We start from the raw sequence: 112294 nt of genomic DNA, 5'->3' as shown, positions 1-112294 counted from the left end.
TGCGACGGTGCACGAGACCGTGCGGCCCGCGGTGTGTGCGCCGACCATACGCCAGCGCAGTAGACGTTGGGCCAGTGCGTGATTCGGGCCTTGCGAGGCGAGCAGCGCATCGGCGACGCTCCATATCGCGCCCAGCTGATCGGGACTCGTACTGCGGTAATTCGGGCGGTACAGGGCCGATGCGGAAAGCACACGCAGCAGGTGTTCGCCGACACCCCACGGTCCGCGCTCGCGCAGGCGGGCGTGGGCATCGGCGATGACGTCCTCGGGGACCGCGTAGCAGTCGGTCGGTGAGCCGAGATAGGCGACAGCCGCGTCGGCGCGATGGTCGAGCAGATCCGAGACCAGCACATCCATGGCGGCAGCGAGCCGAACCCCCTGTGGCCCAGAACTATTCGCGTACATACCGAATACCGGCCGAACGTCGGTACCGAGCTGTGCGCGAATCCAATGCACCAGCGCGGGGAACTGCCTGGTGATATCCGCGCCGGGCCCGGCGCTGACGGGATAGTCGAGCCGACCGGCCCCAGCCTGCGCGACGGCCGAAATCTCGCGCCAGCGCGCCGCCCCGGGCAGGTCGATCGCGAGAACATCGGCGCCCCAACGCAACAGCGGCCGCAACGGCGCGAGTTCGGCCGTCGCCCCGGTGACGATCACCCGGAAGCCGGGCAGCGACAACCACTCCGGATGATCGATCACCCGCTCCACCGCCGCGGCGAAGGCGGGTTCGACAATGCCGCGGCGGCGCCAGTCGGTCAGCTGCTGCCACAGCGCCTCTTCGGCCAGCAGCGCACCGCGGAACGGGATCTCGAGCCGGGTCACGGGCTTCGCCGTTCCGTCGATCCGGCCGGTGTCGAGTCCGTCCGCCGTGGCGATCGCGTCCACATCGACGCTCTGTAGTGGCGCGATCGTGCGCCCGGTCACGAAACGCAGTAGCTGGCGTGCGGCCCGCAAACCGTCGGTCGCGATCCCGGCCGACACTGCGGCCGAACTCGCGGCCAGGGCGGTCAGTCCTCGAAAGACGCCGCGGTAGGACCCGCGCCAATCCCGGCAGGTCTCGATCTGTTGTGCGAGGTCCGCGTCATATCTGCGGACCGCGTCGGCGACCACGGCGGTGGCGAACATATCGCCGATACGCTCGGGCGCTCCGGACGGAAAGACGAGATCCCACCTACCCTGACCTACCGTCCCCATGGTCAGTCACCATGCCATGATTGCGCGCCCGGCAAAACCGGAGACCAAACGAATTGATAGCAGAACCGGATAACCGTGCGGACAGCTCACCGCACAGCTCACACGCCGGTGAGGGCGCGGTGCACCCGGGCCGCCGCCCGCGGCGGCAGACGCACACTCGCGGAACGGATTTCGTCGCTATCGCAGCGACGGATGGCGACCGCGTCGCCGACCACCTCATCCAGCGCCGACTGCCCGATATCGGCCTCGGCCAGATCGAGCACCGTGCGCACGGGCGTTGTCACCAGAAACGGACCTGCCGATTCGAGATCGGCGGGAATCAGCGCGCGCCGCAGCACCACCAGTCGCGGCGTGACCGGCGGCCGGCCCGCACCGACCGACAGGTGCAGGAATCGCGGCCGTAGTCGCCCGAGTCCGTGCAAATCCGCTGCGCTCTGATGGGATACCGCGGCGGCGCCGTCGAACCAGGCGGCCCACATGGCGTATTCGTCGAGCGGCCCGGCGGGCCAATCGGCCAAGCGCAAGAGCCCCACCCCGGCCCGCGTCACCGACCCGTCGCCGAGCCCGGCCCGCACCCATGCCTCACATCCGGTGCGCAACACCTGTCTGGTGGTGAAGAACCCGGCATGGCGCCCGGCCAATTGCCGCAGCACACGCCACCCGTGCTCGGCGGAATCGAGTGCACGGCCCGCCGCATCGCCAGCCATGTCGACCAGGCTACGCTCGAATTCTGTGTCACATGTCACAATCGAACCCCTCACAGCGTCCACATAGCGAGCTCAGAAAAGTCCGGAAGAATCGAGCCCATGACTACGAAGAGCCCATCCACCCCGAAGGTGAACCGGCGCGCCCTGGTGATCGCCCTGGTCGTGGTCGCGATTCTGCTCGCTACCTTGCTGGTAGGCGGCGAGGCGTATGCAAGGCACACGGTTTCGCGGTGCATCAGCTCGCAATTCGAGAAGGATATGGGTTCGAAGATCGATGTGAGCTTCGGAGCCAAACCGATGCTGATCACCTGGATCGACGGGAAGCTCGGCCAGGTGAAGGTCGACAGCGCCGACTCCAAATTCGGCCCAGCGGTCGGCATGGTCGTACACGCCAGGTTCAACGATCTCGAGGTCACCGATAACGGCCGCGGCGGCGGCACGATCGGTAGCTCCTCCGCCGATGTCACCTGGGGCAACGACGGCATCCGGGACACGCTCGGCGGCCTGGTCAGCGGCGTGTCGTCCTCCGCATCGAGCGGGATGCTGACCCTGGATGTGCTCGGCGGGATCGCGCAGTTGCAGGTGAAGCCGCAGGTGAAGAACGGCGTCGTGGAAGTCGAGACGATGTCGGCGGCGCTGCTCGGCGTTGGGCTGCCGACCGATCTGGTGTCGGGGATCGTCGATATCTTCACCCAGAGTCTGCAGAGCTACCCGCTCGGCCTGAAGCCCACCGAGGTCAAGGTCACCGATAACGGCCTCACGGTGAAGTTGGCTGGCGGTCGTACCGAACTGCCCGCTGCCGAAGGCGGCAGCACCAGCTGCTGAGGTATCCAGACCGACTGACACACAACCGAATTCGGCGCGGTATCGACGGATCGGCAACCGAACTTCGGATCAGGCCGGGAAACCGTCGAGCACCGCACGGGACTTCGAGAGGCCGAGGCGAGTGGCACCCGCCGCGATCAGCTCGGCGGCTGCTTCGCAGGTGCGGATTCCGCCGCTGGCCTTCACACCGAGCCGCCCGCCAACCGTCTCGGCCATCAGCTGAACCGCGTGCACGCTCGCCCCACCGGCCGGGTGAAATCCGGTGGAGGTCTTCACAAAATCGGCACCGGCACGCTCGGCGGCCCGGCAGACCTCGACGATCGCGGCATCGGGCAGCGCAGCCGATTCGATGATCACCTTGAGCAGCGCACGGTCGCCCATCGCCTCACGTACCGTCACGATATCGGAGAGCACTGCGGTGTAATCGCCTGCGAGCGCGGCACCGACGTCGATCACCATGTCGACCTCGGCCGCTCCCTGCTCGATCGCGAGGCGCGCCTCGGCGCCCTTCACCAGCGAATGATGTTTTCCGGACGGGAATCCCGCGACGGTAGCGACCACCAATCCGGGCGCACGCACCGGCAACATAGACGGCGATACGCAGATCGCGTACACACCGAGTTCGCGTGCCTGCGCGACCAACACGTCCACATCGGCGGCGGTCGCCTCCGGTGCCAGTAGCGTGTGGTCGATTACGGCGGCCACTTCGGCCCTGGTCAGCGACGCGGGAATTGCCACAAGGTGAGAGTCTGGCATACCGGTGGCGAATTCCATTGCGCGCCTCGGATGCATCGCGCACACTCGGTACTGTCGGTGGAGCTGGGGCCAGCGGTGCGATGCCCAACCGACAGTTGCGCAGCCGCGGATGGCCCGATTTCGTTCAGGAGGAGACGACACCGTGCTGATCCGTCGCGAACGCGCCGATGACGCCGCCGCGATCGCGGCCGTGCACCGCAGCGCGTTCGGACCGCAGTACGCGAACGGTGATACCGATCGGCAGGAGCTGGCCGAACCCACCGACCCACCCGAGGTCGATCTGGTCAGTCGGCTGCGCAGCGATTCCGGCTGGATCCCCACCCTGTCGATGGTCGCGGTGGAATACGACACCGTCATCGGCCACGTCTGCCTCACCCGCGCGGGCGTCGGCCCGTTCCCGGTGCTCGCACTCGGCCCGATCGGCGTCCTGGCCGATCATCAGGGCAATGGGGTCGGCGCGGCCATGATGCATGCGACTCTCGGTGCCGCCGACGCCCTCGACGAACCCCTCATCGGCCTGCTCGGCAGCCTCGAGTACTACCCCCAATTCGGTTTCGTCCCCGCCGCCCGCCTCGGCATCACCCCCGACGAACCAGCCTGGATCTCACACTTCCAGGTGCGCCCGCTCTCGGCCTACGACGACCAGATCACCGGCGAATTCCATTACGCCGAACCGTTTTACGATCTCTAGCGCGAACGGTGTCGCGTCGCCGCTGCGCGATCACGCGGCGGGTCACTCACCTGGAATGTCGTGGTGGGCCATGTCGTAGACGTAGGAGCGCTCGTGTTTGCGACTCACCCAGGCGCCTTCGGGTGGCAGATCGCCCAGGCCGGGGTCGTCGAAGGGGCGGCTGAGAACCTCACCGGAATCGGTGCAGACCGACCAGCCGAAGTCCGGGAGGCGGCGGCACCAGAGATCGTCGTCGATCCGCTTGTAGGACGGGTAACCGTAGGCCCAGCCATCGCGCACGAATTCGTAGGTCAGCCCATCGAGCTGTCGGACGAACTTCACACGCGTCACGGCCGCATCCTCACCATCGGGCCCACTGCGAGCGGTGCGCGGGCCACTCGGGTCCATTATCCGGCGGCGGCGAGCATCGTGCGAGCAAACCTGTTGCACGGTGGTCCGGGGCAACCTGGGAGGATGAGGCCATGAGTTCCGCTCCACCCGCCCAGGACGATCGCCGCTTCGTGCTCACCCTCGGCTGCCCGGACCGTCCCGGCATCATCGCCAGGATCACCTCGTTCATCGCCGAGTTCGGCGGGTCCATCGTGGAGGCCGGTTACCACTCCGTGGAACCAGCGTCGGGCCCGGAGGCCGCCGATACCGGCTGGTTCTTCACCCGTCAGGCGATCAAGGCGTCGACGGTGCCGTTCGGCATCGCGGAACTGCGCGACCGGTTCGCGGGCGTGGCGGCCGACTTCGGCCCGGAGACGGAATGGCAGCTGCTCGACTCCGGCGAGCGCCGCCGCGCAGTGCTGCTGGTCAGCAAGGACGGCCACTGCCTGCACGATCTGCTCGGCCGCGCCGCAAGCGGTGAACTGCCCGCCACCATCGAAGCGGTGATCGGCAATCACCCGGATCTCGCCGGTATGACCGAGGCGCACGGCGTCAAGTTCCACCATGTGCCCTTCCCGAAGGATCCGGCCGCGCGCGGCCCCGCCTTCGACGAAGTCCGCGCCCTGGTCGACGCCCACGACCCGCACGCCGTCGTCCTGGCCCGCTTCATGCAGGTGCTACCCGCCGAACTCTGCGAACACTGGGCGGGCAAGGCGATCAATATCCACCACAGCTTCCTGCCCTCCTTCGTCGGCGCCCGCCCCTACCACCAGGCCTTCGCCCGCGGCGTCAAGCTGATCGGCGCGACCTGCCATTACGTCACGGCCGAACTCGACGCGGGTCCGATCATCGAACAGGACGTCATCCGCATCGACCACGCCGACGAAGTCCGCGATATGGTCCGCCAGGGCCGCGATATCGAGCGCGTCGTCCTGGCCCGCGGCCTCCGCTGGCACCTGGAAGGCCGAGTCCTGGTCCACGGCCGCCGCACCGTCGTCTTCTCCTGACCCCTCACGCTCTGCCGCATCCCCACACCGCATGCAGTGCCTCGCCCACACCCTCACGGTGCGAGCCCAGCCCCATAACCCCGGGCGATCGAGGCGAGTCGATTGGCGGCTCGAGATGGCTGCCACAACGACCCTATGACTCGCCTCGACGACCGAGCAGCGGGCTCAGCCGACCGCTCGGGCGGGCTGGCGCGTGGAGTCGAGGATCTGAGCTAGTTCCTGGTTGAAGCGATCGGACATCTCGGTGTTGCCGAGGTGGCCTTGTGGCAGGACCTCGTATTTGACCAAACTGCCGGTGTTCCTGAGCATCTCGGCGATCCGCTCCGAATGCACCTGCGGTGTCATGTCGTCGAACTCGCCCGCCAGGATCGTTGTCGGCACAACGAGATTGCGTGCCGATTCGCCGAGATCCAGTTCGGCGAGCAGGATTCCGAACTTCGCGCGGACCCGGGCGGGGCAGGAGCGGACGATGGCGAAGCTGTAGTCGACCACGTCACCGTTCGAGCGCCGGCTCATGATCTGCCGGGTGAAGGCCCATCTGACCGGGGCGATCGGCGGGAAGACGATCGGGGTGCCGAGGCCGAGGCGGCCGATGAAGTGCGGCAACGGGATTCGCCGTTTCAGCAGTGGGAGCGGCGTGTTCAACAACGGCACGACGGTGGTCTCGGCGACCAGCTGCCCCGGTGCGGTGTTGGTCAGCAGCACCGCGTCGGCCTGCTTCGCTACCCGGTCGGGGTAGCGGCCGGCCCATGCCTGCAGTGTCATGCCGCCGAGGCTGTGGCCGACCAGCACGGCCCGCTCGCCGGGGTGCAGCGTGGCATCGAGCACGGCGGCCAGATCGTCGGCGAGCAGATCGGTGGTCAGCGGGCTCGCGCCCAACTCGCTCTCGCCGTGGCCGCGCACGTCATAGGCGATGACGCGATATTCCCCGGCGAACGCGTTGATCTGCGGGTTCCAGTATTCGATGGCGCAGGTCCAGCCGTGCACCAGCACGATTGCCGGAGCATCCGCCGGTCCGTAGGCGTGTACGCGCAGCCGCGCACCATCGCGGGTAACGACGGGAACGACCTCATGCGGCGCGGTCGGCGGATTCAGCGCCGCGGTTGCGTAGGTACGCGACCGCAGGTTGGCGCGGTGTGTGTGGACCAGCCCCCGGACCCGACCCGGGAAGTCCTTATCTGCAGGCGGCACTGCATGCATCGGGCACTCCTTTGTGTAACTTCTAGATACAGTAACCCAGAGTTACACTGCTAGCTAGTGCAAGCGCCCAAAAAGTTATCCCCCGTTCCGCCGCTCACACTGATGTCCCGCCGTCGGCACATCGGCCGAATAGATGCCGGTCACGATCGATGGAGGCCGACCAGGTCAGACGCTGCTAGTCGGCATGCAGTTTGGCGGGCATGGAGCGGTAGGCGTGCAGGTTTCGCAGGGGATGCGGGATCGGCGGGCCGTCCAGGCGCAGATCCGGGTACCGCTCGAAGAGGGCTCGCAGCGCGATGGCGCCTTCGAGTCGGGCGAGCGCGGCTCCCAGGCAGCCGTGCACCCCGCTGCCGAACGAGAGATGATCCGCGGCGTTGGCCCTGGTCACATCGAATCGTTCGGGATCGGGAAAGACGGCGTTGTCGTAGTTGGCGCCCGCCAACGACAGCAGGACCAGGCAACCGGATTTGACGCGCTGATCGGCAATGTCGACGTCACAGCTCGCGACCCGGCCCGTCATCCGCACAGGACCGTCGTAGCGCAGGATTTCCTCGACCGCGCGCGGCCACAGCTCCGGCTGTGCCGCCAGCAATTCCAACTGGTCCGGATGCCTTGTCAGCAGGGCGATTCCGTTGCCGAGCATATTCACCGTCGTCAAGAATCCGGCATCCAGCAGCAGGGCCGCATTGGCAACCTGCTCGCGGCGGGTGAGCTCGCCACCTTTCACCAGCAGACTGAGCACGTCGTCGCCCGGTTCGGCGGCGAGCCCGTCGAGATGGTGGTCGAAGTATCGCTTGACCTCGACCAGATCTTCGATGGCGTGGCGGAAAGTGCTCCAGGCCAGGCCTCGCTCGAGCAGCGGCGCACCGGTATCTCCCCACTTCAGCAGGGTCGAATGCATCTCGGCGGGCAACCCGAGAATCTCGGCGATGATCGCGACAGGCAACTGCGCGGAGAAGTCGACGATCAGATCCGGTCGCGGCTTCGATTGCAGGCGTTCGAGCAGGTCATCGGTAACTTCGACAATCCGCTCCTCCAGTTTGACGATCGCCTTCGGGCTGAATGCCTGCCCGACCAGGCGTCGGTACTGGGTGTGTTCCGGCGGATCGGTCACCAGCATCGCGGGCGGTTCGGCGAGGTTGGGAAGTCCCAGATCCGTCTTGGTCATCACCCAGCGGATCGGCTTCGGCAAGGCTCGATGGTTGGGCGTGACCACGCTGAAGCGACGGTCCCGCAGGATGAGTCGGCATAGTTCGTAGTCCGTTGTGACGCGCACGCCAGACATCGCGGGTATCCGGCCCCGCTGCCGGATCTCCTCGATGTACTGCGACGAGCCGAGCAAGCGATCCGAGCCGACCGCGATCTGCCCGAGAGGATCACCCCGACGCGCCAACCACAGGAGATAGAACCGTTGCAGGCCGTGCAGCAACATCCACCGAATCCACGCGCGAAACAGCATTTTGTCACCTCCCATTCCGACCCTTCCCCATGATAGATATCAGCTATCGGCAGGGCGGCGCCGTTGGCGGGCCAGCGGGTTCGGTCAAGGATGTCGGTGACGTGAGGGCCGGGAAGATGCTGCGCACGGTCGTCCCATTCCAATGGTCATCGCCATATCTCGACGACTCGCCCGCACGTAACCATGTTTGCGAACGGCTCATCGAAGAGGGATAGATTTGGGCGCCGGAGGTGAAGCAGCGACGTTCAGATCAGGTGAGGGGCACCATGGACAGGCGCGGATTCGTTAAGGGCGCTGGCTCGGCCGCGACGATGCTGGGTCTTGCGGGTGGAAGCACGCTTGCGACGGCCGCGTCCCGGGCCCGGGCCGACGACTACAGCCCGAGCCCGAGATCGCCGATCTACCGCGTGCTGGTGCCGGAGATCTTCGCGCCGCTGCCGGATCCGGCCGATCATGTGCCCGCGATCGTCATCGGATCGGGGTTCGGGGCGTCGATCACCGCGCTGCGCCTGTCGCAGTCCGGGATCCAGGTCGCGGTGCTCGAGCGCGGGTCGCGCTGGCCGAGTGATCCGTGGCGCAACATCTTCGCCATCGACACGATTCCGGATGGCCGCGGCTTCTGGCATCGCACCACCTTCACCGGCGCGAACAGGGTCTCGACGCAGATCGATCCGTTCGGCGGGGTCCTCGCCGTTTCCAGTTACCCGGGCATCGACGTATGGCACGGTGCGTGTGTGGGCGGTGGCTCGGTGGTGTTCACCGGGGTGATGATCGAACCGGAGCAGCGGTTCTTCGACCATGTGTTCCGCGGTGTGGTCGACTACCGCGAGATGCATGAGGTCTACTACCCCAAGGTCCGGAACACGTTGCGGCTGAGCGCGATGCCGAACGACATCTACGACTCTTTCGCTTTCACCCACTCGCGGGCCTGGGACGAGCAGGTCCGCGCGGGCGGCTATACGCCGCAACGCATCGACAGTATGTGGAATTGGAATGTCATCCGTGACGAGCTTGCCGGACGATCGATGCCGTCGGCGACGGTCGGCTGTTCGAACCTCGGCAATTCCAACGGCGCGAAGTTCGATCTGAACCAGAACTACCTGCGCTATGCCGAAGACACCGGCTGTGCCCAGATCTATCCCGGCCATCGCGTGGACGCCATCGCCAAGGAACCGGGAGCGTCGGGGCGTTATACCGTCGCCGTGACCAAACTCGCACCCACCGGCGAGGTGCTCCGCACCCGGACACTGACCTGCGACAAGCTCTTCCTCGCTGCGGGTTCCATCGGCACCTCCGAGCTGCTGGTGCGCGCGCGGGCGACCGACGCGCTGCCGAACCTCAACGAGCACATCGGTGAAGGCTGGGGAAGCAACGGTGATGTCGCCTTGGCGCGGCCTGCCAGCTCGCTCGAGGTAGGCACCCAGGGCACGCCGTCCGCGAGCCGGATCCTGGACGAGTCGGGCGCACCGGTATCGCTGGAGAACTGGTTCATCCCCGGCACGACGCCCTTCGACGTCGGCATTCTCGCATCGCTGGGCATAGTGCTCGACGACACCCGCGGCCGGTTCGTCTACAACCCGACCGACGGGCGCGTAGACCTGCAGTGGCCGCCCGACGGCGCTGCCGGCTACCTCGCGCATGCGCGGGAAGTCAACAATAGGGCGACCTGCCACTGCCCGTCCGTCGCCCAACCAGCCTTGGAGGCGGACGCCTCGTTCACCTCACATCCGTTGGGCGGCGCAGTGATCGGACGCGCGACAGACCCGTACGGTCGGGTGCGTGGCTATCGAGGCCTGTACGTGATGGACGGGGCGGCTGTGCCCGGCAGCACCGGAACAGTGAACCCGTCGTTGACGATCAGCGCGTTGGCTGAGCGCAATATCGAGGCGATCATTCGTTCCGGGGAGTAGATCCCGGCGCCACATGTGCCACTACCAGCGCGGACCGCGCTGAATCTCATCCACCTTCGGGCGCACATCGGCCAAATAGACACCGGTCGCGATGATGGAGACCAAGGCGAGCAGGCTGGTGACGCTCAGCGAGAGCAGTAGGAACAGCAGAGCTGCGCCGAGGATTGCGATCCAGATGGGTTTCGTCAGCTTGTCCACCGCCGTGAAGGCGTCCGGGCGCTGGCGGATGGCGTGGATCAGCGCGAAAATTGTCGCGCCGAGCGCCAAGAGCCGCAGCCCGTCCAAGATCCAGCTGGCCAATCCGTGCGCTGTGTCCACCAGCCCATCATAGAAGCAACGACCCCGCACACGCCGGGTGTGCGGGGTCGTGGGGGCGAGATATGAAGGGCGTCAGACCTTCTTCGGAGCGGCCTTCTTGGCCGCGGCCTTCTTGGCGGGCGCCTTCTTGGCCGGGGCCTTCTTGGCGACACCGTCGGCGGCGGGCTCGGTCTCGGTGGTCACACCGATGACCTCGGCCTCGACGACCGGCTCGGCCTCTTCCGCCTCTTCTTCCTTGGCCGGACGGCCGATCAGCTCGTTGACCTTGGCGAGCGCATCCTCGGCGCGGGTGGCCGCATCCTTGTACAGGGTCTCGACCCGCTCGATCTGATCCTCGACCAGGTGGTTGGCGCGCAGCCGCTCGACGGTCTCCTCGCCGCGCACGGCCAGATCCGCATACAGGTCGAGGACCTGGGTGTAGTACTTCTCGGCGAGCGCCTTCAGCTCCTCGGGAGTGAACTTCTCGCGCAGTTCGGCGAGGTCCTCCGGCAGCTCGGAGGGCAGCCCGGACAGCCGCTCGCGCAGCGTCTCGAACTGGGCGCGCACATCGGCGGGCACATTGGCAAAACGCTCACGGGCCTCTTCGACCCGGCCGGTGACATCGGCGGAGGTGGCGCGCTCGCGCACCTGGGCGACGGCGTCGACAACCGCGGCGTACACGGCGTCACCGGCGCCGACCGTCGCGAACAGTGGCTTGATGTTTGAGTTTTCGGTCATTCTTCGTTCTCCTGGCGTGGCGGAGTAGGTGTTGTGCTCGGAACGTCGCTGTCCCATTCGATCCCCCCTGGCTCGCTTCCTCCGTTTTCCCGGCGAAACGATTCATAGATATCCAGCAGCACCTGCTTCTGCCGTTCGCTGATCGACGTATCGGCAAGCAGGGCATCCCGGACCGGACTGTGCGGCCGCTGCTCGAGATAGCCAGCCCGTACGTACAACACCTCCGAAGAGACCCGCAGTGCCTTGGCGATCTGCGCGAGTACTTCGGCGGACGGATTGCGCAATCCGCGCTCGATCTGGCTGAGGTACGGATTGCTCACTCCCGCCAGGGTGGCGAGCTGACGCAACGAGACTTGCGCGGCTTCTCGCTGTGCCCTGATGAAACCTCCGATGTCGTGTGCCGCGTTGGCGACACGCGCCGCTTTTTCGCCGACACCGCTGGATTTCTCCGGCGGTTCGTCGGTGTACTCGGCGGAACCTTCGGGCTGGTCTGCCATCACTCACCTTCTGGCGGTTGTACGTATTGAATTCTAAAGCAGGGTGCTAACTATTGCAAGCACCCTGCTAGCACCTTTCCAGCAAACATTCGGCGCGCTACGGTCAGCCGCCGAACAGCACTTGAGAAATCGTGTAGATCACCAGCCCCGCCAGTGATCCGACGACCGTGCCGTTGATGCGAATGAATTGCAGATCGCGGCCGACCTGCAATTCGATCTTCTTGCTCGCTTCCTCGGCATCCCACCTGGCAACCGTATCGGTCACCAGAGTGGTGATCTCCGCGGCATAGTTTTCCACCAGATACCGCGCGCCGCGGTCGATCCACCCGTCCACTTTGCCACGCATCTCACCGTCATCGCGCAATCGCTCGCCGAGCTGCTGCACGTTCTCGGCCACCTTGCGGCGCAGCGTGGAGTCCGGATCATCGGCCGATTCCAGGATCAGCCGCTTGGCCGCGCGCCAGGTCGCCTCGGCCATTCCGGTGATCTCTTCGCGCCCCATGATCTGCGCCTTGATCCGCTCCGCCTTTTTGATCATCGCGTCGTCGTGCTGGAGGTCGTAGGCGAATTCCTCGAGGAACTTGTTCGCCGCGAGCCGAACCTCGTGCTCCGGATTCGACCGCACCTTCCAGGTGAACTCCACCAACTCCCGATAGATCTTTTCTGAAAGCAGAATGTTTACGAATTTCGGAGCCCATTGCGGCGCGTCGCGCAAAACGATCCGATCGATCGTCTCCTGGGAGCCGAGCGCCCACTGGTGCGCGCGTTCGGCGAGCATGTCCAATAGCGGCAGTTGCCGGTTATCGGCCAGCAGTTCGGCGAGTACCCGGCCGATCGGCGGTCCCCACAGCGGTTCGGCGATCCGTTTGACGATGGTGTTGTCGATGACCTGCTCGACGTCCTCATCCCGCAGCACTGCGACCACCGCGCGCAGGATCGTCGAACTTTCCTGCGCCACCCGGCCCGCATGACCGGGATCGGCCATCCAGCGCCCGATCCGCCAGGAAATCTGCGCCGAATTCACCTTCGCCGAGACCACGTCCGGGGCAAGGAAATTCGAGCCGACGAACGAGCCGAGGCTGGCCCCGAGCTGATCCTTCTTCTTCCTGATGATCGCGGTGTGCGGGATCGGCAGGCCGAGCGGATGCCGGAACAGCGCGGTCACGGCGAACCAGTCGGCCAGTGCGCCGACCATGCCCGCCTCGGACGCGGCACGCAGGTAGCCGACCCAATCACCGCCCGCCCCGCGCGATTCCAGCCAGCGGCAGAACAGATAGATCGCCGTCGCGAACGCCAGCAACCCGGTGGCCAGTGCCTTCATCTTGAACAGATCGCGGCGCTTGCCGTCCTCGTCGACGAAGGCCGCGAAACTGGTCGGGGCCGCCGGGGCGTCCAGAACCGCGATGCTGCTGCTGCCGGGAGCTTTCTCCATAACACCCATTGTGCTGTGTCGTTTCGAGCCACTCGGCGAGCGATCGCTGGCGGCGCGGTTTCCAGCAACCCAACAACCGACGCCGTACACGGCCAAATATGTGCAACCTGTCGCAACCACGACCCAAACGCGCATGTTGGTCGTTGCCTGGACCTAAGCTGGTGGTTCACGATGCCCAACAACCGAGGGAGTCACGCTGTCCACCGAAGACCTTGTCGATGTCGGCGAACTCGCCGAACGACCGGCAGCGGTGCGCACCGGCCGAACGGACGGCCGTAAGCGCCGATGGCGGCAGCACAAGATCGACCGCCGCGAAGAGCTGGTCGACGGCACCCTCGCGGCTATTCGCACGCGGGGCAGCAATGCGGGCATGGACGAGATCGCCGCGGAGATCGGCGTCTCCAAAACCGTGCTCTACCGCTACTTCTCCGATAAGAACGACCTGGTCCACGCGACCATGCAGCGGTTCATCGAGACCACCCTGATGCCACGGGTGTACGAAGCGATCAGCCTCGACGCGGACGAGTACCACCTGGTGCGTTCGGCGCTGGCCGCCTATGTCGGCACGGTCGACGAAGACCCCGAGGTCTACCGGTTCATCATGGGCAACGGTTCGACCGATCAGTCTTCGCTCGCCGAATTCGAGAAGCTCTTCGCCGACGTCGTGACCACGGTCATCATCGATCGCGGCGCCGAGCACGGGTTCGCGACCGAGGGCGCGCTGCTGTGGTCGTATGTGCTGGTCGGCGGCATCCAGTTGGCTACGCACTGGTGGACCACGGATAAGGCGATGTCCCGCGAAGAGGTCATCGACTACCTGACCATGATGGCCTGGAGCGCCATCGAGGGTATGGCGCGCGCCGGTGGTTCCCGCGCGATCTTCAACGAGCAGCCGCACATCCTGCCCACCCCACCGCAGACCGGCGCCTGACCGCTAGCTCGCGTCCGCCAGCTGATCAATCGCCCGACTTCGAGCCGCTAACAGGCCGCTAGCTGGGGCGCTAGCTGAAATAGTGACGGCGGTCTCGACATTGCCGCTTCGTTGGCTACTCTGAAGCCGAGCGGTGCATGGGTGTCCAATGTCACCGCCCTCGCGTCGGCACCAATGGAGGTACCTCGATGGCGAAGCAAGTGCCGACTTCTCGGCTTACTCGTGGCACCAAGCTGGGTGCGGTGGCAGCCAGTTCGGTTATCCGAACACAGCGCACACGGCTATCGATGCGGGGCAGGTCGGCGGCCGTGCGCGCGAAGATGGCCGAGGAGTCGATGATCCGCACCACCGAACAGGTGGTCATGGTCCTGGGGACCATGAAGGGCGTGGCCATGAAGCTGGGCCAGATGTTGTCGGTACTCGATCTCGACCTGGTGCCCCCCAGTCATCGCGAGCGCTTCCAGAAGCGACTTGCCGTGCTGCGCAATGCGGCGCCGACGGTGTCGTTCGAGTCGATGCGGCAGGTGATCGAGGAGGATTTCGGGCAACCGCTGGACGCGGTCTTCACCGAATTCGCGCCGGAGCCCATCGCCGCCGCCTCGATCGGGCAGGTGTATCTCGGGCGGCTGCACGACGGACGTCAGGTTGCGGTGAAGGTGCAGTATCCGGGCATCGACGCGGCGGTGCGCGCGGATCTGAAGAACCTGGCGATGTTCCGGCGCGTACTGCAATCGGCGATGCCGTGGGTGACACCCGCCGTGCTCGACGAACTGCGGCTGAATATGGAGAGCGAACTCGACTACCACGCCGAGGCCGATACCCAAGCGCAGATCGCCGAGCTCTATGCCGGACATCCGTTCATCATGGTGCCGCGCTCACTGCCCGAACTCAGCACGACGCGGGTGCTGGTCAGTGAATATGTGGCGGGCAAGGGATTCGAGGAGATCCGCCAACTGCCCGCGGCCGAGCGCAATCGGATCGGCGAGATCATCTACCGGTTCTATGTCGGTTCGCTGTTCGGCTTCAACGAGTTCTGCGGCGACCCGCATCCCGGAAATGTGTTGCTGGCCAACGACGGCCGGGTCGGCTTCCTCGACTTCGGTCTGTTCAATCGGATGGATCCCGAACATGTGCGGTTCGAGACGATCTGCCTGCGCGCGGCAGCCGAGGACCGCGCCGAAGATCTGCGGCAGTTGATGATCGAGCGCGGTGTGATCGACTCGCCCGATGAGATCGGGGCCGAGGAATGCCTGGAATATGTGCTCGCGGCGTCGGAATGGTGCCTGGTCGACGAGGACCTGACAATCACACCCGAGCTGGCCAGCGGCGCATTTCTGCTCGCGGTGGATCCGCGGGCCAGTGAGTTCGCCGGGATGAAACAACAGAATCTGCCACCGGAGCACCTGTTCTCGCGGCGCGCCGACTTCCTCACCTTCGGCATGCTCGGCCAGCTCGAGTGCACCGCGAACTGGCACAAGATCGCCCGCGAATGGCTCTATGACGAAGCGCCGGTCACCGAATTGGGTAAGGCGCACCGCGAATGGCTGGTCGAGCATCGGCCGACGCCGACCAAGAAGCCGCGGGCCCGAGCGAAGAAGCCCGCCGTGCGCGGTTCGGGCGCGAAATAAGTCCACGACAGCAGCTATCGAACGGAAGACCATGACAGACACCCGAGAATTCGACCTAGTGCTGTTCGGCGCAACGGGTTTCGTCGGCAAGCTCACCGCGCAGTATCTGCTCGGCGCGGCGCCCGCCGAGGCGCGCATCGCGCTGGCGGGGCGCTCGCTCGACAAATTGACCACAGTCCGTGACGAACTCGGCCCGGCCGCCGCGAGTTGGGGTCTGGTCGTGGCGGATTCGACCGACCAGGCCGCGCTCGACGCGCTGGCCGCACGGACCACGGTCGTGGTGACCACCGTCGGCCCGTACCTGCGCTACATCATGCCGCTGGTGGCCGCGTGTGCCAAGGCCGGAACCCACTACGCCGATCTCACCGGTGAGCCGCTGTTCATCCGGGACGCGATCGATGAATACCACGAGCGGGCCGTCGAAACCGGTGCGAAGATCGTGAATTCCTGTGGCTACGACTCGATTCCGTCGGACCTGAGCGTGTACCAGTTGTTCCAGCGCACGGTCGCGGACAACACCGGTGAACTCGAGGACACCACCCTGATCGCATCGATGAAGGGCGGAGTGAGCGGCGGCACCATCGACTCGGGCCGGGCCACGATGGAGGCCATCGCGGCCGACCCGTCCAAGGGTTCGGTAATGAGCCACCCGTACTCGCTGAGTCCGGACAAGTCGATGGAACCCGATGTGGGCCGCCAGACCGATCAGGCGCTGCAGCGCGCGAACACCATCGATCCCAGCCTGGACGGCTGGGTCGGCACCTTCGTCATGGCCGCGCACAACACCAAGATCGTGCGCCGCACCAACGGCCTGCTCGGCTGGGTCTATGGCAAGAACTTCCGCTACCGCGAGGTGATGAACGCGGGCAAATCGCCCGCCGCGCCGCTGGTGGCCGCCGGAATAGCGGGCGGCATCGTGGCGACGATGGCGGCCGGGGCGGTGCTGTCGCGAGTCGCGGTGGGGCGCAAGCTGCTCGACCGAATCGTGCCGAAGCCGGGCACCGGGCCGAGCGAAGAGGCGCGCACCAGTGGGTGGTTCAGGATGAAGACCTACGCCCGTACTTCCTCGGGCGCGAAATACGTCGCCACGTTCTCCGGCACCGGCGATCCCGGATACCAGGCGACCGCGGTAATGCTCGGCCAGGCCGGACTGTGCTTGGCCTTCGATGGTGCGAAGCAGCCCGAGCTGGCCGGCATTCTCACCCCGGCCGCGACAATGGGCGATGCGCTCACCGACCGGTTGCGGGCGGCGGGCATGACCATCGAGGTCGAACGCACGTAGTGCGGTGGGCGGTGGCGGGCGACCCGCGAGCGCGTGATGAAACTCCCCAATGATGAGGAACACCAGTGAACCTAGCGCGCCGCACCATGAACGCGCCCGCCCTCGCCGCGATCTACGAAAAGGCTTGGCGGCCGACGCTGTTCTATCTGGCCAGTGGCCGGACCACCACCGCCGACCGCCGCGATGCCGTCACCGCCCTGCGCCTGAACGGTGCCAAGAAGGTGCTCGATATCGCATGTGGCCCGGGCAACTTCACCCGATACCTGAGCAATGCCCTCTCCGGGGACGGCTACGCCATCGGCATCGACTACTCCGAACCGATGCTCGCCAGAGCCATGGCCGATAACGCGGGCCCGCGCGTCGGCTATCTCCGCGGCGATGCCCGCTCCCTCCCCTTCGCCGACGGTACCTTCGACGCCGTCTGCTGCTTCGGCGCCCTGTACCTCATCCCCGACCCGATCACGGCCGCTCGCGAAATGATCCGCGTCCTCGCCCCCGGCGGCCGCATCGCCATCACCACCAGCCACCGCGCCGACAACCCGGTCGGCCACGCGAGCCGGGTCGTCGGCGGTTGGAGCGGACTGCGGGTCTTCGACAACGAAACCTTTCCGAAGCTGTTCGCCGAGTCGGGCTTGGCCGACATAGATCAGCAGGTCCACCGCCTCCTGCAATACGTCAGCGCCACCCGCCCCGCGTAAATAGAGCGCCACATCACAACGGCGCGACGGCCAGGGCCGGCCAAGCCGTCACGCAGGTCCCTACCGGACGGTAAAGTGCCGACCAGTGCGGTGGGTGGACCGAACCGAAGGGGGCGCCCAGATGGCGGTACCTGATACCGGGCAGCGGATGGCCAGACAGCTGTACGCCGCCGCCACCGGGACGAGCGGCGGCGAACCCTTCGAATTGGCGGAGGATGTCGCCGAAAACCTCGCGGCCGCCTGCGACAAACTCGTCGAGGATCTGCAGAAGGCCACTGCCACCGGACATTTCGTAACCGAAGTGATCGGCTTCCCCGACCTCCCGACCGGACACGGTCTGGCGAAGGGATTCGGCGACAAAGGCACCCAATTCCTCGACACCATCACCGCCTTCCTGGAAACCGCACTGCTGTACAAGGCCGCCTATCTGGCCGCGGGCAGGCGTTTCGAGGATGCCGAGGCCGCGAATCGCGCCGCCCTGCAACTGATCACCGACTACTTGGAGCCGGGCGAACAGGTCAGCGACGGAAGCCACTGAGCCATGGCAGATTCCGCGACCAAGGCCGCCGCCGACGCCATCCGGGCCCAGCAGCGCGCACTCGCCGACTCGGCCGGATCGGCAAGCGGCGGAACCGATCCCGCCTACGCACCCGAACGTGAACTGTTCGGCGCCTTTACCCACCAGGAGATCTGGGATCTGGTGCACGAGGTCATCGATCCCGCCGCCCTCGGCCGGGTCGCCGATGCTTGGCGCGCCAATGCCACCGCGGTCGCCGAGGCGTTCCAGGCCTTCTCCGATGCCACCAACCGCGAATTCGCGCACTGGTCAGGTCGTTCGGCCGACGCCGCTGTGCGCGCCACCCGCGAATTCGTCCGCGTCGGCAGCGAGGCCCATGATGTCTGCCGCGCGGTGCAGCGCCTGATGGAACTCAATTCCGATGCAGCACAGGCCATCCGAGCGGCAATTCCGCCGCCGTCGCAGTATCGTGCATTGGAAGATCCGGCCGCCGAAGCGATTCACGGCGGACAACGCAGGATGGACCACGACATGGCCGCTGCCACGGCGCAGGCCGATGTCCAGGACACGATGACGTATGTCTACACCCCGACCATGCCCGCCTCCGGCGATCGTGTCCCCCGCTTCACACCACCACCCGACGGTCCACGGATCGCACGGCCGAACTCCGGCGGTGGGGGCAACGCACGGTGAAATGGATATTCACCCCGGACGAATTCACGCACGTCTGGGAAAACGAAACGAGCCTCGACCGCCGCCCCTATCCGGTCAATCTGGTGCCCGCCGCCACGGTCCGCACCGAATCCGAGTACGCCGCACTGCGATTACAGCAGCGCTTCGCCCGCCAAGCCGACGCGGATCTGGCCGCCGCACTGATGCTGTGCGCGCGCACCGACGCCACCACCATCACCATCTCCGGTGAGTCGGGCGCAAAGCGGATCCTCGTATTCGCCGCGGTAGTGCACAACCACGCGGGCATCCTGATCGCCGACACCGACAAGGTGACGGTGCGCATGTGCCACGCCCGCAACCTGGGTAAGCAGCTGGTCGAGATCATCGGTTCGGCCCAACCCGGCAAACTCGCACCGATGCAGGAACCGCAGGACGCGGTACTGAACTCCGACGGCGATGCGGCCGCGACCAACGGCCATCGTCGCGCCGCCCGGTTCCGCCAGACCCTCCGAAAACCGGTGGACGGTCGCGGCTTCATCACCGTGACCGTGGAACCCGAGAACCCGATGTCGCCGCCCACCCGCCACCGCAGCTGGCTCGACTTCACCGGCGACGGACGCTATCTGCTCACCACCTCGCACGACCTGAGCCTGACCCCGGTCACCGACGAGGAATTCGCCGACCAATTGCTCCGCCTAGCCCAGATCCGCTGACTCGATCGCCCCGCATTCGATGATCGGCATGTCGCAGCGCAACCACCACGGAGCGAGTCCTACGAGCGAGGAGTTCGCGGCCCATCTCGCGTCCGAGTCGTCGAAGCGCATGCACCGAGGTCTCGACCCGACAACTGGGCCAGCACACGCCGGGCGCTAACGATCCGCACCTCACCAACCCCAACGGAGCCAGTCTTACGAGCGACCCGTTCGCGGCCCATCTCGCGTCCGAGTCGACGAAGCGCATGCACCGAGGTCTCGACCCGACAACTGGGCCAGCACACGCCGGGCGCTAACGATCCGCACCTCACCAACCCCAACGGAGCCAGTCTTACGAGCGACCCGTTCGCGGCCCATCTCGCGTCCGAGTCGACGAAGCGCATGCACCGAGGTCTCGACCCGACAACTGGGCCAGCACACGCCGGGCGCTAACGATCCGCACCTCGCCAACCCCAACGGAGCCAGTCTTACGAGCGACCCGTTCGCGGCCCGTCTCGCGTCCGAGTCGTCGAAGCGCATGCACCGAGGTCTCGACCCGACAACTGGGCCAGCACACGCCGGGCGCTAACGATCCGCACCTCACCAACCCCAACGGAGCGAGTCTTACGAGCGACCCGTTCGCGGCCCGTCTCGCGTCCGAGTCGTCGAAGCGCATGCGCCGAAGGCGCGAGTCTCGACGGCTCGGACGCGAGACCAAGGGGGCCGCGAACCCGCAGCGCCGAAGGCGCTGCCAAAAACAGAGCACACGCCGCGTCGCAGGCGCGGCACATCGAACACAGTCATAGGATATTTCGATGGCGAAGAAATGGTCTCTGCCGCCCATCCAGGCCCTGCGGGCCGATGGCTTACGCATCGCTGATCTCGACACTTCCGGTACGCCCGGATTCAAGGGTGATAAGACGCAGGGCCTGGAAGTGCTGACCGAACGCACCGCCGTGCTGTCGGATCTGCAGGAAAAGCTCTACGCCAACGGCCGTTCCGGCGATACCCGCAGCGTGCTGCTGGTATTGCAGGGCATGGATACCGCGGGCAAGGGCGGCATCGTCCGGCACGTCATCGGTTCGGTCGATCCCCAGGGCGTCGACCACGCCTCGTTCGGGGTGCCGACCAAGGCGGAGAAGAGCCATCACTATCTGTGGCGTATCCGCAAGGCACTGCCGCGCGCCGGACAACTCGGCGTCTTCGACCGCTCGCACTATGAGGACGTGCTGGTCGTGCGGGTGCACAACCTGGTGCCACCGGAGGTCTGGGAGCCGCGCTACGACGAGATCAACGCCTTCGAGCGGGAACTGCTCGACGAGGGCATCACGGTGGTCAAGGTCGCCATGTTCGTCTCCCTCGACGAGCAGAAGAAGCGACTGCGCGAACGTCTGGAGCGACCGGACAAGTACTGGAAGTTCAACCCCGCCGATATCGACGAACGCGGCTATTGGCCCGCCTACCAAGAGGCCTACCAGGTGATGCTGGACCGCACCTCGACCGATTACGCCCCCTGGCATGTGATCCCGGCCGACCGTAAATGGTTCTCCCGCCTCGCGATCACCGAATTGCTCATCGACGCTCTGGACCGACTGAAGCTCGACTGGCCATCGGCGCAGTTCGATGTCGCGGAGCAGCAGCGCCGCCTCGAACGGGCCTGAACACGTGTTCTGCCGCGGCCAAGGTTCCTCTCAGGTTGACCACGGATGATGTGGGCCGTGCCCGTCCACGCCTTGGGTGAGTTCCGGATCTACCATCGTGGCGGCAGAGAACCGGCAGGCAAGCGAAAGGCGTGGTGAACGCACGGTGAGCAATAAACCGGGTGGCAAGAAGAATCCGCTGTTGGCGGCGGAGCGCGCCGACCGCAACCGCAAGATCTTCATCCAGGTGGCCGTAGCGGTCGTGCTGATCGGCCTCGTCGCGGCGATCGGCATCGGGATCGCGGTGAAGAATGCCAAGAAGAACGATCTGGGCGCCACCCCATCCATCGCCGCCGCCGCCACCCAACTCCTCAACGGCGGCACCGCGACCATCACCGATAACGGCGCGATCCGAATCGGCAAGCCGAATGCGAAGGCCACCGTCCGTGTCGTCGCCGACCTGCAGTGCCCGGCCTGCAAGGCCTTCGAGGCGGCCAATGCGCAGGTGATCAAGGACGCCGTCGACAAGGGCACCGCCGTCGTCGAGTACAACGTGATCTCCTTCCTCGACAAGGCCTCCACCACCCAATACTCCTCGCGGGCGGCCAATGCGTCCTACTGCGTCGCCCAGGCGGATCCGTCGAAGTACCTCGGCTGGCTGACCACCATGTTCGACAAGCAGCCCGCCGAAGGTAGCGCCGGCCTGACCGACGATCAGCTGATCGAGATCGCGAAGGGCGCGGGCTACACCGATTCGGCGGTGGCGCAGTGCATCAAGGACAACAGCTACAACAAGTACATCCAGGCCAAGACCAACGACGTGCTGAAGAGCGGAATCCAGTCGACCCCGTCGGTCTTCGTCAATGGCAAGCAGATCCAGTCCAGCCAGGAGCTGATGGCCCCCGGCGGCCTCGCACCCGCGATCGCCGCCGCAGCGGGCCAGTGAACAACACCTCTGCCAGATCTGCCTGGGTACTGCTGATCGGAGGGCTGGCGGGCTGGCTCGCCTCGGTCACGCTGACCATCGAGCGGTTCAAGCTGTTCACCGATCCCGGCTACACGCCCTCGTGCAGTATCAACCCGATCCTGTCCTGCGGGAATGTGATGACCACCGAGCAAGCCGCCCGGTTCGGATTCCCCAATCCGATCATCGGCATCGTCGGCTTCTCGGTGGTGGTCACCCTGGCTGTGCTCGCCGTTTCCGGTGTGCGGTTTCCACGCTGGATCTGGGGCGGGCTGTGGGTGGGGACCGTGCTCGGCACGATCTTCATCTGCTGGCTGATCTTCCAGAGCCTGTACCGGATCGGCGCGCTGTGCCCGTACTGCATGGTGGTGTGGGCGATCATCACCCCGCTGTTGGCGGTGGCCACCGAACAGGTGTGGGGCGGTTCGCGCGGCCCGCGCGGGGTGGTTGTCGAATGGCGGTGGACGTTCGTGGCGGTGTTCTACGCGGTGGTGCTGCTGCTGATTTTCCTGAAGTTCCAGGATTACTGGCTGTCGCTGGTCTAGTTCGGCGTGCCGAGCGCGAGCACGACGCTGACGGCGCGTCGTGCTCCGCCCACGCCCGTGACGCCGAGCAGCACGGTGTCATCCGGTTTGCGCACGTTGATGGCGGCCCGCAACGCCTTCGCGGTGCTGATGTCACGACCGTCGATCGAGGTGATCACATCGCCGTCGACGAGTCCCGCCGCATGCGCCGGCAACCCGTACAGCGCGACATCGACCCGGGCCCCACTGGGATTCGCATCCGAGATCAAGACGCCGAGCGTTGCGGTAGGCCCGATGTGCACTGTCTCGGTGGGCGTACCGGACCGAATCTGGTACACCACCCGCATGGCCGTATCGATCGGCACCGCATAGCCGTTCGGCGTGCGCCCGACATCATGCGCCGTCTCCCCCGATGCGGCGGTAATGACGCCGACCACCGCGCCACCCGGATCGGCGAGCGCGCCCCCGGACTGTCCCGCACTGACCACCGCGGCGATCTCGACCATCCCCGTCAGCGATTTGCGGGTCAGATCGGAGGTGTTGAGCGCGACGATCGTGCTGTTCAGATCGGTGATATTGCCCTGGACCGAGGTCGGGGTGCCGCCGGTGCCGCCCGCATTTCCGATGGCGAGCACCTGCTCGTGCACGCGCAGGTCGGCGGAGTTGCCGACGCGGGCGATCACCAGGTCGGCGGCGCCGGACAGTTCCAGCAGCGCGATATCCGCGCTGGCGTCGTAACCGAGCACCTTCGCGTCGTAGACGGCGCCGTTCCCGACATCGGTGACGGTCACGGTATCGGCGCCCTTCACCACGTGATGGCTGGTCAGCACCTGGCCGTCGGCGGTGAGCACGATCCCGGATCCGGCCGCACCGAGCCCTAATGGGGGCGAGGAGGTGCTGATATTCACCAGCGCCGGTTCGACGGACTGCGCGACCACCACCGGATCCAGCGGTGGCTGCGGCTCGAGTAGGGCGGGCGCGGAGTTTTCCGCGCCGGAAGGCGAGGACCAATCGGCCAGTTCAGCGCGGAAGCCGAAGAAGGTCGCGACCGCGAACAGGACGGCGATGAACAGCGCGAGCGCGCGCCCGCCGCTACCGACTCGCTGCTCCTCGGGCGCGCGGTGCCGTTGGTCCTCCATCGCTCTCCCGCCTCCGGCTGGGCCTTTGACCAATTCCATTGTGGCCGGAGATTCACACCGCCGATCATGAAACGGGCCGCGCGTTTGGCAAACTTCGTATGCGGCGGTAGGCATATAGGCATGAGCGAACGCAGTGAGCGAATCATGACGCAGCGCGCCATGCGCATGCCGAAGCCGAGCGCCGGCGAGGCGCAGGCATGAGTGTTGCTACTGCGTATGCGATGTCCACGCCCGATGGGCCCTTCGAGAAGCTGGCCATCGAGCGGCGCGAGCTCGGACCGCGCGATGTACTGATCGATGTCAAGTACGCGGGCATCTGCCACTCCGATATCCACACCGCCCGCGACGAATGGGGCAGCGCCAAATATCCGTGCGTCCCCGGCCACGAGATCGCGGGCATCGTCGCCGCGGTCGGTTCCCAGGTGACCAAGCATCGGGTCGGCGATCGCGTCGGTGTCGGGTGCATGGTCGACTCCTGCGGCGTCTGCGGTCCATGTCTGGCGAATGAAGAGCAGTACTGCGACAACGGCGCCACCATGACCTACAACACCCCGGTGGACCCGTCCGTCCAACCCGGCGGTCACACCATGGGCGGCTACTCGACCCGGGTCGTCGTCACCGAGAACTTCGTGCTGTCCATTCCGGAAGGCATCGGACTCGATGTGGCGGCGCCGCTGCTGTGCGCGGGCATCACACTGTTCTCCCCACTGCGGCACTGGCATGCGGGACCGGGCAAACGGGTCGCGATCATCGGCATGGGCGGACTCGGACACGTCGGGGTGAAGATCGCCGCGGCAATGGGCGCCGAGGTCACCGTATTGAGCCATTCGCTCAGCAAGCAGGACGACGGCAAGCGCTTCGGCGCGCACCACTACTACACGACCGGCGATAAGCAGACCTTCCGCGACCTGCGCAACCGATTCGACCTGATCCTCAACACCGTCTCGGCCGACCTGCCGATCGACAACTACCTGCGCCTGCTGAAACTGGACGGCACCCTGGTTGTCCTCGGCGTGCCCGAGAACCCGTTGAGTGTCAGATCTTTCATCCTCTCCGGGTACCGTCGCGCGCTGGCGGGCTCGATGATCGGCGGAATCGCGCAGACCCAGGAGATGCTGAACTTCTGCGCCGAACACGGGATCGGCGCGGAGATCGAACTGATCTCGGCCGACGAGATCGACGGGGCGTACGACCGGGTCGTCGCCAGCGATGTGCGGTACCGGTTCGTGATCGACGCGTCGACGATCTAGTACGACGCGCATGTCGTTGCGCGAATCGGTGGCAGGTTCAGTAGCTTGGCGGTGTGTCTGCGGATGAAGATCAATCGCCGCCCACCGAATCGGCCGTGGTCACCGCCGATGTGACGGCGGGGCCACCACCTTGGCTGTTGCGGGCGTTCCTACTCGCCGCGGCGACCGTGGCGGGGCTCGTGTTCGGCTTCTGGGTCCTGCAGAAATTGCAGGGTTTTCTACTGGTTCTGCTGGTTTCGCTGTTCCTGGCGTTCGCCATCGAGCCCGCGGTGAATTGGCTGGCCGCGCGCGGCGTGCGGCGCGGGCTGGCGACCGGGGTGGTCTTCCTGCTGGTGACCGTGGCCACCGTCGCATTCGTGTGGACGCTCGGCGCGCTGCTGATCGATCAGGTCACCACCCTGGTCAAGAACGCGCCCGATAACGCGGATCAGGCCGTCGATTGGGTCAATCGCACCTTCAGAACCGATCTGTCCAGCAGCGATATCCAGAAGTATCTCGGTGAGTGGAGTTCCACCATCGACGGCTATCTGGTCGGACTGGCCGGCAATGCCTGGGGCGTCGGCACCGCCGCGATCGGCGCCATCTTCCAGGCCCTCGGCGTCCTGTTGTTCACCTACTATTTCGCCGCCGACGGACCGCGCTTCCGCAATGCGGTCTGCTCGCTGCTGCCGCCGCACCGCCAGCGACATGTGTTGCGCGCCTGGGATATCGCCGTCGAGAAGACCGGTGGCTATATCTATTCGCGCGGGCTGCTCGCGCTGTGCTCCACGATCGCGCACTATGTCGCGCTGCGCATCCTCGACGTACCGTCCGCGTTCGCACTCGCGCTGTGGGTCGGCGTTGTCTCGCAGTTCATCCCGACCGTCGGCACCTACCTCGCGGGTGCGCTGCCGGTGCTCGTCGCGCTGGTGCACAGCCCGACCAGCGCGCTGTGGATTCTGGGCTTCATCGTGGTGTATCAGCAGTTCGAAAACTATGTCCTGCAACCGAGAATCACCGCGACCACGCTGGATATGCATCCGGCCGTCGCTTTCGGCGCGGTCATAGCGGGTGCCGCGATCCTCGGGCCGACCGGTGCGCTGCTCGCGATTCCGGTCACCGCAACGGTGCAGGCGTTCGCTGGCGCCTACATCCGTCGCTACGAGGTCGAGGCGGACAACGACACCGAAAAGACCGAGCGGCCGCCGAAGAAGCAACGAAAGTGGACGCGGCAGTTGACCATTCGTCTCACCGGTAGCAAGCGGCCGCCGACCGGGTAGCGGTCTTATTCGGCGCGAATGCCTTGTAGTGCGTCGATCAACGCCAGGCTCACCTTGCCCATCTGAGCGCGGCTGTGCATGGCGGTGTCGTACTCGACCTGGATGGTAAGCCGCCCGCCGACGGTGAACACGGTGAGCTTCGGCGGCATGCCGGGGCCCATGGCGTAGATGTCATCGCGAATGTGGCGAATACCGTCCGGTGTCGAATGCGCTGGCAGACGACCGATATTGGAGATGGCGACGGTCGGTGCGGCCGCGAGTACCGCCGCGGTGACCTCGTCTTGGACGCGCTGCGCGGCCAGCGGGAACATGGCGGCTTCGCGCTGCTCCAGCGCCGACCGCATGCCTGCGGCCACCTCGCCCGCGATATCGATCGGGCTCGCATTTTCGGCGACGAGCGCGTATGTGCCCACGCCAGAAGCACAATTCAGGACCGTGTGCGCAGGCAGCGACGGGTCCAGTTCGTTACGCACGTCCACCGCGTGGCCGCAGATCACCGGCAGCGGCCCCGTGCCGGGTTCGAGCTGGGTACGGACCGCGACGAGCGCGGCACCGGCGAGCAGACTGTTGACCGAGAGGCCATGCGTGCGGGCGGCATCGACCAGCGCCTGGGTTTCCTTGGTATCCAATTCGATTCGCTGCACCGCGAAGCGGCCCAGCTGACCGTTGCCGACCCCGTCACCATCGATCGGCAAGGTGCGCGGAGCCGAATCCGGTCCCATCATCGAGGCCCCGACCCGGATCCGGTCGAGCCACTCGGTCACCTCCGCATCGGAGACAACCGCGGCGAGCCGGATATCGACGCCCTCCGGTAGCTCCTGATCGGCATCCGACTGCGGCAGCGCGGTTCCCGTCACATGGGCGGTGTAGCGCTGCCACATCTCCGAGAGGAGCGCGAAAGCCGATCTGCCATCGGAGATTCCGTGATGGATGACCAATACGATCTGATCGCGATCGCCGTCGTGCAGCAGATGGGCGCGAAATAGGCCGTCACGCCAATCTCGTGGTCCGTTCACCAGATTCAGGTATTCGGCTTCGCCGCCATCGGCGACTTCCAGGCGCGGCCGATAGGCGTCGTCGCGTCGGAGATACATCGTGCCGTCGGAATCGGCCACCGGCTTGCTGCGCAGCAGCGGATGCCGGGCCGCGAGCTCGTCGAGCACCCTGCGCAGGATCTCGACGTCGAGCCCGCCATGCACGGTGGAACCGATGAACAGCGGCATTTCGCCGGTCGGCACGCTGCCGAGGTGGGTGCCGGAGTCGAAGTAGCTGATCTCGAAAGGGGTAACGGGTCGCTGCGCGGTCATTGGTCGTCTCGTACTTCCGTGTGATGGAGCGGGCTACAGCTCGAACATACACATGTTTCAAACATCCGTAACAGACATTTGTTTGAAACGTATGTCACAAACGAATGTATGCCGCACTGATACAGTGCGACCGTGGGAACCCGAGAAGATCTGCTCGCCGCAGCCAAGCAGTGTCTGGCCGAACGCGGTTACGCCCGCACCACCGTGCGGGATATCGTGGCCGCCTCCGGCACCAACCTGGCCGCGATCAACTACCACTTCGGCACGCGCGACAAGCTGCTCAATCAGGCGATGATGGAATCGAGCGCGGACGCGGTACAACAGATCCTCGAATCATTGCCCGCCCACGATGCCGAGGATCCGGCCGCCCGCCTGCGCGACTTCTGCCAGCAGCTGATCACATCGTTCACCGAGAATCGCGCGCTCTGGTCGGCCAATGTCGAAAGCCTCGCGCAAGCGCTGCACTCCCCCGAACTGCGTTCCGAATTCGGCATCGCTCAGGAGCGGGCGCGCAGCGGACTGTCCGACTTCTTCGGACCCACCGAACCGGACCCGCAACTCGGTGCCGTTCTGCAAACCATGATCGGCGGCCTGCTGGCCCAACACCTGGTCGACCCGGACCATGCCCCCACCGCGGCCGACATCACCGCAGGGCTACGCACCCTGGCCACCCTGCTCGCGGACTGATGCGCGGCAGAGTTCTCGGGCGGTAGGGGAACGCGGTCAGCGGGCGATAGCTCGGAGCACCGCGTCGACCGACTGGTCCGCGAGAGCGTCGGTCAGCGGTTTGTGACCGAAGAGGGCTCGGTAATAGATCGGGGCGGCGACGGCGTCGAGAACGAAATCCACGTCGATATTCGGATTGATTTCGCCCCGGCGGATCGCCGATCGCAGCGCGAACGCGGTGCTGCGCCTGCGTGGTTCGAATACCGTGGTCAGGAAATGCGCGCGCAGGTCGGGGTCATTGGCGAGATCGGCGACCAGAGCGGGCAATACCCGACTCAGCGAGGTATCGCGCAGTGCCGCAACCAGATTCCGCATCGCGATGGTCAGGTCCGCGCGGAGGTCACCGGTATCCGGCGTCGGCTGCAACCCCAACAGATCGGCGACGACATCGACAACCAGGTGCCGTTTCGATGGCCAGCGACGGTAGATCGCGGGCCGGTGCAGTCCGGCCCGCGACGCTACCCGGCCGATGGACAATTCGGCATAGCCGTTCTCGTCCAACAGATCTCGGGCCGCCGCGAGGATCGCGACATCGATGCGGTCTTCGCGGGCTCGGCCGGGCATCAGAACACCGGGCGTGGCATCAGGACAACGCGCCAACCATCCGGATCAGGGAAGGTCAAGCCGCCGTTGGCGGCCCAGTACGGATTCTCGGCCGGGACGGGCTCCACTCCGAATTCGCCGAGTCGGCTTGCCACATCGAACATCTGCGTCTCATTCGAGAAATACAGCACCAGTAGGTTTTCCGCACTCGGCGCCGTGCCCGGACTGCCATCGACGTATGTGGTGAACTCCAGGTGATACCCGGTCCCCGGCAGTCCGAGCATCACACCGTCATAGCCCGCGTGGTTTTCGAATCGGTAGAGCTCGCGCAGTCCTAACCCCTCGACGTAGAACCGCACGACCTCCGCCAGCCGATCGGTGGGCCGGGCAATACGAACCTGCGCCACCGGCAACGACTCGGGCCAATCCTGATCAGCCATATCTCAACGATACGGTACGGACTGTACCGATTTGAATATGTCGTCGATCACGCCCAGCGAAAGGCCGCCTCCACATCGTGAGATATGAAGGCGGCCTTATCCTTCGGTGCTACTCCGCCGGAGTCGCGCGCCGACGAACTCGGCGCGCCGCCGCGACCATATTGCGCAGCGACGGCTCCAGCTGCCAGTAGTGGCGGGTCTTCAAACCGCCGTCCGGATTGGCCCACAGGCGTTCCGGCGTGACGGCTTCCGCTGCCGCGGTGAGCGATTCGTCGAGCTCATCGATGTCCGGGATACGCGCCGAACGGCTCTCGTAGACACCAGGGCCGACACCGTGACTCAGGCCGTGCCCAGAGGCGGAGTCTTCCTTGAGCGCCTTGAGCACCCATTCGATCGAGCGGGTGGCGACGATCGCGGTGACGTCGGCGTCGAGCTCTTCGATCGCGTCGACCACCTCGGTACGCCCGGAATAGCCGATGTGCGTATGGATCTGAGTCTCCGGCTTTACCCCGGAGGTGGCCAAGCGGAATGCCGCGACCGCCCAGCGCAGGTATTCGGCGCGCCCCGTCGGGCGCATGGGTAGCAGCTCGCGAATGGCGGGCTCGTCGACCTGGATGATCGCAATACCGGCACGTTCGAGATCGACGACCTCATCGCGAATGGCCAGCGCGACCTGGTCGGCGGTCTCGTACAGCGGCTGGTCCTGACGCACGAACGACCGCGCGATCATGGTGACCGGACCGGTGACCATGCCCTTGACCGGCCGATCGGTCAGCGACTGGGCGTAGGTGATCCAGTCGACCGACATCGGCGCGGGCCGCGCGACGTCGCCGTAGATGATCGGCGGCCGCACACAACGGGATCCGTACACCTGCACCCAGCCGAAGTGGGTGGTCGCGAAGCCGTCGAGCAGCTCGGCGAAGTACTGGATCATGTCATTGCGCTCATGTTCACCGTGCACCAGCACGTCGAGGCCGATGTCCTCCTGCAGCCGAATCGTGGCCTCGATCTCGGCCTCGATCTTCTTGCGGTATTCGTCGTAGGACAGTTTGCCCTGACCGAGGTCGTAACGGGCCTGGCGAATCTTGGCGGTCTGCGGGAAGGAACCCAGCGTGGTGGCGGGCACCACCGGCAGATTCAGCTTGCGCTGCTGGGCAACGCGGCGCACCTCGTACGGTTCGCGGGCACGCATATCGGGTGTGATCGCGTAAACCCGTTGCCGCACCGCGTGTTTCTGCTTGAAGTGCACCTCGGTGGGCCGCTTGCGCCACTTGTCCGACGGGCCCTCGGTGAGCGCCTTGGCGAGCGAAACCACCTCGCCCACCTTCTGCCGCGCGAAGGCGAGGCGGTCGGCGACATTGCCCTCGATATCGTATTCGGCGAGCACGTCATAGGGCACGTGCAGCAGCGTCGTGCCGGTGGACACCACCAGATCGGGGCACACCTCGGCCAACTCGTTGAGGTATTCGAGCGTCACGTAGCGATCTGCGCGCCAGACATTGAGGCCGCTGATCACGCCCGCGTACAAGCGCTTACGTCGAATGCCGGGAATATCGGCGAGCTCTTCGGGCTGGATCCGATAGCTGGCCAGATCCAGTCCGATGGCCTCGACATTGGTCTCGGCCAGAATGCGCAGCGCCTCACCGAAATCGCCGTACTGACCGGTGACCAGCATGCGCGGACGCAGCGCCGAGGTCGAAAGTCGGTGGTAGGCCCGCTCGAACGCGGCCAACTCCTCGGGGGTGCGCTCGCTGGTGAAGCACGGTTCGTCCAACTGCACACAGGTGGACCCGCGCTTGGCGAGGATCTCGAACAGCTCCTCGTACACCGGAAGTAGCTTGTCCAGCAGGCTCAGTGTGTCGAATCCGCCTGCCTCACCGGGGATATGACCCGCCTTGGACAACAGCAGCAGCGACACCGGGCCCACGACCACCGGACGCAGCTCGATATCGCGAGCCTTGGCGCGATCCCATTCGTCGAGCAAAGCCGCTGGGTGCAGCGAGAATTCGGTGTTCTCGTCGAGTTCGGGCTGGCGGTAGTGGTAGTTGGTGCCGAAGAACCGCACCAGCTCCAGCGGCGGCAGATCCGGGCGGCCACGCGCCATCAGGAAGTAGAAGTCCAGCGGGTGCAACTCGTCCTGGAACGGCTCGAACCGCGCGGGCACCGCACCGAACAGCAACGCATTGTCGAGGATGTGGTCGTAGAAGGAGAAGGTGTTGCCCGGCACCTGGGTCAGACCGGTGGCGGCGAGACCGCTGTACTGCCGCTCCTGGATTTCGCGCCCGACCGCGAGCAACTCGTCGCGGGAGATCCCGCCACGCCAATAGCCCTCGAGGGCCCGCTTGAGTTCCCGGTGCGGCCCGATCCTCGGATAGCCGAGAATGCTCGATCCGTAACCGTCGGTGACGTTGACCATGAGCGGGGTACTCCCTTTCGATCACCTGCGCGGAGTCCTCGACCCAGACCCCGCAGCAGCGCTGCGCTCTCGGTATTCGAAGCTGAACCGCTGGTCACGGCCCGGCCCTCTTGCAGCTTATGCCGCCTATTGCCTTGGCCCGGCAGAACCCGGAAGCCGGGTGATCCTCCGCACTGCAGGGATCACCACGGCGCGATTCTTACGGGCGAGGTTCGCGGCCGGCTCGTTTCCGAGTACTCGAAGCGCATGCGCCGTAGGCGCGAGTCTCGAGTGCGTCGCTAGCGACTGCTTGCAGGTCGCTCGAAAGGATCGGAAACGAGCCTTGGGGCCGCGAACACGCGGCGCCGCAGGCGCCGCACATCGAACACAGCCGCGAATCAGGCCTTGTACTGGTAGAAACCCGCTCCGGTCTTCTTGCCGAGCAGCCCGGCCTCGACCATGCGCATCAGCAGCGGCGGCGCCGAGTACAGCGGCTCCTTGAACTCCTGGTACATGGAGTCGGCGATGGACTTCACGGTGTCGAGGCCGACCAGATCGGTCAGTGCCAGCGGCCCCATCGGGTGGGCGCAGCCGAGCACCATCGCCTTGTCGACGTCTTCCTTGGTGGCGAAGCCGGATTCGACCATCCGGATGGCCGAGAGCAGGTACGGCACCAGCAGCGCGTTCACCACGAAGCCGGAACGGTCAGCGGAGCGCACGACCTGCTTGCCGAGCACGTCGCCGGCGAAGGCCTCGGCGCGCGCGGACACCGGCTGGCTGGTCTTCAGCGTGGTGACCAGCTCGACCAGCGGCAGCACCGGCACCGGGTTGAAGAAGTGCATGCCGACAACGCGCTCCGGATTGGCGGTGGCGACCGCGATCTTCATGATCGGGATGGAGGAGGTGTTGGAGGCCAGCACGGCCTCCGGATCGGTGACGACCTTGTCGAGCTCGGCGAAAATGGCGGTCTTCACCTTCTCGTCCTCGAGCACCGCTTCGACCACCAGCTGGCGGTCGGCGAAATCGCCGAGGTCGGAGGTGAACCGCAGACGCCAAGCGGCTTGTTCGCGCTCGCGCTCGGTGATCTTGCCGCTGCTCACACCGCGGTCCAGCGAGCGCAGGATGCGAGCGCGGCCCGCCGCGGCTAGTTCCCGAGTCTGTTCGTAGACGAGCACGTCGATATGCGCCCTCGCACACACCTCCGCGATTCCCGCACCCATCTGTCCGGCACCGATGATGCCGACGCGCTGAATCTTCTCGCTGCTCACGTCCCGCTCCTGCTGTTTTTGTCTGGCTGTCGGGTGGCTGATGGCGAAGGACGCTCCGATAAGAGCGACCTTCGATGGTCCAAGGTATAGGGATGCCCTCCCAGCTGGGGCTGTTCAGCCGGGAGGGCGGTACACCCCTACTGGAGTAGAGGATTAGCGGTATTCACGTCGGGAACCTCAATTCCCTGTAAAAACACGGTGTGGTGACGTCGAGGGCTTACGCAACCCCGTACGGGGCGAGCCCGACGAGCCCGTTCGCGGCCGGCTCGCTTCCGAGTACTCGAAGCGCATGCGCCGAAGGCGCGAGTCTCGAGTGCTCGGAAGCGAGCCTTCGAGGCCGCGAACACGCGGCGCCGGAGGCGCCGCCATGTCTCAGTGGAACTGGCCCTCTTCGGTGGAACCCTTCAGGGCCGCCGTCGAGGTGTTCGGGTCCACGGTGGTGGCGATGGTGTCGAAGTAGCCGGCACCGACCTCACGCTGGTGCTTGATGGCGGTGAAGCCACGCTCGGCGGCGGCCTTGAACTCGCGCTCCTGCAGGTCGACGAAGGCGGTCATACCCTCGCGGGCGTAGCCGTAGGCCAGGTCGAACATGCCGTAGTTGAGCGAGTGGAAGCCGGCCAGGGTGATGAACTGGAACTTGAAGCCCATTGCGCCGAGCTCACGCTGGAACTTCGCGATGGTCGCGTCGTCCAGGTGCGCCTTCCAGTTGAAGGACGGCGAGCAGTTGTAGGCCAGCAGCTGGTCCGGGAACTCGCTGCGGACGGACTCGGCGAACTTGCGCGCGACCTCGAGGTCCGGCACGCCGGTCTCCATCCAGATGAGGTCGGCGTAGGGGGCGTAGGCCTTGGCACGCGCGATGCAGGGCTCGATGCCGTTCTTCACACCGAAGAAGCCCTCGGCGGTGCGGGTGCCGTCCAGGAACTCACGGTCGCGCTCGTCCACGTCCGAGGTGATCAGGGTGGCGGCCTCGGCGTCGGTGCGCGCGATGATGACCGAAGGCACGTCGGCGACGTCGGACGCGAGGCGAGCGGAGGTCAGCGTGCGGATGTGCTGCTGGGTGGGGATCAGCACCTTGCCACCGAGGTGGCCGCACTTCTTCTCCGAGGCCAGCTGGTCTTCCCAGTGCACACCGGCGGCGCCGGCGACGATCATGGCCTTCTGCAGCTCGTAGGCGTTCAGCGCGCCACCGAAGCCGGCTTCGGCGTCGGCGACGATCGGGGCCAGCCAGTTGGAGACGGAGGTGTCGCCCTCGACCTTGGCGATCTCGTCGGCGCGCAGCAGCGCGTTGTTGATGCGGCGGACCACGGACGGCACCGAGTTGGCCGGGTACAGCGACTGGTCCGGGTAGGTGTGGCCGGACAGGTTCGCGTCACCGGCGACCTGCCAACCGGACAGGTAGATGGCCTTCAGGCCGGCGCGGACCTGCTGGACCGCCTGGTTACCGGTGAGGGCGCCGAGGGAGTTGATGTAGTCCTCGTTGTTGACGAGGTCCCAGAGGATCTCCGAGCCACGACGGGCGAGGGTGGCCTCTTCGACGACGGTGCCCTGCAGCTTCGACACCTGCTCGGCGGTGTAGTTGCGGGTGACGCCCTTCCAGCGCGGGTTGGTGTCCCAATCCTGCTGGATCTCCGCAGCGGTCTTCGGGGTGCCGGCGTTCGACATCTCTGACTCCACTTCTTCGTTTCGATGCCCCACGGTCGAGCATCGCTCGAACTGCTGTGGCGGCAATTTGCAGGCTTGCTAGGCCCATGGGGTGTACTTCCACACGATGGCACACCAGGAAATAGCCGTCTACCTGTTGCAAGTGTGAATCCGAGCTAGGTTTCGACTGGCCTTTGCTAACTTTGCGAAATTAGCCTGCAAATTGCACGCGTTAAACCTACCCGCCGGTAGCCCTGACATGCGGTTTTAGCGTAACGCCCGTACTGTTAGCGATCACGGGGTACCCCGCCGTCCGGCGCGCCCGACATTCCAGGCTGTGAGGACCTTCACAGGCGCGAGTGTGGCCGCCACCACCTCCGGATGGCCCGATCGGGCAGACTGGGTCGATATTCCAACTCTGAGACAGGCGTCCAGTTCGCTGTGGACGCCCGATAGGAGCGTTATGCGGAAACTGTGGTTCACCACGGCGATCGCGCTCGCCTGCGGCGCGAGCCTGCTGCGGCTGCCCGCGGCGGGCGCCGACCAAGCCGATCCCGGCACCGTCGAATCCGTCGCACCGCTGGCCGCGGTGGCGACCCCGCCCGGTTCGGTGAATTCCAGCCGCATCCTGTACTCGACAACCACTGCGAACGATATGCCGACGGTGGGCAGCGCCGCGGTCTACTTTCCACCCGGTCCGGCCCCCGCGGGCGGTTGGCCCGTGATCGCGTGGGCACACGGCACGGTCGGACTCAGCGACGAGTGCGCCTACAGCATCGCCGGCCCCAGCGCCGTCGAGCGGGATTGGGCGTATCTCGGGGCCTGGCTGGCACAGGGCTACGCGATCGTGGCCGCGGACTATGCCGGACTCGGCACGTCGGGCGAACATCCCTACCTCAACGGAATCGTCGAGGCGCACAACGTCGTCGACGCGGTCAAGGCCGCCACCGGGCAGTATTCGTCACTGGCGAAGAAATGGGTGGTCGTCGGACAGTCACAGGGCGGCGGCGCGGCCGTTTTCACCGCCCGGTACGCGACCGAATTCGGCGGGCCGGGGCTCGACTACCGCGGCGCGGTCGGCACCGGAGTGCCCGCGTATGTCGAAGATGTTTTGCAGCTGCTCGGGCCGGATGTGCCGCCGATCAAGTTGAGCAAGCACACCACCGCGTACGTGCTCTACATCCTGAACGGGTTGCGCACCACCTACCCCGCGCTGGACATCGAATCCTTCCTGACCGACTCCGGCCGCGCATGGCTCGCTCGGGCACGCGAGGAGTGCATCACCCCGCTCGCCGATGAGCTCAGTGCGAACGGCGTGGCGATATACGAGTTGTTCGAGCGGCCGCTCGGACAGATTCCGAACGTGCACGGACTGCTATCGGGATACCTGGGCCTGCCCGAATCCGGTTACGACAAACCGCTGTTCATGGGCCAGGGTCTGCGCGATACGGATGTGATCACACCGGAGACGCTGCGGTTCGCGGCGGTGCTCGCGGCCAACCGGCAGCCGGTCACCGTGCATATCTACCCCGACGATCACGATGGCACCGTCAACGCGTCACTACACGATTCACTGCCGTTCGTCCGCGACCTGTTCTCCTGACGCGGCCGCGCTGCGATCGTCACTCGGTGCGCACCGGCGGGTGGGTGTGATGCCAGTGGTCGGCTATGTCGATTCGGCGGGTTATCCAGACGTCGTTATGGGATTGCACGTGGTCCAGGAAGTGCTCGAGGGCGGCAATGCGGGCGGGACGGCCGACGATACGGCAGTGCAGGCCGATCGAGAGCATCTTCGGACTGCCCTCCGCGCCTTCGCGATAGAGGGTGTCGAAGGCATCGCGGAGGTGGGCGAAGAATTGATCGCCACTGGGGAAACCCGCGGGTGAGGCGAAGCGCATGTCGTTGGTGTCGAGGGTGTACGGGACCACCAGGTGGTTGTTGCCGTGAACGGTTACCCAGTACGGGAGATCGTCGGCATAGGAGTCGGAGTCGTAGACGAAACCGCCGTGTTCGACCACCAGTTCCCTGGTGTGCGGGGAGTCGCGGCCGGTGTACCAGCCGAGTGGGGCCGAGCCGGTCAGCTCCGTGAGTATGCGTACGGCTTCGGCCATATCCGCGCGCTCGGCGTCGCGGTCGGCGAGTTGGTAGGACTTCCAGCGCAGACCGTGGCTGGCGATTTCGTGACCGAGTTCCCGAAAAGCGGCCACCGCCTCCGGATTTCGCTGCATGGCACGGGCGACGGCGAAGACGGTCAGCGGTAGGTCGCGGCGTTCGAAGGCGCGCAGTACCCGCCACAGTCCGGCGCGGGAGCCGTATTCGTAGAGCGATTCCATGCTCATATGGCGGTTCGGAAAGGCCTCCGCCGGAGTGATTTCCGAGAGGAAGTTCTCCGAATGCGCATCGCCGTCGAGCACATTGCGCTCCGCGCCCTCTTCGTAATTGAGAACGAATTGGACGGCGATCTTCGCGTCGCCGGGCCATTTCGGATCCGGTGGTGTCGCTCCGTACCCGACGAAGTCTCGTTGATTCATGCCGGTGTCGCTCATCCCCCGAGTTCTCCATAGAGTCGCAGCCGCGCGAGACCGCCGTCGGGATAGATATCCAGACGGATCTCCTCCACCGAGGCCGCCATCGGCGCGATCGCGAATCGGTGCCTGGTATCGGGCAGAAGTTCGGTGCGCGGCAGCAATTCGAGTTCGGTGCCGTCATTGGTGCGGCCGGTGAGCCGGGCCGAGCCGGGGCTGTTGCCGAGGAAGTACGACGTGTCGATCTCGGCGAGCCGGATGAGGCCGGGACCGGCCAGCCGGATATGCACCCAGTCATTGCTGTCATCGCGGCGGCGGGCGGTTTCCCAACCGTCGCCCATCTTTCGGGCCAGTCCCGGATAGAGCAGTTGGTTCGGCGAACTGTAGAAGCGGTTGGAGCAGTCCAGGACCAGGGCGCCGTTCTCCAGTGCGGCCAGGTCCAGCGGGCCGAGGCCGAGTAGCCTCGGGTCGGGCCTGCCCTCACCGTGCACGCGCAGCCGGGCCACGCCGCCGTCCGGATGCATGGTGAGTTTCACATGGGTCCAACGCTTTTCGCTCTCGATGGCGAAGGGGTTGCGGCTGTCACCGGATACCGGGGCCCGGTCGATCAGGGTCACCCAATCATCGCGCTCGGCAATGGTTTCCGCGAGCGGATAGCCGTCGATCTCGAGTGCGGAGACCGAAACTGCTGGCGGATAGTTGCCTTTGAACCAGGCGGTGTCCACCACGATGCCGCGGATCACGCCGGGCACACCGAGGCGGACGATCGCGGAGTCGTCGCCGGGTCGGCCGCGGTGCCTGCGGGTCTCCCAGCCGTCGTAGATCTGGCCCTTATGTCCGAAGGTCGACGGTCGGTATTCCGACGCGCCGGGATTGATCAAATTCTCCTTCTCCGCAAAGAATTCATTGTTGGCCCAGATCACCGATCCGCCGAGCGGCCGGACCGCCAGATCGGGCAGCAGCGTGAAATCGTCCGCGTCGACCGGGTCGCGCCCACCCGTCGCTCGACCACCGCCCCTGATCGAATCGCTTCGCGATGCTGTACTCATCGCACCTCCTGTTTCGCGCGGGAATCCCGCAACCGGTTCGTGCCGCGCGCGGCGAGGCACCGAATGCCTTGCGGCGCCGAACGTCCAGCGCCGCACCAGCTCACCGTGCCGCCCACGGGCAACTGCCCATCGCATGGCCGCATCTCACACCGCTTCCTGCGGAATCGGCGTGCGCGCGACCAGCGCGCGCAACACCTCCGGGGTCAATGCGGGTGCGAGCGCACGCAGTTCGTCGACGGTACGAGCACCGCAGTGCACGCCGCGTAGGACGGTTGCCGCCAACGCCTCCGCGGTGGCGGGCTCGTCCATTACGCCGCCGGAGCGCCGATCGAGGTAGGCCACCAGGCGGGGAACCGCCACATCGATGGCCTGGCGGAAGAACTCGTAGGTGGCCAGCCAGCGGGTGATCAGGTGACCGGGGTGCATATCCCAGCCCTGGTAGTAACCCAGGCGCAGGGCCCGACCGACCAGTCGATGATGGTTGCGCAGTGCGGCTTCCGGTTCGCGATCCGGCACGATCTGGGTGGAGCCGTCACAGACCCACACTCCCGTTTGGGCCGCGGCGACCTGCATGATCGACTTCGCGAAGTCCGCGGCGGGGTGGTCGAGCGCCTGATCGGGTGCGGCTATCCCGCAGGCGGCCGTGTAGTCGTAAGTGCCGAAATGCAATGCGCTGCAGCGACCATCGGACAGAGCGATCATCTTGGCGATCGGAACGCTGCCATCCGCGGCGATAATCGCCTGCGGGCTCTCGATCTGCAGTTCGAACCGTAGCGCGCCCGCATCGAGTCCGAAGCCGCGCTCCAATCCTTCGCACAGTGCTACCAGTGCCGAAGCCTGCTCCGCCGCACGGATTTTCGGCACGGTGAAGACGAAACCCGCTGGCACACCGTCCGCCGCGGCCAATACCAGCTCCAGGGTGCGCAGGGCGCGGTCGCGTTCGGAGCCGGCCAGGCCCTTCATCCGGATGCCGAGACCGGTCGGCCCACCGGCTTGCTTCGCCCATTGCGCGAGCACCGTTCCCGCGTTGGTTGCGGCCCTGTCCTCCTCGGCGTCGGCCCGGAATCCGTAGCCGTCCTCGAAGTCGATGCGCAGATCCTGGATCGGATGCCGCTCGAGTTGTGCGCGCACGGCGGGCAGCGCGTCGGTGCTGTCGAGTTCGGCGAGCAGGTCGTGGTGGCGATCGAGGAGTTCGGTCGCCGCCGCACCCCACTCGGCGGGGGTGTCGGCGGTGGCGCGGTCGGCGGAGACGTAGGCGGTGTGGATCGGCTGGATCCGGCCGTCGGGGCCCGGATAGTGGGTGCGCAAGTCGGCGTCGACCGTATCGAGCAGCGCATCGATCCTGGCGCGGACGTTCTCGGCGAGCTGCGTTGGATCTGCGCCGCTCCCCGGCCCTTCGTGGTTACGCAAGCTGCCTCCTCCGGGCCTGATGCTCACGTCGCTGGGAACTCACCCCTGATCTCCTTCCTGAAGGGCTCGCCAGATCCGATCCGCCGTCATCGGCAAACGGGTCTGTCGTACCCCGACAGCATCGCGGATGGCATTCGCCAACGCGGGGGCGACCGGGTTGTACGGCGATTCGCTCATCGACTTGGCACCGAGGGGGCCCAGGTCATCGGCGGTTTCGGCGAAATGGACCTCGGTGCGCGGCAGGTCGGCGAGCTGCGGGATGTGGTAGTGCCGCAGCGTCCGTGTGGTGACCACACCCTGTTCGGAGCGCATGTCCTCGTAGAGCGCGGTGCCGATGGCCTGCGCGACGCCGCCCTCCACCTGGCCGCGGCACTGCACCGGATTGAGCACCGTGCCCGCATCGGCGGTCTGGACGGACTGCAAGATGCGCACCGACCCGGTCTCCGGCTGCACCGCGACCCGGAACGCCTGCACATTGAAGCTGACCGAACGCGGGCTGCCCGCATGTTCGCCGTAACCGGACAACTCGCCGTCGGCCAGTAGTTCGGCGGCACCGATCAGCCGGTCGCCGCAGCGGACACCGGCCGATTCCACGACACATTCGGTCTCGGCGCGACCGGTCAGCTTCGCCGCGCGGACCAGGATGTGCTCGCACAACGCCACCGCCGCGGCGTAGCAGGCCTTGCCCGCGACCGTAATTCCGGTGGACCCGAAAGCTCCGGTGTCGTGGCCGACGACATCGGTGTCCGACTGGCGAATCACGATGCGACGCACATCGGTGTGTAAGGCCGTCGCCGCGAGCTGGGCGAGCACCGTTGTCGTGCCATTGCCGAATTCCACTGTGCCGACCCGGATCTCGTAGCGTCCGTCGGGAAGCAGAACGGCGGCGGCCTCGGCGCGGTGGCCGCGCGGCGGGATGGTGGCGATCATGGCCAGCGCCATGCCGGTGCCCACCCGCCAGTCCGGACCCGGTGCGGGAACTCCATTGCCGCGCAGTATGGCTCGCTCGGCCTGGTCGAGACATTGATCGAGGCCGTAACTGCCGAATTCCAGATCGCCCTGGTCGATTTCGGCGCCGACGAACAGGTCGCCAGGCACCACCACATTGCGTCGGCGGAATTCGAACGCGTCGATGCCGAGTGCGCGCGCCAGTTCGTCCATGGCCGACTCGACGCCGAAGATGATCTGCCCGAGGCCGTAGCCACGGAACGCGCCGGAGGGAACGTTGTTGGTGTAGACCGTTTTCGCCTGGACGCGCTTATTGGCGCAGCGGTATACCTCGACGGATTCGCCGACGCCGTGGAACATGACGCCAGCACTGTGATTGCCGTACGCACCGGCATCGGCGAGCACGTCGATCGAGAGCGCGGTCAGCAAGCCGTCGGCATCCGCGCCCGCGGTGACCGCCACCCGCATCGGATGACGGCATGTGGCGCTGGTGAATTCGTCGGACCGGGTGAATTCGTACTGTACGGGTCGCCCGGTTCGCAGCACCGCCAGCGCGATCAGATCCTCGGCCAGCATCTCCTGCTTGGCCCCGAACCCGCCGCCGACCCGCTTGGCGAAGACCCGCACGCGATCACGCGCCAGCCCGAACAGATGGCACAGCTCATCGCGAACCAGGAACGGCACCTGGGTGCTGCACCGGATGACCAGCCTGCCGTCCTCGTCCAACCAGCCGATACCGCCGTGGGTTTCCAGATGTACATGCTGGCCGCGCGGTGAATGCCACACCCCACTGACCACCTGCGCCGCCGCGGCCAGACCAGACCGGATATCGCCGACCTCACCGTTCACCTCGGCGATCAGATTCCGCTCGGCGTCGGCGATACGAGCCGAATCCGGTTTGTCACCATGCAGTTTCGGCGCGTGCGGCAATAGCGCCTCGGCCGGATCGAAGACCGCGGGCAAGATCTCGTACTCGACCGCTAACGCACGGCACCCCGCACGGGCGATATCCATGCTTTCCGCTACCACCGCGGCGACCCGCTGTCCGACAAATCGCACCGTACGATCGAGCACATAGGTGTCGTCGGGATCGTCGGCTCGAAGTTCATGGCGCCCAGTCGAAAACGCGATATCCGGAGCATCGGCGTAGGTGAGCACCGCGTGGACGCCCGGCAGCATTTCGGCCTCGGCGATGTCGATGGAGACGATCCGCGCGTGTGGATGCGGGCTCGGTAGGACCGCGATATGCAGTGGGGCCGTGGGTGGCGCGGCGGAAGCGTCCGCAGTGGGTGCCGCATCCTGCGGGGAGATATCGAAGGTGAACGGTTCGGTGCCCGTGACGATACGGGGTCCAGCGGGGGCGCCGATGCCGGTTCCCGCCGGTCCGAAGGCGGCGTGCGGCGCTGAAGTGACCTCGCCCGCCGAGACAGCGCCCGACTCGACGCCCGGCACCGAACCCGCACCGCCGACCGAAGCAGCACCCGACTCGACGCGCAGTGCCGAACCGGCACCGCCGACGGAAGCAGCACCCGACTCAACTCCCGGTACCGAACCCGGACCGCCGACCGAAGCAGCACCCGACTCGACGCGCAGTGCCGAACCCGCACCGCCGACCGAAGCAGCACCCGACTCGACGCCCGGTACCGAACCCGCACCGCCGACCGAAGCAGCACCCGACTGGTGGCCCAAAGCCGGATCGCCGCCCGTCGATCGGCCCTCGACTACCGCCTCGGGAGCCGTGCCGGTCAGCGCATCGGTGATCGCGCGATAACCGGTACAGCGGCAGAGGTTTCCCTTCATCAGCTCCGGCAGTGCGCCCGGCTCCGGCGCGGTCGGGCTGCCGCAGCCGAGGCCCGCGGCGGTAACCACCATGCCCGCTGTGCAGAAACCGCATTGGAAGGCGGCGGAGTCGACGAATCGTTGTTGGACCGGGTGCGGGTTCTCGGGGGTGCCGAGGCCGGAGGCCGTGGTGATGGTGCGATCTGCGGCGCGGTAGGCGGGAATGATGCACGAGTGCACGGGCATACCGTCGAGTTGCACTGCGCACGCGCCACAGTCGCCAGCGTCACAACCCTTCTTCACCGCGAAATAGCCCTGTTCGCGCAATAGGGTGCGCAGGCATTGGCCAGGACGTGGTTCGGCCTGTACGGAATTACCGTCTACCTCGAATTTCATTGCCCGTCACCGACTTCGGTGCGTAGCTCGGCGGCAACCGCACCGGCGAGCACACCGGCGATATGCCGACGCCAATCCGGCGCACCGTGCGGGTCGTCGAACCAGAGCGCCGGGTCGATGGCCGCCACCGCGCCCCGCACCTCGGCATCACCCGGCGTCCCGTCGAAATCCAGCACCACCGGCCGGGCTGTCGCGGCGGTTATGGTCACCGCATACCGGCCGTCCGCCTCGCGACGACCCATCACAACCGCACCGGAACGACCGAGCGGAGCCAGCGCGATCTTCCGGAACGCGGTGCGCGCGTGCAGACTTCGAATCGGAACGGTGATCGACCGCAACACCTCACCCGAGATGAGCACAGTACGTCCCGGCCCGAGCACGAACTCCCGCAGGGGAATCCGCCGATCGCCCCCATCGGGCGACCACACCAGCGCGGCGCCGTCCAACGCCACCAGCGCACCCAACACCGCACCCGCAGGCAAGGCCAAACACACATTCCCGCCAACGGTCGCGGTCCGCCAGATCTTGTGTGAGGCGACCAGCGCCCGGCACGCCCGCGCGAACAATGCCGTCCCCGGCCAGTCGGCCCGCAACATCTCCGCGCCCAGTTCCCGCCCCGGCACCGCCCCAGCGAACTCCGCCAACGTGCAGGTAGCGGCGATCTCCAACCCCTCCGGCGTCTCCGTCAACGCGGGCCACCCGAACCCGGTGATATCGACCAGCCGATCCAACCCCTCCTGCGGCTCGGAGAACAAAAACGTCCCCCCGGCCAGCACCCCACACGCCCCACCTACAAAAGCCAGGTCAGCCCGCTCCCGAGCCACAACCACACCCCGAATAGTGTCCAGATCCACGCCACACCTCGCTCCACAGACCGCTACACCACAGTAGAAGTCGCGGGTTGCCGCGATATTGCGCGACAACCAGCCCAGGTTGCGCGGCCGTTACCGCCGAATCAGCACCCGCTTCCCCAGCCACCGGGCCGCGCAGTCAGAGACATCGCTGTTCCAGTATCCGGCATATCCTCTGATCAGGACATTCGCCTCGGCCCGCGCCCCATCGAACGCGCACTGCCCCCGCAAAGACCGAACAGGCCCGATCCGCACACGACGGACCGGGCCTGGTGATTGATCGACGAGAAGTTACCTGCGGTCGAACTCGCCGTCGCGAGCGCCAGCGACAAACGCATCCCACTCAGCCGGAGTGAACACCAGCGCCGCACCGGTCGGATTCTTGGAGTCACGAACACCGACCATGCCGCCGAGGTGCGCGACCTCCACACAATCTTGGCCCCCGCTGCTGTGGCTACTCTTGAACCACTGCGCCCCGGACAGGTCTTCACTCACGGCTGGAACTCCTTCGCTGCCTGCCGCAACAGGCGTTTGCCTTTTCTGGCACGTCCAACGCGCTACCTGCGGTCGAACTCGCCGTCGCGAGCGCCAGCGACAAACGCATCCCACTCCGAAGGGGTGAAGACCAGCGCGGGACCGGACGGATTCTTGGAGTCCCGAACACCGACCATGCCGCCGCCGAGATGCGCGACTTCGACACAGTCGCTCCCTCCCGCGCTGTGGGTGCTCTTGAACCAGAGCGCTCCGGACAGGTCATTAATCATCGTGCGCACTCCTTCGCTGCCTGCCGCAACAGGCGTTTGCTTTTTCTGGCACGCCCAACGCGCTAACTGCGGTCGAACTCGCCGTCGCGAGCGCCAGCGACGAACGCGTCCCATTCGCTTGGGGTGAAGACCAGCGCGGGACCAGTCGGGTTCTTGGAGTCCCGGACGCCGACCAAACCACCGTCGAGGTGAGCGACCTCAACGCATTCCTTCCCAGCCTGGCTCCGGCTGCTCTTGAACCACCGGGCTCCAGACAGGTCAACGCTCACGCTCGTACTCCCCTTTGCAGCCTGCCTCAGCAGGTTCCTTCCTACTAGCGACTTCATCGAGAGCCAGTGCCGGATGCTCCCATACGCCTGATGGTAAACCTTCACGTCATCTGGTTTTCCAGATATGGATCACCAACCGCCCCTTCAGGGAAGACCGCGGGGAGGCTCCACCGATTCCCCCGATGGTGACTCGCCGAAGTCAAATATGACAAACGGCGGCATCGACACGCCCTCGGGAAACCCGGCTGCAAAGGGAATCGGAGTTGTGCGCCGATGACCGAGCTCCAGCGGCCCCAGCGGTCCTAGCGAAAGGAAATAGCCCCGTATGTCCGGTGATCAGGACATTCGCCTCGGCCCGCGCCCCATCGAACGCGCACCGCCCCTGCAAAGACCGAACAGGCCCGATCCGCACACGACGGACCGGGCCTGGTGATTGATCGACGAGAAGTTACCTGCGGTCGAACTCGCCGTCGCGAGCGCCAGCGACGAACGCATCCCATTCGCTGGGGGTGAAGACCAGCGCCGGACCGGTCGGATTCTTGGAGTCCCGAACACCGACCATGCCGCCGCCGAGGTGCGCGACCTCCACACAATCTTGGCCCCCGCCGCTATGGCTACTTTTGAACCACTGCGCCCCGGACAGGTCAACGCCCACGTTCGTACTCCTTCGCAACTTCACGCAACAGATCTCGGCTGGGTTGGACATCCAGCGCGGCGCGGTGGATAACCCCATACGCCTCACGGTACCTTCCCAAGTCGGCTAGCCGCTCGAGGAAGATCCCCCCGGTGAAGCTCTCTACGTAGACGACGCTGGGTTCTTCGGGCTTACCTTTCTTGTCCACATCGAAGTCGAGGATGAGGAACGGACCGGTCGACAAGCCGACCGGCAGACCTGCCCGGAATGGGAGTACGCGTATGTCGACATTCGGGTGGCTGATGAGGTCCGCAAGGTGCCGCAGTTGTGGCGCCATCACCTTCCGCGATCCGATGACGGTTCGCAGGACTGATTCATGCAACACCGCCGTATAGGTTGCTGGCTTGTTCCTTCGGGTGAGAAGCCCTTGACGACGAATGCGAAGCTGGACACGTCGGTCGATCTCTTCTGGGGAGTCGTTCGGGAAGTACAGAACATCAAGCGAGCGAGCGTAATCCGCAGTTTGCAGCAGCCCCGGCACTGCCGATGGCTGGAACTGAGCGAGCTTGTGCGCTGACGACTCGAGGCCCATGTACACATCGAACGCAGGCGTGATCAGCGCCCCATAGTCGTGCCACCACGACTTGACCGCCGTCTGCTCAGCAAGGGCCATCAGATCCGCAGTGCGCTCCGCGCCTAGCTGATACTGCTCACACAACAGCCGGATGTCATGCGTTCGGATCTTCTCCATCTGTCCCTTTTCGAGGCGCTGCAAACTGCTCTTGCCCCACTCCATGAGCTTCGCGGACTCGATCAGGGTCATGCCGAGTGCGTCGCGGGCGTCGCGCAGATGACGGCCGAGCTGCCGACGCGGCAGTGTGCTACCGCTGTCATCGTCTGACAAGGTTCCCCCTTGGGGTTGTCGGATTTCCCAGAGAGGGAAATCGTTCCATGTTCAGTGGGCAGTGTGCAGGGAAATCAGGTGTCTTTCTTGGGTTCCCAGCATTCGATTCCCTCACGCGGTGACCAAGTGTGTGCTGGTTATGCGCCCGGAGAGAACAACTCTCCTACTTCCCTCATCGAGGATGGTTTTCTCAGGGGCCGGGCGCACCTAAGTTGCCGCCGTACTGAGGGGTCACGATGTTGAACCCAGATCTACCGCACCGCACTTCGCTCGTTGGTCCGCCCGTCCCGCTCGCCGTCGACGTGCCTGTCGAACTCATCGAACTTGTCGCGGACGGCCTACGCGCATGGGACCCCAGCGCGCTGCCGCAGTATGCCGACGTCCCGGTCTCAGCCACCGACCGCAGCGCCGACCGCGACCCAAGGGATTGAACTCAATGGACCACATACCTTTTGGGGACACACCACGGTCCCGCTGCCACTTCTACCGGCGGGTCTGTGACCTGCCCGCAAGCATCGACCCGCCCCATCTCGGCCGCATCATCATGAGGGCCGAACATGTTTGGGCGCTGATCATGCCCGCCCATCTCGGCCAAGCCGTGAAATTTCATATGCAACAACATGGTTCGGATATCGGGCCGGTGCTGTCACATCCACGCTCGCACCGGTGGACACTGCTCGTCAGGCCGGACATCCCCGATGACGTGCGCCTGTTCGCCGAGATGTTCCGGCTCAATGTGTCGGTCGTACAAACGGGTGGCACCGTCGCATTGCCGTCTCCCGCCGACAACGGTACCGAGTTCCGACGCTGGATCGAACCACCCCGCTGCACATTCCGGCCATCCGGCCTTGTGGTGGTCGATGCGATCCGCGCTTGCTCAGGCCAGTACCCACCCATACAGCGGAGGGCCGCTCATGCCTGAAGGTGATTGCGGGCCATGGACAAAGTTATCCATGTGCGGGACTTTCAGTGGCAAGACCGGGGAGTTGGTGTCGGTAGCATGTCCTTCCCGGTTCTGCGCGTGCATGGTGACGCTTGTCGATGGCCGAATAGGCGATCATGACGGCATCATGCCGACACCGGAGCCGTGTCCATGGGTGGGCGTGCGGGTCGTAGCCGACCGAGCGGATTTCACACCGAGCGGTATCGGAGTTGTGCGCCGATGACCGAGCTCGAGCGGCCCCAGCGAAAGGAAATCGCCCCGTCTGTCCGGCGTCTGCTCGCGGACTACCACACCGACACGCTCCGGAAAATCGAATTGGCCCCCACCGATAGCGCCCCGATCTACCAGGGCGCGGACGGGTTCCTGATGCCGGTCGGCGAGGACGGCTGGGTTTGCGATTCGGACGCCGATCTCGACAAAGCCGACGCGATACCGGTCGTCGCCACCGACGTGCGCGATACCGAGGGATCATGAGCCCACAAATCCCTGAGCGACACGACCTTTCACCGATGCCCGGTGACCCGGACGTACACCTGAGCATATTCCTACACGGCGTCCGGCTGGACTACACCGCGTGTATGACAGCTGCGCTCGTCTTCGTCCAGCAGCACCAGCGGGAGCACTACGCCGATGCCGTCACGATCGACCTCGGCGACACCAGCCGCTACCCGCGCCTCCCCTGCGAACGTCTCTATCTTGGCCCATGAGGTCAGACGCTGACCTGCGGATTGCGACGACCGAAAACGAAGGCGTGGGGAATGACGAACAACTCGGTCTGGATTTCGAAGTCGAGCAGACCGAATGGGGTGAGTGGATTACGACAGTGCGCTATCCGGCCTTCGCGACGAGCGCGGCCTGTGCCCGAGCGACCTCGCCACCGACCTTCTCCTCGTCGACTGTGCGCACCTCGCCATCGCGAACGACTATGCGCCCGTTGATGATCAATGCTGCCAGCGGCGGCGCCGAGCCGAGAATCAACGCGGTCACCGGATCGTCGATGCCCGCGTGCGCCGGAGTATCGAGCCGCCACAGCGCGAGATCGGCGAGCTTGCCCGGTTCGATCGAACCGATCTCGGCATCGCGCCCGAGTACCCGCGCACCGCCAATGGTGGCCAGCGCCAACGCCGTTCGGGTACTGATCGCGCGTGGTCCACCCATGGCGCGGGCGTACAGCAGCGCGCTGCGTGGCTCCTCGATCATCGAACTGGATTCATTACTCGCCGCACCGTCCACGCCGAGTCCGACCGGCACTCCGGCGGCGACCAGATCCGCGGTGCGCGCGATACCCGCGCCGATACGTGCGTTCGAGGTGGGGCAGTGCGCCACTCCGGTACCGGTTTTCGCCATGGCGCCGATGGCTTCGTCATCGAGGTGGATGCCGTGCGCGTACCAGACGTCCGGGCCGAGCCAGCCCAACTGCTCCATGTACTGCGCCGGTGTGCAGCCGAATTTCTCCGCGCAGAACTCCTGCTCGTCGACTGTCTCGGCCAGGTGCGTATGCAGGCGAACACCGAGATCACGTGCCAGCCCGGCGGATTCACGCAACAGCTCCGTCGTCACCGAAAACGGCGAACAGGGTGCGAGTGCGATCCGCAGCATCGAGTCGAAGGACGGATCATGCCAGCGCGCAACGGCATCCGCGCTCGCGGCAAGGATGGCGTCGAGGGTTTCCACCACATCGTCCGGTGGCAGCCCGCCCGAGCTCTGTCCGAGATCCATCGAGCCGCGGCACGGCTGGAAGCGCAACCCGACCTCGGTGGCCGCGGCGATCTCCGCGCCGAGCAGGTCGCCGCCCGCGCGCGGAAACACGTAGTGGTGGTCGGTAGTTGTGGTGCAACCGGTCCGCGCTAATGCGGCGAGCGCGCCGGTCGCGGCGACGCGGACCGCATCGTCATCGATGCCCGCCCAGATCGGGTAGAGGGTGGTGAGCCATTCGAACAGGGTGTTGTCCGCCGCCAGACCCCGGGTGACCCATTGGTAGAGATGATGATGGGAATTCACCAGGCCCGGCGTGAGCAGGCAGCCCCGGCCATCGATCCGGTGCACATCAGCGCCGAGATCGGGCGCATCGCCCGCACCGACGGCCGTGATCCGGTTGTCGAGGACCGTGACATAACCGCGGCGGTATTCGGTGCCGTTCGGGTCGACGGTCGCCACGGCGCACCCATCGATGACCGTCGTTGTCGTCATGGCGCCTACGGTAACCATGCCGGGCCGGCTTCCGGGGCATCTTCCCGCCGCACAGTCGCGTGGATGAGTCCGTAGGGACGATCATCGGCGTGGTAGACCTCGCCGTGGTTCTCGATACCGAATCGGCCCAGGTCGTAGTCGAAATGATGCTTATTCGGGGCGGCCAGCCGGATCTCTGCGAGCACCGGATAGGCCGCGAGCGCGGCCTTGCCCATCTCGAACAGCGTCTGCTGCAGTGCCTTCGAATGCTGCGTCGCGAAGACCTCGACCATCCGCTGCCGGACGCCCGCGTAGACCGTGTCCCAGTCCACCCCGGTCGTGCTGGCGAAGCGCCATTGCGCGACGAGCGAGGTCGCGAGCATCCGGTCGCGGGTCGGTGCGAGCACAGTGAATTCGTCGGTGAGGAAGTCGGCGAACTCCGAACCGGTCGACTTGAGGATCACCAGATCCTTGACCCCGCCGATGACCCAGGCCCGCTGCTGGTCGCCCTTGCCCGCGACGGTGACCGTCGCGGTCCGCACCTCGGGTCCTTTTCGCACCCAGGTGTAGTCGTGCTCGCTGCCATCGACGGTCACCCGCTGCCAGGCATACTCCTCGACCTCGATGCGCGCACTGTGCACCGGATCGGTCCCGTCGACGAAATGCGCGGCCAGCGCCAGTGCGTAGTCCTCGATGGGTTGCAGCCCCGGCTTTTTCGCGTACGCGTATGCGGTCTGCTTCTGGGTATCGGTCGGCAGCACCTTCGATTGATCACCGCTGACGTAGGCGTCGGCGAAATCGCCACGCAGCACGGTGGATACGTTCACATCGCGGATCTCGTGGCGCGCATCGTCGCGGTAGATCCGGACGATGCGGTTCTCCGCCTTGCCGTATCGGTTGTCCGACAGCACGATCGGCCCGGTCAGCTCCATGGCTCAGCTCCCTCGATAGGTGGAAAAGGCGAAGGGCGACAACAACAACGGAACGTGGTAGTGCCGCTCCTCGATGACGACGAACGTGACAGAGACCTCCGGATAGAACGATTCGATCCGGCGCTGCGCGAAATAGGCGCCGGTATCGAACACCAGCCGATATGTTCCCGACGGCAATGCCGCGCCGAGCGAGGTGATGCGGCCATCGCCGTCGGTGGTTCCCGCACCGAGCACCGCGGCGTCTCGATAGAGCACCACCGCGATTCCGGCCGCGGGCGCACCTGCGACGGCATCGAGCACATGCGTGCTCAGCGTGCTCATGGCTCCACCCCACCAGCGCTCGGTCCCGCCATGACCAGGCTCGTAGCGGCGCCTATCGCTCGCTCGCTGCGCTCACTCATGCATCCACCTCACCAGCGCTCGGTCCCCCATGACCAGGCTCGTAGCGGCGCCTATCGCTCGCTCGCTGCGCTCACTCATGCATCCACCTCACCAGTGCTCGGTCCCGCCATGACTGCACCCAAGGCCGACTCGCCGCGCTCGCTCATGCGGGCTCGCCGAGCAGTCGGCCCAGCCGAATCCGATTGATCTTCGCCAATTCCGCTCGCATAACCCGCCTTTCGGTCTTCGGATCATTACCGAGCCGGGTGGTGAGCAACTCGAGCAACTCCGCCCCGGACTTACCGGTCGCGCACACCAGGTAGATATGGCCGAACTTCTCCTCATAGGCCAGATTGCCCTCGACAAGCCCGGCCCGCACCGCGTCCTGCGCCCCGGTCACTCCGGCCTGCTCACGCGCCGATGCCGCGGTATCGGGCCGGGCGCCGATGCGCGGATGCCCATCGAGCGCGCGATCGACCTCGTCCTTGGACAACTCCGCCAGCACCCCATCGGCCGCGTCGAATACCGCGTCGACACCGGCGTACGGCCGCCCGGCGACCAGCGACCGAGCCCAGACCGGCGACGAGCAACACGCGAGCAAGGCCGCGACGGCCGCCGTCTCGGACAGCGCGTTGAATCCCGCGAGGCCAACCCGGTCGTCTGTCATCGAACCAGCATCGAATACGACCACCCCGGCCGCCAGTCGAACGGGGTAGATCACCTCCGGCGTGTCGCACGCCCCGGTTCGTCGACGTCACACCACCTTTCCGTAACCCATCGGCTACGCGGCGGGACTACCGTCATGCTCATGGTGGCATCCGACGGCGAAGCGCCCGATCCGGTCTGCGCGGGCATCGTCCTGGCCGCGGGCGCCGGAACGCGCTACGGGATGCCCAAAGCGCTGGCCGAGGGCGGTGCCTGGCTGCGGTCCGCGGTAGCGGCGCTGCGCGGTGGCGGCTGCGATCCGGTGATCGTCGTGCTCGGCGCAACCGGACCGGCACCGACGGCCGTCGACCTACCCGAGGGCACCGATTATGTGTGGGCGGCGGACTGGGCGACCGGGCTCGGCGCCTCGCTGCGGGCGGGGCTGCGGGCCGCCGCACGCACGCCGGCCGAGTACGTCGCGATCATGCCGGTGGATACCCCGGACGTCGGCTCCGATGTCGTCGCCAGGGTCACCGCCGCGGCCTTCGCCGCACCGACCGGCCTGGCACGCGCTGTGTTCCACACCACACCGGGGCACCCCGTTGTGATGTCCAATAAGCATTGGACCTCGGTCTATCAAGCTGCCGTAAGAGATTCCGGCGCCCGCACCTATTTAGCCGGTAATAACGATATGGTGTGCGTCACGTGCGACGATTTGGCGACAGGCGACGATCGTGACTTCCCGGCCACGCCGCACGGGTGAGCGGAGCTGAACAGATGCGCGACATCGTCGACGACCTATTGCGGGTATGGCATTCCGGCCGGATCGGCGGCGTGGCCACCATTGTGCGCACTGTCGGTTCCGGACCGCTGCCGGTCGGCACATCCATCCTGGTAGATGCCAATGGCGCGGTCTACGGTTCGGTACTCGGCGGCACCGTAGAGACGACCGTGATCGCGGCGGCCACCGAGGCCGCGCGCACCGGTAGACGCGGATTGCACCGCTTCGGCGTGCCTCCGGGCGAGCCCGGGCTCGACTCCGGCGGCATGGTCGATGTTTTCGTGGAACCGTTCTCGCGCCGCGACTTTCCCGAATTCCCCACCGTCGCCGCGGAAATCGCCGCGCACCGCAGGGTCACCGTATTCACCGTGGTGTGGAATCCGGACCCGGATCTGATCGGGCAGCACCTGGTCACCCCGAAACGGCACGCGACCGAACTCGTCGCATTACCCGAATCCGATGTATTCGTCGCCTCGTTCCCGCCACCGCCGCGACTGATCATCTTCGGCGCGAACGCCTTTGCCGCGGCACTCACCGTGCAGGCCGAATTGCTCGGCTACCGCGTCACCATTTGCGACTCCCGCGACACCTTCGCAACCCCCGACGCCTTTCCCGGCGCCGAGGTGGTCGTCGACTGGCCGCACCGGTACCTGAACACGCTCGCGGCGGCGGGCGAAATCGATAGCAGCACCGCGATCGTCGTACTCGGGCACGATCCGAAGTTCGAGATCCCGCTGCTCACCGTGGCACTGCGACTACCCGAACTGGGCTACCTCGCGGCAAACGGGTCGTGGTCCGCACACACCCGGCGTATCGAAGACCTGAAGGCAGGCGGCTTCGACGACGCGACACTCGCCCGCCTGCACTCCCCCGCCGGTCTCGATATCGGGGCGCGCAGCGCCGCCGAGGTCGCCGTATCGATCGCCGCCGAGCTGCTCGCCGCCCGGTCCGATGAGACCGGGCGGCAGGTCACCGACAATGCCGATGCCGAACCGGAATTCGGCAACTATCCCGCCAAAGCCTCGGTGGCGCTCTAGCTTTCGGCGCTACTTCAGACCGGGATTCTCGGCGTACACCTCGCGCAGCACCGAAAGGTCGAACAGCTGGTCGGCCTTGATATCGATCTTGGCGTTGCGCAGCGCGGCGATATTCTGCTCGATCAGCTGATCGGTCATGCTCAGCAGACCGTTGGCGGTCGAATCCGCCGATACCACCAGGCCGTTCTGCGCGGTCGCCTCCTTGGTCTGCTCGGACAGGTCCAGCTTCTGGTCCTTGCCGTACACCTCGACCGCGAGCCGGGCGGATTCGGCCGGATTCGCGACCGCATCCTTCCAGCCCTTGATCTCGGCGATCAGGAAGGCCTTCAGCTTGTCGCGCTCTTTGTCGATGGTGGACTGCTTGACCGTCAGGGTCTCGGCGACCAGCGGTAGGTTGTAGTCGGCGAACAGGAAGTTCGTATTCTCGAATCCCTTGGCGGTCAACGTGATCGGCTCATTGGTCACATAGCTGACCCAGCCGTCGACCTCGCCGTTGGCCAGTGGTGTCGGATCGTATTGCGCCGGCACGATGGTGACATCGCCGGGCTTCATGCCGTTGGCGCTCAGCAGGGCGTTGAAGATGAGCTGGTTGGTGTCCTGCACACCGATCTTGCGGCCCTTCATATCCTGCGGGTTCTTGATCGGCTTGCCAGCGGAGCTGACGATGCAGAAAGGGTTCTTCTGATAGGTGGTTGCGACGATCTTGGCGGGCAGGCCCTCCAGGATCGCGGGTGCGGTGGTCTGCGGCGCCGAGGTGCCGAGCCAGACCTTGCCGGTGTCGAGGCCCGCCTCGACCGAGGTGCTCGCGGCGCCACCGGCGATCAGGTTCACCGAGCCGAACCCGGCCTCCTTGTAGTAGCCCTTGGAATCGGCGAAGTACTCGCCGGCGAATTCGATGTTCTTCAGCCAGGACAGCTGAATCGCGACGGAACCGTACTTGGATCCGTCCGCCACCGACCCGCCCGACGAGTCTTTCGAATCATCGCCACATGCGGCAAGCAGGCTCGCACCGCCCAATGCGGCGCCAGCCAGCGCGGAGTAACGAAACAGGGATCGCCGGTTCAGGTTCGGCCCGAACGAAGAGCGTTGCACGGGGGTCATGGGCCGAATCTAAGGGGATTCCGTTTCAATTTCTTTACTTTCGCGTTCCGAGCATTAATTTGCGAAAAACTTGCCGATCAGCGACGGCCGGCCTCGGGGCCGAAGCGGGCGAGGACCAGGTTTTCGATGACGCCGACGATCGCGTAGAGCAGGACCGAGACGATGGTGACGATCACGATCGAGGCCCACAGTTTGTTGTACTGGAACGTCGGGATGGCACGAATCAGGCTGGCACCCAGCCCCGTTCCGCTACCCAGCCATTCACCGAGCAATGCGCCGATCAGTGCGCCCGGCACCGAGATTCGGGCAGCGGCGAAGACCGAGGGCAGGGCGGCGGGAATGGCGACCATGCGCAGTCCGGTCCAGCGTGAGCCGCCGTACGCGGCCACCAGATCCATGGCCTGACGCGGCGCGTTGCGCAATCCGGCCATGATCATCACCAGCGCCGGGAAGAACACCACGATCGCCGCGAGCACCGTCACACCGGCCAGGCCGCGCCCGAATACCAGCACGATGATCGGGGTCAGCGCCACCAGGGGCACCGACCGCAACAGCATGGCGACCGGCATGAATGTCTGCTCGACCACGGAGAACGAGACGAACAGCGCGGCCACGACGAGCGCCGCCAGCATGCCGACGCCGAATCCGATGGCCGCATCGCGCAGGGTGATCTGCAGATCATCGACGATCGCCTGTCGCGCGGTATGCGCGCCGGAGGAGTTGAACAGGTACTTCCACACATCGCTCGGCGTCTTGCCCACTCGCGGTCCGACCTGCGGGAAGGCCTTCAGGAAGACGTACCAGATCACCAGCATCAGCAATAGCGCGGTGACCAGCGGGAACAGGAAGCGCCCGATACGAATCAGGACATCGAGCGTCCCGGCAGCGGCACTGCGCTGGGGCGCGGACTTCTCTTCGGCGTCGACCGTCACGACGCCCTTCGGCGCACCTTCGGCGCTCATCGCTTTGCCTCCCATCTGCGACCGCACCGTGCCCCATTACCCCGGCGACGGGGCACACCCGAATCCGTCAGTGATTCAAGGAACCTCATCGAGCACCCTCCTGTGCGGTCCACGGAGCGATGAGGCGAGCGACCAGCGCGACGATCGCGTAGCCGAGCCCGGCGAGTGCGGCGGCGGCCAGCGCCATACCCCAGGTGCGTGGCACGTTGTAGGCGGTCTGGGCGGCGGTCAGCGCGACGCCGATGCCGCTGTCGACACCGCCCAGGTACTCACCGATGATCGCGCCCAGCACAGCGGAGGGCGCGGCAATCTTCAACGCCGCGAACATATTCGGCAGCGCCGCGATCGCCTGCACCCGGTAGAGCTGCTGCCAGCGGCCGCCGCCGTAGGCGCGCACCAGATCGAGACTGGTGACATCGGCCGATCGGAGTCCGGTGACCGTGCCGACCATGGTGGTGAAGAAGCAATACATCGCCGCGAGGAAGATCGTCGGAGTGCGCCCGCCGAAGACCACCAGAATGATCGGCCCGAGCGCGAGCAGCGGGATGCAGTAACTGAGGATGGCCAACTGGGTCGCCAGCGGTTCGATCCACGGGATCAGCACGATCAGGAACGCCAGCCCGATGGCCAGTGCGTTACCCCATACGAATCCCTTGAACGCGCCCAGCGCGGTGATCCGGAAGTTGGGACCGTAGAGATCCCAGCCATCGGTGTACATGGTGTGCAGGACGGTCCACGGACTGGGGATCGTGCCGCCCGCGACCTCCATCGCGGCCAGCAGCCACCAGATCGCGACCAATCCGAGGACGCCGATCAGTCCGCCGATCCGTTTCATGACGCGCCCCCTGGTCGGGGTCGGCGGCACACCATCGCCGCGCGCAGCGGCTGATCATGTCGACCGACCCGCTGCCACCCCGGGCGGGCGTGGGCCAGGCATCTGGTCAGGTCATGCGAGCGCGGCTCTCGGTTGTCATTCATGCCCGCACCTCACGGCCCGTTCCAGGCAGGCGCACAACTCGCTCATGCGACACCACCCTTGCCGGACTTCCCGAACAGCAACTCCGACAGGTAGTCGTGCAACTTGTGGAATTCCGGGGTGCGCATCATCTCCGGTGTGCGCGGGCGCGGCAGATCGATCTTCACCAACTCCAGCACCCGGCCCGGCCGCGGGCTCATCACCGCGACGACATCGGAGAGGAATACCGCCTCCGCGATGCCATGGGTGACCATCAGCGTGGTCGCGGGCTTCTCGGTCCAGATCCGCAGCAGTTCCAGGTTCAGTCGCTGCCTGGTCATATCGTCGAGCGCACCGAACGGCTCGTCGAGCAGCAGCACGGTCGGCTTGACGACCAAGGCTCGCGCAATCGAAACACGTTGGCGCATACCGCCGGAGAGCTGCGCCGGTTTGGCCTTCTCGAAACCCTCCAACCCCACCAGTTCGACCAGATCCGCGATCAGCGCCGGATCGGGCGAGATGCCCGCGACCTGCAACGGCAACTTGATATTGGATTCCACCGACCGCCAAGGCAGCAGCGCCGAATCCTGGAAGGCGATGCCGAGTTCATGGCGGCTGCGCAGTTGGGCGGGAGTCTCACCGTCGATGAGCGTCTTACCCGCCGTCGGCGTCTCCAGTCCGGCCAGGATGCGCAGCACCGTCGATTTACCGCATCCGGACGGACCGAGCAGTGACAGGAAGGCGCCCTGTTCGGTGTGCAGATCCACCGCATCCAGTGCCTGCACCGTCTTCCGTCCGACCCGGAATGTCTTCGTCAACCCGCTGATGTGGATGCCCGTCCCCCCGATGGGCTCCTCGGTACCGCTCGCCGTGCTCATGACTCCAAACACTAGGAGCAGGTCGTTGCACGGATATTGCGAATCGCCACCCCAGATTGCGCAATCGTTACGCGGCCCGTCCGCCACACCGCCTCAGGGCGACGCCTCGGCTGCGCGGCGAATACGTGGCCTCGCAAATCTGTCTCGTATCTCACACACCGACTCGCCGCGCGAAACGCCGTCGCCCGAACACGAAGGTGTGCGTGAGGCCCAGCGGGTGCTGGATTCGGATCCGGGTGCGTCGAATTCGGAGGTTGGGATGAGAAGGCGATCCATTCGGGTTAGAGCGGAGGTGAACCCATTCCTTGCGCTGCTCGACGCCAAGCTGGATATCGCGGGCTCGGAGATTCTTTGGCGCGAGGTCATCGGCAATGGCTTCGGGCTGGCGTCCGCGGTTGGTGGGATGCGGCGGCGGGTGTGGGCGTGGCCGATCGGGGTTGCGGGTAATGCCTTGTTGTTCACTGTTTTCGTCGGTGGGGTCTTCAACACTCCGCAGCATCTGAATATGGCGGGCCAGGCCGGTCGGCAGTTGATGTTCATCGCGGTGAGTGCGTACGGGTGGTGGAGTTGGTATCGGCACGCTCGTACCGAAACCGGTCTCGAGCACCGTGGTGTCGTGCCACGCTGGGCCAGTGGGCGAGAGCGGCTGTTGCTGGTCGCCGCGATGCTGGTCGGTACGGCCGCCTTCGCCCAACTGTTCGCCGTCATCGGCTCGTACGGACCGTGGGCCGAGGCGTGGATCTTCACCGGATCGATGCTGGCAACCTATGGGATGGCGCGCGGACTCGCCGAATTCTGGCTGATCTGGATCGCTGTCGACCTGGTCGGCGTGCCATTGCTGCTGAAGGCGGGCTATTACCCGTCCGCGACGCTGTATCTGATCTACGCGGGCTTCGTGGCATGGGGCTTCGCGGTCTGGGTGCGGACACTGCGCCGGACCGCCGCCGCGCCCGGCCCCACGGCAACCGTCGATGACCTGGGCCGACCTACGTCGGTCGGCACCGCCCTGAACGACCAATAGCGCAGTCCCGAAACTTCTTTCCCGCCTCCGATGAATCCGCGCGACCGCGCCGGTATGTATCCCGAACCCCCATCGGAGGAGGACTGGAGATGAATATGACCGTCGGGCAGCGCTGGGTTCTGGCGCTGACCTCCGTGGCCGCATTCATGATCGTGCTCGACGCATTGGTCGTGACGACGGCATTGCGCGCGATCCAACTCGATCTACACGCGTCGATCGCCGAGTTGGAGTGGACTGTCAACGCGTACAACCTCAGTTTCGCGGTGCTGCTGATGGCAGGGGCGGCGCTCGGCGACCGCCACGGCCGCAGACAAGTGCTCATCGTCGGACTCGTCTTGTTCAGCGCGGCATCCGCCGCATGTGCGCTGGCACCGAACCTCGGCTGGCTGATCGGCGCACGCGCCGCCCAGGGCATCGGCGCCGCCGCCGTCATGCCGCTGGCGCTGTCCCTGCTCTCCACCGCATTCCGGCCGGAACAGCGAACCAAGGCGCTGGGACTGTTCGCCGCGGCGACCGGAATGGCCACGCTCGGCGGACCATTGGTCGGCGGCGCGGTGGCGCAGGGCTTGGCCTGGCAGTGGATCTTCTGGCTGAACGTGCCGATCGGTGCGGCGCTGATCTCATTGGTACGCACCCGAATCACCGAAAGCTTCGGCGAGACACGCGGATTGGACTACGTCGGGATCGTGCTGGTGAGCATTACCGCGTTCGGCCTGGTCTGGGGTCTGATCCGCGGGAACGAATCCGGTTGGACCAGTGCCGAAGTCGTTTCGGCATTCGCCGTCGGCGCGGTAGCGCTGGTCGGATTCGTCCGCTGGGAGCTGCGCACGGGCGCACCGCTGATTCCGATGCGGTTCTTCGCATCCCGCGCCTTCTCGGCGGGCAATGCGGTCGGATTCCTGCTGACGGCAACGATCTTCACTGGCGCCTTCTTCTTCGCCCAGTTCCTACAGGTGGTGCAGCAGCAAGGTCCGCTGGGCGCTGGGCTGCGGCTGGCCCCGTGGACGGTGACGCTGTTCATCGTCGCGCCTATCGCGGGCAAACAGGTCAACAGGTTCGGCGAACGCCCACTGATCGTGGCCGGACTGGTCCTGCAGGCCGTCGGCTACGGCTGGATCGCGCTCACCGCCGGGCCGGATCTCTCCTATGCGGCGATGATCGCACCGTTCGTCATCTCCGGCGTCGGCGTTTCGATGACCATCCCCTCGGCGCAGAGCGCCGTACTGCGGGCGGTGCCGATGCCCGCGATCGGGGCCGCGTCGGGCACCTACAACTCATTGCGCCAGCTCGGCGGCGCCTTCGGAATCGCCTTGCCCGCAGCGATTTTCGCGGCGGTGGGCGGGTTCGCTTCCGCGCAGGCATTCAGTGACGGGTTCGCCGCCGCGATCGGGACCGCCGCCCTGCTCGCCCTCGCGGGTGCCGCTATCGGTCTGCTGATTCCGGCGGGGGCGCCGGTTGCGCAGAGGGCGTCGGTTGTCCAGGGTGCCTCCGGTTCGCAGGGGGTGTCCGGTTCGCAGGGGGCGTCGAGTTCGCAAGACACCTCCAGCCCACAGGGCACCTCCAGTCCACAGGGCACCTCCAGTCCACAGGGCACCTCCAGTCCACAGGGCACCTCCAGCCCACAGGGCACCTCCAGCCCACAGGGCACCTCCAGCCCACAGGGCGCCTCCAGTCCACAGGGGGCGACAGTTCCGCAGGACGCACTGAGCTCGGCGATGGTCGAGGATTCCGCAGGGACGACACGGTGACCAGCGTCGATGCGCGGCGCGCGACGGTAGGTTCTGCACCCATGACGGTCAGTACGGACTTCGCGGCCAGGACAGCGCCCTATCGGCCCGAACTGCTGGCGCATTGCTATCGGATGCTCGGCTCGATTCACGATGCCGAGGATCTGGTGCAGGAGACCATGCTGCGCGCCTGGAAGGCCGCCGAGCGATTCGATGAAGACCGCGCGTCGCTGCGCACCTGGCTGTATCGGATCGCGACCAACGCCTGCCTGACCGCGCTCGAGCAGCGCGGCCGGCGGGCGTTGCCCACCGGGTTGGTCGGACCGAGCGAAACCCTGATCACCCGTCCGCAGAAGCATCCCGAGATCACTTGGCTGGAGCCGATTCCCGATGCGCTGCTGGGGACTTCGGCCGACGATCCGGCTACCGTGGTAGCCGCCCGCAGCGGCATCCGGCTCGCCTTCATCGCGGCACTGCAGTTTCTGCCCGCCCGGCAGCGCGCGGTGCTGATCCTGCGTGATGTGCTCGCCTGGTCCGCGGCCGAAGTCGCCGATCTACTCGAAACCTCCACCGCCGCAGTCAATAGCGCACTGCAGCGCGCCCGCGCCCAACTGGAGAAGGACGCCCCGATGATCGACCGCGTGTCGGAGACCCTGAGTCCGGACGAACGAGCGATGATCGACCGGTACATGTCCACGTTCGGCAATGCCGATATGGCCGAATTCGCCAAGCTTCTGCGCGATGATGTGTCGCTCGAGATGCCGCCCGCGCTGGTCTGGTTCACCGGTCGCGCACACGTCGTCGCTTTCTTCACCGACAAGTGCGGTGCGACACCGGATAAGTGGCAGGCGATACCGACCTCGGCCAATACCCAGCCCGCCATCGCCTACTACCTCCGGGACGAAAACGGCATCTTCCGTGCGCATTCCATCCACGTCCTCACCTTGCGCGAGGCAGCGATCGACCGCATCACCGTTTTCGTCGATCCCACCCTCTTCCCCAACTTCGGCCTACCCACCGCTCTTTGACATCCGCGACCCGAAAACCGCGCACGCCATCCGCGAGGAATACCCACCGCCGCGTGGTGGGTTAGACGACGTCGACTCGGACTCCGGCGGCGCGGATTGTTGCTACTGCGGCGGGATCGGCGTCGGTGTCGGTGACGAGGACGTCGACCTGGTCTATGCCGCAGATGCGGGCCAGGGCCGAACGCTCGAGTTTGTCGGCGGTGGCGACGACCACGACTCGGCCGGAGCGGCGAACCATTTCTGTGGTCACACCGGCCTCGTCGATATGGCGACACTGCGCGCCGCCCTCGGCGGAGATCGCGTTCACGCCGAGAATCAATGCGTCCAAACGCAGTTCGGCCAATGCGCGTTCGGCCAGCGGTCCGTGCAGCTCATAGGATTCGCGTCGGGCGACACCGCCGAGCACGATGGTGCGCATATGGGGTCGCAGGACCATTTCCCCGGCGATATTGAGTGCGTTGGTGACGATGGTCAGCTGGTCTCCGCTCGCGTTCACCAGATCAATCCGTCCGGCGAGCGCCCGTGCCACGGCGGTGGTCGTGGTGCCGCCGTTCATGCCGACCACCGCGCTCGGTTCGATAAGTCCCGCAGCGTGTTCCGCGATCCGCTGCTTGGCTTCACCGCCGCCCTGCCGGTAGCGGGCGGGCAGGTCGTAGGCGATCGTGGTCGCGACAACGCCGCCGTGGGTCCTGGTCGCCAACTGCTGTTCGGCCAGTGCCGTGAAGTCGCGGCGCACCGTCGCCGGGGATACGCCGAGGCGTTCGGCGGCCTCTTCTACCGAGAGCCGCCCGGAGTCGGCGAGCAGTTCCAGCAGTCGATTCCACCGCTGTGGCCGGTCCGTCGGTCCGGTCATCTCACGCCCTCCCAGCCACGCGGGTGACCTGCTGTTTTTCCATGCACGCGAACAATCTGACCACAGGCACCTGCCCGACCGTAGAGATTCGGTCGCCGGATTGCCAAGCCGGACACCCGCATCACCTCGCCCGCAATCCGTCGAGCACGATCTCGACGACCCGATGCACGGCAGCCGCATACGATTCACCGGCTCGGGTATAGATCTGCAAGGTCATCAGCGCCGCAACTTCTCCCGGCTCGATATCGGCGCGCATGACACCCGCCTTCTGCGCCTGTCCGGTCATCCGCGAAACCAGTTCGACAATCCGCCCTCGCACCTCGCGCAACCGCGGATCGCCCTGAATCTCGGCATGCAAATTGGGTTCGATCGCCGATGCCAGCCCCCCGACCCGCCGCTGCGCACATTCGTGCAGAAACCGCGAAAGCGCGGGCCACGCAGCGCCCTCCTCGGCCAATGCCGTGGCCGCCAGCTGCGCCAGATCCGCGAGGTAGGACTGTGCGGTCTCGGTGATCAGCGCATCCCGATCGGGAAAGTGCCGGTACAGCGTGCCGACACCGACGCCGGCCCGGTCGGCGATCTCCTTCATGGGCACATCGACACCCAACTCGCGGAACGTCACCAGCGTCGCCGCAATGATCTGGTCCCGATTGTTCCTGGCGTCGGCCCTCTTCAGCGCGGCCGTGGCCATCACCTCCCAGACTAAGTGGACGAAAACCTTCCATTTACTGTACCCTCTGGCTAACCGGACGAATTTCGTCCACTTAGTTGAAAGGTGATGTCATGAACGAGACGGTGCTGATCTCCGGCGCGGGTATCGGTGGATCGACGCTGGCGTACTGGCTGGCCCACCGAGGCTTCCACGTCACCGTGGTCGAGCGGGCTACCGGCCAGCGCTCGAGCGGAAATCCGGTCGATGTGAAGGGACCCGCCATCGATGTGGTCGAGCGGATGGGCATCATGGGGCGCCTGCGGGCTGCGAGTTCGGCCGTGTCCCATCTGAGTTTCGTCAACGCGAGCGGCCGTCGGGTCGCCCGAGTGGATCTGAAGGCGTTCCAGGGATCGGCGGGCGATCGCGAAGTCGAGGTCCCCCGAGCCGATCTCGCCGCGATCCTGCTCGACGCCAGCCGCGACAATGCCGAATTCCTCTGGGGCGACACGATCACCGGGCTGAACCAGCACGCCGACGGCGTCGACGTCACCTTCGAACACGCCCGACCCCGCCGCTTCGACTTCGTCATCGGCGCGGACGGTCTGCATTCCGCGGTGCGGCGCTTGTCTTTCGGAGACGAGTCGAAGTTCATCCGGCATATGGGCATATACATCGCGACGGTGCGGGTCGATGAGCCATTCGGCAGCGACCGGGAGGTGCTCATATACAACACGCCGGGACGGGCACTGTCGGTGCATCCGACGAACGGGCAGGCGATGGCAGCATTCATATTCCGGCACAAAGGCGTACCAGGTTTCGACCACCGCGATACCGAACTGCACAAGCGGCTCGTCATCGAGGCCTTCACCGATCAGGGCTGGCGCGTCCCCGAACTGCTGGAGCGGGTGCGCGACACCGACGACCTCTTCTTCGACTCGGTCAGCAAGGGTGAGTTGGCGCGGTGGTCGGATGGACGCGTCGCGCTGCTCGGAGACGCCGCGTCCTGTGTGTCACTGTTCGGCGACGGCTCCACCCTCGCGATCGCCGGTGCGTACACCGTGGCCGAGGAACTGGCCGCCACACCCGAAGATCACGAGGACGCGTTCCGGCGCTACGAGATCCGGCATCGGGTGCTGGTCGATCCCCGACTCAATGGTGTCGCCACCGCAGCGTCGATGCTCATCCCGGCGACTAGAGCCGGTATCGCACTGCGTAATACGGCAACTCGCCTTCTCCCCGCTGTCACGGCGATTCGCAGTCGACTGCGGCACGCCGCGTGAAGGGATCTCCACCCGGGTGGCAACGCGCCGGGTGAAATCCACCGATCAGCATGTGATCCCCGCCGAGACGACCATCCGCAGCCGGGCACAGCACGCCTCGGTTCGCCCGGCGCCGCATCTGAGAGCCAGAGCTGTCATCGGGATGGTCTGGCATGGAAGTCGCGATAAGACGGTCGCCCGCGAATCAGGTGAGCGCAAGCCCGGAATTCACGAAATATGCAATCTCCTCACATATTTCATCCAGCGACACCTCGGCGTCGGGATGCGTGGTCCGCACCAACTCCTGGGCCAGCGAATTCACCGCCCCGATCACCGCGAGCGCGAACAGATCGAAACGCCGCTGCTTGGTCTCCCCACGCTCGACAGCGCGTTCGGCCTCGCTGATCAGCAATGATGACAGCAGCCGGCGCTGCTGCCCGCGCCAATCCTCCACCGCCGGACTGACACCGACCACTTCGACATAACACACCCGCGCCGAGCGCCGATCCGCACAGGTCACCTCGAGATAGGCGCGGAAGCCGTCGACTACCCGTGCCGAAAGCGGTTGTCCCGCCGTCTTCGCCAAACTTTCCAGCGCCCGTTCGACCGCATGCGAGGTAATGCGATTCACCAATGCGATCAACAATGCCTCGCGGCTACCCATATCTTCATAGAAACTGCGCGTGGAGACATTCGCGACGGTACACAGCCGCTCGATCGAGGTGGCCGAATAGCCCTGGGTGCCGAATAATTCCAGCGCGGCATCGATGAGTCGTGCCTGCCGCTGGGCTACCCGCTGCTCCTTGGACAGCCCGCCATAACTGCGGCCCTCCCTGGGTTCGTCATCCTGCCGTGCCACGGCTTCGATGCTACCGGGCGGAAGCGACTGCACCGGGCCGCGGACATCCGAATCACCGCTACGTCTGCGTACCGATGGCCTGCCCGACCAGGGCTTGTGCCAAGGGCGGCAACAGTTCCGAGAGCACCTGACCGAACTGTGGTTCGGTCAGCGTGCTGAGCGGCTGCTGATCGCGCAGCCCGCGGGCGCCGCAACGCCGTTGAGTCGATCCTTCAGCCAATAGAACCTCGTAGTCGGGCAGTGCCACCGTCCACCCCTGGCCGAGTCCCGCCGCGATCGCGATCAGTGTCTCGGCCGCGTTCACGTAATCGACTGGGATGGAACCTGATCGGACCAGAACGGCGGGTGGCACACGGCCACCCGCCGACCCGGGGCGACTACTTGACGCTACCCGCGGTGAGCCCCGCGACCAGGCGCTTCTCGATGAATGCGAACAGGATGACCACCGGGACGATGCCCACCGTCGAGATGGCGAAAACGTACTGCCACGCCGTGTCGTACTGCCCGACGAATTTGGTCAGCGCCACCGACAGCGGCTGATTCTCCGGGGTGGTCAGCACCACCAGGCTCGCCGCGAACTCGTTCCAGCAGGCCACCACGACGAAGATCGTGGCGGTGACGATGCCCGGCCACACCAGCGGCAGGCTCACCCGAACCAGAATCTGCCAGCGACTCAGACCGTCGAGTTGGGCGGCCTCCTCGATCTCCACCGGTATGGCGGCGAAGAAACTGTGCAGGATCCACACCGCGAACGAGAGGTTGAACGCCGCGTTCACCAGGATCATCGCCAGCCAGGTGTCGTTGATGCCGAGGGTGAAGAACTCCCGGATCAGGCCGGTCACCAGCACTGTCGGCTGCAACATCTGGGTGACCAGCACCAGCGCGAGAAATAGCGCCCGGCCCGGAAACTTGTGCCGCGCTGTGTAATACGCGGCCGGAATCGCGACGAACAGCACCAGCGTCGTGGCGCACACCGAGATGACGATCGTGCTCACCAGATTGAACGGCAGCGGCGTCTCCGGGGTGTCCCACATGGTGGCGTAGTTGTCCGGATGCCACGTCTCGGGCAGATACGTCGGTGGAATGCGCAGGATTTCGGCGCGGCTCTTCAACGAGCCGAGCACCATCACCACGAACGGGGTCAGGAAGATGACGGCCAGCACGACCCCCACCGCGGTGAGTTCCCACCGCCGCCGCCGCAGTCGCCCGCCCGGTGCCTCGGCGACCGTTGCGTCCGGCGGGATGTCCACACCTTCGATGTGTATGTCCGCCTGCGTTGTCATGGGCTCACCTCGCCCCGGTAGGTGTCCGTCGAGCCTGGGTAGGTGTAGGTGCTCATCAATCCACCTGCTGTGTCGGCTTGATGACCTTCACGTAGATCGCGATGATGACCACGATCAGCACGAAGTTGAGCACGCTCATGGCGGCGGCGGTATCGAGCTGTTGATTCTGCCGGATCAGCTTGAATGTCAACGTCGTTGTCGTATCCGCACCGAAGCCCGCGATGCTGCCGGTGATCACCTGCAGGATGGGCAGCGAGTTGAATACATTGATGATGTTGATGATGGTCGCCACCGCGATCGCCGGACGTAGTTGCGGCAGCGTCAGGTACCGGTAGCGCTGCCAGGCGCTCGCGCCGTCGACCCGGCCCGCCTCATCGATCTCGGCCGGAATCGATTGCAGCCCAGCCAGAATCGTGTAGGTGGTGAACGGAATCGAGACGAAGACCGCGACGCCGATCGCCACCAGGAAGGCGGGCGTCGGCTGTTTGGTGAAGCCGTAGCCGCGATCGAGCAGCCCGATATCGACCAGGAACCGGTTGGCGATGCCGACATCGGGATCGAGCATGTAGTAGAAGATGGTGGTCGTCATGACGACCGAGGCTGCCCACGGCACCAGGATCGCCATGCGTACCGCGGTGCGTCCCGGGAACTCCTTGTTCAGGAACTGCGCCAGCCCCGCCGAGAGCACCAGGGTGATCAGCACGACGCTGACCACCCAGACCACGGTGTGCGCCAACACCGATCCCAATTCGCTGATATCGAACAGGTTTCGGTAGTTGGCCAGTCCGGCGGGACCGCGGTCCTGGCCGTAGGCGCTCAGGTCCCGGGTGCTGGTCCAGACCATATAGCCGACCGGGAACGCGACGATGGCCGCGATCAACACCAGGGAAGGCCCGATCCAAGGGGCTGCCCGCAGTGTCGAATTCTTCCCCGCGAACACCCGGCCTACCGTGTTCAATTCGCGGCCCGCCCGGGGCCCTTCGTGGTCACGCTTCGCCACCTCCTCCGGGCCCGTCGCTCGGGCCGCTGGACGCCCCACGCTACTTCGCTGCTTCCTGAATTCGCTGCAACACCTGGCTCGGGTCCGCACCCTGCGCGATGGTGCCCATCTGCTGATGCATGGCCCCCTGCGCCGCAGCCCATTTCGGGTTGTTGCTCGGATAGAACTTGGCCACCGGCAGGGTCGCCGCGAACGCCTTGGTCACCGGGTCGTCGGCGAGCACCGTGGTGGCACTGGTCGTGATCGGGATGAAGTGCTCGTTCTTGACGAAGTTCGAGTACACATTCGCCGAGTAGAAGAAGTCGAGGAACTTCTTGATCGTCTCGGCCTTCTTGCCGTCCTTCTTGAATGCCATCAGGTGATCGGCCACGCCGAGCGTGACCGGCGTGCCGTCCTTGGTCGGCGACGGCGCGGTGGCGTACTTCAGACTCGGATTCTTATCGGCGATCTGGGCAATGGTCGGCGGCAGGCCCTCGATCATCCCGATCTTGCCCTGAATGAAGGAGTTGATGACGTCCTTGCGGTTGGTCGCGCCCGGATTCGGCTGGGTGACGCCGGCATCAATGGTCTCGCGCATGGCCCGCACCCCCTCCAGGTTCTGCGGGGTGTCCACGGTGATCTTGTCGCCCTCGGACCAGTTACCGCCCGCGCCGAAGGTCCACAGCGAGGTCTCGGCCTGGGATTCCTCACTGCCCAGCGGCAGGCCGTAGCCGGAGACGCCGCCGCCGAGCGCCTGGATCTTCTTGGCCGCCTCGGTCAGTTCGGCCCAGGTCTTCGGCGGCGTGCTCAGCCCGGCCTTCGCGAAGAGGTCGGTGTTGTAGAACAGGGTGCGCGTGGAGGCGAACAGCGGCATGGCGTACTGCGTGCCGTTCAGCGAGGCGTTCTTGGCGAAGCCCGGCTGCACATCCGACAGCACGTTCGGGGAGACCACCTCGGACGCGGGGTAGAGCATGCCGTCACCGGCGAAGCTGGCATAGGCGTCGATGTTCAGCAGGTCCGGTGTGGTCGAGGTGGACTGCAGCTTGGTCTTCACCACATCGTTGATCGAATCCCACGACTCCAACTGCAGGTTCACCGTTAAGCCCGGGTTCTGCTTCTGGAAGTCGTCGATGATGTGGTCCCACAGCGCCTTGGTGCCGTTGGCACCGTCGCTGTAACTGGGGGCGAGGAAGTTGATCGTCGTATCGGAGTCGGCCGAGTCTTTGGAGCCGAAACCGCAGGACGAGACGGCGAGCGCGAGGCCGGTAACCATCGCTATCCCCGCGAGTACGCCGTGGAGGGGTCGTTTCACGAGCAGAACCTTTCAAATTTTCACTCAGAGCGCTACAGGACCGCCGATGATGGAGCGTACGAATCGACTGGCTGATCCTTTCGAGCGACCTGCAAGCAGTCACTACGGAACAATGTAGACCCAATAGTGATCACTTGTGACTGATTCGCTCGTAAATTTGACATGAACGATCACAAGGGTTGATTCTGTTGTTGTGCCGATTTCCGCTCACCCCACCCCCGTGACCCATCTGGCCGCCGAAGTCGCCACCCAGCCCAACGACTGGGTCCGCGCCGAGACCATCGCCGCCGAATACCGCGACGTACTGCCCCAACCGGGCGAGCGCGTCGCCGTCATCGGCTGCGGCACTTCGCTGTTCATGTCCCGTGCCATCGCGGCACTGCGGGAGGGCGCTGCTCCTGAGCGCCCCGGCCAGGGCCTTACCGACGCCTGGCCCGCCAGCGAGGTCCGCGGCGGTCGTGACTACGACCGCTACCTCGTCATCTGCCGCTCCGGCACCACCACCGAGGTGGTCAATGCCATGCGGGAGATCCCTGCACACATTCCGCGCACCGTCATCTGCAGTAGTCCGGGCACCCCGGTACTCGACCTCGGCGATCCGATCCTGATCGACGAGGTCGACGAACTGTCGGTGGTGCAGACGCGCTTCGCCACCACCACACTGGCCATCCTGCGTTGGCATCTGGGCGAGGATCTGCGTCCGGCCATCGAGCAGGCGCGGGCCGTACTGGCCGAAGACCCCGCGACAGCGCTGGCCGCGGTGCGCAATGCCGAGCAGATCAGCTTCGTCGGGATGGGCTTCGCGGCCGCGATCGCCGAAGAGGCAGGGCTCAAACTGCGCGAATCCTGCCAGTCCTGGACCGAGGCCTACCTGCAGACCGAATACCGGCACGGGCCGATCAGCATCTCCAACCCCGGCCGCGCCGTCTGGGCCTTCGGGCCGCTGGTGCCCAATTTCGCGGCCGATGTGGCCGTCACCGGCGCCGCCTTCGAACACCGCGATATCGACCCGATGGCCGATCTGGTCCGCGTCCACCAGCTCTGCGTGCTGCGCGCCGCTGACCGCGGCCTCGACCCCGACCATCCCCGCAACCTCAATCGGTCCGTCGTCCTGGATCAGTGATCGGACCGGCTCCGATGCCCCGCGCGACCGACCTGCTCACGGCTGCGGACCCGATATCAGGAACTACTGTGCCGAATATGGGAACGGAACAGCCAGAACCGGGAGCGCGACCCCCGGGAATCAGCGCGGCTCCACCCGAAACCCGAGCCGCGCCCCCGACCGCCGTGCCCCGCGACGATCTCGCGGGCACGGACGCGGTGAGCTCGGCGATGCCGGTCGCCGCAGCAGTGCCGGGGCCGGTTGCGGTACCGCCGCATCCGGTCTCGGCACTGACCGATGACCTGCTGGTGCTCGGCCTCGACGTCGGTGGCACCACCATGAAGGGCGAGATCACCGACGCCGCCGGCACGGTGCTGGCCTCGGGTGTGGTGGCCACACCGCAGGGCGAGGCGGCCTTCGAAACCATGGGCACACTCGGCGATCAGTTGCTGGCCGAGTTGACCGATGACCAGCGCGACCGGGTCGCGCGCGCGGCCGTACTCCTGCCCGGCATCGTCGATCCGATCCGCTCGATCGCGGTATTCAGTAGCAATGTCGGCTGGCGTGATGTGCACATCGGCGACCGGTTCACCAGTCGTTGGGGCATGCCGGTGCTGATCGAACACGATGTCGCGGTGGCCGGATGGGCCGAATGGCGTTACGGCGCCGGGCGCGGCCACGACGACGTCTGCGTGGTCATTCTCGGCACCGGCATCAGCGGCACTGTCTCCGTCGGCGGCAAGCTGGTGCGCAGTGGCTACGGGCAGACCGGCGAATACGGCCATATCCCGGTTCGGCATGCGGACGGATTGCGTTGTCCCTGCGGCAATATCGGCTGCGTGGAAACCGTTGCCTCGGGCGCGTCCATCGCTCGCGCCTACGCCCAACGCACCGGACACGAAACCGCGAGCGCGGCCGATGTTTTCGCACTTCTCGACACCGACCCCGACGCCAAAGCCGTGGTCGGCGACGCGATCAGCGCGCTGGCCGATGGGCTGCTCGGCCTCATCCACGCCGCCTGTCCCGAACTCATCATCATCGGCGGCGGACTGGCCGGAGCCGGAGCCGCCCTCACCGAGCCACTGCAGCACACCATCGCCGAGCGGCTGCGCGTCGTGCCGGCACCGCGGGTGGTGCTCGGCGAGTTCGGCGCTCGCGCGGGACTGATGGGCGCGGCCCTGTTCGCCAGGCGGGGAGCCCTCTCGTGACTCGTGACGAGACGAGCGCCAGCAAAGCGGAGGTGTCCCCGCTCGAGATTCGCGGACGGATCGTATCGGCGACGTCGGCATTCGACGACGGCGTGGTATCCGTGCGGGACCGCCGGATCGACCACGTGCGGTCGCTCGCGGACTGGGTTGCCGCGCATCCGGATTCGATCGTGCCGCCGTTTTCGGGCACCGTGCTGCCGGGACTTGTCGATATTCACAACCACGGCGGATTCGGACATCGGTTCGACACCGTCGACGGCGACGAGGCGCGGGCGGCCGCCGAGTTCCATCACACGCACGGATCCACCACGGTAGTGGCCAGCGTCGTCACCGGCGCTGCGACGGATATGGTCGCGCAGGTCGCGGCGCTGCGCGAACTGGCAATCGACGCCACCATCGGCGGAATCCACGCCGAGGGACCATTTCTGGCGGCGGCGCGCTGTGGCGCACAGGATCCCCGATATCTGCGCGATCCCGATCTCGAGCTGACCGATCGATTGCTCGCGGCCGCCGACGGGCAGCTGCGGGTAATGACGCTCGCGCCGGAGCTGCCCGGATTCGACAAGGTGGCCCAACGCCTTTCCGATAGCGGCGTGGTGGTGTCGCTGGGGCACAGCGATACCGACTACCCTGTCTTCCGACAGTCCTTGCACCCCAACGGATTCGGCAGCCTGGTCACCCACCTGGCGAACGGTATGCCGCCGCTGCACCACCGAGAGCCGGGTCCGGCGGCCGCGGCGCTGGTGGCCGCGGCGCAGCGGCAGGCCGTTGTGGAGTTGATCGGCGACGGCGTGCACATCGACTCGGGTTTCGGTGCATTGGTTTTCGCGACCGCGCCCGGACAGGTCGCACTGATCACCGACGCGATGCAGGCCGCGGGTATGCCCGACGGCGAATATCGGCTCGGTCCGCAGGTTGTCCATGTCACCGATGGCGTGGCCCGGGTGTCCAACGGATCCATTGCGGGCGGCACCGCCTATCTCCTGAAATGCCTCATCTGGGCGGTCGGGGCATGTGGTGTGCCGCTGCGCGATGCTGTGATCGCCGCCACATCGGTACCGGCCGCCGCGGCGGGACTGGCCGATGTGGGCGACCTCCGGACCGACCAGTTCGCTGACCTACTGATAGTTGATGACAATCTCCAGTTGCGTCGGGTGCTCAGACGTGGACAGTGGTTGACGTGATCCTCACCGTGACAATGAATCCCGCCTATGACATGACCTACCGCGTCGAGCATTTCGAACGCGGCCAGGCACATCGGGTCCGCTCGGTCGAACAGCGGATCGGCGGGAAGGGCATCAATGTGACGCGGGTGCTCAATCAGCTCGGAAAGTACGCTCGGGCAACGGGTTTCTCCGACCACGCCTTCGCGGCCGCCGCTGAACTGGAAATGCCGGTCGATTTCGTGCACGCGCTGCCCTGGGTCCGGCGCACGGTGGTGATCAGCGAATCCGGCGACGGCACCGCGACCGCGTTATGGGAGCCCGGTGCGCGGGTCTCGAATCCGCATGCCGCCGAACAGCTCTCGGTCCGGGTTGCCGGAATGCTGCCCGATATCAACGGCCTGGTCATCTCCGGATCACTGCCGGGCGGCATCGTGGCGGGACTGCCCGCCGAAATCGCGCGCACCGCCATCACCGCGGGCGTGCCGACCATCTGTGATGTCGACGGCGAGTCACTGCGCCTGGCCGCCCAGGTCCCCGGCATCATCCTGATGCCGAATACCGAAGAGCTGGAACGTCTCACCGGACGCGTCCCGGTGACCCCGGATGAGGTCGCCACGGCCGCGCGACCGCTCATCGAACGCGGCGTGCGCGCCATCATCGCCACCCGCGGCGCCGAGGGCATGGTGGTGGTCACCGCCGAGGGCGCGTGGTCGGCCGTACTGCCCGAACCACTCGCCGGAAATCCCACCGGTGCGGGCGATGCCGCGACCGCCGCGGTAATAGCCGCCCTCTCCGACGAAGACGGCCTGCCGGACTGGTCCGCCATCCTGGCCGATGCCGTCGCCACCTCCGCGGCGGCGGTCGTCATACCGGTTGCCGGTGAGATCGACCGCTGCCTGCGCACCCGTATCGCACCCACGGTGGTCGTCGAACGACTAGCCACCCCGCAGGAGACATCCGCATGACCTCTAGACCCGTCCCGGACCTGATCACCGCTGCCCGTCCGGGCGGCCTCGGCGCTTTCAACGTGATCACGCTCGAGCACGCCGAAGCCATCGCCGCGGCCGCAGAAACGGCCGAACGGCCGGTGCTGCTCCAGCTTTCGGAGAATACGGTGCACTACCACGGCGGTCTGGCCCCGATCGCCCTCGCCTGCCTGCGCATCGCCGCCGACAGCACCGCCGATATCGCCGTGCATCTGGACCACGCCACCTCGTTCGAACTCATCCGCACCGCAGTCGAACTCGGCATTCGCTCGGTCATGTACGACGGGTCCACTCTCGACTACACCGAAAATGTCACCGCCACTGCCGATATCACCCGCTGGTGTCACGAACGCGAGGTCTTCGTCGAGGCCGAACTCGGCGAGGTGGGCGGCAAGGACGGCGCACACGCGCCCGGGGTTCGTACCGATCCGGACGAGGCGGTCGAATTCGTCGCGACCACCGGCGTCGACGCCCTGGCCGTCGCCGTCGGCTCCTCACACGCCATGCACACCCGCACCGCCGAATTGGATAACGACCTGATTGCCCGGCTGGCAGCGAAGGTGCCCGTCCCCTTGGTGCTGCACGGCTCCTCCGGTGTACCCGACGCGGGACTGCGCGCCGCCGTCGAACACGGTATGACCAAAATCAATATCGCCACCCGGCTGAATGTCCTTGCCACCGACGCGATCCGGACCACTCTCGCCGACAGCCCCGCGGTCTCCGATCCCCGCAAGTACCTGACACCCGCACGCGGCGCGATCCGGTCAGAGGTCGAGCATCTGCTGCGCGTGCTCGCCGGATAGACCTCTCCATCCCGGGGAAGCATGGGCAGCCATCGACGGGCGCCGATGATAGGCTGAATTGCTCTTAGTTTAGCTAAAGGTTTGCTGTCCGTTCGAGCTGTATCACCTGATGAAGGAATAACAACTCCATGGCTGTCATCCTGCAATCAGGAGAACAGCGCGCTGCCGGTGCGGAGATCCAGCCCAAATTCCCGCACAAGTTATCGCTCAGTGCCGCAATCGTATTCACGTCCCTGTCCATCGGTGCCTGGCTGGCCTTTCTACGGCCGAACTGGCAGATGTACTGGCATCAAATAGATTTACAGGTCTATATGTGGGGCGGCGCGGCCGCCGCGACGCATCCGGCGTTGCTGTACGACGGGCGCGGCCCGATGGGCCTGCCCTTCCTCTACCCCGTCTTCGCCGCGTGGATCTGTGCCGAACTCGCACGCTTCCCCATCAACTACATCGGGACCGGCGTCACGGTTCTGACGCTGGTATCGCTGTTCGTGAGCGTGTGGAGCGCCGCGAGGCTCCAACAACGCCGGCGCGGTCCTGGTTTGCTCGCGATAACCATCGCCGTCACCGGGGCCGCGATCTGGCTGGAGCCGGTCCAGCAGGCGTTTCGATTCGGACAGCTCAGCGCGATCCTCATGGCGTTGGTGTTAGCGGATCTCGCCATCCCCAAGGAGAGCCGGTATCGAGGCATCCTCATCGGTATCGCGACGGGGTTGAAGCTGACACCCGCGGTCTTCATCGTCTACCTGCTCATCACCCGCCAGTTCCGCGCCGCCGCCACGGCCACCGCGACCTTCGCCGCGACGGTCGCGATCGGCTTCTGGTATCGGCCGACTCAGGCGCTGCAGTTCTGGACGACGACCACGACCTCGCAGAACCGTATCGGCTTCGCCTATGTGCAGAACCAGTCCATCAACGGCATGTTCGGCCGCCTGGAATGGTCGACCTGGGATGACACCACGTCCTCGTTCGTCTGCGCCGGTCTGCTCGCACTCGCCGGGATCGCAGCGGCGCGGATCGCCCACCTGCGCGGGGACGAATTGCTCGGCGCGCTGCTCGCGGCCACGGTGATGCTGCTGGTCTCGCCGATTTCCTGGACCCACTACTGGGTGTGGATCGTGCCAGCGCTGCTGTGGCTGATCCACGCGCTGCGCCATCGCTCGCTCACCATCCGGATCGGCGTTCCCGCGGTCATCTATCTGTTCGTCTTCGCATGGCCGCTACAGATCGATCAGGTCGGATCATGGGATCCGGAACTACCACTACTGCCCCAGGGGCTCATCTGGCTGGTACCGCAGACCAACGGCCGGGAATTCCGGTGGACGCCGTGGCAGTTCCTGCTCGGCGATTCGTACACGCTGCTCGCCACCATCGCGCTCGTCGCCGCGACCGTCTGGCTGCTCCCGCTGAAACCGCGGTCTCCGCAACTGTCCACCGAGGTGTTCGCGGACCGGCGGCGCGAGCGAGGGATCAGCGCCGCCGGTCGGCGGAGAGACGGTCCGAGCAGTGAACCGTCGGGGTCGAGCGAGTTGGAAGCCGTGGGGTAGGCCCCTGTTTGCGGGAGCCCGCTTCCGTTCGCCGACATCGTCATCCTGCTCGGACTACCTCGAGAATGCTGGCGATCCAGCTGTGAATCGCCTGGGAAGCCCGGTCAGCCGGCGCTGCCGGTGGACGGGTTGGCCTGGCGCTGCCGCTCGCACTCCTCGTGGTCGGCGTCGGGGCGGTCCGGGCCCTTCAGACTGCAACCCTGTCGGTTGTAACCGGCCGAATCGCGGCCCCAGCGGTCGTAACCCCACAGGTCATAGCCGCTGCGGTCATAACCGAACTGGTCACGGCCCGCGTGGTCGTAACCCGATCCGTCGTAACCGCTCCGGTCGTAACCGAAGCGGTCTCGGCCCGCACGGTCATAACCCGAATGGTCGTAACCCGAGCGGTCGTAGCCATCAGGGCCGTAGCCGTCCGGACCGTAGATATCGGGCGGCGGGGTCGGGAGCGGAGTAGGGCTCTGGGTGGGCAGGGGCGTTTGCGTCGGCGCGGGTTGTGTCGGCGCAGGAGCCTGAGTGGGAATCGGGGCGGGAGTCGGCGCCGCCGTTGGGGCGCCGGTGTCCGGGGTGGCGAACGCGGGCGCGACGACCGCCGCGGGAGCGAGTGCCAATGTCCCGGCGACAACGGTCTGCACCAGCATCCGTCGTACCGTGCGTGAACTCGTCGTCCACAGCACCATGATCGACCTCCTTCTCGAATCGGGGCGCGGCGTCGCGCTCCGATCGGAGTATCGGTCGATTGTCCGGGATTGCTACATGTCGAGAGACCTGGGCCACAGCGAATATCGTTCCCCGCGAACGGAACTCGATGATGAGGGCCGATTGCCCCGAGCTATTCTGCTGCGGAGCCGGGGATCTGGCCAGCGAAAGGTGGTATCGGCGAACAGATTTCAGTCGGCATCGTTGAGTGGTGTCGCGAGCGGCCAGCCACCTGCCGCCAAATGTGAAGCAACCCTGGCGATATCGTGCGCGTCCGGCTGCTCCATCGCCATCCGGGCGATCGCCGCTTCGATATCGGTGTGGCTGATCTCGCTATCCGGATTGGAGTCCACCAGCTGCTCGGCGATCACCACCACCTCGTAATCGGTCAGATGGCGGTGCAGCACCGCGAACAGGGCGACGTAGTCCGACCGCGGAACCCCCTGCGGATATCCGGCCCGCAGCCAGCCGATGACCCGGCCGAGCAGATTCGGCCGGACGCGAGCGGATTCAGTCACGGTGCACCCTTCCTACTGTCCGAACAGATGAATACCGAACTCAGCGGCCAGGAAGGCCTTCGCGGTGTAAAGAATTCCGGTAACAATCGCGGCGATGATCAGCGCGAAGCAGACGTAGGCTCCGGCCAGCGCGGGGTAGTTGCGCCGGGCGGCACGGCCGTCCGCGGACGTGGCATCGGCGACCGACCACAGCCGTACCCCGACCGCGAAGACTATCGGCAGACCCGCGCCGAGTAGCAGACCTGCGACGGTCACCTGCCACAGCGCGTGCAAATTCGTGACGAGTGTGTGCACGGTGCGCCTCCTCAGACCTGGGCCGTACGGCTATCGGGTGTGTTGGTCCCCGCCGGGGACGATCCGGCGGGCGGCGATTGCCCATCGGCGGTCACCTCGTGTTGCCCGTCCTGCGCGACCGACGCGGCGGCCTTCGCAACCTCGGCACCGGCGTCCGGCGTGACGGCCTCGGCTGCCCCGCCGGGCCATTCGTTGACATTGCTGGTGTCCACCGGATCTCGCCGCGACCGCAGATACATCAGCACCGACAGCCCGACCAGCAGTGCGAACACCACCAGCACCCCGGGCAGCCCGCCGATGACATGTGCGATGGCCCAGCACACCGCACCCGCCACACCCGCGAGCGGCAGTGTCAGCAACCAGGCGACGGTCATCCGGCCCATCACACCCCAGCGCACCTCCGCACCCTTACCGAGCCCGGTGCCGAGGATCGATCCGGTCGCGGTCTGCGTGGTCGAGAGCGGCAGCCCGAAGTGTGCGGAGGTGAGAATGATGGCGGCGGAGGAGGATTCTGCGGCCAGCCCCTGCGGCGAATCGATCTCGACGAGCCCCTTGCCCAGGGTGCGAATGATCCGCCAGCCACCGAGGTAGGTGCCCGCCGCGATGGCGACGGCGCAGGCCGCCATCACCCACAACGGCATCTCGTCGTTCTTGCTGAGCGTGCCGTGCGCGACCAAGGCGAGGAAGATGACACCCATCGTCTTCTGTGCGTCATTGGTGCCGTGCGCCAGCGAAACGAGCGAGGCCGAACCGATCTGCCCCAGCGGAAGCCCTCGTTCACCTTGTCCGGATCGGAACGCCTGGTGATCCGGTAAACGCCCCAGGTGCCGATCGCGGAGACCAGTGCGGCCACGATCGGCGCGAGCAGGGCGGGCAGCACGATCTTGGCCAGCACACCGTCCGCGCCGTGCGCCCAGATCACCCCACCCCAGCCGAGTGCGGCGATGGTCGCGCCGATCAGGCCGCCGAACAGCGCGTGCGAGGAACTCGACGGCAGGCCGAACAGCCAGGTCAGCAGATTCCACAGAATGCCGCCGACCAGACCGGCGAACACGATGATCAGCAGCGCCTCACCCTGGACGGCGTCGAGCCGGACAATGCCCTTGGCCACCGTCGCGGCGACCGCCACCGACAGAAATGCGCCGATCAGATTCAAGACCGCGGACACCGCGACCGCGACCCGTGGCCGCAGTGCGCCGGTGGCGATGGAGGTTGCCATCGCATTGGCGGTGTCGTGGAAGCCGTTGGTGAAATCGAATGCGAGTGCCGTGACAATGACGATCAGGAGTACCAGGAGATCCGCGGTCACCCCTCCAGTGTGCGACACTCGCGATCAGCATTGCCAAACGGTTGCCACCTGTCGGGACCCCGTTTCCGGTCGGCTACCGTGGCTTTGGTCTCTACCTGCCGAAGCTCGGCGGCCGCACCCGATCACGGCAGCAACGCGCGAACCGTTTCGATGGTGTCGGCATCGGCCGCGGTCTTGTCCGGGCGATACCGGACAACGCGGGCGAAGCGCAGGGCGACACCGCCCGGATAGCGCGGGCTGACCTGGACACCGTCGAGGGCGATTTCGACCACGAGCTCGGGCCAGAGGTACACGGTGTATTCGTCGCGGGCGCGCTCATGGCGCGGGAATTCGGTGGTCTGCCATTGCAGAAGCGCGTCGGTGAGGCCTTTGAAGGTCTTGCCGACCATGACCGGGTCACCGGTTTCCGGGTCGCGCGCGCCGAGATGCAGATTCGACAGGTATCCGGTGCGCCGTCCATAACCCCATTCGGCGCCGAGCACCAGCAGGTCGAGGGTGTGCGTCGGCTTGATCTTCTGCCAGGCCCGGCCGCGACGGCCCGCGGCGTACGGCGCGGTCAACGACTTGATCATGACGCCCTCGTGCCCGGCGGCCAGCGCACTGTCGAAGTATTCGGCGGCCGCCTCGGCATCGGGCCGAATCAGGGCCGGGATACTGTGCGCGGCCGCCACCTTGGTCAGTGCCGCGCGGCGCTCGTGCAGCGGGGCGTCGAGCAGATCCGCACCGTCCAGGTACAGGCAGTCGAAGAAGTACGGATGCAGCAGCAGATCCCTGGTCGAACTGACTTCGGCGAAGCGGCTCATGGTCTCCTGGAACGGACGCGGCCGCCCGGAGTCGGTGAGCGCCAACGTTTCTCCGTCCAGCACCACACTTGTGCAATCGAGCTGGGTGACCAATTCGACCAGTTCCGGCACCCCAGCGGTGATATCGCGCAGCGTCCTGGTGAACACCCAGACCCGTGAGTCCTCGCGATGCACCTGGATGCGCGCGCCGTCGAGTTTGTGTTCGACGCTCACCTCGTCGCCGAATTCGGCCATCGCTTCGTCCAGCGTCGCGCCGGGTGCGGCGAGCATGGGCTGGATCGGGCGGCCGACCTCGAGTCGGAACTCGCTCAGCGCATCGACCCCACCGGTCAGCGCGGCGACGGCCGTGACGGGCAGTTGCCCGGAGAGCATGTACGCCCGCCGGACCAGCTCGATCGGCACCGCCGCGGCCACGGCGACCGCCTCCGCGACAATCGCGGTGAGCGCGCCCTGGCGCAACTCGCCGCCGAGCAGGCGCATGAGGAAGGCCTGCTGTTCGGCGGTGGCGGCGGCCCACAATGCCGTGAGCAGTTCCTTGCGCCGGTTCGCCGAGCCGGGACCCGAGGTGGTGGCCAACTCGCTCAGCATGCCGTCGACCGACGAAACCGTTAGCGTCGCAACCGCACTCGGCGCGCTGTCGAGCGTGGTCAGAGTGCGCCAGCCGGTGCCGATCCGCCCCTGACGCAATTCACCGGACACCCAGGCAACCACCGGCTCGAGTTCATCCGGGGCGGCCGCGGCCAAGAGCGCGGCCAAGGTGGCGATCTTCGTTTTGCGGGACCGGGTCGCACGGACGGTCTCCGAGGCCTGCACGACATCCGAGAACAGCACCAGTCGACGGTAACCCAAGGGGATGACAAGCCGGCGAAGTCGGCGGGGTGGGTGAATACAGCTGTGACCTATCGCTCAGCACTGCTGCTAATTACCTGTTGGCAAGTGTGCGAATACCCCCATAAACTGGACGCGTGGCCAAGACTTACGTGGGGGCGCGGCTTCGTCAGCTGCGGACCGAGCGCGGGCTGAGCCAGGTCTCACTCGCCCAGAAGCTGGAGATCTCGGCGAGTTACCTCAATCAGATCGAACACGATGTGCGCCCGCTGACCGTGCCGGTGCTGCTGCGGATCAGCGAAGTGTTCGGCGTCGACGCGACCTTCTTCTCCTCCCAGGACGACACCCGGCTCATCGCCGAACTCCAAGAGGTCGTGATGGACCAGGAGCTCGGCATCGAGGCCGATACCCAGGAGATCGCGGATATGGTCTCCGCGCACCCGAGTATGGCGCGTGCACTGGTCAATATGCACAACCGGTACCGCAATACCTCCGCACAGCTGGCCGCCGCCACCGAGGACCGTTTCGCCGACGGTTCCGGCAGCGCGGCGATCAGCAAACCGCACGAGGAGGTGCGTGACTTCTTCTATCAGCGGCAGAACTACATCCACGAATTGGATGCCGCCGCAGAGGAACTCACCGCCCGCATACGCTTCCACGGCGGCGATGTGAACAGCGAGATCGCGCGCAGGTTGCGCGCCTACGATGTGCACATCGTCGAGCGGATCGATCTCGGCGAGGGCGTACTGCACCGCTACGACCCCGAAACCCAGCGCCTCGAGATCGCGCCGCATCTGTCCGGCGGCCAGCGCACCTTCAAACTCGCCGCCGAACTCGCCTACTTCGAATGCGGCGATCTGCTCGAAAAGCTGGTGGAGGAGGGCAATTTCGCCTCCGAGGACACCCGCAAGCTGGCCATGCTCGGCCTTGCCAACTACTTCGCCGCGGCAACCGTATTGCCCTACACCCACTTTCACGAGGTCGCCGAGGATTTCCGGTACGATATCGAGCGGCTCTCGGCCTTCTTCACCCAAAGTTACGAGACGATCTGCCATCGCCTCTCAACCCTGCAGCGCCCGAAGTTACGCGGGGTTCCGTTCTCGTTCGTGCGGGTAGATCGGGCGGGCAACATGTCCAAGCGCCAGTCCGCCACGGGTTTCCACTTCTCCGCCAGCGGCGGCACCTGCCCGCTGTGGAATGTCTACGAGACCTTCGCCTACCCCGGCAAGATCATGACCCAGATCGCCCAGATGCCCGACGGCCGCAAGTACCTGTGGGTCGCCCGCACCGTCGAACGCCGCGCGACTCGATACGGCCAGGCCAGCAAGACCTTCGCGATCGGCCTGGGCTGCGAACTGCGGCACGCGGGACGGGTCGTCTATGCCGATGGCATCGATCTCGACGAGGCCAAGGCCACACCGATCGGTGCCGGCTGCCGCGTCTGCGAACGCGCCAACTGCCCCCAACGCGCCTTCCCCCCTCTCGGCAAAGTCCTCGACATCAGCGAACACCGAAGCTCGGTCTCCCCCTACGTCCTCAAATAACCCTCACCGCTCCCCCAAGCGAACGTCGTCAAATGGTGGCCCACCCCAACACAGAAGCCACCTTTTCACTACGCCAACCGAGCACCAACATCGAGCGTAGTCAATTGGCGGTTCCCCCACCGAGGGGAGTGACATGGTGGTTCGATACGCCATCCACAACCACCATATGACCGTCGACAACGAAAAGCGCTACAACGCAGCGCTACCCGAGGATGTTGCGATGGCGGGGGCGCCGGAACTGCCGCACCCTTTCTTGGGTGCGGCAGTTCGGTGACTGCACTAGCTGTTCAGGTCCGTTCAGACCGGTTGGGTCGGGCGCTGGATGCGTACGCCGACCAGGGTCAGGCCGAGGGCCAGGACCAGCAGAATCGCCAGTGTCCAGGCCAGGACCGAAAAGCCGTGTGGCGCAGCGGCGGCGGCGACCAGCGGTCCGGCGGTCGCGCCGACGTAGAAGCTGAACATGGCGACCGAGGAGGCGGCGGCGCGTGCTTCGCCGCCCAACTCCCCCGCGGTCTGCAGGACCGCCGGTGCGATGACACCGAGGCCGCCGACCAGCACCGCGAGCAGGATGGTCAGCACCGCGAGATGGGCGCCCTCGAAGGTGGCGATCACCATGGCGGTCGCGGCGACCAGCACACCGAGCACCATTTGCCCCGGCTTGGTCAGGCGCGAGAGCGGGATGGCCAGCAGCGGCAGCGCGAACATCACCGGCAGCGCACCGGCCCGCAGTGCGAGCAGTTCGCCGGAACTCTTGACCAAACCGGTGATTTCGATGCCGGTGTACACCCCGACCATCACCGCCATGCTCAGCGCGCCCGCGGCCAGCATCGGCAACAGCGCCTTGATCCGCAGCACCGCTGGGATCGCGGCATAGCTGTGCACCAGCGGCTTGTCCCGGCCGGTCGGCGCGTCGTCGAGCATGACCGCGCGCAGCACGAAGGCGAGCGCCACGAAGACGACAGCCGAGCCGATGAACATGGTGCGCCACGGGAACGAAGCGACAACGGCCTGCGAGGCGATCTGCGCCAATACCGTCGCGGCAAGGAAGGAAGTGGCCACCGACATGGTGACCACCGCGCGATGCGCCGGGGCGATGCGCGTGGCGATGTAGGCCATGATCGCCGGTGGAATCGAACCGACGACCAAACCCTGCACGACCCGCAGACCGACCGCGACCGGAGCGCCGAACGATAGACCAGTCAACAGTGTGACCACCGCAGCGACGATCATGCCGGTGACCAATACACGCCGGTGGCCGTAGCGGTCCGACAGCGGGCCGAACAGCACGAAGCCACCCGCATAGCCGAAGGCGAAAGCGCTGATGATCCAGGTCATCACGCCAGCACCCACGTTCCAGTCCGCCTTCATGGCCGTGAACAGGGGAATCGGAATGTACATCTGGCCGGTGGCCAGCAGGGCGGACAGGACGAAGACAGGGAGGGTACGCCCGGTGTGCGCACGTGGTGACGCGCTGCGAATGCGTGCCTTGACCGGGATACCGGTCGGAAGCTGAAGAGTCGGCGTTGCCATAGCGATGAAGTTAGGCCCACGAAGCCACGGCTGTCAACCAAATAGTTGGTTTAATGGAATGGTAAAGTCACAGTCATGACGGTCACGATGAAACGGAGCGATGCGACCAAGCAGGCTCTATTGCGCGCCGCGCGTGACGAATTCGCCGAATACGGCCTGGCCGGAGCGCGGGTGGACCGGATCGCGGAGGCGGCCGGGGTGAACAAGGAGCGCATCTACGGCCTGTTCGGCAGCAAGGACAAGCTCTTCGACGTCATCCTGATCGACACCATGCGCGAGTTCCTGGATGTGGTCCAGCCCTTGGCCGACACCGAACCCGGCGAGTACGTGGGCAAGCTGTTCGACTACCACCGCGAAAATCCGCAGCTGCTGCGGCTATTGCTCTGGGAAGGTCTGCATCGCGGCACCGATGCGCACGATATCGACGGCTGGCGCGCCCAGCACTACGTGCAGAAATTCGATCGCGCCAAGGAGCAGTTCGACGTGGACGAGAGCCGCGCGGGCCGACTGCTGCTCGCGCTGTGTGGCCTGTCCAATTGGAGCCTCGCGGTCCCGCAGACCACGCGCCTGCTGCTCGGCGCCGACGCCGAGAATCGGGACGCCACCCGCGAATTCATGATGGAGTTCGCCAGGGCGGCGATGCGGCGGGATAGATCGGTGCGGCATCGCGAGTCGGTCAACGAGTTGACCACCGAATCGGCCAGCCCCGTTGACACACCCGCCGCGGCATCGGCAACCCCCTCGCCCCCACCCCACCACGACGCGCCGACCAATCCGGTCGACCAAGCCGCCCGACAACTCCGCGAGGCCCAGGCCGCGGCCGACGCGGCCCGCGCCGAACTCGCCGCCGCCCTGCGCACCGCGCACGCCGACGGCACCAGCGCCAACCAACTCGCCCGCCAGGTAGCGGGCACCCTATCCCGCCCAGTCGTCCTCAAGCTGCTCGCCGACTGACACATGTGCGACGCCGCAAGGCTTTTCGGCACCGCACATGCGCAATCACATGTATGCGGTGACGAAAAGCCATGTGAGACTGTGTGTGGTGGACGCGACATCGCGCCCACCACACGGCAACGCGGTCAGAATGCCGCTTCGTCCAACTCCATGACGTCGTTGTCGATGGCGGCGATGATGTTCTTGACGGCGGTCAATTCCGGCAGTGCGTTTTTCGCGAAGAACCTTGCGACAGCGACCTTTCCGGCATAGAAGGCGCGGTCCTTGTCCTGCGCTTCGGCGGCCAGTGCGGCGGCCGCGACCTCGGCCTGCACCAGCAGGCGCCAGCCGATGAGCAGATCGCCGACCGCGAGTAAGAAGCGCACCGAGCCGAGCCCGACCTTGTACAGCTCCTTCGGATCCTGCTGCGACGCCATCGCATATCCGGTGAGCGACGCGGCCATCGCCTGCACATCGGCGACCGCGGTGGCCAGCAGCGCCCGCTCAGCCTCGAAGTGACCGGTCCTCGCCTCCAGGAACGCGGCGATCTGCCCGGTGACATGGGCGAGCGCCATCCCCTTATCGCGAATGATCTTGCGGAAGAAGAAATCCTGCGCCTGGATGGCGGTGGTGCCCTCGTACAGCGAGTCGATCTTCGCGTCCCGGATGTACTGCTCGATCGGGTAGTCCTGCAGATAACCCGAACCACCCAGCGTCTGCAGCGATTCCGTGAGGTACTGGTAGGCCCGCTCCGATCCGACGCCCTTGACGATCGGCAGCAGCAGATCGTCGATCCGGTGCGCCAATTCGGCGTCCGCACCCGAGACCAGCTGTGCCACATCGGCATTCTGATGGGCAGCGGTGTACAGGTACACCGCGCGCAGGCCTTCGGCGTAGGCCTTCTGCATCGCCAGCGAACGCCGCACATCGGGATGGTGGGCAATGGTGACGCGCGGGGCCGCCTTATCCGACATCTCGGTCAGATCCGCACCCTGTACGCGCTGCTTGGCGTAGTCGAGGGCGTTGAGGTAACCGGTGGACAGCGTGCCGGCGGACTTGATGCCGACCACCATGCGGGCGTTCTCGATCACCTGGAACATCTGCGCGATGCCGTTGTGCACCTCGCCGACCAGCCAGCCCTTGGCGGGCACATCGGTCGCGCCGAAGGTCAGCTCACAGGTGGGCGAGGACTTCAGACCCATCTTGTGCTCGACACCGGTCACGTAGACGCCATTGCGGTCGCCCAACTCGAGCGTCTCGTGATCGAAGAGGTATTTCGGCACATAGAACAGCGAGAGCCCCTTGGTACCCGTACCTGCGCCCTCCGGCCGGGCCAGCACCAGGTGGAAGACGTTCTCGGCCGTCTCACCGACATCGCCGCCGGAGATGAAGCGCTTGACGCCCTCGATATGCCAGGAGCCGTCCTCCTGCTCGATCGCCTTGGTACGCCCCGCACCGACATCGGAACCGGCATCGGGTTCGGTCAGCACCATGGTGCCCGCCCAGCCGCGGTCGTAACCCTTTGTGGCCCACTGCTTCTGCTGCTCGGTGCCGACGTTGAACAGCACCGAGGACATCACCGGGCCCATATTGAAGAAGCTCGCCGCCGGGTTGGCGCAGGTGAGCATCTCGTTGACCGACCAGACCACCGCGGCGGGTGCGGGTGTGCCGCCCATCCCCTCCGGCATACCGAGCCGACTCCAGTCGGCCTCCTGCACGGCCGCGACGGTCTTACGCAGCGCCTCGGGCACCGAAATCGAATAGGTGGCCGGGTCGTAGACCACAGGTTCACGGTCGGCCGCGGTGAAGGATTCCGCAACCGGCCCCTCGGCCAGCCGCTTCACCTCGGCGAGGATCTCCCGCACGGTATCCGAATCGAGATCGCCATAGGCACCGGTATCCAGGAGCTTGTCCAGTCCGAACACCTCGAACAGGTTGAACTCGATATCCCGAACGTTCGCCTTGTAGTGACCCATCGGTCCTCCTCGACTCACGCCTCCACGACCTGGCGGCCACGGAATCGGCGATTTGACGTTGTACAAAAGGAGACTGCCGTACCGCCGTCTTGCTACGCAACCGTAGCCAGCTCGCCTCCGCACAGCCGTTTACCGAGCGATTACCACAAAGGTTCACACGGCGGAAACAACCGCAACGGACTCGTCACCGAGAGATATTCCGGCGCAACAACTTCTGTCTAACGTTCGCACCACGAATACAGCCGCTGTATACAACCCGGTCTACAGCCCCCTTTCGAGCGACTAGCAAGCCGCCGTAAGTGGCCGTGACCGGCGCAAAGGCGGGCTTATTCGGCGCGGCGCGCGCAGTGCCGCCGAACACCTGATGAGGAGAGAAGGGGCCGCCCCCATGCCAGAATCCCGTGACATCCATCGATCGCGTTCCCGCCGCGTCACCAGGGCGTTGGTCGCACCGACGGCCGTCGCACTAGCCGGTCTGTTGCTGACCGGCTGTGGCGCCAAGGACGACGCCTCGACCAGCGGCTCCAACGCCGCATCCTGTGTCGACACGTCGAAGGACTCGATCAAGATCGGTTCACTGCACTCGCTGTCCGGCACCATGGCGATCTCCGAGGTCACCGTCGCCAACTCGACCAAGCTCGCCGTCGACCAGATCAACGCCGCAGGCGGGGTCATGGGCAAGAAACTCGACCTGGTGCTCGAAGACGGTGCCTCCGACCCGAAGACCTTCGCGGAGAAGGCCGAAAAGCTGATCAGCTCCGACTGTGTCGCGGCGGTATTCGGCGGCTGGACCTCGTCGAGCCGCAAGGCCATGAAGCCGAAGTTCGAGAGCCTGAACTCGCTGCTCTACTACCCGGTCCAGTACGAGGGCCTGGAGGACAGCAAGAACATCTTCTACACCGGCGCGACCACCAACCAGCAGATCCTGCCCGCGCTGGACTACCTGAAGCAGAAGGGCATCAAATCCCTTTACCTGGTCGGCTCCGACTACGTCTTCCCGCAGACCGCCAACCGCGAGATCAAGGCCTACGCCGCGGCGAACGGTATCGAGATCAAGGGTGAGGACTACACCCCGCTGGGCTCCACCGACTTCTCCACCATCGTGAACAAGGTCCGTAATGCCAAGGCGGGAGCGGTATTCAACACCCTCAACGGCGACTCGAATGTGGCCTTCTTCCGCGAATACACCAACGCGGGCCTGAAAGCCGCTGATATGCCGGTGGTTTCGGTGTCCATCGCCGAGGAAGAGGTCGCGGGCATCGGCGCGCAGAACATCGCGGGCCAGCTGACGGCGTGGAACTATTACCAGACCGTCGACACCCCGGTGAACAAGAAATTCGTCGCGGACTACAAGGCCGCGTTCGGTGCCGATAAGCCGACCTCGGATCCCATGGAGGCCGCCTACGCCTCGGTCTTCCTGTGGAAGAACACCGTTGAGAAGGCAAAGTCGTTCAAGGTGGCCGATATTCAGGCCGCCGCCGACGGCGTGACCTTCGAAGCGCCGGAGGGCCTGGTCACCGTCGACGGCTCCAACCACCACATCACCAAGACCGCCCGCATCGGCGAGATCCGGCCGGACGGACTGATCTACACGGTGTGGGACTCGGGCAAGGCCGTCACGCCGGACCCGTACCTGAAGTCCTACGAGTGGGCCAAGGGCCTCAAGTAGTCGACTAGCGCCGGGTGCGGGCTCCGTGGCGACGGAGCCCGCATTCGGCCGACACTGTTAGGAGTCCCCGTATGGATGTGTTGATCGGCCAGCTCTTCACCGGGCTGAGTCTGGGATCCATTCTTCTGCTCGCCGCGCTCGGCCTTTCCCTGACGTTCGGTCAGATGGGCGTGATCAATATGGCGCACGGCGAATTCATCATGGCCGGGTGCTACACGACTTATGTCGTGCAGAAGGTCATCTCGTCGACCGGGGTATCGCTGGTCGTTTCACTGCTGATCGGCTTCCTGGTCGGCGGTCTACTCGGCGCGGCCCTGGAAATGGGCCTGATCCGCTGGATGTACGACCGACCGCTGGACACCCTGCTGGTCACCTTCGGCGTCGGACTGGTGTTGCAACAGGCGGCCCGCGATATCTTCGGCGCACCCGCCAAGAATGTGCTCGCTCCCGATTGGCTGAGCGGCGGTGTCACCATCCTCGGCGCCGTGGTGCCCAAGACCCGCATCTTCATTCTGGTACTCGCGGTCGTCACGGTGACCGCGCTGGCGACCGTGCTGAAGACGACCCCGCTCGGTCGGCGCATCCGCGCGGTCGTACAGAACCGCGGTTTGGCCGAGACCAGCGGCGTTTCCAGCCGCATCACCGATATCAGCACCTTCTTCATCGGCTCCGGTCTGGCCGGGGTCGCTGGCGTCGCGCTGACCCTGATCGGTTCGACCAGTCCCACCATCGGGCAGAGCTATCTGATCGACGCCTTCCTGGTGGTCGTGATCGGCGGGCTCGGGCAGATCAAAGGCACGGTGATCGCGGCCTTCGCACTCGGACTGCTGAATTCCTATATCGAGTATTCGACAACGGCCTCGATCGCGAAGGTGATCGTCTTCGTCATCATCGTCATCTTCCTGCAGGTCCGTCCGCAGGGGCTGTTCACCGTTCGAACGAGGAGTCTGGCATGACCACACTCGGACAACGTTGGCGCGCATATCCTTCGGTGACCGCTTGGGGCGGCTTCATCGTCGCCGCGATCCTGCTGTTCGCGGTCGCGCCCGCTGTGCTCAGCGACTTCCGACTCAACCTGCTCGCCAAGTTCCTGTGCTTCGCGATCGTGGCAGCTGGCATCGGATTGGCCTGGGGACGTGGCGGAATGCTCACCCTCGGACAGGGCGTGTTCTTCGGCATCGGCGCCTACATCATGGCCATGCATATGCAGATGGCCGATGCGGCCCGGTTGCACAACGATGTGCCGGAGTTCATGGAGATCGCCGGAATTCGCGAATTGCCATCGTTCTGGCGGCCTTTCGCATCCGGGCCGGTCGCCCTGATCGGCATTCTGGTGCTGCCAGCACTGGTGGCGGCGGCACTCGGCTACGGCGTCTTCAAGCGCCGGGTCAAGGGTACGTATTTCGCGATTCTGAGCCAGGCGCTGGCGGCGGCGCTGGCGATTCTGCTCACCGGTCAGCAGAAGATCGGCGGGTTCACCGGGCTGTCGGACTTCCGCGCCTTTTTCGGCTTCAAACTCTCGGATCCGGTGAACCGGCAGATGCTGTTCTTCATCGCGGCGGGCGCACTGCTCCTGGTGGTCGCGGCGGTGCGCCAGCTGATGCACAGCCGATACGGCGAACTACTTGTGGCCGTGCGTGATCAGGAGGAGCGGGTGCGCTTCCTCGGCTACGATCCGGCCAATATCAAGATCGTGGCGTATGTCGTGGCGGCGTTCTTCGCCGGTATCGCGGGGGCGCTGTTCACCCCGATCGTCGGCATCATTTCCCCTGCCGATATCGGCGTGGTGCCGTCCATCGCCTTCATCATCGGTGTCGCGATCGGCGGGCGAACCACACTGCTCGGGCCGGTACTCGGCGCAATCGGCGTCGCATGGGCGCAGACCGCGCTGTCGGAAGAATTCCCGTCCAGCTGGACCTATCTGCAGGGTGTGCTGTTCATCGTGGTGGTCGGATTCATTCCGGCTGGTCTGGCCGGAGTGTGGCCGATGCTGAAGGGGTTGCTGGACAGCCGCTTCCGCAAAACCGTCGAGTCCGCACCGGTCGTCGTCGCTGCACCGCTGCCCGAAGTCGTACCGGTTTCCGAGGATAAGGTGGAATCCCGATGAATACAGCATCGCGAAGCGATTCGACGGGGGGCGGTGGTCGGGTGACGGGTGGGCACGCACACGAACCGAAACCCGGTGGCAATGCGGGTATGTCGAGCGAGTATCTCGAAATTCGCGGCCTATCGGTGAGTTTCGATGGATTCAAGGCCGTCTCCGACGTTGATCTGACCGTGCTGCAAGGCGATCTGCGATTCCTCATCGGCCCCAACGGCGCGGGCAAGACCACGCTCATCGATGCGATCACCGGTCTGGTGCCCGCCAGCGGATCGGCGCAGAAAACCGGCGTCGAATTCCTCGGTAAGAAGGTGCACCAGATCGCCCGGCTCGGAATCGGGCGAACCTTCCAGACGGCAAGCGTTTTCGAGCAGTTGAGCGTCTTGCAGAACCTCGATATCGCGGCGGGGGCGGGCCGGTCGGCAGTGACGCTGCTGCGGCGCCGCAAGTCGGTGTTGCCGAGTATCGAAGAGGCTCTGGAGATCACCGGTCTCGGCGACCTGCGCGATAAGCCCGCGGGCGTATTGGCGCACGGGCAGAAGCAATGGCTCGAGATCGGCATGCTGCTGGTGCAGAACGCCTCGGTGCTGTTGCTCGACGAACCGGTGGCGGGCATGAGCGCCGAGGAGCGCGAGGAGACCGGAAATCTGTTGCGCCGCATCGGTGGTGAACGCATCGTCGTGGTGGTCGAGCACGATATGGACTTCATGCGATCCTTCGCGACCTCGGTGACAGTGCTGGCCGCGGGCAAGGTGCTCAGTGAGGGCACCGTCGAACAGGTGCAGGCCGATCCGAAGGTGCAGGAGGTCTACCTCGGCACCGCCGCGGCCATCGGCACCGAACTCGAAGACGCGCGCACGGCGCAGGAACTGACCGCGAAGGAGTCCGCCGATGCTTGAGCTCATCGACATTCATTCGGGTTACGGCCGAACCGAGGTGATCCACGGCGTCTCGATCACCGTTCCGGACGACAGCGTGGTGGCGATCATGGGGCACAACGGCGCGGGCAAGACCACACTGTTGCGCACCGCCGTCGGTCTGATCGGTACCAAATCCGGCCGGATCAGCTTCAACGGTGAAACGATCACGAAGATGTCGCCGTCGCGCCGGGTCAAGCGCGGCATCGCGTATGTGCCACAGGGGCAACAGAGTTTCCCGCAGCTGACCACGGCCGAGAATCTGCAAGTGGTGGCCGATGGCCGTAAGCGCGGCAAGGCGTTGATCGATGAATCGCTCGATCTGTTTCCGGCGCTGCGAGAACTGCTGACTCGCAAAGCGGGCCTGCTCTCCGGCGGTCAGCGCCAGCAGTTGGCGATCGCAAGGGCGCTGATCACCGAGCCGAAGTTGCTCATTCTCGACGAACCCACCGAGGGCATCCAGCCGTCGGTTGTCGCCGAAATCGAGCGCACCATCATTGATCTGACCGGTCGTGGCGGACTCAGCGTGCTCCTGGTGGAACAGCACATCGGCTTTGCTTTGCAAGCGGCGCAACGTTATTACGTCCTGCAGTCCGGACGGGTGACGTCCACGGGCGAGGGCGGAGCGGGCGCGGAGACCTCGGTCCGCTCGGCGATGGCGATCTGAGCTGGCCGCCATGACGCGCAGGGGGCGGGTTCCGCTCAGCGAGCGGGTATACGAATCGCTGCGGCGGGACCTGGCCACCGGGGCGATCGTGCCCACCGAACGGCTCGGCGAGGAACGCCTGGCCGAGATCTACGGGGTCTCGCGCACCCCGGTACGGGAAGCACTGGCCCGGCTGCAGGCCGACGGGCTGGTGGAGCGGCACGCCGATGGGCTGTATCCGTACCGTCCACGCTTGGAGGAGCTGGACAATCTGTACGAGTTGCGGATCGTGCTGGAGACCAGGGGAATTCAGCGGGTGATCAGCATCGTGGGCGCGCCGGCGCCCGCACACGATCTGTCGCTGGTGCGCGCGGAACTCGACACCTGGCGCGGCTTTCGCGACGATCCGCCCGAACCCGGACCCGCCCTGGTCGCCGCGGACGAGCGGTTCCACACGACTCTGCTCGCCGCAGCGGGCAATACGGCGCTGGCGGACGCGCTCACCGGCGTATACGTCCGGGTGCGACCGGTCCGCACCCTCGACCTGGCGACGCCCGAGCGCATCGCCACCATGACCGCCGAGCACATCGCGATCGCCGAACAGCTGCTCGACGGTGATCCCGATACCGCATTGCGCACGCTCACCACACATATCGACCGTTCCCGCACACATGTACTGGCGCGCGCGCAGCAGGCTATCGAATTCACGAAACTCTCACGCGCCGTGCGGGACTGACCACCGGGTTCGACCGAACCGGGATCAGCATCCGGTCTGGAACGGCCAGCATTCGATCGGACGGTACGGCGGCGGCGAGGGGGTCACGCTCGTCGTCGTATCCGGCTCGCGGGCCGGGTGGGCCGAGTCGTGCGCGAGCGAATTCGCGATCACGATGAGAACGGCCACCATGCCGAGCAGCGCAACGGCGAAGATCACCCACCCCGCGGTGGTCTGGCGCCGACTCGGCGGCAGCGGCGCGGGGATGACGTGCTGTCTGGCCGCACGCGCGGACAGTGTCGGCGCCTCGGGCTGTACGGCGTCGAAGCCATCGGCGAGCAATTCGGCGCGGGAAGGCTTTTCGGCGGCGAGCGCATCGCAGGCGACGCCGACCCGATCGGCGGTCCAACTGCGCGGTCCGGCGGAGAAGCCCTCGAGGTAGATGCGCAGTTCGGTCGAGTCGCGCACATTCGCGACGACGACATCCAAGCCAGGACGCAGGTTGGTGCGCGCGGGCCGCACCGCGACCCCACGAAACGGCACCAGTACGACAGCGCCGCAGATATGCCCCGGATCGATCAGTGACCGTTCCAGGCTGGTCTTCACGGCGTGCACACTGTGTTCCAAGTGGTCGACGGGGCTGCCCGAGATCTCCTCATCCAGATCGGCCGGCTCCGCGCTGATCGCCCACGGACCGTCGCCCGGAATGCTCAGGATCCCGTTCTGGCGGCGTCGGAAGCCCTTGATATCCGCCACCGTAATGCCGCGCGGGGTCAGGATGACCGCATCGACCCGCCGGTCCCCATGGTCGCCGACCGCTAGGTCGAGCAATGCGACACCGGTCGTTGGATACGACCGCAGGCACTCGACGAACTCCTGCTCCGCACCGGAGAGATTCGCTCCGGTCTTGATCTTCACCAGCATCGCGTTTTCCCTGCCTCATCCGGTTCGCCCCGGCGTCCCGCATCCACCGCGCCGGTACTGATGATGACCCGCGGTCGCCGGGAAGACCACTGGAAAGCCAAGAAGGCCAGCACAATCCAGCAACAGAAAACCGGCCAGTCGGACTCTGGCCGCCCAACTACACCAGCACCGAGCGCCTGCGCATCACCTGGAGCACCCTTGTCGGCGAGGCCACGAACCGGGCTGCCGGATACCGCGAGGTCCCTGAATCGCGCACCGCGCAACTGAGTGCACTCGCCGCACCGATCACGGACCTACCTGCTAGTACGCTCGGATTCGGTCCGCCACCACGGACCCCGCGACGAGATCTCCATCGGTGCACACCGGGGGCGACGGATAAGGAGGAACAGGCATGGTTTCGGCGTTGCAACCACGCATTTCACCCGGACGGCTCCGTGAGCTCGGCCCGATCAACTGGGTTGTCTGGCAGATACTTTCGCGCGCGGCGGGGACCGACGACGCGCATCTGTTCAGCACACTCGGCCGGACAAAAGGCCTGTTCCGCGGCTGGCTGCACTTCTCGGGCCGATTGATGCCGGGCGGCCGATTGCCCCGGCATGAATCCGAGCTGGTCATCCTGCGCGTCGCCCGCCTGCGCGACTGCGCCTATGAAATGGACCATCACATCCGCCTCGGCAGGCGCGCTGGCGTCACGCCGGAGATCCTGGAACGAGTTCGCACCGGCCCCGCCGCCGAAGCCTGGTCGGATAGGCACCGCGCGCTGCTCACCGCTGTCGACACATTGGTCGAAACCCGCGATATCGACGATGCCACCTGGGCCGCCCTTGCCGAGCACTACGACGAGCGCAGCCTGATCGAAATCGTGCTGCTCATCAATCAATACGAGGGATTGGCCGCGACCATCACCGCGCTGCGGATCCAACGCGACGGCGTCTGACGCCCGGGGCAGGCGATGCGGCACGGTAGGCGGTTCGGTAACACCTGCCGCGGTAGCAACTCCAGGGCGACCATCGCAAGCCGTCCAATGGGGTACCAACCGAAGCCGGTCATCCACCGAATTACCACTTTCGCCGCGCACCGCACCGGCGCAAGCGCATAATTCAAGGCGTAAGCCGAAGTGTGTCGCACGCCATAGTGTGGCGACACCGCGAGAGGAAACCCCTCCATCTAGCTAGCCGATAATTAGCTGTCAGCTCGAGAGGAGAAAGGGGGCGTCATGACTGTCAGCCTCGTCTTGATCGTGGCGGGATTCATCCTTCTGGCAATTGTGACCACGAGCTTCATGCTGCCCGGCACTGCGGACGCTCCGCGGCATCCGGAACCACACAACGAAATCGGCACCGGCGATCAGTAGCCGACACCGCTTACGGCTCAGCGGTTTTCGATGAGATGAGCCAAGCCGTCCAGGACGCGCGCGAGACCGAACTCGTAGGCATGGTCGGCGCTGTAGGCGGAGTCATGAGCCCGGCCCGCGACCGCCCCGACACGGGCGGCCAGTGGATAGCGTTCGACGTCGAAGACCTGGGCCAGCAGTGGAGCGGCGCGTTCCCACCACTGATGGTCGGATATGGCACTGTCGGCGGCGGCGCGCTCGGTATCGATGGCGATGCGAGCGACGGAGGTGACGAAGCCGAGTACGAAGGTGAGAGCCGCGTCCATATCGAGGTCCTCGAGGCCGAGGCCGTCGAAGGCGCGCAGTTCGTGTTCGTACTTGGCGACGACGCCGGGGCCGAGCGGCGGACGGGTGGTCGGCAGGTAGGCGACCCACGGATGGTGGATCAGCACGGCGCGGTTCTCGGCGGCGATCGTCGCCACACGGTCGCGCCAGGGCAGCTCGGTCAGATCGGCGCGTGACATCTCCCGATAGACCGCGTCCAGCATGAGATCGATCAGTTCGGCCTTGCCCGGTACGTAGGTGTAGATGGCCATGGGCGTCGAGCCGAGTTCAGTGGCGACGGCGCGCATGGTGAGCGCGCCGATCCCCTCCCTATCCGCGATCTCGATCGCCGCCGCGACCACGGCATCCACACTGCTGCGCTGCTTGGGTCCGCGTTGTCGCTTCGGTTCGCGCGGCGACGCATCGGATACGCGCCACAGCAACTCCAAGGTGCGCACGGGATCACCCGCACTACTGCGGTCCCGTGACTGCTCGGCCACGCCACCTCCTCGTCTCGCGGATATCCCGCACGCCATGCTCGAAAGCCGATCGTATCGGGGTGATCCAGGTCATAGTGCGGCCGTCGGAAAAATTCTCTACAAAGTATAACGTACTAAGTATAGAGTTTAAGTCCGGCTCCAGAGGAGGACTCTTTTGAACATCACCGCTTCCGCCATCTCCCTCAATGTCGCCGACCCGCAGGCCTCGGCCCGGTTCGCGATCGAGCACCTCGGCTTCACCGAGCAGATGTCGGCCGACGGCTTCATCTCCGTCGCCCGCCCCGATGCCGGTTTCACCCTCTGCTACCTGCGCACCGGCCTGGACAGCTTCAAACCGAAGCACAAAGCGGGCAGCGCGGGCGAGGGCCTACTGGTCGCCTTCGTCGTGAACGATATCGATGCCGAGTACGAACGGCTCCAGAGCGCGGGCGTCCCGATCGTCACGCCGATCGAAACCGAGCCATGGGGCGAACGCTACTTCCAGACCACCGATCCCAACGGGATCATCCTGCAACTGGTGCAGTGGGTCTGAACGCCCGATAGGCACGGAGTTCGCACGCCGTAGTGCAGGCCGCGCACGCACATGCGGCGTGCGCGGGTGCGCAGACAACCGACTTCGTTGGCGTTCATCGCATTTGCGGGCCGTATGGATTGCGGCATATCACGCGGGACCGCGAACACTGCGGTGGATGCCGACCGATTTCGGTTGGTACTCAACGCGTTTGCCTGCCGTGTCGGCGTCCGCACATCACGTGCGGCGCCGACACGGCATACGACCTCAGTTCGCACAGTCGAGCCGACAACCCACTTCGACCGATACAGAACCGGCCGCACCAGCCCCGACCGTCGGATACGAGATCCGCGGCGAGTATCGCGGTATCGCGATCAGGCGAAGGCGGCGCGGAAGACGTCGGCCGCAGGCGTGGAGGGGCGGCCGATCAACTTCTGCAGGTCCCCCGAGTCGATATCGAGGAGGCCGCCGCCGATTCCGGCATCCGCGTCGGCGAGCGCCGCGGCGTAGGGGCCGGGGAGACCGGCCTGTTCGAGTGCCGCGTTGTAGTCCTGCTTCGACAGGTTCTCGTAGCGCACCGGCTTGCCCGATGCCTGCGAAATCACCTGGGCGAGTTCGGCATAGGTAAGGCGCTCATCGCCGCCGAGCTCGTAGACGCGACCCTCGTGACCATCGGTGGTCAGCACCTTGGCGGCCGCCTCGGCATAGTCCGCGCGCGCCGCGCCAGCGACACGGCCGTCGCCCGCGGCGCCGTGCAGCACCCCGGTCTCGACCGCGTGGCCGAGTCCGCCGAAGTAGTTCTCCCAGTACCAGCCATTACGCAGGATCGCGTGCGGGACAGTGGATGCCGCGAGCACCGCCTCGGTGCCGTTGTGCTCCTGAGCCAGGATGAGCGGGTTCTCGGTGGCGCGCGGAATGCTGGTATAGGCAAGGAGTTTCACACCCGCCCGCTCGGCGGCGCGAATCACGTTGGTGTGCTGGGCGACTCGCGCGCCGAACTCATTGCCGGAGACGAGCAGCACCCGGTCGACGCCAGCGAGCGCTCGATCGAGCGCATCCGGGTCGTCGTAGGCGGCCTGGCGGACCTCGACACCCCGCTCGGCCAGATCGGCGACTTTTTGCGGATCGCGCACGATCGCGACCACCGACGTGGCGCCCTCGCGCAACAGCGCCTCTACGACGAGACGACCCAACTGCCCACCGGCTGCGGTTACTGCAACGGTCATGACTACCTCCAGAAGTATGTACGGCTCATCAAGTACTAACTAATAGTAAGCACTATGCATTCCGTAGACACTTTGGTCAAGTTCGGTACCATCGAATCCATGACCACTCAGCGCACGCCGTCGGCGGATACCGACGATCCGACGCTGGAAGCCGACGTCTTCGCCCGAAACTGCACGTCGCGACCGGTGCTACAGAATGTGGCCAGCCGCTGGGGCACGCTCGCCCTGGTCGCGCTGCGTGAGGGGCCGTATCGGTTCAGCGCCCTGCGCCGCCGCGTCGACGGCGTCAGCGAGCGCATGCTCTCGCAGACCCTGCAGGCCCTGGAACGCGACGGCATGGTGCATCGCGAGGTGTACGAAACCATCCCGCCGCGGGTGGAGTACACCCTGACCGAACTCGGATCCCTGGTCGCCGATCGCCTGGAGGAGCTCATCCAGGTGGTCGAAATCAATATGCCGCGAGTGCACGCGGCCCAGGCCGCCTACCACCGCGCCTGAACCGAGCCGCATCGGCGCGCGGGAAGGTACGGCGAGCGCGACCCGTTGACCCGGATATGGAACTCTCCTCCGCACTCGACTTCGCTCGCGCCCACCGCCGGTCGGTGCTGACCACAATTCGCCGCAACGGGCGGCCGCAACTGTCCAACGTGCTGCACGTCATCGGCGATGACGGAATCATCCGCATCTCCATCACCGCCGACCGGGCGAAGTACCACAACCTGGTGCGTGATCCGTGGGCCGCGATCCACGTGACCCGCGATGACTTCTGGGCCTACGCGGTCCTGGAAGGGACCGTCGAGGTGACTCCCGTCGCCGCCGCTCCCGACGACGCCACCGTCGACGAACTGGTCGCCTACTACCGCACGGCCTCCGGCGAGCATCCCGATTGGACCGAATACCGCGAAGCGATGGTCGAGGACCGCCGAGCGCTGGTCCGCATCACCCCCACCCACGCGTACGGAATGCTCTGATCGGCGCCGGTACGGATCAGGATCGGCCGCAACTGCCCAGGCTAGTAGTTCCCAGGGGTTGGTGATCGTAGGCGATCAACGATCGATGGATGGCTGCGCCAGTTTGTCGTTGTGCACCAGCCGCGCTACTGTGCCCTGCACCCGGGTCACCGACGCAGGTCCGCGTTGTATGCGAAATCCACAGTGGCACAGCGTCTTCGGCGGCATCTGCCCCGTAGATTCAACTCTGGAGGCCACCGGAGGCGGCGCGGATGCCCCGCAGTGCCATCGTGGTCTTGCCGGTGCGTTCGCGAAGCAGCACGCGCAGGGTGTTGGCGTGTTCGTAACCGACTTTCCGGGCGATGGTTTCCATCGACAGTTCGGTGGTGCGCAGCAAGTGGGAGGCGTGTTCGATCCGGAGGTCCTGGATGAAGCGGATGGGCGAGGTTCCCAAGGTGCGCTGGACGCAGCGTTGCAGCGTGCGCTTGCTGACGCCGATAGCTTTGGCCGCGTCGGGGATATTGATGGGCTCGGCCAAGCGTTCGCGGACCCAGTGTTCGAAAGCCGCGACGGTGGGGTCGCTCTGTGCCAGGGCGCTGGGGATCGTGTAGGCGGACTGTGACGGGCGCTCGTCGACCACCAGGTAGCGGGCCACCAGGTCAGCCAGCGCTGGGCTGCTCGCCCGGACGATCGCAAGGGCGAGATCGAGGTGTCCGAAGGCCGCGCCCGCGGTGGTAACGCCGTCGGAGACGACGACCATCCGGCTCTGATCGACCTGGACCGCCGGATACCGTCCGCGGAAGACCGGCGCCAGCCACCAGGTCGTCGTCGCGCGCAGGCCGTCCAGGATGCCCGCTTCGGCCAGCAGAAAGGTACCGGTACATGCCGAGGCGATCGCCGTGCCGCGTTCGCGGCTTCGGGCGATCTGATCCCGGAGCGGGAGCGTGTGATCCCCGCCTACCTGGTCCAACAGCGCTGCGGGACGACGTTCGGCCAGCGCGGGGACAATCAACAGATCTGCCGCCTCGGCGTACGCGAGGGGCTTGGTGGCGACCAGGTGTCCCGCACCGGTGCGCACCTGGGGTCGGAGGCCGATCGTGGTCACGTTCCACGTCGGCGGTTCGGAGATCTCCGCACCCATCGCGCCGGCCTCTTCGCCCATCGCGTTGGCGCCGTCCAGCACGTCGAGGATCGCCGCGAGGCCCGAGTCGAAGACCCCGTCGTAGGCGAGCACCGCTACGTCCATGGCGTAAACACTATCATTGATGTCGTTTCTGCCACTGATGCAGGAGCTGACCAGCGACGTAGGTTTGGTGTGTGCCGGAGATCCGGCGTTCCCACACACAAGGAGTGACCACGATGAAGATCGGTCTGCTGGCCCGTATCGAGGCCAAGCCCGAGTACGCCGACGAGGTCGAGGCAATGCTGCGCGACGCGGTCGCGCTGGCCGAGCAGGAGCAGCACACGGTGACCTGGTTCTCGTTCCGCCAGGACGCCACCACCTTCGGTGTATTCGACACGTTCAACGACGAGCAGGGGCGTCAGAGCCACCTGGAAGGCAAGATTGCCGCCGCACTCATGGGAGCGGCGCAGACCATGCTCAGCTCGCCTCCGGTCATCACCCCGGTGGACCTACTCGGAGTCAAGATTTCCTGACCGGGATCGGCGCATCACATCCGAACGAGGAGACAGAGAACACCGATGACAGCGACCACGAACCCCCACGAACTGCGTTCACGGACCCACACCTGGCAGCGGCCCTTTCCCTGGACCGAGGCCGGCGATCTGACCGGCCTGGAACTGCTCCAGAAGATCCTCGAGCAGGAGATCCCGGAGCCGCCCATCGGTGGGACGCTCGGATTCAGCCTGGTGGCGGTCGGCGAGGGCGCGGCAGCGTTCGAGGGGGATCCCGGCGAGCACCTGCTGAACCCGATGGGGACCGTGCACGGGGGCTTCGTGGCTACGCTGCTCGATTCCGCCCTGGGCAGTGCGATAGCCACCGTACTGCCCAGAGGCCGCGCCTACACCACGATGCAGCTCAACGTGCACATGGTGCGCCCGATCTTCGCCCACACCTCCCGGCTGCGGTGCGAGGCCAGCACTGTCCACGTCGGCCGGACCACGGCGACGGCCGAGGCACGGGTCACCGGCATCACCGACGGCAAGCTGTACGCCCATGCCACGACTACCTGCGCGATCCTCACCCCGTCGAACGCGGACCCGAGCGCCTCCTGAACCGTCTGCCCGAGAGAACCACCGAGAGGAGCAAGACCCATGAGCGAAACCACGGTCGTCAACCTCAAAGGTCATCGAGACGACCGAGACTACGCGGACGTCCGCTACGTGGGCCGGGCGATGACCAGAGGCGGCTGGCATCTGGAGCAATCCCCGCTGGCCAGCCCCTTCCGCCCGGGCCGCGACGGCACGCGGGACGAGGTCCTGGCCAAATATCGTGCCTACCTTCTCGGCCGACCCGACCTCCTGGCGCTGCTCCCCGGTCTGCGTGGGCACCGCCTCGGATGCTGGTGCCTGCCCCAACCCTGCCACGCCGAAGTGATCGCTGAACTTGCCGATTCCGATGGGCTTCCCACCGCTAGTGATCGATCAGATTCGAAACGGTGACGAAACTGTATCCCCTGGAGCGTAATTCGCTGACAATCCGCGGTATCGCAGCCAGCGAAGCCGCCCCCTGATCGCTCCAGACATGCAGCAGGACAATGGAACCCGGCCGCACCTCGGCTACCGTTTCCGCGACGATCTCATCGGTGCTCGCCACCTTGCCCGAATCGGGTTCCACATCCCAGGTCACCGTGGTCCGATCATGGTCGGACAAATACTTGGGCAACGCCCACAGCTTCTTGCCGAAGGGCGGGCGGAAGGTGATCGGTCCCTGGTAGCCGGTTTCCGCGATCTCGGCATCGGTGCGTTCCAGCTCGTCCCGGACGGTGTCGGCGGAGACGAACACCATCCGCCGATGGGTATAGCTGTGGTTGCCGAGTTCGTGCCCGGCCTGCGCGATCGCCCGCCCGGCCGCCGGCTGCGCCGCCAAATACTCGCCGATCAGATAGAACGTCGCCGGAATCTGCGCATCCGCAAGGACTTTCAAGACTTCGGGATACTTCGCCGAAGGCCCGTCATCGATGGTCAGCGCGACCACCTTGGCGTCGGTATCGACCCGATGCACGAGGCGTCCCGCGAGTTGGTAGGTCCGCGAGTTCATCAGGTAGTACGTGCCGACTCCGAGCAGCACCACGACAACAACCGACAGCGCACCACCGATCAGCAACCTGCGCAGCATCAATCCGTGTATACCAGAACACCTTCGACGAAAAACGGTGGCGCCCGGCCCTTCCGGACCGGACGCCACCGTCACGACGAAGTGATCAGAAGTTGATCATATGGCCCGCGAGGCCGTGGAACGCTTCCTGCAGGGCTTCGCTCAACGTCGGGTGGGTGTGGACGTTGCGGGTCAGCTCGTTGACGGTCAGGTCCCACTTCTGGGCCAGCGTCAGCTCCGGGAGCAGTTCGGAGACGTCGGGGCCGATGAGGTGGCCGCCGAGCAGTTCGCCGTACTTGGCGTCGGCGACCAGCTTGACGAAACCGGTCGGATCGCCGAGGCCGTGCGCCTTGCCGTTGGCGGTGAACGGGAAGGTGGCGACCTTCACGTCGTAGCCCTCGTCGCGGGCCTGCTGCTCGGTGAGGCCGAAGCTGGCGACCTGCGGCTGGCAGAAGGTGGCGCGCGGCATCATCCGGTAGTCGCCGAGGGTGACCGTCGGCGCACCGGCGATGGTCTCCGCGGCAACGACACCCTGGGCCTCGGCGACGTGGGCCAGTTGCAGCTTCGCGGTCACGTCACCGATGGCGTAGATATGCGGCACATTGGTGCGCATGTTGTCGTCGATGACGATGGCGCCGCGCTCGAGCGCGACACCGGTGTTCTCCAGGCCGTAGCCCTCGACCCGAGGTGCGAAGCCGACGGCCTGCAGCACCTTGTCGACGGTGACCGTCTCCAGGTTGCCGGTCTTGTTGTCCTTGATCGACACGGTGACCTTGGCGCCGTCGTCGTCGATCGACTGCACGGCCGCACCGGTGGTGATGGTGATGCCGAGCTTCTTGTACTGCTTGGTGATCTCCTTGGAGACGTCCACGTCCTCGTTCGGCAGCGCGCGATCCAGGAACTCGACGATGCGCACGTCGACGCCGTAGTTCTTCAGGACGTAGCCGAACTCCATACCGATCGCGCCAGCGCCGACGATGAGGATCGAACCGGGCAGGTCACGGGTGAGGATCTGCTCCTCGTAGGTCACCACATTCGCGCTGAGCGAGGTGCCCGGCAGCAGCTTGGTGACAGTGCCAGCGGCGATGATCACATTCGAGAAGGTGATCGTCTCGGTGCCGCCGCTGGACAGCGCGACCGAGAGGGTGTTCGCGTCGGTGAAGGTGCCCTTACCGTCGAACTCGTCGATCTTGTTCTTCTTCATCAGGAAGTGGACGCCCTTGACCCGGCCGTCGGCGACCTTGCGACTGCGGTCGAACGCGACACCGAAGTCGAAGCTCACCTCACCGGAGATGCCGAAGGTCTTGGCTTCCTTGGTGAAGATATGCGCCAGTTCCGCATTGCGCAGCAGCGCCTTGGAAGGGATGCAGCCCACATTGAGGCAGACACCACCCCAATACTGCTGCTCGACGATCGCGGTACGGAGGCCAAGTTGTGCCGCGCGGATGGCGGCGACATAACCGCCAGGACCGGCACCGAGAACGACAACGTCGTAATGGGAAGTCACGCCGTCGAGCCTAACTCCGCCGGACGTACTTCACCCACCGTCCCCCTGTAACTATGAGACACGCGCCACACGGAGCCGCGGCTTTCCGGTGCGCACGTGGATATGGAGGCGCCAGCCCGCCCTGGCTGTCAGGTGTGGCACGTGGCGCCGATGAACTAAATCCACTCGCGCCGCCAGCAGGTCCGATAGCCATTGGCTCTCGATTCGGCAGCATGCCGGTCGGCACGCACGGAACACCATTTCGGCCGTTCCGTGAACATTATTTACTCGACGCCGCGCACTGCCGGATATCTGCGATCGACCCCGCACCGGGCCGGATCCGTTGGACCCCTGGTCCGACTGCGGCGGCCGTTGCCACCGCGCACCGGGGTCGTGCGCTAGTCGCGCCAGACCTGCTGTGCGACTCGAGCGAAGTTGCCGCCGAGTACCGCCGCTCGGTCGGTCGCACCGAATCCGCGATCGGCAAGTACCGCGTCCAGGCCCGGTAACTCGTTCAACCCCATGAGGTCCTCGGGCGGAACCCACTGCAGCGGGCCCCATTTCGTATACGCATCGGAAAACGCCCCCGGATCCTGCATGAGCATGTCATTGAAATCCTCGGCATCGAATGAGTAATCGGAGCCGATGCCGATATGTTCGATGCCGACGAGCTCGACACCGTATTCGATATGCGCCGCCATCGCCTCGACCCGCGCGGCACTTCCATTGATCGCATTCTGCCCCAGGAAGATTCCCACCCCATTGATTCCGATAACCCCACCGGTCGCCGCACAGGCCAGGGCCTGTTCGTCGGTGATATTGCGCGGATGCTCCCACAGTGCCGCGAAATTGGAATGGCTGTAGATCATCGGGACCTCGGTGCATTCGGCCAGGTCCAGTCCGGTCCGGGGCGAGCAATGCGAAGCGTCGACGAACATGCCGACCTCGTTCTGCCTGCGCACCAGGTCGCGGCCATAGGCGGTCAGCCCGGTGTCGTCGGTGTCCAGACAGCCGCATCCGGCGGCATTGGCATGGTTGTAGGTCGGCAGCAGTGACCGAACGCCCAGTTCGTAGAACATCTCGACGTTATCGAGATCACCGCAGAGCGGCCCCGAATCCTCGAGGTCGAAGGCCAGCGAAATGACATCGGCCGCACCGATATCGGCGCACCGCTGGACCAGCCGGAATCGGCCGTCGGCCAGCGCATCGCGGCGGAACTTGTGCAATAACCTCAGCGAATCCTCGGTCGACTGCCGCGAATACCCCACGTTCACCGACAAATGCGATCCGAGCGGATAGCGCGCGAGTTCCGGGATCCGCGCCGAATGCAGCAATGGCAGGCAGCAATGCTGCTCCCAGAGAAACTGTGGCAAACCGGCCACCTCCCGGTCGGATCGGTCTCGGAGCAGCGATCCTACTGAGCCGACCGGTAGGTACGACAGACCTGGACCCGATGTCGGGCAACCTGTAACGACATGCCCGATATGCCCGATTCACCGAGCGATATCTCACCTTCCGAGCACTCTCGGCAACAATGTGGACATGACGGGCGTTGAGCAGACTGTGACCGATTCCTACCTGTGGCTCGAAGAAGTAACCGATGAGCGGGCCCTCGACTTCGCCCGCGCGCATAACGACGTCGTCGTCGAGCGTTTTGCCAGTTCCGATCGGTTCACCGAACTCGAGCGCCGCATCCTCGACATGCTCGACACCGATACCAAGATCGCCTACCCGAGTCGCCGCGGCCGCTGGCTCTACAACTTCTGGCGCGATGCCGAACATCCGCGCGGGTTGTGGCGGCGCACCACGTTCGCCGAATACGCCAAGGAGTCGCCGGACTGGGATGTGCTGATCGACCTGGACGCGCTCGGCACCGCGGAGCACGAGAACTGGGTATGGGGCGGCGCCGCGGTGCTGCGGCCGGAACAGTCGCGTGCGCTCATCAGCCTGTCCCGCGGCGGTGCGGATGCCAAGGTCATGCGCGAATTCGATATCGAAACAAGGCAATTCATCGATGCGGCCGACGGTGGTTACTTCCTGCCCGAGGCGAAATCCGAGATCCGCTGGATCGATATCGACTCGGTCTACGTCGGCACCGATTTCGGTCCCGGCTCGCTCACCGATTCCGGATATCCGCGCATCGCCAAGCGCTGGCAGCGCGGCACCCCGCTCACCGAGGCACAGACGGTATTCGAGGGCGAGGCAGGCGATGTCGCGGTCTCCGCCGGCTATGACCGGACACCGGGCTTCGAACGACATTTCGTCGGCCGCGCCACCGACTTCTTCAACGAAGAGGTGTACCTGATCGAGAGCGACGGCAGCCTGCGCTATCTCGAGGTGCCAACCGATGCCAGCGAATCCTGGTACAAGGACTGGTTCCTGGTGCGCCTGAAGTCGCCCTGGACTATCGCCGACACCATCTACCCCGCCGGCGCGCTACTGGCCATCGACTTCGAGAAATTCCTCTCCGGCGCACGGGGATTCGAGGTGGTCTTCGTCCCGGACGCGCACACCTCGCTGCACGGCTACGGCTGGACCGAGAACCATCTGCTGCTGATCACCCTGGAGGATGTGCAGACCAAGCTCTACGTCCTCACCCCCGGCCCGGACGGCTGGCGCCGGGAGCCGCTCGCCGACACTCCGCCGATGGCGACCACCAGTGTGATGAATCTGGATCCGCTCGAGGGCGGCGACGAATTCATGCTGACCACAAGCGGATTCACCACTCCGGCCACACTGCTCGCGAGTGCGGTCGGCGGCCGGACCGAACAACTCAAACAGGAACCGGGCTTCTTCGACGCCGACGGCGTCGAGACCGAGCAGTTCTTCGCACGGTCCGATGACAGAACCATGGTGCCGTACTTCGTGATCCGGCACCGCGATCGCACGGGCACCCCCGGTCCGACCGTGATGTCCGGCTACGGCGGCTTCGAGGTCTCGCGCACCCCCGGCTACAGCGGCGCCTCCGGAATGGGCTGGCTGGAGCGCGGCGGCACCTGGGTCATGACCAATATCCGCGGCGGCGGCGAATACGGCCCGCAGTGGCACACCTCGGTGCAGAAGGCCAACCGGCACAAGGTCTATGAGGACTTCTCCTCGATCGCCAGGGATCTGGTGGCCCGCGGCATCACCACCCCCGAGCAACTCGGTGCGGTGGGCGGCAGCAATGGCGGCCTGCTCATGGGCGTCATGCTGACCCGCTACCCGGAACTGTTCGGCGCCATCGTCTGCCAGGTCCCGCTGCTCGATATGCAGCGCTATCACCTGCTGCTGGCCGGTGCGTCGTGGGTGGCCGAATACGGCGATCCGGATAAGCCCGAGGAGTGGGAGTACATCAGCAAATACTCCCCGTACCAGAACGTTCGGGCCGACGCGTCCTACCCGCCGATCCTGCTGACCACGTCCACCCGCGACGACCGGGTACACCCGGGCCACGCCCGCAAGATGGCCGCGCTGCTCGAGGAACAGGGGCACACCGTCTGGTACCACGAGAACATCGAGGGCGGCCATGGCGGCGCGGCCGATAACAAGCAGTCGGCATTCCAGGCCGGACTCATCTACGAGTTCTTCACCCAGATGCTCATGGAGCGGTCCGCCTAGCACTTCCCCCGGCCCGGTGCAGCGTGCACCGGGCCACTTTTTGCCGCATAGTCTACGATGTAGACTGAATCTACGCTGTAGACATGTCGAGCGAGAGATCCGTGATGACCGAAACCGCCGTACGAATCGTCGAGACCACCGGCGCGCGACTGCACACCGAATCGGCCGGAACCGGACCGGACCTGGTCCTCATCCCCGGTGGCGGCGGTGATGCCGGAATGTACGAGGCCGTCGTGCCACTGCTGACCGACCGCTACCGTGTCATCACCTTCGACCGTCGCGGCAACTCGCGCAGTCCGTTCACCGATCCGCACGCCGCGATCGATATCGCGACGCAGGCAGCGGATGTCATCGCGATCCTCGACGCCTACGCCATCGAGCGCGCCCACATCTTCGGCAGCAGCGGCGCGGCGATCATCACGCTGGAACTGCTCGCCGCGCACGCCGACCGCCTGCACGACGCGGTCGTGCACGAAGCACCGCTCGTCCAACTGCTGTCCGAGGGGAGTCCGGCGCGATCGGAGCTCGCCGAGATCGGCAGACTCGCCGTCGAGAAGAGCCCGCTGCGCGCCTTCGCCGCATTCGGCGTGCTGACGATGCCGAATGTGCCGCGGGTGTTGCGGTCGAGCTTCGGACAGGTCTTGATGGCGGGCGGAAGTCGGGTTTCGTTGACGATCGGAGCCGCGCTGCGACGGCTTACCCGAGCTCGGCCGTCGACCATGACCCGCCAGCTGAACAATGCCGACCTGCTGCTCGTCCGCGAACTGCCCGCCTTCTGCTTCGACTACCACCCGGACGCGGCCGCCCTCCGGAAGGTCGCGGTGCCATGGCGGCTCGGCACCGGCCGCGAGAGCGTCGGCAAGCCGTACTACCTCGCCACTCACACACTGGCTGGCGAACTCGGCCGGGACTGTGTGGAATTCCCGGGTGGGCATGTGCCCTACCAGTTGCAGCCGGAGGCATTCGTCGATCGGCTGCTCGAACTGTTCGACGAGATGGGTGAATGAGCGAGAAGGATCTGGCTATGAGCCGAACAGGTGGACGCAGGCAACCGACGCCGACCATCCGGACCGCGTTGAATCGTGATTACATCGCCGCGGTGGCGTTGACCGTCATCGATACGGCAGGGCTCGACGGTTTCACCATGCGGAAGTTGGGTGCGGCGCTCGGCGCGGACCCGATGGCGGCCTATCGGCACTTCACCGATCAGCAGGAGCTGTTCGACGGGATCGCCGAGGCGATGTTCGACGAGCTGGAGATGGAAACGCTGCCGTGGCAGCAGGATTGGCCGGAGTTGATGAGCGCTTATGCGCATCGGCTGCGTTCCACCCTGCGGCGGCATCCGAATGCGGTGCCGATCTTCGCCACTCGACCGGTCCGCAGCGCCGCGGCGATCGAGACCGGTAACTGGATGCTGGAACGTCTTCAGGGCGTCGGCTTTACCCCCGCCGTGGCCTTGCAGTTCGCCCGCTGCCTACGGGAGTACGTGGTCGGGCACATTCTGAGTCGTACGGTCGCCGCCGTCGCGGCACAGCGCAGCCGCAAGCCCGCACCGGATGCTGCGAACTACAACATGCTCGCCGCGGCCGACGATGCCGCGAGGGACAGCGATCACTTCGAGATCGGCCTCACCGCAATGCTCGACGGATTCGGCAAGCATCTAGGCGAACAATCCGGTCACGCTCGAGAAGTCCCGTTCGACCGGGCGAGTACCACTACCGGGATCTCCCAGGACACCTTGTCCTGAAAGTCGGCCAGGAACGGCGAGACCACCAATTGACGCTCCCACAGCTGTTGCCGCTCATCACCTTCGACAACCGAAGCGACGACCGGCCAGGACTCGTTGCCGACCTCGACGACGGCATCTGGATGCGCCACCAGATTGTGGTACCACCCAGGGCGATTCGGCCGCCCACCGTTGGCGGCGAACACCGCCATCCGGTCACCGGCGCGCTGAAATGCCAGCGGCCAGGTGAATGCTTCGCCGGTGCGCGCACCGGTCGTGGTCAGGAGTAGCAGGGGGGTATTCGCGAACTGTCCGCCGACCACCCCCGCATTGGCGCGGAACTCCGCGACGATCTCCTGATTCATGTGCTGCCGTTGCTCATTCGACATGTCCCAAGCCTATGACGGCTCGAGCGATTGCGCCTCACCGGTCGCGCAACCACTTCTCGATCTGGTCGACGGTGCTGGTGTATTTGCGGATCCAGCCGTTGTGCCCCAGGGGTTCCGGCTGCACCCAGGTCGTCACATCGGCCTTCGGCATCTTCGCCAGCAGATGCGCCGACGAACTGGCGGGCGCGAGATCGTCATCGGTCATGGTGATGGACAGCACCGGCAGCTTCAGTCTGCCGATGCGCTCCTCGTAGTCGATATCCGCGCCGACCGGCGTGAAGCGGCCGGTGCGGGCCAGCCGGGCCCAGTCGGAGATCAACACTTTCGACTGGCGGCCGAACCCGCCCATCGAGATCCGGTCGCCGGGCCAGAAGCCGGCCAAGTTGGCCGTCATCGACATAGCCGCGGTACCGACCAGCATGCCGGGGCCCGAAATCCCCCGGAAGCCGCGGTGATACGGGGTGCCGGAGGCGATCAGTATCAGTCCGCCGAGTCGGCCGCGGATGCGCGAGGCATACAGCACGGAGAGCTGGCCGCCCATGCTGTGGCCGAGAAGATACGGGGTGCTGTCCGGGAACCGGTCGCGCACCACCGAGAAGATCGCCGGAAAATCGACCGAGACCAATTCGTGGTAGCCGTAGGTGCTCGAGGCGCTCGGTCGCGGCCTGCTGTCACCGGCACCGCGCAGTTCGCCGATGGCCGCGTCGAAACCACGAGCGGCCAGTGCGGTGGCGAACAATTCGTAGTACCCGGCCGGAACGCCCAAACCGGGCACCAGGACCACCGCGGGACGGGGAGCGTCCGGCGTCACCGGATGACAGTGCGTCCCGCTCGCCGGGAACAACCGCACCGGCACAGTGCTGCCATCCGGCATCTGGATCGGAACATTCTCCATGATGCGCACCGTACCGCGCAGGTGATCACCGATCGGCCTGAGCGACCGTACTACGCGCCGACCGCGCCCATGATCACCCGGCTGAGCACCCGGATCACGTCGTCCAGTGGCGGCCGCGGATCCGAACCGCTCCAGGAGTCGACCACGTAGTTGACCGCGCCGATGATGGCGAGCACCCGCATCTCGTAGTCACCCGTGGGGATTTCGCCTTGCATGGCGGCATCCTCGGCGGCGCTGGCGAGTAGTGAACCCCAGACTCGGCGTAGCTCGAGCCGGAACTTCTCCACCTTCGGCCCGGCGCCGACGACCTCGACCAGCGCCACGCGCGCCTTGCGCGGATCGGCGCCGATGGATTTGACGTAGGCCCGCACCGAGGCATCGATGATCTCCAGGGCAGTCGCGTCGGACTGCTTGTCGAGGGCAGCAGTCACCGCTTCGCGAGATTCCCTATCGATCTGCTCGTAGAGCTCTAGTAGGAGCGACTCGCGGCCGGTGAACTCCTCATAGAACTGCCGTGAGGAGAGTCCGGCGTCCTTACAGATCGCGCCGACCGAACTATTGGCGTAGCCATCGCGCGCAAAGACCGTTAGGCCCGATTCCAGAAAACGCGCACGCCGCTGACGTTGCCGGTCCTCTACGGGTTGCCCGGCATACATTCGTCCCGTATTCGCATCCTGTGACATTGGGGCAGACAATACCGAAGCGCCCGATCCCCTCGTCATGGATCGGGCTGTTCGTCTCAACCTTCGGCCAATCGCGCGTTAGCCGAAAGTTGGCCGCGCGGTTGCTATTGCACTGAAATCCCGCTTCTGTCCGATCTAGCCACGGCTACGGGACTCGTCACTGACTGTTTGCCGGCGCGGACGACACCGAAGGGTTCGGCACGCCGTAAATATTTTGAAGGAGTTTTTTTAGAATTATTTTCCACGGTTCGGCAGACCTTTCAACAACGCGGGCAGATCGGCCACGGAATCAATGACGTGATCCGGTGCCGATGATGCCGCCGCTAACACCGCGGGCCGGAATTTCCCGGTACGCACCAGAACTCCGGTCATACCGACCTGTTGGGCGGCGAGCACATCGGAGTGCAGATCGTCGCCGATCATCAACACCTCGGCCGGATCGAGACCCATCAGATCCGCGCAGGTCCGAAATCCCGGCGCGGCCGGCTTGCCGACCACCGTGATCTCGGCGCTGCCCGCGGCCGCCAAGCCCGGCAGATACGCGCCGGCGTCGATGCGGATCCCGTCGTCGGTAGCCCAGGTCAGGCCGCTGTGCATCGCGACGACCGGTACACCGTCCAGCATCAGCTCGACCACCCGGCTCAGCGCGCGATGGGTGAATTCCGCACCGGCACCGCCGATTACGATGACATCCGGATGCTCGTCATCGAGGGTCAGCTCGGCGAGATCGCGCCGGATATCGCCATGGTTGAGCACCCAGACCGATGCATCCGGATAGCGACGGCCCACGTACTCGCCGGTGAGCCGGGCGGCGGTGACGATCTCCGCGGCGTCGACGTCGAATCCCGCGCCCCGCAGCCGCTCGGCGATCTCGGCGCAGGTACGGGAGGTGGTATTGGTGAGAAACGTTCGGCGCAACCCGCTTTCGCGCACTCGACGCACGGCGTCGACGGCGCCGTCGATCTCCCGCCATGAGGTCACCAGCACGCCGTCGATGTCGTAGAGCACACCGCCGATCCGAGTGTCGCCGGACATGGATTCAGCCTACGGCCGTCATCGCGGCGTCGCCGCCGCAATCGCCGGCACGGCGTGTCAGTGGCCGGCGCGGGCGAACCCACGGGCGGCACGTGCCAGCATGCACGGCACGAGCCGACGGTGGAACGGGCGAACAACAGCGAAATACCGTCGGCCCCAAACGTTTCGGTAGTTGACCAAAGAGGTGACGGTGACCGCACCGCCGTCGACGAGAACCGATACGACAAAATCGAGAACCGGCATCGTATCGGCGGTCACATGCTCGCGCTCATCGCTTTCGCGATCAGGAAAAGGCTTGCCGAAGAATATCTTTCGAGTCCATTCCCGAGGATCGGTGGGAGCGCCCGGCGGCAACGCTATTTCATGGGAATCGATGTAATCCCAATCGATTCCGTACGAGCGCGCCAGGGCCGCGCGTACGGGAATCTCGACTCGTCCACAAGTAGGCATCACATTCCTCCGGTAACCATACGGGAGCGTATGGAACGACCATACGGTAGCGTACGGGCATGGCACAAGAGCGCAGGAGTGTGACCGCGAAGACGCCAGCGACGCGGCGGCTCAGCGCCGACGACTGGGCACAGGCCGCACTGGACGCACTGGCAGCGGGCGGGCTGGCAGCGGTCGCCGTCGAACCCATCGCCAAGCGGCTCGGCACCACCAAGGGCAGCTTCTACTGGCATTTCAAGGACCGCGCGGCTCTCATCGACGCGGCATTGGCGCGCTGGGAGCAGCGCAGCACCGACGACGTGATCGCCGAGGTCGGTGTCGAGACCGATCCGGCGGAACGGTTGCACCGACTGTTCGCCCACGTCATCGACTACGCGGCCACCGGACGCATCGAATTGGCGCTATTGGCGTCGGCGGATCGGGCCGCGGTCGCGGCGACATTGCGCCGAGTCGCCGACCGGCGCATCGAATACATTGCCGAACTGCTGCGCGAATTGGGTTTGCCCGCCGCGCAGGCGCGGACCAGAGCGGTTGTCGCCGTGAGCATTTACCACGGCTTCAACCAACTGGCCCGGGTCTCCCCCGACGCACTGCCGAGCACTGATGCTCAGCGAAGGATATTGGTGGATACGGCATTTCAGAGTCTCCTGCCACCGAAACGGCGCTGACGCAACGGATCAGCTGCCGCCTCCGCCTCCGCATCCACCACCACCGCCGCCACAGCCGGAACCCCCACCGCAGCTCGAGCCACCGCCACAGCTGGACCCACCGCCACAGCTGGACCCGCCACCACAGCTGGACCCCCCACCACAGCTGGACCCATCGTCGGTGTCGCCGCCACCACTGCCTGCGCTCCACCAGCTCCGCCTACGGCGGTTTCGGCTCACCCAACCGCGGCCCGAGAAATTGATGATCGCGATCGTGCCGTACAACAGCACGGCGCCGATCACGGACACCACCGTGATTGCGTCCATTGTCCCCACCCCTGAGTGACTTGCGAGGCTTGCCCTCACTCCAAGTGGACCTGCTACGGCACCGGCGGTAAAGCCACTACTTTTGGGGCGTTTGAACAGGTCGTCGATGACGCGGCCGAGCGGCTCGCACACCTCGGCGAGCGCGCGGATCAGCGCCCGCCTGATGGGATCGGCGATGGCGCCGAGTACCCGAATCAGGTGCAGGTCACCGGTGCTCGATATTCGCCCGGACCTACGCCATCGCTGCACCAGTCATCGCGGCCGCCACCGGATCCGGGGATCGTCGCTGGGTATCAGGTGGCGGCGCAGCGCTTTTCGTCCTCGGCATGCCCGCACCCGAATAGCTCCCAGGAGCTACTTCTTCGGCGTGGCTGCGGGGCGGATCGAGTCGAGCAGGTCGGCGCAGCGAGTGAGCAGTCCGCGCAGGGCGGCGTGCTCGGATTCGGTGAATTCGGCGGCCAACGCGCGTTCCACGTGGACGGCATTCGCATCCGCCTCCTGCGTGAGCGCCGCGCCCGCTTCGGTGAGACGGGTCTCCAAGACGTTCCTATGCCAGGCATGCGGCGTCCGCTCGATGAGGCCACGGTCCTGGAGATTGGTCAGGATCGTATTCATGGTCGGCGGGGTCACCCCGCACAGCCGGGCCAGCGCGGCGGCGTTGATGCCCGGGTTTTCGGTGAGGAACAGCAGTGCCCCGTACTGGGGGACGGTGAGGCCCGCCGGTTTGAGCGCCGCACTCTTCGCCGAGTTGAGGGCCTGTTCGGCGCGCTTGATGTAGGAGCCGAGGCGCTCGGAGGAGTGCATGGACGTCATATCCGCATGGTATCTGCCCATCTTCT

115 protein-coding genes and 1 pseudogene (1 of these 116 only partly in view) are annotated in these 112294 nt (G+C 65.7%); 54 read left to right on the top strand and 62 right to left on the bottom strand.

The features are described from left to right. Together ACQP1G_RS04325 and ACQP1G_RS04320 are read right to left on the bottom strand one after the other, a co-directional pair. Positions 1–1194: the 5' portion of a hypothetical protein gene (locus ACQP1G_RS04325; protein ID WP_433198583.1), read on the bottom strand. It extends 297 nt beyond the left edge of the window; the window shows 1194 of its 1491 coding nt (coding positions 1–1194); its start codon is at positions 1192–1194; its stop codon lies off the left edge, out of view. Between the two features lie 98 nt (positions 1195–1292). Then, positions 1293–1901 carry a type IV toxin-antitoxin system AbiEi family antitoxin domain-containing protein gene (locus ACQP1G_RS04320; protein ID WP_433198581.1) on the bottom strand — a complete coding sequence of 203 codons (609 nt, stop codon included), beginning with the start codon at positions 1899–1901 and terminating at the stop codon, positions 1293–1295. A 99-nt stretch (positions 1902–2000) separates the two neighbouring features. Between ACQP1G_RS04320 and ACQP1G_RS04315 the strand changes: the two genes are divergently transcribed. Continuing rightward, positions 2001–2726, top strand: coding sequence for an LmeA family phospholipid-binding protein (locus ACQP1G_RS04315; protein ID WP_433198579.1), 726 nt, complete (start codon positions 2001–2003; stop codon positions 2724–2726). A gap of 69 nt (positions 2727–2795) precedes the next feature. Here the strand turns inward: ACQP1G_RS04315 and deoC are convergent, their stop codons facing one another. Beyond that, positions 2796–3482 (bottom strand): deoxyribose-phosphate aldolase, encoded by a 687-nt coding sequence (gene deoC, locus ACQP1G_RS04310; protein ID WP_433198577.1) that lies wholly within the window; start codon positions 3480–3482, stop codon positions 2796–2798. Positions 3483–3624: 142 nt separating this feature from the next. Here deoC and ACQP1G_RS04305 point away from each other — a divergent pair, with 142 nt between their 5' ends. Further along, positions 3625–4173: a GNAT family N-acetyltransferase gene (locus ACQP1G_RS04305; RefSeq protein WP_433198575.1), complete on the top strand. Its 549-nt coding sequence runs from the start codon at positions 3625–3627 to the stop codon at positions 4171–4173. A 42-nt stretch (positions 4174–4215) separates the two neighbouring features. On the opposite strand, the gene ACQP1G_RS04300 is transcribed toward ACQP1G_RS04305, so the two are convergent. After that, the gene (locus tag ACQP1G_RS04300) at positions 4216–4503 is read right to left on the bottom strand and encodes a hypothetical protein (RefSeq protein ID WP_433198573.1); all 288 of its coding nucleotides are present in this window, start codon (positions 4501–4503) and stop codon (positions 4216–4218) included. A 131-nt stretch (positions 4504–4634) separates the two neighbouring features. Between ACQP1G_RS04300 and purU the strand changes: the two genes are divergently transcribed. Then, entirely contained in the window at positions 4635–5549 is a 915-nt protein-coding gene (gene purU / locus ACQP1G_RS04295) for a formyltetrahydrofolate deformylase (protein ID WP_433198571.1), read from the top strand. A gap of 165 nt (positions 5550–5714) precedes the next feature. Here purU and ACQP1G_RS04290 read toward each other — a convergent pair whose 3' ends face one another. Then, the gene (locus tag ACQP1G_RS04290; protein WP_433198569.1) at positions 5715–6749 is read right to left on the bottom strand and encodes an alpha/beta fold hydrolase; all 1035 of its coding nucleotides are present in this window, start codon (positions 6747–6749) and stop codon (positions 5715–5717) included. A 175-nt stretch (positions 6750–6924) separates the two neighbouring features. Beyond that, positions 6925–8208 (bottom strand): cytochrome P450, encoded by a 1284-nt coding sequence (locus ACQP1G_RS04285; protein WP_433198567.1) that lies wholly within the window; start codon positions 8206–8208, stop codon positions 6925–6927. Positions 8209–8474: 266 nt separating this feature from the next. On the opposite strand from ACQP1G_RS04285, the gene ACQP1G_RS04280 reads away from it, so the two are divergent. Then, on the top strand, positions 8475–10118 hold the full coding sequence (locus ACQP1G_RS04280; RefSeq protein ID WP_433198565.1) for a GMC oxidoreductase: 1644 nt from the start codon (positions 8475–8477) through the stop codon (positions 10116–10118). A gap of 21 nt (positions 10119–10139) precedes the next feature. On the opposite strand, the gene ACQP1G_RS04275 is transcribed toward ACQP1G_RS04280, so the two are convergent. From ACQP1G_RS04275 to ACQP1G_RS04260, 4 genes are all read right to left on the bottom strand, one after another. Next, positions 10140–10436: a DUF2516 family protein gene (locus ACQP1G_RS04275; protein WP_354956879.1), complete on the bottom strand. Its 297-nt coding sequence runs from the start codon at positions 10434–10436 to the stop codon at positions 10140–10142. A gap of 72 nt (positions 10437–10508) precedes the next feature. Then, a complete protein-coding gene (locus ACQP1G_RS04270; protein ID WP_433198563.1) occupies positions 10509–11153 on the bottom strand; it encodes a heparin-binding hemagglutinin in 645 nt (214 codons plus the stop codon). Beyond that, positions 11150–11650 (bottom strand): helix-turn-helix domain-containing protein, encoded by a 501-nt coding sequence (locus tag ACQP1G_RS04265; protein WP_433198561.1) that lies wholly within the window; start codon positions 11648–11650, stop codon positions 11150–11152. Before ACQP1G_RS04265 ends, ACQP1G_RS04270 begins: the two co-directional genes overlap by 4 nt. A gap of 103 nt (positions 11651–11753) precedes the next feature. Continuing rightward, complete coding sequence (locus tag ACQP1G_RS04260; protein WP_433198559.1) at positions 11754–13082, bottom strand: DUF445 domain-containing protein; 1329 nt, start codon at positions 13080–13082, stop codon at positions 11754–11756. A 250-nt stretch (positions 13083–13332) separates the two neighbouring features. On the opposite strand from ACQP1G_RS04260, the gene ACQP1G_RS04255 reads away from it, so the two are divergent. The 10 genes from ACQP1G_RS04255 to ACQP1G_RS04210 all read left to right on the top strand — a co-directional run bounded on the left by ACQP1G_RS04255 (position 13333) and on the right by ACQP1G_RS04210 (position 22651). Beyond that, positions 13333–14013: a TetR/AcrR family transcriptional regulator gene (locus ACQP1G_RS04255; protein ID WP_433198557.1), complete on the top strand. Its 681-nt coding sequence runs from the start codon at positions 13333–13335 to the stop codon at positions 14011–14013. A gap of 188 nt (positions 14014–14201) precedes the next feature. Next, positions 14202–15641 (top strand): ABC1 kinase family protein, encoded by a 1440-nt coding sequence (locus ACQP1G_RS04250; RefSeq protein WP_433198555.1) that lies wholly within the window; start codon positions 14202–14204, stop codon positions 15639–15641. Between the two features lie 31 nt (positions 15642–15672). Then, complete coding sequence (locus tag ACQP1G_RS04245; RefSeq protein WP_433198553.1) at positions 15673–16923, top strand: saccharopine dehydrogenase family protein; 1251 nt, start codon at positions 15673–15675, stop codon at positions 16921–16923. 65 nt (positions 16924–16988) lie between these two features. Beyond that, positions 16989–17621: a class I SAM-dependent methyltransferase gene (locus ACQP1G_RS04240; protein ID WP_433198551.1), complete on the top strand. Its 633-nt coding sequence runs from the start codon at positions 16989–16991 to the stop codon at positions 17619–17621. Positions 17622–17742: 121 nt separating this feature from the next. Next, positions 17743–18159 carry a hypothetical protein gene (locus ACQP1G_RS04235; protein WP_433198549.1) on the top strand — a complete coding sequence of 139 codons (417 nt, stop codon included), beginning with the start codon at positions 17743–17745 and terminating at the stop codon, positions 18157–18159. Between the two features lie 3 nt (positions 18160–18162). After that, positions 18163–18831 (top strand): hypothetical protein, encoded by a 669-nt coding sequence (locus ACQP1G_RS04230; protein ID WP_433198547.1) that lies wholly within the window; start codon positions 18163–18165, stop codon positions 18829–18831. Then, positions 18828–19523 (top strand): ESX secretion-associated protein EspG, encoded by a 696-nt coding sequence (locus tag ACQP1G_RS04225; RefSeq protein ID WP_433198546.1) that lies wholly within the window; start codon positions 18828–18830, stop codon positions 19521–19523. The genes ACQP1G_RS04230 and ACQP1G_RS04225 overlap by 4 nt, the downstream gene beginning before the upstream one ends. A gap of 794 nt (positions 19524–20317) precedes the next feature. Next, positions 20318–21163 carry a polyphosphate kinase 2 family protein gene (locus ACQP1G_RS04220; protein ID WP_433198544.1) on the top strand — a complete coding sequence of 282 codons (846 nt, stop codon included), beginning with the start codon at positions 20318–20320 and terminating at the stop codon, positions 21161–21163. A gap of 145 nt (positions 21164–21308) precedes the next feature. Beyond that, on the top strand, positions 21309–22088 hold the full coding sequence (locus ACQP1G_RS04215) for a DsbA family protein (RefSeq protein WP_433198542.1): 780 nt from the start codon (positions 21309–21311) through the stop codon (positions 22086–22088). Next, the gene (locus tag ACQP1G_RS04210) at positions 22085–22651 is read left to right on the top strand and encodes a vitamin K epoxide reductase family protein (RefSeq protein WP_433198540.1); all 567 of its coding nucleotides are present in this window, start codon (positions 22085–22087) and stop codon (positions 22649–22651) included. Before ACQP1G_RS04215 ends, ACQP1G_RS04210 begins: the two co-directional genes overlap by 4 nt. Here the strand turns inward: ACQP1G_RS04210 and ACQP1G_RS04205 are convergent. Then, entirely contained in the window at positions 22648–23769 is a 1122-nt protein-coding gene (locus ACQP1G_RS04205) for a S1C family serine protease (RefSeq protein ID WP_433198538.1), read from the bottom strand. The two genes, ACQP1G_RS04210 and ACQP1G_RS04205, sit on opposite strands and share 4 nt — an antisense overlap. Before the next feature lie 197 nt (positions 23770–23966). Between ACQP1G_RS04205 and ACQP1G_RS04200 the strand changes: the two genes are divergently transcribed. Together ACQP1G_RS04200 and ACQP1G_RS04195 are read left to right on the top strand one after the other, a co-directional pair. Then, positions 23967–25019: an NAD(P)-dependent alcohol dehydrogenase gene (locus ACQP1G_RS04200; RefSeq protein WP_433198536.1), complete on the top strand. Its 1053-nt coding sequence runs from the start codon at positions 23967–23969 to the stop codon at positions 25017–25019. 53 nt (positions 25020–25072) lie between these two features. Further along, on the top strand, positions 25073–26278 hold the full coding sequence (locus tag ACQP1G_RS04195; RefSeq protein WP_433198534.1) for an AI-2E family transporter: 1206 nt from the start codon (positions 25073–25075) through the stop codon (positions 26276–26278). Positions 26279–26283: 5 nt separating this feature from the next. Here ACQP1G_RS04195 and ACQP1G_RS04190 read toward each other — a convergent pair whose 3' ends face one another. Beyond that, entirely contained in the window at positions 26284–27585 is a 1302-nt protein-coding gene (locus ACQP1G_RS04190) for a phthiocerol/phthiodiolone dimycocerosyl transferase family protein (protein WP_433198532.1), read from the bottom strand. A 132-nt stretch (positions 27586–27717) separates the two neighbouring features. Between ACQP1G_RS04190 and ACQP1G_RS04185 the strand changes: the two genes are divergently transcribed. Next, on the top strand, positions 27718–28272 hold the full coding sequence (locus ACQP1G_RS04185; protein ID WP_433198530.1) for a TetR/AcrR family transcriptional regulator: 555 nt from the start codon (positions 27718–27720) through the stop codon (positions 28270–28272). Between the two features lie 36 nt (positions 28273–28308). On the opposite strand, the gene ACQP1G_RS04180 is transcribed toward ACQP1G_RS04185, so the two are convergent. The 5 genes from ACQP1G_RS04180 to aceA all read right to left on the bottom strand — a co-directional run bounded on the left by ACQP1G_RS04180 (position 28309) and on the right by aceA (position 34619). Continuing rightward, positions 28309–28875 carry a TetR/AcrR family transcriptional regulator gene (locus ACQP1G_RS04180; protein WP_433198528.1) on the bottom strand — a complete coding sequence of 189 codons (567 nt, stop codon included), beginning with the start codon at positions 28873–28875 and terminating at the stop codon, positions 28309–28311. Next, positions 28875–29294: a VOC family protein gene (locus tag ACQP1G_RS04175; RefSeq protein ID WP_433198526.1), complete on the bottom strand. Its 420-nt coding sequence runs from the start codon at positions 29292–29294 to the stop codon at positions 28875–28877. The genes ACQP1G_RS04180 and ACQP1G_RS04175 overlap by 1 nt, the downstream gene beginning before the upstream one ends. 109 nt (positions 29295–29403) lie before the next feature. Further along, entirely contained in the window at positions 29404–31710 is a 2307-nt protein-coding gene (gene metE, locus ACQP1G_RS04170; protein WP_433198524.1) for a 5-methyltetrahydropteroyltriglutamate--homocysteine S-methyltransferase, read from the bottom strand. Positions 31711–32087: 377 nt separating this feature from the next. Further along, the gene (locus ACQP1G_RS04165) at positions 32088–32957 is read right to left on the bottom strand and encodes a 3-hydroxybutyryl-CoA dehydrogenase (RefSeq protein ID WP_433198522.1); all 870 of its coding nucleotides are present in this window, start codon (positions 32955–32957) and stop codon (positions 32088–32090) included. 372 nt (positions 32958–33329) lie between these two features. Beyond that, positions 33330–34619: an isocitrate lyase gene (gene aceA / locus ACQP1G_RS04160; protein ID WP_433198520.1), complete on the bottom strand. Its 1290-nt coding sequence runs from the start codon at positions 34617–34619 to the stop codon at positions 33330–33332. A 442-nt stretch (positions 34620–35061) separates the two neighbouring features. On the opposite strand from aceA, the gene ACQP1G_RS04155 reads away from it, so the two are divergent. Next, complete coding sequence (locus ACQP1G_RS04155; protein WP_433198518.1) at positions 35062–36201, top strand: alpha/beta hydrolase; 1140 nt, start codon at positions 35062–35064, stop codon at positions 36199–36201. Positions 36202–36220: 19 nt separating this feature from the next. On the opposite strand, the gene puuE is transcribed toward ACQP1G_RS04155, so the two are convergent. The 10 genes from puuE to ACQP1G_RS04105 all read right to left on the bottom strand — a co-directional run bounded on the left by puuE (position 36221) and on the right by ACQP1G_RS04105 (position 46127). Beyond that, positions 36221–37144 (bottom strand): allantoinase PuuE, encoded by a 924-nt coding sequence (gene puuE / locus ACQP1G_RS04150; protein ID WP_433198516.1) that lies wholly within the window; start codon positions 37142–37144, stop codon positions 36221–36223. Beyond that, a complete protein-coding gene (alc, locus tag ACQP1G_RS04145) occupies positions 37141–38172 on the bottom strand; it encodes an allantoicase (protein WP_433198514.1) in 1032 nt (343 codons plus the stop codon). Before alc ends, puuE begins: the two co-directional genes overlap by 4 nt. A 144-nt stretch (positions 38173–38316) precedes the next feature. Further along, the gene (locus tag ACQP1G_RS04140; RefSeq protein WP_433208131.1) at positions 38317–39513 is read right to left on the bottom strand and encodes a DUF6986 family protein; all 1197 of its coding nucleotides are present in this window, start codon (positions 39511–39513) and stop codon (positions 38317–38319) included. A gap of 108 nt (positions 39514–39621) precedes the next feature. Further along, positions 39622–42705, bottom strand: coding sequence for a molybdopterin cofactor-binding domain-containing protein (locus ACQP1G_RS04135; RefSeq protein WP_433198512.1), 3084 nt, complete (start codon positions 42703–42705; stop codon positions 39622–39624). Next, positions 42702–43559, bottom strand: a complete 858-nt coding sequence (locus ACQP1G_RS04130) for an FAD binding domain-containing protein (protein ID WP_433198510.1) — start codon at positions 43557–43559, stop codon at positions 42702–42704. The genes ACQP1G_RS04135 and ACQP1G_RS04130 overlap by 4 nt, the downstream gene beginning before the upstream one ends. Before the next feature lie 288 nt (positions 43560–43847). After that, positions 43848–44051: a DUF397 domain-containing protein gene (locus ACQP1G_RS04125; protein ID WP_433198508.1), complete on the bottom strand. Its 204-nt coding sequence runs from the start codon at positions 44049–44051 to the stop codon at positions 43848–43850. Between the two features lie 62 nt (positions 44052–44113). Next, on the bottom strand, positions 44114–44320 hold the full coding sequence (locus ACQP1G_RS04120) for a DUF397 domain-containing protein (protein ID WP_433198506.1): 207 nt from the start codon (positions 44318–44320) through the stop codon (positions 44114–44116). A 62-nt stretch (positions 44321–44382) separates the two neighbouring features. Further along, positions 44383–44589, bottom strand: a complete 207-nt coding sequence (locus ACQP1G_RS04115) for a DUF397 domain-containing protein (RefSeq protein WP_433198504.1) — start codon at positions 44587–44589, stop codon at positions 44383–44385. 448 nt (positions 44590–45037) lie between these two features. After that, positions 45038–45244, bottom strand: coding sequence for a DUF397 domain-containing protein (locus ACQP1G_RS04110; RefSeq protein ID WP_433198502.1), 207 nt, complete (start codon positions 45242–45244; stop codon positions 45038–45040). After that, on the bottom strand, positions 45234–46127 hold the full coding sequence (locus tag ACQP1G_RS04105) for a helix-turn-helix domain-containing protein (protein WP_433198500.1): 894 nt from the start codon (positions 46125–46127) through the stop codon (positions 45234–45236). The genes ACQP1G_RS04110 and ACQP1G_RS04105 overlap by 11 nt, the downstream gene beginning before the upstream one ends. A gap of 236 nt (positions 46128–46363) precedes the next feature. On the opposite strand from ACQP1G_RS04105, the gene ACQP1G_RS04100 reads away from it, so the two are divergent. The 3 genes from ACQP1G_RS04100 to ACQP1G_RS04090 all read left to right on the top strand — a co-directional run bounded on the left by ACQP1G_RS04100 (position 46364) and on the right by ACQP1G_RS04090 (position 47777). Further along, positions 46364–46558 carry a hypothetical protein gene (locus tag ACQP1G_RS04100; RefSeq protein WP_433198498.1) on the top strand — a complete coding sequence of 65 codons (195 nt, stop codon included), beginning with the start codon at positions 46364–46366 and terminating at the stop codon, positions 46556–46558. A 731-nt stretch (positions 46559–47289) separates the two neighbouring features. Beyond that, positions 47290–47544: a hypothetical protein gene (locus ACQP1G_RS04095; protein ID WP_433198496.1), complete on the top strand. Its 255-nt coding sequence runs from the start codon at positions 47290–47292 to the stop codon at positions 47542–47544. Next, positions 47541–47777: a hypothetical protein gene (locus tag ACQP1G_RS04090; RefSeq protein WP_433198494.1), complete on the top strand. Its 237-nt coding sequence runs from the start codon at positions 47541–47543 to the stop codon at positions 47775–47777. Before ACQP1G_RS04095 ends, ACQP1G_RS04090 begins: the two co-directional genes overlap by 4 nt. Before the next feature lie 121 nt (positions 47778–47898). Here ACQP1G_RS04090 and ACQP1G_RS04085 read toward each other — a convergent pair whose 3' ends face one another. From ACQP1G_RS04085 to uraD, 4 genes are all read right to left on the bottom strand, one after another. Beyond that, entirely contained in the window at positions 47899–49260 is a 1362-nt protein-coding gene (locus ACQP1G_RS04085; protein ID WP_433198492.1) for an 8-oxoguanine deaminase, read from the bottom strand. A gap of 5 nt (positions 49261–49265) precedes the next feature. Next, positions 49266–50171, bottom strand: a complete 906-nt coding sequence (gene pucL, locus ACQP1G_RS04080; RefSeq protein ID WP_433198490.1) for a factor-independent urate hydroxylase — start codon at positions 50169–50171, stop codon at positions 49266–49268. A gap of 3 nt (positions 50172–50174) precedes the next feature. Further along, on the bottom strand, positions 50175–50492 hold the full coding sequence (uraH, locus tag ACQP1G_RS04075) for a hydroxyisourate hydrolase (RefSeq protein WP_433198488.1): 318 nt from the start codon (positions 50490–50492) through the stop codon (positions 50175–50177). Between the two features lie 223 nt (positions 50493–50715). Continuing rightward, positions 50716–51219, bottom strand: a complete 504-nt coding sequence (gene uraD, locus ACQP1G_RS04070) for a 2-oxo-4-hydroxy-4-carboxy-5-ureidoimidazoline decarboxylase (RefSeq protein ID WP_433198486.1) — start codon at positions 51217–51219, stop codon at positions 50716–50718. Positions 51220–51360: 141 nt separating this feature from the next. On the opposite strand from uraD, the gene ACQP1G_RS04065 reads away from it, so the two are divergent. Next, complete coding sequence (locus ACQP1G_RS04065; RefSeq protein ID WP_433198484.1) at positions 51361–51960, top strand: nucleotidyltransferase family protein; 600 nt, start codon at positions 51361–51363, stop codon at positions 51958–51960. Positions 51961–51974: 14 nt separating this feature from the next. Continuing rightward, positions 51975–53015 carry an XdhC family protein gene (locus ACQP1G_RS04060; protein WP_433198482.1) on the top strand — a complete coding sequence of 347 codons (1041 nt, stop codon included), beginning with the start codon at positions 51975–51977 and terminating at the stop codon, positions 53013–53015. Between the two features lie 9 nt (positions 53016–53024). On the opposite strand, the gene ACQP1G_RS04055 is transcribed toward ACQP1G_RS04060, so the two are convergent. The 4 genes from ACQP1G_RS04055 to ACQP1G_RS04040 form a co-directional block, all read right to left on the bottom strand. Further along, positions 53025–54116: an ABC transporter substrate-binding protein gene (locus ACQP1G_RS04055; protein WP_433198480.1), complete on the bottom strand. Its 1092-nt coding sequence runs from the start codon at positions 54114–54116 to the stop codon at positions 53025–53027. A 77-nt stretch (positions 54117–54193) separates the two neighbouring features. Beyond that, the gene (locus ACQP1G_RS04050; protein WP_433208128.1) at positions 54194–54931 is read right to left on the bottom strand and encodes an ABC transporter permease; all 738 of its coding nucleotides are present in this window, start codon (positions 54929–54931) and stop codon (positions 54194–54196) included. Between the two features lie 232 nt (positions 54932–55163). After that, positions 55164–55913, bottom strand: a complete 750-nt coding sequence (locus ACQP1G_RS04045) for an ABC transporter permease (RefSeq protein WP_433198478.1) — start codon at positions 55911–55913, stop codon at positions 55164–55166. Positions 55914–56098: 185 nt separating this feature from the next. Beyond that, the gene (locus ACQP1G_RS04040; protein WP_433198476.1) at positions 56099–56911 is read right to left on the bottom strand and encodes an ABC transporter ATP-binding protein; all 813 of its coding nucleotides are present in this window, start codon (positions 56909–56911) and stop codon (positions 56099–56101) included. A 292-nt stretch (positions 56912–57203) separates the two neighbouring features. Between ACQP1G_RS04040 and pnuC the strand changes: the two genes are divergently transcribed. From pnuC to ACQP1G_RS04025, 3 genes are all read left to right on the top strand, one after another. Then, positions 57204–57932, top strand: coding sequence for a nicotinamide riboside transporter PnuC (gene pnuC, locus ACQP1G_RS04035; protein WP_433198474.1), 729 nt, complete (start codon positions 57204–57206; stop codon positions 57930–57932). An 89-nt stretch (positions 57933–58021) separates the two neighbouring features. Further along, positions 58022–59680 (top strand): DHA2 family efflux MFS transporter permease subunit, encoded by a 1659-nt coding sequence (locus tag ACQP1G_RS04030; RefSeq protein WP_433198472.1) that lies wholly within the window; start codon positions 58022–58024, stop codon positions 59678–59680. Next, the gene (locus tag ACQP1G_RS04025) at positions 59677–60687 is read left to right on the top strand and encodes a sigma-70 family RNA polymerase sigma factor (protein ID WP_433198470.1); all 1011 of its coding nucleotides are present in this window, start codon (positions 59677–59679) and stop codon (positions 60685–60687) included. The genes ACQP1G_RS04030 and ACQP1G_RS04025 overlap by 4 nt, the downstream gene beginning before the upstream one ends. 61 nt (positions 60688–60748) lie before the next feature. Here the strand turns inward: ACQP1G_RS04025 and ACQP1G_RS04020 are convergent, their stop codons facing one another. Beyond that, positions 60749–61540 carry a DeoR/GlpR family DNA-binding transcription regulator gene (locus tag ACQP1G_RS04020; protein ID WP_433198468.1) on the bottom strand — a complete coding sequence of 264 codons (792 nt, stop codon included), beginning with the start codon at positions 61538–61540 and terminating at the stop codon, positions 60749–60751. A 121-nt stretch (positions 61541–61661) separates the two neighbouring features. Then, the gene (locus tag ACQP1G_RS04015; RefSeq protein WP_433198467.1) at positions 61662–62231 is read right to left on the bottom strand and encodes a TetR/AcrR family transcriptional regulator; all 570 of its coding nucleotides are present in this window, start codon (positions 62229–62231) and stop codon (positions 61662–61664) included. 92 nt (positions 62232–62323) lie between these two features. Between ACQP1G_RS04015 and ACQP1G_RS04010 the strand changes: the two genes are divergently transcribed. Further along, positions 62324–63472: an FAD-dependent monooxygenase gene (locus ACQP1G_RS04010; RefSeq protein WP_433198465.1), complete on the top strand. Its 1149-nt coding sequence runs from the start codon at positions 62324–62326 to the stop codon at positions 63470–63472. A gap of 184 nt (positions 63473–63656) precedes the next feature. On the opposite strand, the gene ACQP1G_RS04005 is transcribed toward ACQP1G_RS04010, so the two are convergent. The 5 genes from ACQP1G_RS04005 to ACQP1G_RS03985 all read right to left on the bottom strand — a co-directional run bounded on the left by ACQP1G_RS04005 (position 63657) and on the right by ACQP1G_RS03985 (position 67884). After that, complete coding sequence (locus ACQP1G_RS04005; RefSeq protein ID WP_433198463.1) at positions 63657–64310, bottom strand: TetR/AcrR family transcriptional regulator; 654 nt, start codon at positions 64308–64310, stop codon at positions 63657–63659. 58 nt (positions 64311–64368) lie between these two features. After that, positions 64369–64614, bottom strand: coding sequence for a hypothetical protein (locus ACQP1G_RS04000; protein WP_433198461.1), 246 nt, complete (start codon positions 64612–64614; stop codon positions 64369–64371). 73 nt (positions 64615–64687) lie between these two features. Further along, a complete protein-coding gene (locus tag ACQP1G_RS03995; protein ID WP_433198459.1) occupies positions 64688–65593 on the bottom strand; it encodes a carbohydrate ABC transporter permease in 906 nt (301 codons plus the stop codon). Between the two features lie 55 nt (positions 65594–65648). Beyond that, positions 65649–66533 carry a carbohydrate ABC transporter permease gene (locus ACQP1G_RS03990; protein ID WP_433198457.1) on the bottom strand — a complete coding sequence of 295 codons (885 nt, stop codon included), beginning with the start codon at positions 66531–66533 and terminating at the stop codon, positions 65649–65651. A gap of 100 nt (positions 66534–66633) precedes the next feature. Continuing rightward, positions 66634–67884 carry an extracellular solute-binding protein gene (locus tag ACQP1G_RS03985; RefSeq protein ID WP_433198455.1) on the bottom strand — a complete coding sequence of 417 codons (1251 nt, stop codon included), beginning with the start codon at positions 67882–67884 and terminating at the stop codon, positions 66634–66636. Between the two features lie 193 nt (positions 67885–68077). Between ACQP1G_RS03985 and ACQP1G_RS03980 the strand changes: the two genes are divergently transcribed. The 6 genes from ACQP1G_RS03980 to ACQP1G_RS03955 all read left to right on the top strand — a co-directional run bounded on the left by ACQP1G_RS03980 (position 68078) and on the right by ACQP1G_RS03955 (position 74693). Next, positions 68078–69007, top strand: a complete 930-nt coding sequence (locus ACQP1G_RS03980; protein ID WP_433198453.1) for an SIS domain-containing protein — start codon at positions 68078–68080, stop codon at positions 69005–69007. Between the two features lie 77 nt (positions 69008–69084). After that, positions 69085–70194, top strand: a complete 1110-nt coding sequence (locus tag ACQP1G_RS03975) for an ROK family protein (protein ID WP_433198451.1) — start codon at positions 69085–69087, stop codon at positions 70192–70194. Beyond that, positions 70191–71378, top strand: a complete 1188-nt coding sequence (locus tag ACQP1G_RS03970) for an N-acetylglucosamine-6-phosphate deacetylase (protein WP_433198449.1) — start codon at positions 70191–70193, stop codon at positions 71376–71378. The genes ACQP1G_RS03975 and ACQP1G_RS03970 overlap by 4 nt, the downstream gene beginning before the upstream one ends. Further along, the gene (locus tag ACQP1G_RS03965) at positions 71375–72325 is read left to right on the top strand and encodes a hexose kinase (RefSeq protein WP_433198447.1); all 951 of its coding nucleotides are present in this window, start codon (positions 71375–71377) and stop codon (positions 72323–72325) included. Before ACQP1G_RS03970 ends, ACQP1G_RS03965 begins: the two co-directional genes overlap by 4 nt. Next, positions 72322–73149, top strand: a complete 828-nt coding sequence (locus tag ACQP1G_RS03960) for a class II fructose-bisphosphate aldolase (protein WP_433198445.1) — start codon at positions 72322–72324, stop codon at positions 73147–73149. The genes ACQP1G_RS03965 and ACQP1G_RS03960 overlap by 4 nt, the downstream gene beginning before the upstream one ends. 128 nt (positions 73150–73277) lie before the next feature. Then, the gene (locus ACQP1G_RS03955; protein WP_433198443.1) at positions 73278–74693 is read left to right on the top strand and encodes a glycosyltransferase 87 family protein; all 1416 of its coding nucleotides are present in this window, start codon (positions 73278–73280) and stop codon (positions 74691–74693) included. Positions 74694–74797: 104 nt separating this feature from the next. On the opposite strand, the gene ACQP1G_RS03950 is transcribed toward ACQP1G_RS03955, so the two are convergent. The 5 genes and pseudogenes from ACQP1G_RS03950 to ACQP1G_RS03930 form a co-directional block, all read right to left on the bottom strand. Continuing rightward, on the bottom strand, positions 74798–75370 hold the full coding sequence (locus tag ACQP1G_RS03950; protein ID WP_433198441.1) for a hypothetical protein: 573 nt from the start codon (positions 75368–75370) through the stop codon (positions 74798–74800). 210 nt (positions 75371–75580) lie between these two features. Next, positions 75581–75907, bottom strand: a complete 327-nt coding sequence (locus ACQP1G_RS03945) for a DUF3349 domain-containing protein (protein WP_433198439.1) — start codon at positions 75905–75907, stop codon at positions 75581–75583. Between the two features lie 12 nt (positions 75908–75919). Beyond that, a complete protein-coding gene (locus ACQP1G_RS03940) occupies positions 75920–76201 on the bottom strand; it encodes a hypothetical protein (protein WP_433198437.1) in 282 nt (93 codons plus the stop codon). Positions 76202–76212: 11 nt separating this feature from the next. Next, positions 76213–77510, bottom strand: a pseudogene (locus ACQP1G_RS03935) (anion permease). Between the two features lie 122 nt (positions 77511–77632). Next, on the bottom strand, positions 77633–79144 hold the full coding sequence (locus ACQP1G_RS03930) for an ATP-dependent DNA ligase (RefSeq protein WP_433198435.1): 1512 nt from the start codon (positions 79142–79144) through the stop codon (positions 77633–77635). 134 nt (positions 79145–79278) lie between these two features. Here ACQP1G_RS03930 and ramB point away from each other — a divergent pair, with 134 nt between their 5' ends. Together ramB and ACQP1G_RS03920 are read left to right on the top strand one after the other, a co-directional pair. Further along, complete coding sequence (ramB, locus tag ACQP1G_RS03925) at positions 79279–80685, top strand: acetate metabolism transcriptional regulator RamB (protein ID WP_433198433.1); 1407 nt, start codon at positions 79279–79281, stop codon at positions 80683–80685. A gap of 133 nt (positions 80686–80818) precedes the next feature. Next, positions 80819–80959 carry a hypothetical protein gene (locus ACQP1G_RS03920; RefSeq protein ID WP_433198431.1) on the top strand — a complete coding sequence of 47 codons (141 nt, stop codon included), beginning with the start codon at positions 80819–80821 and terminating at the stop codon, positions 80957–80959. Positions 80960–80982: 23 nt separating this feature from the next. Here the strand turns inward: ACQP1G_RS03920 and ACQP1G_RS03915 are convergent, their stop codons facing one another. Then, positions 80983–82215 (bottom strand): MFS transporter, encoded by a 1233-nt coding sequence (locus ACQP1G_RS03915; RefSeq protein WP_433198429.1) that lies wholly within the window; start codon positions 82213–82215, stop codon positions 80983–80985. 75 nt (positions 82216–82290) lie between these two features. On the opposite strand from ACQP1G_RS03915, the gene ACQP1G_RS03910 reads away from it, so the two are divergent. Then, positions 82291–83169, top strand: coding sequence for a TetR/AcrR family transcriptional regulator (locus ACQP1G_RS03910; RefSeq protein ID WP_433198427.1), 879 nt, complete (start codon positions 82291–82293; stop codon positions 83167–83169). 125 nt (positions 83170–83294) lie between these two features. Here ACQP1G_RS03910 and ACQP1G_RS03905 read toward each other — a convergent pair whose 3' ends face one another. Then, positions 83295–85124, bottom strand: coding sequence for an acyl-CoA dehydrogenase (locus ACQP1G_RS03905; RefSeq protein ID WP_433198425.1), 1830 nt, complete (start codon positions 85122–85124; stop codon positions 83295–83297). Between the two features lie 388 nt (positions 85125–85512). Here ACQP1G_RS03905 and urtA point away from each other — a divergent pair, with 388 nt between their 5' ends. From urtA to ACQP1G_RS03875, 6 genes are all read left to right on the top strand, one after another. Then, positions 85513–86793, top strand: a complete 1281-nt coding sequence (urtA, locus tag ACQP1G_RS03900) for an urea ABC transporter substrate-binding protein (protein WP_433198423.1) — start codon at positions 85513–85515, stop codon at positions 86791–86793. A 71-nt stretch (positions 86794–86864) separates the two neighbouring features. Next, entirely contained in the window at positions 86865–87749 is an 885-nt protein-coding gene (gene urtB / locus ACQP1G_RS03895; RefSeq protein WP_433198421.1) for an urea ABC transporter permease subunit UrtB, read from the top strand. Further along, positions 87746–88900 carry an urea ABC transporter permease subunit UrtC gene (urtC, locus tag ACQP1G_RS03890; protein WP_433198419.1) on the top strand — a complete coding sequence of 385 codons (1155 nt, stop codon included), beginning with the start codon at positions 87746–87748 and terminating at the stop codon, positions 88898–88900. The genes urtB and urtC overlap by 4 nt, the downstream gene beginning before the upstream one ends. A gap of 89 nt (positions 88901–88989) precedes the next feature. Further along, a complete protein-coding gene (gene urtD, locus ACQP1G_RS03885) occupies positions 88990–89793 on the top strand; it encodes an urea ABC transporter ATP-binding protein UrtD (protein WP_433208125.1) in 804 nt (267 codons plus the stop codon). Beyond that, the gene (gene urtE / locus ACQP1G_RS03880; RefSeq protein WP_433198417.1) at positions 89786–90478 is read left to right on the top strand and encodes an urea ABC transporter ATP-binding subunit UrtE; all 693 of its coding nucleotides are present in this window, start codon (positions 89786–89788) and stop codon (positions 90476–90478) included. Before urtD ends, urtE begins: the two co-directional genes overlap by 8 nt. A gap of 10 nt (positions 90479–90488) precedes the next feature. After that, positions 90489–91193, top strand: coding sequence for a GntR family transcriptional regulator (locus ACQP1G_RS03875; protein ID WP_433198415.1), 705 nt, complete (start codon positions 90489–90491; stop codon positions 91191–91193). 24 nt (positions 91194–91217) lie between these two features. On the opposite strand, the gene ACQP1G_RS03870 is transcribed toward ACQP1G_RS03875, so the two are convergent. Then, a complete protein-coding gene (locus ACQP1G_RS03870) occupies positions 91218–92096 on the bottom strand; it encodes an NERD domain-containing protein (RefSeq protein ID WP_433198413.1) in 879 nt (292 codons plus the stop codon). 403 nt (positions 92097–92499) lie between these two features. On the opposite strand from ACQP1G_RS03870, the gene ACQP1G_RS03865 reads away from it, so the two are divergent. Then, positions 92500–93033 (top strand): carboxymuconolactone decarboxylase family protein, encoded by a 534-nt coding sequence (locus tag ACQP1G_RS03865; RefSeq protein ID WP_433208122.1) that lies wholly within the window; start codon positions 92500–92502, stop codon positions 93031–93033. 279 nt (positions 93034–93312) lie between these two features. After that, positions 93313–93450, top strand: coding sequence for a hypothetical protein (locus tag ACQP1G_RS03860; protein ID WP_433198411.1), 138 nt, complete (start codon positions 93313–93315; stop codon positions 93448–93450). 17 nt (positions 93451–93467) lie between these two features. On the opposite strand, the gene ACQP1G_RS03855 is transcribed toward ACQP1G_RS03860, so the two are convergent. Then, a complete protein-coding gene (locus ACQP1G_RS03855; protein ID WP_433198409.1) occupies positions 93468–94289 on the bottom strand; it encodes a TetR/AcrR family transcriptional regulator C-terminal domain-containing protein in 822 nt (273 codons plus the stop codon). Positions 94290–94407: 118 nt separating this feature from the next. Between ACQP1G_RS03855 and ACQP1G_RS03850 the strand changes: the two genes are divergently transcribed. Beyond that, complete coding sequence (locus ACQP1G_RS03850) at positions 94408–94785, top strand: VOC family protein (RefSeq protein ID WP_433198407.1); 378 nt, start codon at positions 94408–94410, stop codon at positions 94783–94785. Between the two features lie 353 nt (positions 94786–95138). Here ACQP1G_RS03850 and ACQP1G_RS03845 read toward each other — a convergent pair whose 3' ends face one another. Further along, positions 95139–95990, bottom strand: a complete 852-nt coding sequence (locus tag ACQP1G_RS03845; RefSeq protein ID WP_433198405.1) for an SDR family oxidoreductase — start codon at positions 95988–95990, stop codon at positions 95139–95141. A gap of 99 nt (positions 95991–96089) precedes the next feature. On the opposite strand from ACQP1G_RS03845, the gene ACQP1G_RS03840 reads away from it, so the two are divergent. Together ACQP1G_RS03840 and ACQP1G_RS03835 are read left to right on the top strand one after the other, a co-directional pair. Continuing rightward, a complete protein-coding gene (locus ACQP1G_RS03840) occupies positions 96090–96488 on the top strand; it encodes a winged helix-turn-helix transcriptional regulator (protein WP_433198403.1) in 399 nt (132 codons plus the stop codon). A gap of 56 nt (positions 96489–96544) precedes the next feature. Beyond that, positions 96545–96961 carry a PPOX class F420-dependent oxidoreductase gene (locus tag ACQP1G_RS03835; RefSeq protein ID WP_433198401.1) on the top strand — a complete coding sequence of 139 codons (417 nt, stop codon included), beginning with the start codon at positions 96545–96547 and terminating at the stop codon, positions 96959–96961. 220 nt (positions 96962–97181) lie between these two features. On the opposite strand, the gene ACQP1G_RS03830 is transcribed toward ACQP1G_RS03835, so the two are convergent. Beyond that, complete coding sequence (locus ACQP1G_RS03830; protein ID WP_433198399.1) at positions 97182–98186, bottom strand: GlxA family transcriptional regulator; 1005 nt, start codon at positions 98184–98186, stop codon at positions 97182–97184. A 113-nt stretch (positions 98187–98299) separates the two neighbouring features. Here ACQP1G_RS03830 and ACQP1G_RS03825 point away from each other — a divergent pair, with 113 nt between their 5' ends. From ACQP1G_RS03825 to ACQP1G_RS03815, 3 genes are read left to right on the top strand one after another with little or no spacing between them, the layout of a single operon-like run. Continuing rightward, positions 98300–98596, top strand: coding sequence for a putative quinol monooxygenase (locus ACQP1G_RS03825; protein ID WP_433198397.1), 297 nt, complete (start codon positions 98300–98302; stop codon positions 98594–98596). Between the two features lie 45 nt (positions 98597–98641). Next, positions 98642–99175 (top strand): PaaI family thioesterase, encoded by a 534-nt coding sequence (locus tag ACQP1G_RS03820; protein WP_433198395.1) that lies wholly within the window; start codon positions 98642–98644, stop codon positions 99173–99175. A gap of 39 nt (positions 99176–99214) precedes the next feature. After that, positions 99215–99562: a DUF4326 domain-containing protein gene (locus tag ACQP1G_RS03815; RefSeq protein WP_433198393.1), complete on the top strand. Its 348-nt coding sequence runs from the start codon at positions 99215–99217 to the stop codon at positions 99560–99562. Here the strand turns inward: ACQP1G_RS03815 and ACQP1G_RS03810 are convergent. The 3 genes from ACQP1G_RS03810 to ACQP1G_RS03800 all read right to left on the bottom strand — a co-directional run bounded on the left by ACQP1G_RS03810 (position 99534) and on the right by ACQP1G_RS03800 (position 103076). After that, positions 99534–100238 carry a polysaccharide deacetylase family protein gene (locus ACQP1G_RS03810; RefSeq protein WP_433198391.1) on the bottom strand — a complete coding sequence of 235 codons (705 nt, stop codon included), beginning with the start codon at positions 100236–100238 and terminating at the stop codon, positions 99534–99536. The genes ACQP1G_RS03815 and ACQP1G_RS03810 overlap by 29 nt on opposite strands. A gap of 85 nt (positions 100239–100323) precedes the next feature. After that, positions 100324–101724 (bottom strand): dihydrolipoyl dehydrogenase, encoded by a 1401-nt coding sequence (lpdA, locus tag ACQP1G_RS03805; RefSeq protein ID WP_433198389.1) that lies wholly within the window; start codon positions 101722–101724, stop codon positions 100324–100326. A gap of 377 nt (positions 101725–102101) precedes the next feature. Beyond that, positions 102102–103076, bottom strand: coding sequence for a dipeptidase (locus tag ACQP1G_RS03800; RefSeq protein WP_433198387.1), 975 nt, complete (start codon positions 103074–103076; stop codon positions 102102–102104). A gap of 169 nt (positions 103077–103245) precedes the next feature. Here ACQP1G_RS03800 and ACQP1G_RS03795 point away from each other — a divergent pair, with 169 nt between their 5' ends. From ACQP1G_RS03795 to ACQP1G_RS03785, 3 genes are all read left to right on the top strand, one after another. Further along, the gene (locus ACQP1G_RS03795; protein WP_433198385.1) at positions 103246–105303 is read left to right on the top strand and encodes a prolyl oligopeptidase family serine peptidase; all 2058 of its coding nucleotides are present in this window, start codon (positions 103246–103248) and stop codon (positions 105301–105303) included. Positions 105304–105386: 83 nt separating this feature from the next. Then, a complete protein-coding gene (locus tag ACQP1G_RS03790) occupies positions 105387–106310 on the top strand; it encodes an alpha/beta fold hydrolase (RefSeq protein ID WP_433198383.1) in 924 nt (307 codons plus the stop codon). A gap of 17 nt (positions 106311–106327) precedes the next feature. Beyond that, entirely contained in the window at positions 106328–107050 is a 723-nt protein-coding gene (locus tag ACQP1G_RS03785) for a TetR/AcrR family transcriptional regulator C-terminal domain-containing protein (RefSeq protein ID WP_433198381.1), read from the top strand. On the opposite strand, the gene ACQP1G_RS03780 is transcribed toward ACQP1G_RS03785, so the two are convergent. The 5 genes from ACQP1G_RS03780 to ACQP1G_RS03760 all read right to left on the bottom strand — a co-directional run bounded on the left by ACQP1G_RS03780 (position 106981) and on the right by ACQP1G_RS03760 (position 110385). Then, positions 106981–107418 (bottom strand): nitroreductase/quinone reductase family protein, encoded by a 438-nt coding sequence (locus ACQP1G_RS03780; protein ID WP_433198379.1) that lies wholly within the window; start codon positions 107416–107418, stop codon positions 106981–106983. The two genes, ACQP1G_RS03785 and ACQP1G_RS03780, sit on opposite strands and share 70 nt — an antisense overlap. 34 nt (positions 107419–107452) lie before the next feature. Next, complete coding sequence (locus ACQP1G_RS03775; RefSeq protein WP_433198377.1) at positions 107453–108313, bottom strand: alpha/beta hydrolase family protein; 861 nt, start codon at positions 108311–108313, stop codon at positions 107453–107455. 50 nt (positions 108314–108363) lie between these two features. Continuing rightward, positions 108364–108996, bottom strand: coding sequence for a TetR/AcrR family transcriptional regulator (locus ACQP1G_RS03770; protein WP_433198375.1), 633 nt, complete (start codon positions 108994–108996; stop codon positions 108364–108366). 234 nt (positions 108997–109230) lie between these two features. After that, a complete protein-coding gene (locus tag ACQP1G_RS03765; RefSeq protein WP_433198373.1) occupies positions 109231–110031 on the bottom strand; it encodes an HAD-IIA family hydrolase in 801 nt (266 codons plus the stop codon). Positions 110032–110088: 57 nt separating this feature from the next. Then, entirely contained in the window at positions 110089–110385 is a 297-nt protein-coding gene (locus ACQP1G_RS03760; protein WP_433198371.1) for a DUF2867 domain-containing protein, read from the bottom strand. Positions 110386–110540: 155 nt separating this feature from the next. Between ACQP1G_RS03760 and ACQP1G_RS03755 the strand changes: the two genes are divergently transcribed. Beyond that, entirely contained in the window at positions 110541–111149 is a 609-nt protein-coding gene (locus tag ACQP1G_RS03755; RefSeq protein ID WP_433198369.1) for a TetR/AcrR family transcriptional regulator, read from the top strand. Between the two features lie 660 nt (positions 111150–111809). Here the strand turns inward: ACQP1G_RS03755 and ACQP1G_RS03750 are convergent. After that, entirely contained in the window at positions 111810–112268 is a 459-nt protein-coding gene (locus ACQP1G_RS03750) for a MarR family winged helix-turn-helix transcriptional regulator (RefSeq protein ID WP_433198367.1), read from the bottom strand. Positions 112269–112294 lie beyond the last annotated feature (26 nt).

Source organism: Nocardia sp. CA-107356 (genome assembly GCF_050946365.1).
Classification (GTDB): Bacteria; Actinomycetota; Actinomycetes; order Mycobacteriales; family Mycobacteriaceae; genus Nocardia.
Note: the sequence above shows the minus strand (reverse complement) of the source record. Positions and strands in the feature narration are given on the sequence as shown.

Coding starts and splice junctions, on each gene's coding strand:
- puuE (WP_433198516.1), bottom strand. CDS start 37,144: ATGAGCGACACCGGCATGAATCAACGAGACTTCGTCGGGTACGGAGCG.
- ACQP1G_RS03920 (WP_433198431.1), top strand. CDS start 80,819: ATGGTGGTTCGATACGCCATCCACAACCACCATATGACCGTCGACAAC.
- ACQP1G_RS04050 (WP_433208128.1), bottom strand. CDS start 54,931: ATGCTGGTGATCTGGTACGTCTTCCTGAAGGCCTTCCCGCAGGTCGGA.
- ACQP1G_RS03910 (WP_433198427.1), top strand. CDS start 82,291: ATGACGGTCACGATGAAACGGAGCGATGCGACCAAGCAGGCTCTATTG.
- ACQP1G_RS04135 (WP_433198512.1), bottom strand. CDS start 42,705: ATGAAATTCGAGGTAGACGGTAATTCCGTACAGGCCGAACCACGTCCT.
- ACQP1G_RS03915 (WP_433198429.1), bottom strand. CDS start 82,215: ATGGCAACGCCGACTCTTCAGCTTCCGACCGGTATCCCGGTCAAGGCA.
- ACQP1G_RS04315 (WP_433198579.1), top strand. CDS start 2,001: ATGACTACGAAGAGCCCATCCACCCCGAAGGTGAACCGGCGCGCCCTG.
- uraH (WP_433198488.1), bottom strand. CDS start 50,492: ATGAGCACGCTGAGCACGCATGTGCTCGATGCCGTCGCAGGTGCGCCC.
- ACQP1G_RS03855 (WP_433198409.1), bottom strand. CDS start 94,289: ATGGCGTGCGGGATATCCGCGAGACGAGGAGGTGGCGTGGCCGAGCAG.
- ACQP1G_RS04260 (WP_433198559.1), bottom strand. CDS start 13,082: ATGGAGAAAGCTCCCGGCAGCAGCAGCATCGCGGTTCTGGACGCCCCG.
- ACQP1G_RS04270 (WP_433198563.1), bottom strand. CDS start 11,153: ATGACCGAAAACTCAAACATCAAGCCACTGTTCGCGACGGTCGGCGCC.
- ACQP1G_RS04120 (WP_433198506.1), bottom strand. CDS start 44,320: ATGATTAATGACCTGTCCGGAGCGCTCTGGTTCAAGAGCACCCACAGC.
- ACQP1G_RS03755 (WP_433198369.1), top strand. CDS start 110,541: ATGGCACAAGAGCGCAGGAGTGTGACCGCGAAGACGCCAGCGACGCGG.
- ACQP1G_RS04320 (WP_433198581.1), bottom strand. CDS start 1,901: ATGGCTGGCGATGCGGCGGGCCGTGCACTCGATTCCGCCGAGCACGGG.
- ACQP1G_RS03905 (WP_433198425.1), bottom strand. CDS start 85,124: ATGGGTCACTACAAGGCGAACGTTCGGGATATCGAGTTCAACCTGTTC.
- uraD (WP_433198486.1), bottom strand. CDS start 51,219: ATGACAGACGACCGGGTTGGCCTCGCGGGATTCAACGCGCTGTCCGAG.
- ACQP1G_RS03815 (WP_433198393.1), top strand. CDS start 99,215: ATGAGCGAAACCACGGTCGTCAACCTCAAAGGTCATCGAGACGACCGA.
- ACQP1G_RS04030 (WP_433198472.1), top strand. CDS start 58,022: ATGAATATGACCGTCGGGCAGCGCTGGGTTCTGGCGCTGACCTCCGTG.
- ACQP1G_RS03845 (WP_433198405.1), bottom strand. CDS start 95,990: ATGACCGTTGCAGTAACCGCAGCCGGTGGGCAGTTGGGTCGTCTCGTC.
- ACQP1G_RS04060 (WP_433198482.1), top strand. CDS start 51,975: ATGCGCGACATCGTCGACGACCTATTGCGGGTATGGCATTCCGGCCGG.
- ACQP1G_RS04020 (WP_433198468.1), bottom strand. CDS start 61,540: ATGACCGGACCGACGGACCGGCCACAGCGGTGGAATCGACTGCTGGAA.
- ACQP1G_RS04245 (WP_433198553.1), top strand. CDS start 15,673: ATGACAGACACCCGAGAATTCGACCTAGTGCTGTTCGGCGCAACGGGT.
- ACQP1G_RS03975 (WP_433198451.1), top strand. CDS start 69,085: ATGGGAACGGAACAGCCAGAACCGGGAGCGCGACCCCCGGGAATCAGC.
- alc (WP_433198514.1), bottom strand. CDS start 38,172: ATGAGTACAGCATCGCGAAGCGATTCGATCAGGGGCGGTGGTCGAGCG.
- ACQP1G_RS03790 (WP_433198383.1), top strand. CDS start 105,387: ATGTCGAGCGAGAGATCCGTGATGACCGAAACCGCCGTACGAATCGTC.
- ACQP1G_RS04085 (WP_433198492.1), bottom strand. CDS start 49,260: ATGACGACAACGACGGTCATCGATGGGTGCGCCGTGGCGACCGTCGAC.
- ACQP1G_RS04055 (WP_433198480.1), bottom strand. CDS start 54,116: ATGACCCCCGTGCAACGCTCTTCGTTCGGGCCGAACCTGAACCGGCGA.
- ACQP1G_RS04090 (WP_433198494.1), top strand. CDS start 47,541: ATGAGCCCACAAATCCCTGAGCGACACGACCTTTCACCGATGCCCGGT.
- ACQP1G_RS04285 (WP_433198567.1), bottom strand. CDS start 8,208: ATGCTGTTTCGCGCGTGGATTCGGTGGATGTTGCTGCACGGCCTGCAA.
- ACQP1G_RS03770 (WP_433198375.1), bottom strand. CDS start 108,996: ATGTCACAGGATGCGAATACGGGACGAATGTATGCCGGGCAACCCGTA.
- ACQP1G_RS04095 (WP_433198496.1), top strand. CDS start 47,290: ATGACCGAGCTCGAGCGGCCCCAGCGAAAGGAAATCGCCCCGTCTGTC.
- metE (WP_433198524.1), bottom strand. CDS start 31,710: ATGGTCAACGTCACCGACGGTTACGGATCGAGCATTCTCGGCTATCCG.
- urtA (WP_433198423.1), top strand. CDS start 85,513: ATGCCAGAATCCCGTGACATCCATCGATCGCGTTCCCGCCGCGTCACC.
- ACQP1G_RS03780 (WP_433198379.1), bottom strand. CDS start 107,418: ATGTCGAATGAGCAACGGCAGCACATGAATCAGGAGATCGTCGCGGAG.
- deoC (WP_433198577.1), bottom strand. CDS start 3,482: ATGCCAGACTCTCACCTTGTGGCAATTCCCGCGTCGCTGACCAGGGCC.
- ACQP1G_RS03875 (WP_433198415.1), top strand. CDS start 90,489: ATGACGCGCAGGGGGCGGGTTCCGCTCAGCGAGCGGGTATACGAATCG.
- ACQP1G_RS03830 (WP_433198399.1), bottom strand. CDS start 98,186: ATGGACGTAGCGGTGCTCGCCTACGACGGGGTCTTCGACTCGGGCCTC.
- ACQP1G_RS04010 (WP_433198465.1), top strand. CDS start 62,324: ATGAACGAGACGGTGCTGATCTCCGGCGCGGGTATCGGTGGATCGACG.
- ACQP1G_RS03795 (WP_433198385.1), top strand. CDS start 103,246: ATGACGGGCGTTGAGCAGACTGTGACCGATTCCTACCTGTGGCTCGAA.
- urtB (WP_433198421.1), top strand. CDS start 86,865: ATGGATGTGTTGATCGGCCAGCTCTTCACCGGGCTGAGTCTGGGATCC.
- urtE (WP_433198417.1), top strand. CDS start 89,786: ATGCTTGAGCTCATCGACATTCATTCGGGTTACGGCCGAACCGAGGTG.
- ACQP1G_RS03750 (WP_433198367.1), bottom strand. CDS start 112,268: ATGACGTCCATGCACTCCTCCGAGCGCCTCGGCTCCTACATCAAGCGC.
- ACQP1G_RS04045 (WP_433198478.1), bottom strand. CDS start 55,913: ATGAAACGGATCGGCGGACTGATCGGCGTCCTCGGATTGGTCGCGATC.
- ACQP1G_RS04100 (WP_433198498.1), top strand. CDS start 46,364: ATGTTGAACCCAGATCTACCGCACCGCACTTCGCTCGTTGGTCCGCCC.
- ACQP1G_RS04175 (WP_433198526.1), bottom strand. CDS start 29,294: ATGGCTGATCAGGATTGGCCCGAGTCGTTGCCGGTGGCGCAGGTTCGT.
- aceA (WP_433198520.1), bottom strand. CDS start 34,619: ATGTCGAACGCCGGCACCCCGAAGACCGCTGCGGAGATCCAGCAGGAT.
- ACQP1G_RS04155 (WP_433198518.1), top strand. CDS start 35,062: ATGCGGAAACTGTGGTTCACCACGGCGATCGCGCTCGCCTGCGGCGCG.
- ACQP1G_RS03825 (WP_433198397.1), top strand. CDS start 98,300: ATGAAGATCGGTCTGCTGGCCCGTATCGAGGCCAAGCCCGAGTACGCC.
- ACQP1G_RS03860 (WP_433198411.1), top strand. CDS start 93,313: ATGACTGTCAGCCTCGTCTTGATCGTGGCGGGATTCATCCTTCTGGCA.
- ACQP1G_RS03775 (WP_433198377.1), bottom strand. CDS start 108,313: ATGGAGAATGTTCCGATCCAGATGCCGGATGGCAGCACTGTGCCGGTG.
- urtD (WP_433208125.1), top strand. CDS start 88,990: ATGTCGAGCGAGTATCTCGAAATTCGCGGCCTATCGGTGAGTTTCGAT.
- ACQP1G_RS04205 (WP_433198538.1), bottom strand. CDS start 23,769: ATGGAGGACCAACGGCACCGCGCGCCCGAGGAGCAGCGAGTCGGTAGC.
- ACQP1G_RS04250 (WP_433198555.1), top strand. CDS start 14,202: ATGGCGAAGCAAGTGCCGACTTCTCGGCTTACTCGTGGCACCAAGCTG.
- ACQP1G_RS04040 (WP_433198476.1), bottom strand. CDS start 56,911: ATGAGCACGGCGAGCGGTACCGAGGAGCCCATCGGGGGGACGGGCATC.
- ACQP1G_RS04200 (WP_433198536.1), top strand. CDS start 23,967: ATGAGTGTTGCTACTGCGTATGCGATGTCCACGCCCGATGGGCCCTTC.
- ACQP1G_RS04180 (WP_433198528.1), bottom strand. CDS start 28,875: ATGCCCGGCCGAGCCCGCGAAGACCGCATCGATGTCGCGATCCTCGCG.
- ACQP1G_RS03870 (WP_433198413.1), bottom strand. CDS start 92,096: ATGCTGGTGAAGATCAAGACCGGAGCGAATCTCTCCGGTGCGGAGCAG.
- urtC (WP_433198419.1), top strand. CDS start 87,746: ATGACCACACTCGGACAACGTTGGCGCGCATATCCTTCGGTGACCGCT.
- ACQP1G_RS04190 (WP_433198532.1), bottom strand. CDS start 27,585: ATGACCGCGCAGCGACCCGTTACCCCTTTCGAGATCAGCTACTTCGAC.
- pucL (WP_433198490.1), bottom strand. CDS start 50,171: ATGGAGCTGACCGGGCCGATCGTGCTGTCGGACAACCGATACGGCAAG.
- ACQP1G_RS04230 (WP_433198547.1), top strand. CDS start 18,163: ATGGCAGATTCCGCGACCAAGGCCGCCGCCGACGCCATCCGGGCCCAG.
- ACQP1G_RS04265 (WP_433198561.1), bottom strand. CDS start 11,650: ATGGCAGACCAGCCCGAAGGTTCCGCCGAGTACACCGACGAACCGCCG.
- ACQP1G_RS04065 (WP_433198484.1), top strand. CDS start 51,361: ATGGTGGCATCCGACGGCGAAGCGCCCGATCCGGTCTGCGCGGGCATC.
- ACQP1G_RS03840 (WP_433198403.1), top strand. CDS start 96,090: ATGACCACTCAGCGCACGCCGTCGGCGGATACCGACGATCCGACGCTG.
- ACQP1G_RS04280 (WP_433198565.1), top strand. CDS start 8,475: ATGGACAGGCGCGGATTCGTTAAGGGCGCTGGCTCGGCCGCGACGATG.
- ACQP1G_RS03955 (WP_433198443.1), top strand. CDS start 73,278: ATGGCTGTCATCCTGCAATCAGGAGAACAGCGCGCTGCCGGTGCGGAG.
- ACQP1G_RS03785 (WP_433198381.1), top strand. CDS start 106,328: ATGAGCCGAACAGGTGGACGCAGGCAACCGACGCCGACCATCCGGACC.
- ACQP1G_RS04235 (WP_433198549.1), top strand. CDS start 17,743: ATGGCGGTACCTGATACCGGGCAGCGGATGGCCAGACAGCTGTACGCC.
- ACQP1G_RS03995 (WP_433198459.1), bottom strand. CDS start 65,593: ATGACAACGCAGGCGGACATACACATCGAAGGTGTGGACATCCCGCCG.
- ACQP1G_RS04290 (WP_433198569.1), bottom strand. CDS start 6,749: ATGCATGCAGTGCCGCCTGCAGATAAGGACTTCCCGGGTCGGGTCCGG.
- purU (WP_433198571.1), top strand. CDS start 4,635: ATGAGTTCCGCTCCACCCGCCCAGGACGATCGCCGCTTCGTGCTCACC.
- ACQP1G_RS03835 (WP_433198401.1), top strand. CDS start 96,545: ATGGAACTCTCCTCCGCACTCGACTTCGCTCGCGCCCACCGCCGGTCG.
- ACQP1G_RS03810 (WP_433198391.1), bottom strand. CDS start 100,238: ATGCTGCGCAGGTTGCTGATCGGTGGTGCGCTGTCGGTTGTTGTCGTG.
- ACQP1G_RS04015 (WP_433198467.1), bottom strand. CDS start 62,231: ATGGCCACGGCCGCGCTGAAGAGGGCCGACGCCAGGAACAATCGGGAC.
- ACQP1G_RS03820 (WP_433198395.1), top strand. CDS start 98,642: ATGACAGCGACCACGAACCCCCACGAACTGCGTTCACGGACCCACACC.
- ACQP1G_RS03960 (WP_433198445.1), top strand. CDS start 72,322: ATGACCTCTAGACCCGTCCCGGACCTGATCACCGCTGCCCGTCCGGGC.
- ACQP1G_RS03765 (WP_433198373.1), bottom strand. CDS start 110,031: ATGTCCGGCGACACTCGGATCGGCGGTGTGCTCTACGACATCGACGGC.
- ACQP1G_RS04220 (WP_433198544.1), top strand. CDS start 20,318: ATGGCGAAGAAATGGTCTCTGCCGCCCATCCAGGCCCTGCGGGCCGAT.
- ACQP1G_RS03950 (WP_433198441.1), bottom strand. CDS start 75,370: ATGGTGCTGTGGACGACGAGTTCACGCACGGTACGACGGATGCTGGTG.